Below are 115,343 nucleotides of genomic sequence, written 5' to 3'. Positions count from 1 at the left end.
AAATTTCAGGTATACTTTTACCGCTCTTCTTTATAATTAGATGATCCAGATCGTGAAAGGGTACAGAGAGTTTCTGTGCGAGAGTTTTTCCAATGGTGGACTTTCCGGATCCCATCATCCCGCACAGAAAAAGAGGTTGAGTTAGCAGGTTGTCAATCATTAAAAATCCTTTTGTGGTGTTACCATTTCTACTTCTTCTCGCTGTACTCTTACGGCACCTGTGGCCGAACCTTTCGGTTTCGTAACGTATTTTCGTTTTGTAACAATCACCGGCGCCAGTTTACTCCCTTTAGCCTTTGAGTTCCAGGCAGCCATGGCAGCTGCTTTCAAAATCACATGTTTTGGCGGCATCTCTTTTTGATTATTCATACGAATAACCACGTGCGATCCGGAAACACCACGAGCGTGTAACCAAACATCCTCTTTATGAGCGTCGGTTGTCAGCCGATCGTTACTTTTTGCATTTTTCCCAATCCAAACTTCATAACCGTCAATTGATTTTCTCTTGTAGGGGAGAGATGTAACTTGTTTGGCTTTTGAAAGAACGCCGAGTCGCTTTAGCTCTTCTTCGTTCTCTTTATACCAGTCGTCAAACTCGTAAATTTTTTCAATTTCATTAAAAGATCGAATGATGGACTTCAGGCTCTTCGTCTCTTTTTTAAGTTTTTTCAGTCTGTTTTTTGATTCTTCAACACTTCGAACGGCTTTTGCCGACTTATCGTAGTATCGCTGGGCATTCTCTGCAATGGTCAGATTTGGTTTTAGGGGAATGTCAACGGGCTCATTGTCATCATAAAAATTTTGAACCGTGATAGACTCTGTTCCCTGATCAACTTTTTCGTGAGCGTGAGACATCAGCAAGTGTCCGTATTCTTCATACTTTTCGGCTCGCTCCAGACCTTTCTCTGCATTCTCGAGCTGCTCGATTGTTGATTCATTCCGCTTCAGAGTTTCTTCCAGTTTAGGTTTAAAGGTTTGAATACGGGATGAAAGTCGACGCTCTCTGGATGTTTTGTAGTAGGCAAACCGAATGGCGTCGTTTACGCTGTCAAACGTCTCCATATTTTCAATCGGTAATAAATCCTCGGGGATCAGACAGAGATTGCCATCCTTTAATACTCTGAACTCCGCTCGATTTAGCATTGCATCAACCAATAGATCAGCAGTTTTTTTGGCGGCCTCCATCGATTTATTTTCTAAATCGAAATGCTCAATAATCGGCTGTACAAGGTGTCGTGGAAAAGCCGGATAAAAATGGAGGATCGTCCGCTTTGCCGACAGTTCCTTATCCGGAAAGGATTTCTCCTTTGGCGGCCGGGGAGTCGGTTCAGATTTTCCCAGCAGTTCATCACTTCCCTTAAAGGATTCAGTAATGGTCCCTTCTTCGACTAAAAAGACGTTCGGTTTATTGCCAAAAACCTGAAATACCAGCTTTGCTCCACCATCAAATATAATAGAGAGAATTCGGTCTTGTTCGGCCAGATCAATTGTTAAAATTTTCTGATCTTTTATTCGATCAAAAAATTCAGTGACATTTGATTTTTTTGCCCCGCGAAATTTATCAGCAAAAATAGCCGTCTCAGACGGATTTGAGCTAAATATGAGCCGGTCTGTACTTTTTTCTGAACTGAAGTATCCCTCCCAAACATCTTTGTGCGGAGAGTAACTGAATTCAAATTTACGTCCTGTAAATTTGGGATTTAACTCCTTTGATAGATATATTAAAGCGTAAAAGTTATTCATTCGAGCGAGAGAAATAGTTGACTAAACCTGAAAGAGTACGATTATGCAATATCCTATTTTTCAATCGGTAGTAAACAAAATAAATAGCCTGCTGAACAAGAGAAATATTAACGTTGTCAAATTCAAAACTTGGGAAGAATCCAGAATCAATGCAGCGGGCCTGGAGATCGTTATTGATCTGAAAGATTCTACAAATCATCTCAAAAGACTAGACATTAATTTCGATTGGGATAGTTTTCGTGAAGCAAATCTTGCAAATCAGCTGAACGGTACGGATAAACATCCAATGCTGAAAGAAAAACATCTCACCGAGGTAAATATATCACCATCGATTGATGTTGAATTGGTCTGGCATTTTGATGAGCGTAAAAGTCAGCCAAATCAAACCAACGGAGACACCAATTATCGCATTGAAAAAGCAAGTGAGTGGATGGACCGTGTCAGTAAAGAAGTTAATGAACTTCTTATTAGCGACGATATTATTACACGATGGCATCTCGAAATTGATGGAGATTCACACGGAAAATATCTCACTGCGATCAATCTGATCTCTTATTTTCAATTTCCGATGACAAACCTTGAGAGTCTGAATGAGGTGAATGAATTTGTGAGCCGGAAATTGACTCATCTTCTGTATAAGGCCAATCGAATTATCAAAATTGCAGACAGCAGTGTATCTGTCGTAGCTGCATAAAATAAAAAAGGGCACTTCGATGAGTGCCCATAATTTCTACTTTAAGCAAATAGCTTACTTTTTCTTCTTATGACGGTTTTTGCGCAGTCGCTTTTTCCGTTTGTGCTTAGCAATTTTAGATCGTTTTCTTTTCTTTCCGCTTGGCATGAATTATCACCCGGTTGATTTAATTAAACTTCTTGTTCCAAGAGCGATATCTAACTAACACCGCCATCTTTCTAAGTCGAACAAAATACAAAATCTTTTATTCAAATCTATAGTTTTGAAAAGAAGAGTTTTGTGTTAGAAGATATAACAAGTGTTACTGCCGGAACATTTCAATATTGAAATTGTTTTGAAGATACGATGCTCTATTAACCTGGTGAATTATGAGTTTCAAATTGCTATATTCGCACCCACAAAAATATGAAATCTAACAAATGCCAGACTTGATTAAAGTTGCAAAATTTGGCGGTACCAGCATGGCCAATTACGAAGCCATGAGCCGCTGTGCCAACATTGTAAAATCGGACAGCGATAAAAAAATCATTGTGGTTAGTGCAACTTCCGGCACAACCAATCTCCTTACAACTCTCATTGGTGTCAAAGATTCGGGTGAAAAGATTGAGATTATAAATCAGATTAGAGAGAAGCACTATGAAATTTGCGGCCATCTGACGTTTGAGGAAGAAGCCAAAGCACGCGTTGATCAGTTGATCAATGACCTTGAAGAAAAAGTTACATCATCCAAAGCAGCAACTTTACAATATGCCGATGAAGTACTCTCTTTCGGTGAACTTATATCTTCCACAATTTTCTCTTATGTACTGAGAGAATCGATCGGGGATAAGGTGGAATGGCTTGATGCGCGTGAGATCATTCAAACTGATCATAATCACGGTTCAGCAGAACCTGAAATAGAAACAATTGAGAAAAATGCTGAAACCAGAATTGTTCCGCATTTGAAGGACAGCTGCTTCGTAACTCAAGGATTTATCGGGCGAACAAAAAGTGGAGTTACAACTACACTTGGGCGAGGAGGAAGCGACTACTCAGCCGCTCTTTTTGCAGAAGCGATCAATGCAGATGTGCTGGAGATCTGGACAGATGTAACGGCTGTTTACACAACCGATCCAAGAATTGTAAAAGAGGCGAAACCAATAACAGAAATCAGTTTCGATGAGGCTGCCGAGCTTTCCGTATTTGGCGCAAAAGTACTGCATCCGGCTACGATGGTTCCGGCTATCCGAAAAAATATCCGTGTATATGTCGGTTCAAGTATGGAACCGCATCTCCCCGGTACATGGATCATGAAAAACACGAAAGAGAAGCCATCGATTCGTGCAATCAGTTTACGAAGAAATCAAACCTTGCTTACGGTACACAGTCTCGATATGCTTCACCGGCACGGTTTTCTGGCTCGTCTGTTTCAGGTTCTGTCGAATCACAAAATAAGTGTAGACCTTGTAACTACCAGTGAAGTGAGTGTTTCACTTACGCTGGATACGAATGCCGGCACACCGGGCAAAGATTTTCTGCCAAGAAATGTAATAAGCGAATTAAAAACATTCTGCGAAGTTGAAATTCAGGAGAACCTCTCACTGATTGCATTAATTGGGAATAACCTGCATACTACTTCAGGATTGAGCGGACCGGTTTTTAGTTCTTTGGAAGGCATAAATGTTCGGTTGATATGCCATGGAGCCAGTTCTCATAATCTCTGTTTTTTGGTAGATCAGCAAAGTGCTGAGGAAGTGGTTCAAAAATTACATCAACGATTTATTTAATAAAACATCATGAAAGTATCCGTAATTGGGACAGGAAAAACGGGAAGTGAAGTAGCAGAACTTTTGGGTAAGCAAGCCGTATGTTTTGACTCAAAAAGCAATATTACAGCTGACAAGTTAAAGGAGACAGACATCGCCATCATTTTTGTACCCGGCGAAGCTGCAGAAGAAGTGAGTAAAGTGGTTTTGGAATCCGGAATTCCGGCTGTTTGGGGCACAACCGGTTATTCGTGGCCTGAAAAATTACCCGATCAGGTAAAAGAAGCAAACGCAAGATGGGTAATAGGTGCCAACTTTAGCTTAGGGATGAACCTTATTCGAAAAGCACTGAATATTTTAGGTAAGGGCGGAGAATTCTTAAAAGATCCCGAATATCATATTCATGAAGTACACCACGTTCATAAAAAAGATGCTCCAAGCGGCACGGCCCTCTCCTGGAAAAAGTGGTTGGGACGTAACGCCTCAATTTCGTCTGACAGACAGGGAGACGTGAAAGGAGTTCATAACCTGCATCTTCAAACCGATAACGAATCTATTTATCTGAAGCACGAAGCTCACAGCAGGAAACTTTTTGCTGAGGGAGCCATTTGGACAGCAGAGTACTTGCTTGAAAATTCCCAAATAGAACCGGGAGTCTATCCGTTTTCGTCAATATTTGACCAAGCATTTTCAAAATTATGATGATCAACACCCAGCTTTGGACTGCACTGATCACTCCAATGAAACAATCGGGAGATATTCATTTGGGTGACCTCGAAAAACTGATCAAAAGGCAGGAGTCGGCCGGCAACGGAATCCTCCTGATTGGAAGTACGGGGGAAGGCTTGGCCCTCAATAATGATGAAAAAAAAGAGATCATTGATTTTTCGTCAAAGCTGGATCTTTCAGTACCGGTAATGGCGGGTGTGGGCGGTTTCCAAATTGAAAACCAGAAAGCATGGATTCAATACTGTAATGACAAAGTGGATGCATTTCTGCTCGTTGCACCGTTGTATTCAAAGCCCGGGCCCGTTGGGTTGAAGAACTGGTTTTTGGATTTGATGGACGTGGCTGAAAAACCATGTATGATTTACAACATTCCATCCCGCACCGGCGTGGAGATTCCCCCGCAAGTGATCAAAGAGCTGTCCGGTCACTCAAAATTTTGGTCAATTAAAGAGGCTAGTGGCAGTATAGCTGATTATCAGAGGTTTAGGGAAATGGTGCCTAATTCAACTATGTTTAGTGGAGACGACGGACTACTGCCTTTTTTTGCAGTGGCCGGTTGCTCAGGTTTGGTTTCTGTTTCTTCAAATGTGTGGCCTGAAGAAACAGCCAGATATGTTGAACTCTGTTTGTCAGGAGAAACGGACTCATTATTTCCAGTTTGGAAGCGTGCTATTAATGCTCTGTTCTCTGCACCAAATCCGGTTCCGGTTAAAGTTTTATTGCATCAAAAAGGAATCATTGAAAGTTCAGCGCTGAGATCACCGCTCACGGAAAAAGAGTTAAAAAATTTAGACCAGCTAAAACAAGCTGACGAAGAAATTATAAACTGGTATCAAAAAATTAATAATTGATATGAATTGGGAAGAAGTTTTAGATCAACTTGAAGAAGGAACAGTCAGGGCCGCTGAAAAGAATGGCGAGACGTGGAGTGCCAATATTGAAGTGAAAGAAGCTATTTTGGCCGCCTTCAAGGAGGGAAATAATGTCAACTATGGCGGGATTTATGACGGTTTTGTTGATAAACACAATATTCCACCAAGAATGTTTGAAGCAGAAGACGGCGTCCGCCTGGTGCCGGGCGGTTCCTCAGTACGTCGCGGTGCATATGTTTCTCAAGGGGTGATTATCATGCCGCCCGCGTATATAAATATTGGTGCCTACGTTGATGAAGGAACTATGATTGATAGTCACGCGCTTGTCGGATCATGCGCTCAGATTGGAAAAAACGTACATCTTTCGGCAGGTGTACAAATTGGCGGTGTACTCGAGCCGGTGGGATTAAGCCCTGTTGTGATTGAAGATGACTGTTTTGTAGGTGCTGGATCTGTAATTGTAGAAGGAATTTTAGTTAAAAGAGGAGCGGTAATTGCTCCCGGCGTTACATTGTCAAAATCTGTTCCCGTTTATGACTGTGTGAATGAGAAACTGCTTGGAAAAGGATCACCCATACCGGAAAACGCAGTTGTGATACCGGGCTCAAGGCCAATAAAAAATGAGTGGGCACGGCAGCAGGGATTGTCTGCTTATTGCCCTGTTATTATTAAGTATAGGGATGAAGGAAGTGATGCATCTTTGGAGCTTGAAAGCGCATTGAGATAAATTTTTTTAAGAAATTCTGTAAGGGACGCAAAAAATTCTGTTCTTATAGATAGAACGTTAACAAAAAATGAGTGACTAATTATGAGTTCATTAAACAAAGTTATGATAATCGGACGATTGGGAGCTGATCCCGATGTGAGATATACTCAATCCAACGCAGCTGTTGCGAATATGAGTGTAGCAACTACCGACAGGTACAAAGACAGAAACGGAGAACTTCAGGAGAAGACCGAATGGCATCGTGTTGTAGTTTGGAATCGACTCGCTGAGATTTGCCAGGAGTATCTTAAAAAAGGTTCTTTGGTATATTTTGAAGGCAAACTTGAAACCCGAGACTGGGAAGACAAAGAAGGTCAAAAGAGATATACTACAGAAATAAAAGCGTTTAACATGCAGATGTTAGACAGCCGTGGTGATCAGGGCGGCGGTGGTGCTCCGCAGAATTCCGGTGGAAGCAAGCCGGCCAAAGCTTCAGTAGATCTGGACGACTCTTTTGACGATATGGACGATGATCTGCCGTTTTAATTCCGGTCAGGTTAATTGATCCAACATTTCGTACTTTTAAGGTGATGATCTTTTTGATCGTCACCTTTTTTTATTCATATTGTTTTATTGATATCAACTAATCATTAATTAAGTACTGTTTTTTGGATACGATCGACGAACCTCCCAGTCATCCGATACAATTTATTTCCAATCAGATTTTACTTAATGCAGGGCCACAATTGGAGTATCTGAGCTTTACTGAAATTTCTATCGAGTTAACCCTGATGCTAATCGGGCTATTTTTCAGTGCTCTTTATTCAGGTTCTGAAGTCGCGTTTTTCTCATTGGTCAATCAGATCGATCAGCTGAAGCCAGGGGGAGGTGAATACGGCTCGAAGGATTCCAAAATTTTGAAAATGTTGCAGAAGCCACGCCGGCTTCTTGCCACGATACTTATTGGCAATACTTTTGCCAACATTGTCAGTTCAGTTTTGGCGGCAGTTATCACGGGAAAAATAGCTGCTTATTATGGCTTTTCTGAGGTGATTGTTTACTCTGTTGAAATCATTGTCCTAACCTTTACGATTTTGATTTTGAGTGAAATTACACCAAAGGTAATTGCGATTAATAGTCCATTGAAGGTGAGTCGCAGAATGGTGGGATTTGTATATACTCACTTTATTCTTTTTAAACCGGTAGCTAAAATCATTGCCGAAAGTACGATGAGTCTGGAAAAAACCCTACCAAAGCCTAATAACAAAATGACGGCTCAGGATTTAAAAACGATGGCCGAGATGAGTGAACAAGAGGGGTCCTTGAAGGGAGACGAACGTGAAATCATCGAAAATGTGATTGAATTCGGTAATATTACCGTTCGCGAAATAATGACTTCCCGCGTAAATATTGTTGCCGTGCCTGTAAATAACAGTTTGGAAGAAGTGATTCAGCTTATACAGGAAAAAGGATTGTCTCGTATGCCACTCTTTGAAAATGACCTGGATAATATTTCAGGCGTCATCTACTCCAAAGATGTGCTTCCTTATATCAATTCGGAAATGGGTGAGCAGTTGATTAACTGGAAAACCATTGCCCGGAAAGCCCTGTTTATTCCGGCCACAAAAAAATTGGATGATCTGCTGAGAGATTTTCAGCATGAAAAGACGCACATCGCTATAGTTGTTGATGAATATGGCGGCACGGAAGGACTCGTAACTCTGGATGATATTCTCGAGGAGATTGTCGGGGATATTGGGGATGAGTATGATGACCAGGAAGAAAAGCTGTACACAAGATTTAAGAACGGTGTCTATATTTTTGATGCCAAAATTGATCTCGACGATCTGGATGAAATTTTGAATACGTCTATATCATCCGATGATGATGAATTTGAGACGTTAGGAGGTTTGGTATATCACTTGACGGAGCGTATACCTAATGTAGGTGAACGAATGATTTATAAAAATCTGGAAATGACGGTTCATTCGGTCAAAAATAACAGAGTGAAAAAGCTTCGGATAAAATTAATGCCGTCTGAAAAGACGAAGACAGAAGCATAAACAAAAATTTAATTGAACACTTCGATATCTAAGCCACCGATTCAGAAAAACGTAAACTTAGCTCCATTCAATACGCTTGGTGTAGAGGCTACTGCTGCCCAATTTCTAACTATTTCTGAGTCATCACAGCTATTAGGACTATTCAGAGAAGGATTTTTCAAAAAGAATGATCCTGTCATTTTAGGTGGTGGCAGCAATGTACTGATAAAATCAGATCTTAATCAGCCGGTGCTTAAAATATCCATTCCCGGTATTGAGGTTTTAAATGAAAAAGAAGATGAAGTATTGATTAACTCAGGTGCAGGCGTAATCTGGCATGATTTAGTCTCTTACTGCGTTGATCATGATTTTGGCGGAATCGAAAATTTAGCACTTATTCCAGGGACAGTTGGGGCGGCCCCAATCCAAAATATTGGTGCATATGGGGTAGAGTTGAAAGATACGTTTCACAGTTTAAAGGCTTTTATACCTGCAACAGGAGAGCAAAAAGAATTTTCAAAAAAAGAGTGCGAATTTGGGTATCGGGACAGCATTTTCAAGAATAGCCTGAAAGGTGAAGTTATTATTACCGAAGTGACTCTTCGTCTTCAAAAATCTCCTCATCAAATTGAAGATTCATATTATGCCCTGCGGGAGTATTTTCAAACCAACGGCGTTACAGAGCCTTCAATCAAGGATGTTTTTGATGCTGTGGTTACCATCAGGGAGTCAAAACTTCCAAACCCCGAACTCATTGGAAATGCCGGCAGTTTTTTTAAAAATCCAATTGTGGAGAGATCGATCTACCAAAAAATTAAAGCTGAATATTCCGAAATGCCTTCATTCGAGGCCGGCGACGGGAAAATAAAAATCCCTGCAGGCTGGCTGATAGAACAGGCCGGATGGAAAGGGAAAAAAGTTGGAAATGTGGGCACATATAAAAATCAGGCCCTGGTTCTGGTTAATCACGGCGGAGCTACAGGAGAAGAGATTTATCAACATGCCATGAACATTAGCGAATCCGTGAAAGAGAAATTTGGCATAGAGCTGGCGCCGGAAGTAAATGTTATATCGTAATGGCCGGAGAAAAAGAGATAAACGATTCACTTTTTCTGAAAGCTATTTCATGCCCCCTTAAACTGTACCATTACAGCAAAAGCAGCAGCATGCGCTCTCCTTATCTCCCATTTAAGCAGCGCAATAAATTACAGCTGAGAAATGCTGTGGCCTTTCAATTTTCAAATCTCAAGTTTACGTCAGACTCAACGATAAAGGCAGAGCAAGAGACAAGCGACTGGTTAAGTGAAGAAAATGTAGCCATTTGTGGAGCAGTTCTTCGAGATAAAAACTTTACCACAAGAATCCCAATTCTGATTAAAAATGGCAAGAGCTATACGATTGTTCAGGTTCATGGAAAGTTAAAAAAACGTCTTCATGATGGAGTCGTGTCGGTTCCCGTGCTCAGTAAAACTACAAACGGCTACTTGGTAAAAGCTGCTTACCGGAGAGAGATATTAAAACGAGCCGTCGGAAGTTCAGATATAAAAGTTGATCTTTATTTTCCGGACAAGCGGTATAATGCTGCTTTTGATGGAATAATGCAGATCGTTTCGGAAGTTGTGGCGGATAAAGTGCCGGAGAAAGTCAGGGAAGAGTTTCAGTCTCTTTTTACCAAGATGGATGCTACTGAAGCTGCTGTACATGTTAGTAATAGCCTGCCCGAATCTGTTTCTCATACATTTTATGCGAATAAAAGTGTATCTGATGTTTTAGAGGATATCGACAAAGAATCGTGGGAAAATACGGATCGATTCGGTGTAGAAATTCACCAGGAGTGCAGCTATTGTGAATTTAGAAAACCTGAGAGAGAAGGGATTTCAAATTGTTGGACAGATTATTTTTCCGGAGATAAAAAAAACTTCCCAAACGAACATGTCTTTGATTTGATTGGTCACGGAAATAATGATCTTATCGAAAAGAACATCTACTACCAGGAAGATTATCCATTGAAGGAAGGGGCGAGGAGCTTTGATGAGATCAGAGAAAAGAATCCATACTCTATTTCGATTCAGCAAAGAAGAGAGCTTCAAATCTTGAAAGCCAAAAAGGAATTTGTGCCCGATGTTTGGGTAAAAGAATCGAAACTAGCGCTCGATAGCCTGGAATACCCACTCCATTTTATAGATTTTGAGGCAGCAACTTACGCACTGCCAATGCACAGAAACGGAGGGGCATATCACCCAATCTATTTTCAATTTTCATGCCATTCGCTGAGTAAGGATGGAGAGATTACACACTACGAATGGTTAGATGACCGTGAAGAAAGCGGTTATCCGCATGTAGATTTCGTGCACCATCTTGCAAGCGTCAAAGATATTTTCAATGGAAGCTTGATTCAATATTCACCGTTTGAATCGCAGGCTCTTCGATATTTGCTCCAGGAGATGAACCGAAATTCAATGCTTTATGAAAAGGAAATTCGGGATTTGAAAAATCTGCTCTATGTTGACGGAAATACCAATAATCATCGAATATTTGATTTAAGTAAATCGGTGAGGGAAGGATATTATAACCGATTTATGAGTGGAAGTATCGGGTTGAAACAGGTGTTAAACAGTATTTTTCAGCTGAATAGTCATTTGAAAAATCCGATAAAAAATAAGGTGAATATCTACGATAAGAGTATAAATTTTGAAAAATTATCAGGAGATACATCCGGATATAATCCGTACGTTGAATTGCAGGATCCGGTTTACAGCGTGGATGATGGTGAATCTGCCATGAACGCATATATTTCCTTGAAAAGCGGCCTTTTATCAAACAAAGAGAAGGAAATTATCCCCAATTTATTAAGGCGATACTGCGCGATGGATTCTTACGCTTTATTTATAATTTATAGCCACTTGAAAAATCTGATATCTCTTAATATAAAGCTCAGAATGAAATGGTTATAGATCAGTAGCTTGTAAGCACTAAATCTAAGAAAGGTGAACATCATGAAACGTTTATATACACATTTGATCATACTGGTGGCTGCATTTGTATTTGCTTCTTCCTGTGTGGTGCAGAAAAATCCAATTTCAGGAAATAAGAGAGCCTACGCCTACTCTTGGCAGCAAGAGGTGCAAATTGGGCAGGATGTAGACAAGGAGATCGTTTCGCAGTACGGCTTGTATGATGACGATGAGCTGAGTGAATATGTTGTAAATCTGGGAGAAGAGCTTTTGGAAGTAAGCCATATGAGAAGGGAGGATACGGATGAAAAATTTAAAAATACGGAGTTTACATTTCGAGTATTGGATAGCCCGGTTGTAAATGCTTTTGCATTGCCGGGAGGCTATGTTTATGTAACAAGAGGCTTGATGGCTCATCTGAATAATGAAGCACAGCTTGCTGTTGTAGTAGGACACGAAATTGGACACGTGGCAGGGCGTCATGCCTCACAAAGGGCGTTAACTCAAACAATTGGGCAGGTTGCCGTAATCGGAGGCTCCATATTGGGTCAGGAGCTTTTAGGGCTGCCCGGAGAATCTCTTATGAATTTAAGCAGTCAGGCCGCACAGCTTCTGTTTATGAGCTACAGTCGTGATCATGAAAGGGAATCGGATCGGCTTGGTGTTGAATATTCGGCTATGAAAAGTTACGTAGCAGCTGAAGGATCTGAATTCTTTACAAGCCTGAGAAGAATCTCAGAAAAAGAAGGGCAGAGTATTCCAAATATGCTGTCAACGCACCCTAACCCGGGCGAAAGGGAACAGACCATTCCGAGATTAGCCGAAGAGTGGCGCGAAAAGGGATATGAGCAAACTGTTTACGGAACCGAGCGTTATATGGAGATGCTTAATGGGATGATTTTCGGAGACAATCCAAGAAACGGATATTTTACGGAAGGACGGTTTGTACATCCCGATCTGGAGTTCTTTTATCCCGTGCCAGAACAGTGGAGGGTTTTGAACCAACCTTCTCAGGTTGTTTTAGTGAAGGGTGAGGGAGAGGCTGTGATGATTATGAGAATAGATTCCGAGAATACATCGCCCACTGAGTCGATAACACAATTTGTTAATCAGGAAGGTTTTACTCTCAGAGAAAGGGGAGACACGCAGAGCTCAGGTCGCTGGACAGCTCATCAGGCAGAGGGTACAATCGAGCAGGAAGGTAATCTGCTTGGGGTTCATGTGTATGCTGTTGAGTTTCAAAACAGAATTTACAGATTTATTAACTACAGCCCTGAGTCTGCATTTGAAGAGAACATAGAAGATTTCAGGTTTGTAACGTCAGGGTTTGACCGGCTTACGGATGAATCAATCCTCAATATCGAGCCGGTGCGTCTGCAAATCGTTGAAGCGGATCAAAGAAAATCATTCAGGCAATACCTTCCGGATCAACTGCCCATGGATATGGAACACGAAGATATTGCCATTATAAACCAGGTTAGCCTGGATACAACAATTGAACCCGGAACTCTACTCAAAATACCAGTACAGTAAACTTTAGTTATGATTGAACGATATTCCAGAAAAGAGATGTCCGACATCTGGTCGGAACAAAATCAATTTCAGGCGTGGTTAGATGTGGAACTTGCAGCATGCAGGGCCTGGAGCAAAATTGACAAGATACCTTCAGAAGATGTTGATAAGCTCTATGAAAAAGCATCTTTTGATATTGATCGCATTAAGGAGATTGAAAAACAGACTCGCCACGACGTGGTTGCTTTTACCCGAACGGTTTCAGAATCTCTCGGTGATGAGAAAAAATGGGTTCATTACGGGCTTACGTCAACAGATGTTGTTGACACCGCAAACGGATATCGGCTTAAACAGGCAAATGAACTGCTCAAGGAAGGATTGAATCGTTTTGTGAAGGCCCTTGCAGAAAAAGCCCGTGAGCATAAGCTCACTGTTATGATGGGCCGGACTCACGGCGTACATGCAGAGCCAACCACCTTTGGATTGAAATGCGCACTTTGGTATGCCGAAATGAACCGGAATATTGAGCGGTTTGAAAGAGCTGCACAGGATGTAGAGTTTGGCAAACTTTCAGGGGCTGTCGGTACATTTGCACATATCCCACCTGAGGTGGAGAAATATACGTGCGAAATTTTGGGGATTTCTCCGGCGCCCGTATCCACGCAGACGCTGCAGCGAGACCGTCATGCATACTATATGGCCACACTTGCGGTAATTGGCGGCACACTTGAAAAGATTGCAGTCGAGATTCGACATCTTCAGAGAACTGAACTCCGGGAAGCCGAAGAGTTTTTCAGTAAAGGCCAAAAAGGATCATCGGCAATGCCGCATAAAAGAAATCCTGTCAGTTCAGAAAATATAACCGGTTGTGCTCGGGTGCTCCGTGGCTATATGATATCGGCTTACGAAAATATGCCGCTCTGGCACGAACGGGATATTTCTCACTCGTCGGTAGAACGTATTATACTGCCGGATGCGACCATTTTGCTGGATTATATGCTTCACAGGTTTTCGGGAGTGATTGAAAAATTGATGGTCTATCCTGAGAATATGCTGGAGAACATGGAGAAAACCCATGGTCTTGTATTTTCACAGCGCCTGTTGCTAATGCTCATCGATAAAGGATTGAACCGTGAAACCGCCTATGACACTGTTCAGCCTTTGGCAATGAAGGCTTGGGAAGAAAAACGTGGTTTTCAAGAACTCGTAAAATCAGATCCAACAATCCGGGAAAATCTCTCTGAAAGTGAAATTGAGCAGGCTTTTGATTTGGCACATCATACCCGAAGAGTCGACGAAATATTCTCCAGAGCGGGTTTATAAAAAAGTTTTGAGAGGGGTGACATATTGATGTCACCCGCTTGGTTTAAGTTGTGTGTAAATCATAATCAAACCACACACACAGCTATGCAAGCAGCAATTAAAAAAACAAAAAATGTAAGCGTTCAGAATGCAGTACTGAACTCGATATTTCACAAGGCAGAAGCCGAATATCGAGCAACTGAAGAGATGTTTACCCTTTTAGGCTGGGGAGATCTGCCAGCAGAGTTGAAAATGGTGATCGAAGAAGATGTAAAGGGCTATATTGACGAACTCAAGGGGCAATACTGCACGAATTCAGAATGGGTTCAGCGCAGAAGAGAGAGTGTAGACTTTTGGGTGAATAGTTACTTAGACGGAATTTGCGATGAAGCCACAGCCATAGAATCGCTGAGAATAAAAAAGCTATGACGCCGATGATGGGTTCTATTTAGGATGGAGGTTAGTTTTCGTGGAAATTGGTAAAGAAGTTCAACAGGATTTCTTATCTTTACCAAAATGTAAACAAAGCGAAAATTATTTCATGCACAACTCCTCTCCCTTCTCAAAAGTAACGCGCCAAGGATTAACTTACGATGATGTTCTGTTAGTTCCGAATCATTCTGTAGTACTGCCCAGAGATGTAGATATCTCCGTCCAGTTAACCCCTTCTTTGAAACTTAATACACCGATATTCAGTGCGGCTATGGACACGGTTTCTGAATATCGAATGGCTATAGCACTCGCCCGGGAAGGCGGAATAGCCATGTTGCATAAAAATATGTCAATTGAAGACCAGGCTGAGCAGGTACGGCTTGTAAAAAGAAGTGAGAGCGGAATGATAGTGGACCCGGTTACCCTGCCGGCAGATGCTACCGTGAAGGATGCACGATCCTTGATGAGAAAGCATAAAATAGGTGGTATCCCAATTGTAGAATCAAATAACTTGCTGATTGGAATTGTAACAAACCGGGATCTTCGCTTCGAGCACTATGTTGACAAAAAGCTGGGTGATATCATGACCAGTGGAAATCTTGTAACAGCCAAGCAGGGAACGACTCTTGATGAAGCGGAGCAGATTCTTCAGGAGTACAAAGTAGAAAAGCTTCCAATCGTAGATAACAGTAATATTCTGGTTGGTTTGATTACGTTTAAAGACATTGAAAAGAAAATGAACTTCCCGAATGCATGTAAAGATGATATGGGAAGACTTCGTGTTGGTGCTGCAGTTGGAGTTACACCGGACACAATAGATCGGGTCGATGCCCTTGTAGAATCAGGTGTGGATATTGTAACCGTTGATACGGCTCATGGTCATTCAGAAGGAGTATTGAAAACGGTTAGAGATATAAAAGCCAAATATAAAGACCTCAATGTAATTGGTGGAAACATAGCAACACGAGCTGCTGCTGAGGCATTGGCAGAGGCAGGTGCAGATGTAGTAAAAGTTGGTGTTGGACCGGGTTCTATCTGTACAACACGTGTGGTAACCGGAGTGGGTGTACCACAGCTTTCGGCAATAATGGAAATCGCCGAATTTACCTCGAAAAACGAAATCGGTTTGATCGCAGACGGTGGCATTAAACAAACCGGGGATATTCCGAAAGCATTGGCCGGTGGGGCTGACGCCGTTATGATGGGCTCTATGTTTGCCGGAGTGGATGAAAGTCCTGGTGAAACCATTATTTATGAATCCAGAAAATATAAATCCTATAGAGGCATGGGAAGTGTTAGTGCCATGAGAAAAGGATCTAAAGACAGATATTTCCAGGATGTAGAAGATGACCTGAAGTTAGTGCCGGAAGGAATTGAAGGCCGTGTACCTTATAAAGGCTATCTGGGTGAAGTTGTTCATCAAATGGTTGGCGGTATGCGGGCAGCAATGGGTTATGTTGGAGCTAAGACTGTTGAGGAACTTAAACAAGCTGAATTTGTACAAATATCTTCCGCAAGCTATAAAGAAAGTCACCCGCATTCAGTTCAAATAACAAAAGAAGCGCCAAATTACTCAGTATCCTGATTTTAAGTGCGAAATTAAACGATAAACTGTAACAACTCATGTGGGAATTTATTAAACGAATTTTTTCGGAACGTGAGGGCGATGTTACGGTTGTAGTATTGGATGAGCACAATCCCGATGGGTCCAGTTCTTTTAAATTAAGAGCCCGGGACATTATTAAGATGGTTGTAGTTGTGATTTTACTCTCCGTATTGTTCACTACTATACTATTTTTTGCTACACCAATCGGCTCACTATATCAATTCAAGGAAGATTATGCCTTGAGGCAAAATGTTGTGGAAATTTCAGAACGTGTTATGTCTTTGCAGGACTCTTTGATTGCCAGAGATACACAGCTAAACGATATGAAAGAAATTCTGAGAACGGCTGCAGATACCACGTTAGCTGTAGAACAATCGGTAAGCGCATTAATCTCGGATGAAAATTATCCTGTCGGCGGATCAGTCCCAAATGTTCAAACTTTTGAAATGCTTTCTCAAAATGAGATTATTTTTTCCGGTTCACTGAATAAAACTCCTGATTTCCCGTCTGATTTTCCTGTTGAGGGAAGTATGACGCAGGGATATAATGCGGAAGATGGTCATTATGGAATTGATATTGCAGCCGGTACCGGTACGATTTTCAAAGCAGTTGCCGATGGTACTGTGATGAATGCAGGGTGGACAATTAATTACGGGTATGTTATTTACCTTCAGCATGCAGGTGGAGTTGTGAGCGTGTACAAACATGGTGCAAGGCTTGCAAGGTCTAAAGGAGATTTTGTTTTGAAGGGAGATATTTTGGGTGAAATCGGAGATCGTGGTGTATTGAGTACCGGCTCCCATCTGCATCTTGAAATTTGGAAAAACGGTGTACCCCAAAATCCATTAATGTATCTAAACAACTGAGTCTGAATAATTATGTTCAATAATAAAAACAATAAAACCGTGAGTAAGACAACAAATACACAATCACCAACACTGAATATGATCAGTGAAGGAACGACTCTAGAAGGAACGCTCAACTCTCAAAATGATATTCGGATAGCGGGTAAGTTGAAAGGTGAAGGTATTACCAAAGGTAAACTGATTGTCACTTCTTCCGGTATTGTGCAGGGTGATGTAAAAGTTGCTGAAGCTGATATTGCCGGCAAGATTGAGGGTACGATTCGGGTGACGAATAAATTAAATCTTCGGGATTCTGCCGTTATAGACGGTGATATTTATACCAAAACTCTATTGGTTGAAGAGGGGGCTCAAATTAACGGTGCCTGCAGAATGGGAAGCGATTCAACTAAACTGGAGTCATCAAATGACTCAGATTATGCCAAAGAGACATCTGTAAAAAACGAGAAAGAGAAATAATTGTTTGAAGATCCGAAATTCAAGAAATATCTCGAGTACATGTCTCTCGGTGGAGAAATAGCGATTGCTTTTTCTACTCCAATCTTAGCGGGGTATTTTATTGACGTGAAATTCGAAACATCTCCCTGGGGAGTCCTTACAGGCGTACTTATTGGGATTCTGCTGATGATTAGTATGTTCGTTCGGCTCATAAAAAATATTAGTGATAATTAGACGTGAATCAAGAGTGGAAATGTCTTTGCCGGATCGGAAAATAATTATATCCACTTTAGTAATTGGGCTGATATTTATCTTCGCAGGAATAATCATTCCGGATAAATTTACATTAGGGTGGTTTACCGGATACCTGATTGGATTATTGGCGGTAGTATTGCATTTGGGTGCTTCCATGTTTTCAAAAAAAACGATGTTGAAAGACTTTATAGCAAGCTATTTTTTTGGACTTTTTCTGAGATTTGTTCTTGTACTGGCTCTATTCGTTTTAATATTAATTCTCACAAAAATTGACGAATTGAGCTTTACTGTTAGTTTTATAATTTCGTATATTTTGCATTCTGTAAACGAAGTGATATTAATTAACCAAAAACTCTCTGATTAGTCGGGTAAATTGTTAAACAATAAGATGAGCCGATACCTGCGCCGATTATCCGTTACCATTCTTTTATTACTTGCTATTAACCCAGGTTTGTTGGCTGCTGATACTGAAGAAAGCAGCGAAGGAACAATTGACGTTATGGGTAAAGTTCTTGACCATGATTATGTTGAGGTTGTTGGTGCTAAGATCTATTTACCTCGTATTTTATTAGTTGATGGAGAGTGGTACTTATATGCGAACACAAAATCCGCATTGGAGTCCGGTGAATTTATGGAGACAGAGGAGGCCGGCTTGGTACGCTCTGATGGAGCCCCGATCACTCTTGATATGTCTATTACCTCTCACCTTATATATGTTTGGCTCGGAATTATATTAACATTGTTGATTACGATTTGGGCAGCGAGTCGCTACAGAAGGGGAATTGGAGCGGAAAGTGAGCCAAAGGGTGTGATGCAAAATATATTTGAAGTGGTCTTTGTGTTTACCCGTGATGATATTGCCAAAGAGTTTATCCCCGCAGAAAAATATAAAAAGTATGTTCCATATCTGTTCTCGATCTTTCTGGCAATCATGTTTATGAATTTATTCGGTTTGTTGCCATGGGCTGCATCTGCTACAGCAGACTTAACGGTTACGGCAACACTTGCAGGTATAACATTTTTTATTACACAATTCAGCGGTACAAAAGATCACTGGCGGCACGTTTTTGCATTTCCGGGTGTTCCGGGTTGGTCGCGAATTATTTTAACCCCGGTAGAGATTTTAGGGCTTTTTACAAAACCGTTTGCACTTGCCATTCGTCTTTTTGCAAATATGCTATCCGGTAAAATCATGATTGTTAGCATTCTTGGTTTGATCTTTATATTCACAGATCTTTTTGGAGAATATGTGGGAGTTGGATCAAGTGTTTTTTGGGTGTTACTTACGGCAGCGCTTTATTTTCTAAAAGCGCTGGTTGCCCTTATTCAAGCTTATGTATTTACACTTTTGTCAGCTGTATTTATTGGTATGGCTGCGGAAGAACATCATCACCACGACGATGAAACGGCTATTGCTCACGCGCAAGCTGTTGAAGTCGAAACTTAATCACTAATAACAAAACATATATTTAATTATGGGTTTTTTAGCAGCAGGCCTTGGGGCCGGAATTATAGCACTCGGAGCCGGTATCGGTATAGGTATGATTGGTAAAAGTGCTACAGAAAGTATTGCAAGACAACCAGAAGCGGCCGGAGATATTCGCGGTGCCATGCTTTTGACCTCCGTTTTTATTGAGGGTGTAGCTCTTATCGGTGCTATTGTTTGTATTCTTCTTGCTCTCGGTGTTGGCCAATAATTAATAAAGGACCAACATTATGCATTATTTCTTAGCGGGTGGGGGAGGACTCCTTTCATTCAATACAGGATTTGCCATTTGGGTATTAATCTCAACAGTGGTATTTCTGATTGCAATGCAAAAATACTTGGTTCCCCCCATCATGAAAGCATTAGATGAGCGGGAGAATCGTATAAAGGATTCTCTGGAATCGGCTGAGAAGGCAATAGCTAAAGCTGAACAGATCTCGAAAGACAACGAGAAAGCTTTAAAGAAAGCTGAAGTTCAGGCTCAAAAAATTCGGAAAGAAGCAATTGAAGACGCAGAGCTATTACGTTCCGAGAGGATTGAGAATTCCAGAAAAGAAGCTGATAAAATAATTCAAAACGCGCGAGCTGCTATTGAGCAGGAGAAAAAGAACGCAATGGTTGAATTAAGAAAAGAAGTTTCAAGCCTGGCCATCGAAGCGGCATCAATAATTATTGAAGCGGAACTCGATGAGAAGAAAAATAAGAAGCTTGTAGAATCATTCATTAATGATCTCAATAAGAAAAATTAACCGATGATATCTAAAGCGGCAAAGCGCTATGCCAATGCATTAATTGATATTGGCACTGAATCAAACAAACTTGATGAAATAAAAGAAGACATGATTCTTCTGGATCAATCGATCGAGGAGTCCAGGGATCTGAAATTATTTCTGAAAAGTCCGTTGATAAAAAAGGCCATTAAAAGCAGTGCGCTCAAAGAGATATTTGATGGTAAAGTTCAGCAGGTTACGATGAACCTGATCGAGCTTTTGGTAGAGAAAAATCGTGAAAAACTACTTCATGATATCACTGCCTCTTACGTCTCACTTTATAAAATACATCACGGCATTATTGATGTTGTGGTTCAAACAGCATTTGAGCTGAGTGATCAAGAAGTGAAAAAGCTAAAAAATATATTAGAGTCATATACCGGAAAAACAGTTCAAATGGATATGTCTATCCATAAAGAACTTTTAGGTGGGCTCACAGTTCGAATCGATGATACTATTTTTGACGGTTCGGTGAAGCATAAATTAAGTCAGCTGGAAAAATCTTTTGCAGCTGCTTCAGTAGAATAAAAAATTATTTAGGATAACAAATGAGTCAAGTCAAACCTGACGAAGTTTCGGCTATTTTAAAAAAACAACTTACAGGTTTCAGTAACGATACTGATACCTATGATGTTGGTACTGTATTGGAAGTGGGTGATGGTATTGCCCGCGCATACGGACTTTCCAAAATTCAGGCCGGCGAATTGGTGGAGTTACCTGATTCAAAAGACAGAGATGGTAATCCTGTTCGCGGTATGGTATTAAACCTGGAGGAAGATAATGTAGGTATTGTACTCTTTGGTGCATCTGATTCTGTTGAAGAAGGCCATACTGTAAAGAGAACAAAAAATATTGCATCGCTTTCAGTCGGTGAGGGTCTTTTGGGACGCGTTATTGATCCTCTTGGTCGCCCACTGGATGGCAATGGAGCAATTGCAGGAGACACTATGAATCTTCCCCTGGAAAGAAAAGCTCCAGGTGTTATTTATCGTGAGCCTGTAACAGAACCACTTCAGACAGGTATTAAAGCGATTGACTCGTTGATACCCATTGGTCGTGGACAGCGTGAACTGATTATTGGTGACAGACAAACCGGTAAGACTGCCGTTGCCTTGGATACAATAATTAACCAGAAATACACACAGGATACTGATAAACCGGTATACTGCATCTATGTGGCTGTTGGTCAGAAAGGTTCTACTGTTGCTTCTATTGTTAATACATTGAAAGAGCATGATGCGCTTGATTATACAGTGGTTGTTTCAGCGCCTGCCAGTTCTTCTGCACCGATGAGATATATTGCGCCTTTTGCAGGGGCAGCCATCGGAGAATATTTTCGTGATACCGGCCGACATGCTTTGGTGATCTATGATGATTTATCAAAACAGGCCGTTGCTTATCGAGAACTTTCACTTCTGCTTCGAAGACCGCCGGGACGCGAAGCTTATCCCGGTGATGTATTCTATTTACACAGTCGTTTGTTAGAACGTGCTGCCAAAATCATCCACAACGACGGTGTAGCTAAATTGATGAATAATGTGCCTGAAGAACTTGCGCCAAAGCTAAAAGGAGGCGGATCTTTAACAGCACTTCCGGTTATTGAAACTCAGGCCGGTGACGTTTCTGCGTATATTCCGACAAACGTTATTTCAATTACGGATGGTCAGATTTTCCTTGATACAGACCTGTTTAATTCAGGTGTGCGTCCGGCGATTGATGTGGGTATTTCGGTTTCTCGTGTAGGTGGATCTGCTCAGGTGAAATCGATGAAAAAACTATCCGGTACTTTGAAGCTGGATCTTGCGCAATACCGGGAGCTTGAAGCTTTTGCCAAGTTTGGATCGGATCTGGACGCTACCACACAGAGGCAACTTAAACGTGGTGAACGTACCGTTGAGCTCATGAAACAGGGAGAGTACAAACCACTGCCTGTTGAGCAGCAGATTATTTTGCTTAAAGTGAACAGTGAAGGACTGCTTGATAAACTTGCAGTTGATCAGATTCGAAAGTTTGAAAATATGTTCCTTGAAACGATGTCAGCTAAGTACTCTGCTCAAATGAAAACATTAGCCGATTCCGGTGTATTAAATGAAACATTTGGGGCAGAAGTTATTAAGACTGCAGAAAGTACAATTGATCAACTATTAGCAGCTTCTGAGGAGTAATACATGGCTAATCTTCGCGATATACGAAATCGGATTTCATCTATTGAGAATACTCAGCAGATTACCAAAGCTATGAAAATGGTAGCTGCGGCTAAGCTGAGAAAAGCTCAACAGCGTATAATTGCGACCAGACCGTATGCGAAAAAGATGCGCAGTGTGGTTTCAAGATTGATTAACGGTGTCGATAGTGATAATCCAATTCTTCGTAATCCAGAAGAAGTAGATTCTGTATTGATCATTGTAGTTGGATCTGATCGTGGGCTCTGCGGTGGATTTAATAATAATCTGTTCAAACTGGTAGAACAGAAAATCAGTGAAGACTTTTCAGACTATCATAATGAGAATAAATTAGACCTTATAACAATTGGCCGAAAAGCTGATGGGTTCTTCAAAAAGAGAAAGTATAAAGTAGTCGATTCTTATGTGGGATTTTTTGATGATTTGAATTATGAAACTACTTCCAACATCATGAGTGATGCGGCAGAAAAGTTCATGAAAGGCAAATATGACAAAGTCTTGGTTGCCTTTAACGAATTCAAATCTGTAATTTCTCAAAACCGTTTAGTGGATGAAATTTTGCCACTGAAAACGGATCAATTTGAAGAAGAAAATTCTTCAAATCTGAATGAAATTGACTATATTTACGAGCCTGATGACAAGGCAATTCTCGATGAATTGCTTCCTGTACATTTAAACATGCAGTTGTGGCGAGCCGTGTTGGAATCCAACGCTTCTGAACAGGGAGCACGAATGACAGCGATGGACAACGCTACAGAAAATGCAAAAGAGATTAAGGATGAGCTTAAATTGAAGTACAATCAAGCTCGACAAAGTGCAATTACGACCGAAATTTCCGAGATTGTTTCCGGTGCTGCGGCACTTGAAGATGCATAAACGGAGGGATGGCAGAGTGGTCGAATGCGGCGGTCTTGAAAACCGTTGAGGCGCAAGTCTCCGGGGGTTCGAATCCCTCTCCCTCCGCTTACTAAACTAAAGCCTCTTTAATTTTATTAAAGAGGCTTTTTTTATATTAAAACGAAAACATGAAAGTTCTGATTTATCTTCGATTTTTAGTAAATAATTATTGATTCGAATCGTTGACGACAGAGCTGAATTTTTAAAGAAAACAACTAACGTGCATCGATTTATTTATTTTAGTGTACTGCTGCCATTTTTATTAATACAACCGGTTCAGTCTCAAGATACATTAAAAGTTAATCTACAAGAATTTATTGACCGTGGGCTGGAGAGGTCCGGACAGGTATCGTATGAAAGGCATTCCGTCAGTATGTCTGAAAACCGTGTTCAGCAGGCACGAAATCAACGAATACTTCCAAGGATACAGTTCAATTCTCAACACGGTGTGGTTCCCGGTGTAATAAGTAAAGTTGACGGGCTTTCAGAGGGAGAGTACTATTTAGATCCTGATCTTGAAAATGATTGGGAAGACTGGGGTATTTTCACTCGTGCAGAGATCAGTGCTGTTCAACCTATATACAGCTGGGGAGCAATTGACAATGCGATAGCAGCAGCTGAAGCAGGAGCACGTGCTGCAGAATTTCAGTTTAGTGCTGTAACAGCTGAAGCTGAGGTTCAGCTATTTGAGCTCTACTACAGTTACCTTTTAGCCTTCGAAGTAAATAGGATTTTATCTGACGCAGAAGAGCAGGTAGACAGAGTAGAGAGTCAGATTGAGGAAATGCGTGAAGAGGGTGACCCTGATCTCAAAGAAGCCGATGTATTTCGTTTCGAAATTTTTAAAACAGAATTTGAGACTCAAAAAGCTGAAGTAAAAGAGAGTCTGGCTTCCATTACGCGGATATGGGATTATGTGATGGGAGGAAGTGAGGATGTGATTTATGAACCGGAAGAGAGTTTTCTGGACCCGGTGGCATTCGATCTCAAACCCTACGATTTTTATCAACAGAGTGCTGTACAGAACAGGCCGGAGCTGAAGGGAGTGGAAGCCGGAATTGAAGCCATGGCCAAAGGCAAAGAAGCAGTGAAGGCACAACAGTTCCCTGCTCTGTTCCTTGGTATATCAGGGAGTTATGCCAATACGCCTAATCGACCCCGACAAACAAATCCGTTTATTATTAACAATACAAACTATTCATCTGCGGCGGTGGGATTTGGTATCCGGCAAAATTTAAACTTTAGATCCATCAAAAATCAATTGGATCGAGCCGATATCGAGTATAATCGGGTTCGAGACTTGAAAGACGCATTGATGGATGGCATTTATCTTGAGCTGAATGAAACGTACAGACAGGCCTCGGTTGCTGAAGTGCGGGCAAATCAAACAGATGAAGCACTCGCTACGGCACGTAACTGGGTTCGCCATGAACAGCTCAACTATGATATTGGTTTTGGAGATGTAGAGGAACTGCTTAACGCAATGCAGAAAGAGTTAGAATTACGAGTTGAATTGAAACAAAACGTATTCGATTTGAATAAAAAAGTAGCGGAACTTTACAGGGCTTCCGGAATTACAGTTAAACAATTGAGCGTAAATTAAGACAGGGTAAAGAATGAAAACTATCATCACACTATTATTTTCCATGGTTCTTTTTCTGAATGTAGGCAATGCACAGAATGGAGCAGATGAGATACAGGAAATGCTGAATGAGCGCGATGCAGAGATTAAAGAACTTTTGGGGCCGAAAGGTAATGAGTATACCCAGGAACAGCGCGATAGACTGAAAAATATCATTAATGATGTAATTGACTTCCGATCGATGTCGGAAACAGCACTTGGAGATACGTATACTGAAATATCTGAAGAAAAACGAGAGGAGTTCGTTTCACTTTTTTCCACAATTATCCGTGATAATTCACTGAACAGATTGGATATCTATCGAGCAGAAGTTACTTACAATGGTATAACTGTAGAAAACGGAACCGCTGAGGTGAAAACCATGGCACAGATGGATAACGTAAGAACCTCTGTTGATTATGATATGGAGCTTCAAGACGGTGAGTGGCAAATAATTGATATGAGTATTGATGATGTCTCCACCGCTGAATCTTATCGCAGACAGTTTCAAAGTATTATTCGGCAGCGTGGATTTGATGCACTGCTTGAGAGCCTGAGACGCAGGGCGGCGAGAGCATAAAGGAGTTTTTTATTCACTTTTTTACTAAAGCACTTAATGGTTTCATTAAGTGCTTTTTTTTGGATTAAATTTCCGTGATTTTCAAAACCGAGATGAGTTGAAATATCCGCAAATAAAACCTGAATGCCGAAGTTTTAAAAAATATTTTGTAAAAAAGCTCAGCGTATTAGAAGCAGTTTCAGCTACTTGATGGGCGGAATCATTTGATCAAGTAGATTGCGAACACTCTTTTTAGAGTTTTGTTTTAAAGACTCAAAACCCTGAAGGGATAAAAACTTGATCTCTCCATTTTTAATACGTTCTATTTTTCTGCTGATAGTTAATTTGATATCCGTCTCTCCGTTTATCATAACAGTATCATCGGGTGGAATTATATTTGCCGATTCTTTTTTTATCTCCAGATGATTGGCGAGATACTGAATGGTATGCTGATCTGTACTTCGAAACGGATATTTAATATTCTCTTCAAAAATCGTAGGATTATTTTTGTAGTAATTCTCCACCGTTTTTAAATGAATCGGGTGCGGTACATGCGGGGTGTAAAAATATTTCTTTTTAAAACCGGCTAGTTTGGCTGACCTAATTTGCATTAACAGGTTTAGCGAGCGTGTAATCCCCAAAAACTTTTTAACAAACCGGCTAAAGAGATTATTCAACTTAATTCTGAGGGGACTATATGAGATCATGGACCTCCACTCTCCACGTAGAATAACTTTATCATCTTTAAAAAAATCATTCTTGTTTACAGGTGAACAGAGAATAAAGTCATCATTCAGATAGATAAAATTTTCAGATAGGTCAGGAATTCTCCAAACTGCAGTTTCAATGGACATACTGTTAAAAGTAGGTAATGCCCATTCATACGATCTGAAAATCTCTTTATGATTTACAATGTGAATATCGTACTTCTGTTGAATCTCTGGAGTTAAAAAGTCAGGAACCTGATTATCTGTAACGATGTATATATTCCGGATCCAGGGAGCGAATTTACGCAGGGAAGCTACACAGTAGTAAAGTTCACCGTTGTCGAGAAATCGGGTTTTGAGATGCCCGGTTGATAAATTGTTTGAATTTTTGTCATTTGGGCTATTAAGAGCTTTAGCTCGTTTAGCAGCATGAGCCGGATCACTTCCATCAACCCACGTTATAACGGCGTCTACATCAAATGATGAATAATTTTTATAACTCATTTATAAAATAAAAATTCCGTTATTCGGGAAGTGTAAAATTTGGACTTAATAATTTCATAATATAAAAATCTTTCAGAAGATAATTTTGAAACAGACCTTTAAATCTTATTATTCAATCACAAAATTGGGTTAAATAAATCATACGAAATCCCTGGGATAGTGATTGATCGAAGATTGGAATATACTTTTTGAATAACAAATGGCTGAAATAGAGAAAAAGAAAGAAGGATATGTATACACTTCCTATGGCGATCAAAAGTATCTACGCCATGTAGTAGCCAGTGTCAGTACGCTTAGGCGGTACGATCAAAAAAGACCGGTTACCATATACTGTTCGGACGATCATGTTCAAATGTTAGAGAAGAACGATCTTTCGGATCTGTTTGATCAAATTATAGTTTTGCCTACAGGTAATAGGTCTATTACCGGATTTAAACACAATGTTTATCAATTCATGCCATACGAAAAGAACCTCTACATGGATAGTGATATCGTATGGTGTAAAAATCCAAATGTATTGTGGAAAAGACTCGAAACTTACAGTTTTACAATCTCAGGAAACCATATAGCAGACGGATTTTTTGGCGGACCGAAAGGAGTTGGAATTATAGCTGATATAGTACTGCGAAGACGTAAAAAAACGCTGGAAAAATTTGGATTAACCTACCTGAACAGAGTTCAAACCGGGATGATGTATTCCTCTGACAGAGAAACTGCAGAGAAAGTCTGCAAAACGGCATCTGAATTTCTCTCTAATAGAGATAAAACTCACTTTAGAAGCCGTAAATGTGAATCGGGCCGCACACAGGAGACCTGTGAGTGGAGCCTGGGTATGGCGTTATCAAAACTTGAAATTCCGATTTTACCCTGGCTGAATGGTTATGAAAGTCCGCAGCTTGATTATATAGAAGATTATACAGAGCATAACCCAGATTTTACTGCTATTGTATGTACGCTCTATAACGACCGTTTTGTGTATGATTTTAAAGCAATCCAAATCAAATGGCTCCGGAAATTTTTGATCTCCTTTTTTTCACTGGTTCCCGGAAAAGGCGACTACATGAAAGTGACTCCCTACTGCCTGCACTTTGGATGGCATCATCAAAAACAGCCGTTTTATGACTTTGCTGATCGGGTTTGGGAGGAAATGACTAAGTGAGTTGAAAAGTTAGATTCTCACAAAGTCATATCCGACTTTTCGCTCTTCCCGGTGATTGTAAGTAGTAGGTAGAGCCCAAAATTCAACATTTTTCCAAGTACATCATGGACAAGGAAGATTCCGGTTACGGGTGCAACGGGTACCTGTAAGATTTTCGCGATTTCAATATTGGTTCCGGTAGCTACGAGATCCTGGCTTGGTATAATGGGTATCCGGCTGATAATAATATTTACGCTCAGAAATGTGAACCATATTTCAAGGCTGATTTCCGGCAGTACAATGTGCCACTGCAGAATTTGAGCGGCGTAAAGAACGATCATTCGGATTGAGTGTATGGAGAAAATCTTTATGGAGGTTATAGCGGGCATACTAAAGAGATATTTTCTGAACCGGGCAATAACAGCTACAAGGATGATGGCAATGACACCGACAATCAGATAGTCGAACATTGTGGTTCCGGCCAGGAAATCGCGCTGAATCAGCCTGTCTAAAGCCTTGATCTGGCCGGTAAGGAAAAGAATACCCAGCAAACCGAATGCAATAATTGTGGATGCGGCTGACGAGATGATATTCATATCCCGTACATCTTTGAAGATCTGTTTTTTTGATTTTTCAGTGTGATGAGATGCCCACTGCATCAGTACGATCTCGCCGGAATATCCCATCACATCTTTATTGAAAATTCTCTTTTTGATAAAAATAGACAGGCTTTTCCAGTAGGGAATACCCCAGGTGATTTTATACACCAGTGTCTCTGAAAAAGGAAGCAGAAAGTAGATGAATAGAAAGAGAACGTAAAACCAGGGTGTAGTGGGCAGAGAGTTAAAAATATTGATCCAGCCTATTCCTGTAAGCTGAATGGCAATGACTGCAATAATAGCTACCTGCGCGCTATATGTAAGGTATTTAAAAACCGTTTTGCCACGCGGTGACTGCCTGAACTCTTTAAAATTTCTCCGGAATGACTGAAACCCGGTTTTTAGTGACTCTAACATATCTTGAAATTTTTACTCAAAGTATTTCGAGCTCTTTAGAGTCTCTCATGAACATTTCAAACGATTTCAGTTCGTCGTCAGAGAGTTGAAATTTGGGATGTCCAAAAAGGTCTCCTTTAATTTTTGCATGCCACATATACTGAACCCAGTTTTGGGGTGAATTCTTTAATCTGCGCAAAAAATGTTTTTTACCGGATACGTTGGTTCCGTGAAAAACCCGTACAAAAAGGTATGCATAGCTGAGGTCAAGCATTTTGTATCTGCCTTGACCAATCCAACGGTTTAGATAAACAGTATCCTCGCCTCGCCGCATGGATGGATAACGAATCTGATCATTACGTCTGTGCATAATTGAATTCGGAGAACCGTCGGGCAACCGGCCGATATAAGGATGGTCGATCAGATCCGGAGAATCGATATGAAAAATATTTCCTTCGAGGCAACAGACATCAAAACCGGAATTTAGCGACTGGAGCTGAATTTCAATTCTTTTGGGGTGGAACCAGTCATCATCGTCCCAGCAGATCATGTAGTTTCCGGTTGCTTTTTCCAACGAGATATTTCGAAGATCACCCAAAATATTATCAGGAGAAGGCTGAATGTAGGTATAATTGACCTGATCATCCGGAAACAGTTTCATCAGCTCATCAACTTTCTCTTCACCGTTGTCTACTACAACAACCTCAATATTTTTATGCGTCTGGTTTTTTAAAGAGAGAAGAGAACGCTTCAACAAATTTTTTCGATTTGCTGTTACAATCAGGCAACTGACTTTATCATCCTCTGTTGGAGACATCTTAAACGTTTAATAAGGTTATCAATTGGCTTTGTTGGTCCGAATAGTACCAATAATTTTTGAGAAACGGGCAGTGGTCAAAAGCTAAAAAGTGTAGTGTTTAGTTTGTACAACTTCCAGGGAGCCGGGTTGATATGTTTTCTCGATAAAGGTAGTTTCTCCATGAGGATTCGCAAAAAGAAGTGTTGAGCATCGAGTTCCATAATCATCAGAAAGGATAAAAATGGAAGAGACCAATCGTTCTTTTTCAAGTGGGAGTCCGGTAGACGGCAGCTTGTGATCGGGATAGGTTTGTGTATTCTGAAGCAACTCAAAAAGCCGCTTTTCCTGAAGATTTTTATCCTCAACCAGCGTTTTAAAATCAGAGAGTGCCTTTTCGGTTTTGGGCCATTTTGTGTTTAAAAAAGCATTGCTTAATGAGTAATATCCGGGTTCCAATTCCCGGAGCTCAATGTGTTGATTGTTGAAATAGTATAGGTTATCTGTAGTACCAAAAAGTAGATTGAACCCGTTGTAATCTGCAGCGATAGGCTTCATGGATTGAAAAAATTCAACAGGGCTAACGTCGGAATTCAAAAAATCTGTGACAATATGCCCTCTGCTAGGAGCATTTTCTTTAATGGTTGTCATATCCCGGTAGTTTGTCAATGCAGCGAACCTATGATTTTTCGTAATACCCATCCAGGTACCGCCGGCTTTTAAATCTTTACCGGCAAGTAGATCCGGATGATTTTCCCAAAACTGAACAGGTCGTGTCGGCCGTTCATAAAATTCATCCCTGTTGGTTGCCAACAAGAGGGGATATTTGTTATGAACACGATAAGCAAAAACGGTTAGGCACATAAAAAGAGGCGATTTAAGTTTTTTAATAACACAAATTATTTTGAAACTTTGTTTCTTAAATTCCGATGTAAATTAATGGATCTCCGCACTTAATCAATAACTACTTAACCTGCTTGTAATTTGTATCCCGATACAACAAAAAAAGATCTTGTACTGCTTGTAGCCGCTATTCTGGCCGCGCTTACTTTTTTCTGGTCGTACGGAGATCAGCATCCGTTGAGTATAGCGGATAATTCTTTGGGAGAGGAGAGGGCTTCAGCTCACGCTCAGGAGATTCTTCAATCCTTGGGATATCAGGCAGGAGTAGAGCCAAATACTTCATTTCGTATACAGTCATCGTTATTGGATTCTCTACAGGTTCAAACCAGTTTTCAGGATTTCTATTCAGATGAGCTGAACAGGAAGAAATTCCCGGTTTTTTTCTGGAGATCTGAATTTTTAATTGAAGAGGTCGATTCAGACGACTTTTCCATGGGTCCGGGAAATTTCAGAAGCATAGAGGTAACTCTCAACGAGAAGGGAGAGTTACGATCACTGAACAACTCAGATAACATCATTCCTGAAGACTTTTTCCATGCAGATGTGCTCTCATACGCATTGGATATTGATCATCCCCAAATTCCTACTGAATCATTAGATAGCACTTTGTTCGACAGAATTCAGTTTCAATTTACATCGGCTCAAACCACATTCAACTCAGAGGAAGAGCACGGCACACTGACTCAGATGGGTACGGATGTGGCGGAAAAAATGGCGCTTTATCACTTAAGGAATACCGGGTGGCCTACAACCGATCTTCAGTTAAGGCAGGTTGAGCGCGTTACTTTAGAGTTAACAGATGCGGCAAAAGTCGTTTATTCGATTGAGGATGACATCATTAATCAAAAAATTGATATGAGTGTTACCGTTCTGCCGACGGGAGCCTTACTATCACTGAACCAGAATGTACGATCAGGTGAAACCGTCGGCACTTCATGGGATACGATAATCTCGGGAATCAGGGGGGCGGTACTGCTGTTGCTGGTTTTTTGGATTCTTATTCTGTTTATCATCCGTTTCAGAATGAGGTTGATTGATACAAAAGCCGCAATATTGGTTGCCGTTTTAGCGGGGTTTATTTTTCCACTGGTATTGCTATCTCAAATTACGTTTGATCATTTCAACAATTCGGGCAGTTTCGATTTTAGCTTTATCTCGATGGTCATGATTTCGGCGGGCGTGACGGCTGCTTTTACTTCGCTGATCTATTTTCTAATTACAGCCATATCAGATTCCATAACCCGGCAAAACTGGGTTGAAAAACTGCAGACCATTGACCTGCTCAGAATCGGGCATTTTTTCAACAAACCTGTTGGGCTCTCTTTCATTAGAGGCATTGCCTACTCGTTTATCTTAGCGGGTATCTGGGCGCTGGCTTATTCTGTGATGCCGGAGGGTTATCTTACAGTAGAGCAGGCATTTTATTCTGACGACAGATATTTGGCTAATATCGTCTTAATGCTTACAAACATGGCCATTTTCTTTCTGGTGGCTCAGTTAGTTTTTCTGGTACTTTTGGGCAAGCTAAAAACGACTATACACTCGTCTTCAATTCTTATTTTACTCGTTGGGCTTATTTTTGGAATCATGAATCCCCTTGCTGTTGAGGTAGGACCGATCTATACCGAATTTGTTCTTTTAGCTATTGTTGGACTTATATTGGGCTGGATTTATATTCGCGACGATTTCTTAACAGTCTTTATCACCCTCTTCTTTTTTGCTAATCATTTGGCCACGGCATCCGGTTGGGTAATGTCACAATCACCTGATGCTATCCTATTCTTTACGAATATACTGCTTGCTTTTGTAGGGCTGGCTTATGGCGGATATTCTTTAAGCACCGGGAAAACTGAAAAAGAACTCCCCAATTTTGTACCTGAATATGTTGATGAGCTGGCTCAGAGTGAACGGATAAAACAGGAGCTTCAAATTGCGCGGAAGGTACAGCAATCATTTTTACCTGTCAGCACACCGGATTTTGAAGGGCTGGATATTTCTGCGGTTTGTAAGCCGGCTTATGAAACCGGTGGCGATTACTATGATTTTATCTCCCTGAAAGATGATCAGCTTGGTGTAACCATCGGTGATGTGAGTGGAAAAGGTATTCAGGCTGCTTTTTTTATGACCTTCATAAAAGGAGTTATTCATGCCGTTTGTGAAAACTTTGAATCTACAGTTACGGTTTTGGCCAGGGCCAATAAACTGTTTAAAAAGAATGCCGGCAAAGGGATTTTTATTTCACTTATATTTGGTGTGGTGGATGTGAAAAGGGATCTATTTACCTTTTCGAGAGCAGGGCACAATCCGCTTCTTTTTTTTAAGAGCAATGAAAAGAAACTGTATACGTACACACCTGAAGGAATCGGTTTGGGGATAACAGAAGACGAAACCTTCCGGAAGAATATCTCTGAACTGTCGTTAGATTTTCAGCAGAACGATATCATCATTTTATACACGGACGGTGTAGTTGAAGCAACCAATAATTTGAACCGATATTATGGCGATAACAGGCTGCAAAAACTTATCGAAACCTATCACGAGTCAAGCGCGGATACTCTTTTGAATAAAATAGTTGAAGACCTTTACACGTTTGGAGACGGTACCAACCAGCACGATGATATGACGTTGGTAGTCATCAAAAAGAAGTAAAAACACTCAGATTTATTAAGATGAAGAACTCCACATACATTAAAATCGCATCAACTGTTTTTTTGATTGCACTGCTCTTTTTTCCCCTGCAATCCGTGGCCCAGGATGTTGAAGGCTCTCCAGAACCTATCACCCTTGAAGAGGCCCTGAAACTGGCACCTGAATCCGGTAAAAAAATCCTGGTTGATGTGTATGCTGAATGGTGTCCATACTGCCAGAGAATGCATTCAGAAGTGTATAAGAATGATGATGTAATCAAGGCAATTTCCGATCATTACATTTGGGTGAAAATTAATGTGGAGTCGGATGAAATGGTCAGCTATCACGGTAATGAAATGACCGAAGCGCAGTTTGCCCGTGCACTTGAAAACAAGAGTGTGCCCACAACTTATTTCCTGAATAAGGAGGGCAGTATACTTGGTTCTCAGCCCGGTTTTATCGAAGCCGAAATATTTTCCAGTCTGCTCAACTTTGTTGGCAGCGACGAATATCTGGTTCAGACCTTCCAGGAGTATCAAAATAATTAATTTTACGAATCAGCAGTTCAATATTTATTCATGTCCAGAAGTCAATCCGTAGAAGATTACTTAAAAGCCATCTATAAACTCGAAAATGAGTCAGAGGATGGAGTTTCTAACTCAAGGCTTTCTGAGGAGATGAATGTTGCGGGCGCTTCTGTGACCAACATGGTAAAGAGATTGTCTAAAATGGGGCTGGTGAACTATGAGTCTTACTACGGCTCCAGGTTAACCGACGCGGGAGAGAAAATTGCCCTCGAAATTATTCGCCACCACCGACTTATAGAGCTCTATTTGACAGAAATGATGGGGTACTCCTGGGATGAAGTTCATGATGAGGCTGAAAAGCTGGAGCACCACATCTCAGAACAGTTTGAAGATCGCATAGCGGAGCTGCTGAATAACCCACAGTTTGATCCCCATGGCGACCCAATACCGGGTAAAGATGGAAAGATGCCTAAGGTTCATCTTTTCTCACTGATGGAGATCAAAGAAAAGACTTCGTGCGTAATCAGAAGGGTGAAAAATCAAGATCCGGATCTGCTTCGATACCTGGAAGAAAGAAACCTGATACCGGGCGTTAAGATAGAGATTATTAAAAGAGAACCGTTTGATGGCCCTGTTCACATTTCAGTTGAAGGTGAGAATGAAGTGGCGATCGGTGCAAATGTAGCATCAGATATTTTTGTGGTGAACCGGGCTTAAATCTGTTACGGCGTGTGATCCATCGGGTTTGGATACGAAAAGGTGTATCCCAATTCCCGTTTTAACTTATCGTTCGAAACGACTCTGTAATCTGTTTTTTCCTGGATGATAAATTCCGGTTCCGGTAAATTAAAATGGTGAGCGGCTGACTTATAAAATTCCTTTCTGGGTGGATGCCCGTCGGAAACGGCGTTATAGATTTCATTCTTTTTGTCCAGCCTGATAATCTCTGAAATAATATTTAAACAATCCGTTTGATGGATCAGGTTTACAGGTTTTGCAGCATCAGAAAGATCTTTCTTTCCGGCGAGATATTTTACCGGATGCCTGCCATAGCCATATAATCCACCAAACCTGATAATTGTAACATCCAGTCCTGATTCGAGAAGGATATTTTCCGCTTTTAACACCGCTTCTCCCGAAGACCTTGCAGCATTCCCGGGTTCTGCATCTTCCTCTTTGGTGACTCCTCCAAACGGACTATAAACGGATGTGGAGCTTGCAAATATGATCCACTTTATATTTTCTCTTTTTGCCTTGTCGGTAACTTTTTGGATGAGATCCGGATAATTCTTTTCAACATTTTCATTGCCGCGACCGGGAGGGATATTTAGAAATAGGATATCCGCGGACCAAAAACTTTTTGATTCCTCGTCTTCAAGCTGTTTGGGTAACTCTATCAAATGAGCCTGAATACCGGCTTGTTTGATCTCTTTTAGTTTTTTCCCGGATGTGGTTGAACCCTTCACGGTAAAACCTTTACTCAATAAATTTTGGGCCAGTGGAAATCCAAGCCATCCACACCCTAAAACAGAAATAGTCATGCTAATTATTAGTTAAATGGGATGGGAATGTAAACACATCAGGGCAGAATTGAAAAGGTGATAAAACAATAAATCATACCTCGTTGAAAGCCTGCTTTTTCAAATTAACAAGTATGGGAAATTTTATAAATAACGTCAGTTCAAGATATGGAACTGACGCCAAAAAGTCTTCCTCGGAAGGGGCGAGGGGAATGGCCTGATAGACTAAGGTTCGGCTTAAAAATTCATCATTTAGATTTATATCCACCATTTTTCAGAATTCTATTAACATCTGTTTAACTTTATTTTTGTAGTTTTTGATATCGGCGTAACTGGTTTCGCATGGAATATCACTTATCTTTGCGATGCACCTGAAACAGTGATACGATTTAAGATTAATTTATCAGTCGTATTATCGGAAGAATACTTATTTGCTGTTTCTTTTAAGTAATTGCGATTAAGCTGATCAGTACAAATAAACAAGAAGCATTATTGATTTCAGCTTAAATATTGAATAGAGTGAATCTATTTAAAAATGGGAAATCAAGTTTTTAAAATAGAAATATATGTCAAAAAAAATTAACCGTGTAGCAATTGTTGGTGCAGGTATTACCGGTCTTGTAACCGCATGGAAACTTCAAAAATTTGGAGTAGAAGTTGATGTTTTTGAGCGAAAAGCTGAACCGGGCGGTGCAATTAAAACGGTTAAGGAAGACGATTGGCAGGTTGAGTATGGACCAAATACACTGTTGTTGAAAGATAGATTGGTTGCCGAATTTATCACTGAACTTGGTTTGAACGGTGAGAAAAAAACTGCAAATCCTGAGGCAAGTAAACGGTTTGTGGTAAAAAATGGAGTACTGGAACCTCTGCCGTCCTCTTTAAAATCAGCGGCAACAACTCCCCTGTTTAGTTTTGGAGGAAAATTAAGAGTATTGGCTGAGCCATTTATACCTAAAAGCAGTGATCGCGATCAGACAGTGGCAGAATTTGTAGAGAGGCGTTTAGGCAAGGAGATGCTGGACTATGCCATTAATCCGTTTGTTGCCGGTATTTACGCCAACCGTCCCGAATATTTATCTCTTCGACACGCATTTCCGATGATGGACGATCTTGAACAGGAGTACGGTTCGATGATATGGGGTACTTTTGCCGGATCAAAAAAGAGAAAGGAGAGGGGTAGAATTGAAAGGGAGCTCATCTCTTTTGAAAAAGGAATGCAACAACTTCCTCTTACTGTTGCCAAACAGCTCAACAGCATGTATCTGAATCACGAAGTTCGATCGATTAAAAAACAGGATGGGAAATGGTCAGTAGAAAGCAGCTTGGGGAAGTTTGGTCCGTATGATCAGATTATATTAAATATTCCGATTTATAAATTAAATAATGACCTGGTTCCTGCCACAAGTGAAGAGCTGAAAATTCTGAATAAGGTCAATTATCCGCCTTTGTCAGTTATGCTCTTAGGTTTTAAAAAGGAGGATGTTAAGCACGAACTGGATGGTTTTGGATTTTTGGTTCCCGAACAGGAGAACCGAAAGATTTTGGGAGCCCTGTTCTCTTCCACTCTTTTCGATGACCGTGCTCCTCAGGACATGCATTTATTAACCGTATTTGTAGGCGGTGGTCGTCAGCCTGAACTGGCTGATAAAAACAGTGAAGAGTTATTGAAGATTGTTATGGCCGAACTTGAGGATCTGATCGGCCTGAAGGGCGAGCCACAGTTCAAAGACCATGTCTACTGGCCACAATCTATTCCGGGATATCATGTAGGCTATGATGAAATTTTAGATACCATCAAAAATATTGAAGAAAGAAATGAAGGACTAACGTTGGCCGGTAATTTCAGGAATGGAATATCGGTACCCGACTGTATAAAAAACGGATTAAGATTGGCCGATCAATTGGCAGGAAGTGTGAGTTACTGATGCTCTTCTTCCACTTTTGGGCTGCTTGAAAATACTTCAACCATCTCCTGCAACAGTCCTTTTCCAAACATCATAAGTTTTTCTTGACGGCCCAGGGCGAGGAATCTCAGCAACAGCCTGAGATTGTGAAGCAATTTTGGAGGATCGGTGATCAGCGTTTCATTTTCAATCACGAAATCCCAATCGATTTCATTTTCAAACTTAACGCCATGTTTCTCCATACTCATTTTGTAAATATTTGCGATTAAGCCATATCCAATGGTGGAAGGGTGGAGCCCATCGAGACTGAAGATTCCTCCTTTTTCCACTTTACCTGTCTCCTCGTTAATTCGCAGATAATCAGTACTGATGTTGGGTTCTCCCATTTCATTTACCATGAAGGAGGTTTTAGGATTTTTTTTCAATGCCTCGATAAATCCGTCCGGGAATGGTGAAATCGTTTCGGGGAGGTGCCGACGCCGAGCTGCGGCCTGCACATATCGGGCAACCGGAACGACAATAAAACCAAATTCATCCGCCAGATTTTTAATAGTGTGATTGTATTGGTCTACTATTTCGTCCAGTTTTACTGCATCATCGCGGGTGAGGTGCGGATGTTTGTCGGGATCAAAATCTTCGTCCCAAATCCAGAAACGTGCATAGTAATCGAAATAACCGTCACCGGGCACGCAATCACCCAAATTGACACCGCGAATAGCAGGAGGAATGGTTACATACGGGATGGTTGGCACAAAAACCCGTTTTGTATTTAACTCGCTGAGTTTTTCATACAAAGTTCTCAACTCCTGTTCAAAATGATCGGGCCGGAATACAGTACATCTTCTCTCATTGAATGGGACATTCAGATCGCTCTCATCAGAAAACTCAATCTTCATTTTTGTTACAGCTCCAACAACATTGTTGTGGCCTAAACAGGCGATAAGATTCTCAATTCCTCCATTATCACTCAGTACTCTGAGGTTGTCAATCTGGCTGTGATCCTCGAACTTTTTTCCAAAAGTTGGATTCAATACTAATCGAGCAGTTGTATACATCGCCTGATCGGGGAGTACACTAAATACAGAGTATTGAGGCTTATTGTTGCGAATAAATTCCCGGCAGAACTTTTCATTCAACAGCCAGCTGTCGCTTATAGAAAAACCCCAGACTGCCTGGTTGTGGTAAGGTGTCTGTTGATCTTCATTTTTGAGTGAGATCATCTGGCCTTCCCAGTAGGATTTGATCCTTTTCAGCGTGGAGTAGATGTGATGGCCGGCCTGAACGGAATTAAATAGATTTATCTCATCCCCAAACTCATCTTCCAGGCCACGAACAAGAATCTCCATGTTGATAGGGATTCCCGCCTGAGCGGAAAATGAGGGTAGGTTCATCTGAATCTCATCCCCCATAGCACGACTCAGCAGCGCGGGAAAACTGAGATCAGTCCGGTAGATTCCACCGTTTTTAAACCCCTGAGCGAGACTATCACCCATGGCTACCAATTTATGTTTGTACGAATTCCGTCTGAATATCACGTGATGAAAATTTGTAACTTGCCGCCGTTAGATTTATCAATGTACTATTTGCTCTAATCAAAACGAATATGTCTAAAAAAACAAATCGATTGGAAGAATTTCGTGAAAAACGTTTAGAAATGAACGATAAAATCATGGATCTCAATCATCTTGGGGTGAAGCGATTCTTTAACCTGGATAGCAACACCTATCGGGACGGAGCGCTTTCCGGTGAGACGAAAGAGTTACTTGGGTTGGTTGCTTCTGCCGTACTTCGCTGCAATGACTGTATCGATTATCACCTTGAACAGTGTGCCAAGAGTGGTTTTACAAAAGATGAGATTATAGATGCGATGAATGTTGCCTTGGTCATTGGCGGCAGTATTGTAATCCCACACATGCGCCATGCCGTAGAAACCCTCGAGTTTCTTGAAGGCGAGGGTTTGTTGAAAGTTGAGAGGGATTAGCCCGGATTGAAATGGCTTAATCTGTTTCAGACTCGCCTGTTTTGTAACAGGTTCTCGTCCCGATTCTCGGGACAGATGAATTCGCTGAGTTTCGCAGGGGTTTCAGATTGATTTTGGTTTTCTACTCATAGCCAAAAATTTGTTGTGTGCCATGCCTATGGCATTCACAACTACTTTGATTGACTCACCCACCTCAGGTTGAAACCTGAGGCTATTGTGTTAGCCACGGCTACGCCGTTTTGGTTGGTAGCAAATATGGAATAAAATCTTCACCTCAAGTACCGTAATATACTCCTGAGTTCACAGCTGTTTAAAACATTTTAAAAGTGGGATGAATCATTACTATTGATTCAACCTGAGTGGGTAGCGCGAACGAACTAAAACCAAAAACTTGCTATTTGTATTTAATGACCTGCTATAAGGAGATGTCTCGACACCATTTCGGTTCACTCCGTTCGAGCACAGCAGCGAGTCTAAAGATCCATTAAGCAACAAAAATATTAATCGTTTTCGTTAGTTTGTTCCGTTGGTCTGAATGTAAAGAACAAAATCGATGAATGACCGCCTCTATCCAGTAATGTGCTTCAAACCAATCTCTCTGTTCGGCGGGTGATAGGTGTTGCCTTATATACCCCAGGTTTCGCTTCGGCTGTCCCGATGTATTTGGTCGGGAGGGCTAATCACATTCTGCCCTTTACAGGGCAAGTTTCCTGCTTAGATTTACAAAAGCGGCGCAACACTATTTAAAAGGGGATACAGGGTAGAACTCCCCTCCCCGAAAAATCGGGACCAGGTGTGGCTCGAGAGGGGAAAAGGATGTAAAAACGGTGGCACACCGATTTTTACACCGAGGGGTGTGTTTTGGAACTTTGATCATAATCCACAGACGTTTCAAGTCCGTTACCCCCACGAACATACCCTCCGATTGGTCAGAGTGCCGCAAAAGCCATCGGCTGTAAATAGTTTTTCATGACACCAACATCAATTGATATAAAACTGTCACCGGTGGCTAAGTCCCGACGCTTTTTTGTCGGTACGTAGTTGAGATATCCCCATGCCATGAAAAATGCTAAATACTCACAATAATGTATAGTAGACACGATAAATACTGAAGCCCAAAATTATCGTGGAGGAGGAGACCACAGCGATAGTGAATAGCTCAAACTGTCATAAGCATGAACTCAACATGATTGTATCGAACGAATGTTAAAACACCCTGAAAGGGTGAAATATCAATAGCCCCAGGTGAAACCTGGGGTAGTGTATAGCGGCATAAAATGTGCGCCGAATAGAGGGAGTGGTTTGGAGCTCTGTGCAGGGTAGAGGCGCTAACCTCCGTGATTGGTTATTTACAAATGGAGTTCAACAGATTACCAATAATCTTTACCTCGTAGCAAATATCTAATAGAATAAAGTTATCCAAATAAAAAACCTCCAAGGTTTTGAAAACCTTGGAGGTCTTATCGCTAAAATTGACCTAAAGAACCTCAAACCTGGACTGGAAGAAACGAAGATACTCCGGCTCATAAACAAACTTCAGTCCTTTGATCTCGTTCGCATTCCTGTAAACCGCTTCGACCGACTCGGCCACAACATCCATATGGGCTTGCGTGTAAACCCGTCGCGGAATGGTCAGGCGAACCAGTTCCAGTTTTGGATAGTTGTGCTCTCCGGTTTCCGGATTTCGTCCGGCCGAAACCACACCCCGCTCCATGGCACGAACTCCCGAATCGAGATAGAGTGCCGCGGCCAATGACTGCGCAGGAAGTTGATCCTGACTCAAATGCGGAAGAATCTTTTTGGCATTAAGAAAAATTCCGTGGCTTCCAATCGGTTTTACAATCGGAACTCCCATCTCAATCAGTTTCTCACCCAGGTATTGAACCTGCCCGACTCTTGCGCGAATATGGTCGTAATCGACGGATTCGGAAATACCGATTGACAACGCTTCCATGTCACGTCCGGCCATTCCGCCGTAGGTGTGCAATCCCTCATAGATCACAACCATATTGCGGGCTTTATCGAACAGTTCATCATCATTTAAAGCAAGAAACCCACCTATATTTACCAACGCATCCTTCTTGGAGCTCATCGTAGCCACATCGGTCAGAGAGCAAATTTCTATCACGATCTCTTTAATGGATTTGTTTTCATAGCCCGGTTCGCGCTGTTGAATAAAATAGGCGTTTTCAGCCACACGCGTCATATCGTGAACAATCGGGATGTCATATTTCTGAGTAAGCTCCCGAACTTCTTTTAAATTGCCAAGAGAGATGGGCTGACCACCGGCCATGTTTACCGTAGTTGCCATTGAGACATAAGGGATTTTGTCTGCTCCCTTCTCCTTAATCAAATTCTCGAGCTTATTCAGATCGATGTTTGCCTTGAACGGGTGTTCATTCTCCGGATCATGGGCTTCATCGATGATCACATCCACAAATGTACCGCCTGCAAGCTCCTGGTGAAGTTTGGTGGTTGTGAAATACATATTGCCCGGAATAAAATCACCCTCTTTAATCATTAACTGGGAGATAATATGTTCGGCCGCACGTCCCTGGTGGGTAGGCACGACATGCTTGTATCCATAATATTCCCGCACCGCATCCTCGAGATGATAGAAGTTACGGCTACCGGCATATGCTTCATCACCGAGCATCATCCCGGCCCACTGCCGGTCGCTCATTGCTGAGGTTCCGCTATCGGTCAGCAGATCGATATATACATCTTCCGATCTCAAAAGAAACGTGTTGTAACCGGCATCCCGGATTGCTTTCTGACGCTCCTCTTGAGTCGTCATTTTTACCGGTTCAACCATCTTAATTTTATAGGGCTCTGCCCATGATCTTTTTTTCTTGTTACTCATGATTTTCAATCAGTTTTTTGATTTGAATGTTAAATAGGTAGAACAATCTGTCTGTTAGAAAAAGAGACAGTATTACTAAAGGAGAGAATTATAAAGACGGGTATGCGTGGGGGCTGATAACAATATCTTCAGCAATTAAGCTGTAGCTAATGATCTGATATGTTAGTGTAATTTTTTCCATCCGTCTTGTTTATGTTTTCAATGTAGGATATTTGACACTTACTCTCCAATCAATTTTTAGTTCAAAGCACGATTTGATATTCCGAACTGTTATGGTATCCTGTTGAACCACAATTCATAAACGCTATGCCGCTAATTCAATATTTTACCAGAAAATGGGTGAAGGCCAAACCGCTGCCTGATGACCGGCAGAGAATTTTATATGGAAAAGTACCCGTCTACGACAAGCTACCTTCCAGCTATAAAGAGTTGCTTCATGATCGAATGAAAATTCTGCTGCACGAAAAATATTTTGAAGGGTGCGGCGGATTAAAATTGACGGATGAGATGAAAGTTGTGATTGCAGCTTATGCATCCATCTTAATTTTAGAGGAGAAAGCGGACTATTACGGTGATTTAAAATCAATCCTTGTCTACCCGGATGATTATTTTGCACCAGTAAGCGAGCAAACAGAAGGTGGTTTTATTGAAGAGGGATATGAAAATAGAAAAGGGGAGTACTGGCAGGCCGGTGTGATTGTCTTATCATGGAAAGACATTGAAACTCAACTATATGGCGAGGACAGAAGAAGTGGCCAAAATCTGATTTATCATGAATTTTCACACTTTCTGGATGATAGATACGGACTCACAGCCGGCATTGATCAAAACGGAGAAACTCTTCGCGACGATGAATGGACCATCATTATTGCAAAAGCGTATCGGAATTTAAGATTTACCGGTAAGCACTCTTTTCTGGATCGATACGGTGCGGAGAGCCCGGCAGAATTCTTTTCAGTCGCAACAGAACTATTTTTTGAAAGGCCGGAAAAACTACTTCAAGAGAATAAAAAGCTATATATCCTGCTTCAGAATTTTTATGGGCTGGACCCAATACGTTGGAAATAAATGAATTAAAAATTTTTCAGTTGACGAACTTTCTTAAATGACGGTGTGTTAGGTCGTGGTAAGTCTTAAAAATTAAGGCTTCATAAACTTTAATTAACCTTATATCGTCATGGATTTAATTAGTTCTTTAGGGAATTCGACCTTTGAAAACTATGTCGCATTGGAATCCGGGTTTACGGAAATGGCATACCAAATGTCAGCTCACGTACTTACTCTCGGCTACGCGATTATGTTGGCAGGGTTGCTTTACTTTGTTTTAACCATCAAAACAGTAGCACCGAAATACAGAATATCATCTGTTCTTTCCGTAGTTGTAATGGTCTCAGCATTTTTGCTGCTACTCGTACAACAGCAAAACTGGACAGGGATGCTCAACTATGATGCAGACTCTGCCCGTTATATGCTCGCTGATGGAGCTGACCTGTTTAATAACGGCTATCGTTATCTAAACTGGTTGATTGATGTTCCGATGCTGCTGTTTCAAATTCTGTTTGTAGTTACTCTGACCAAAAGTGACTTCAGCTCAATAAGAAACGGATTTTGGTTCTCCGGTACAGGTATGATTCTTACAGGTTATGTTGGACAGTTTTATGAAGTTACCGACCCAACTTTATTCCTCATCTGGGGTACAATATCTACGCTGTTCTTCTTCCATATCCTCTATCTGATGAAAAAAGTAATTTCAGAAGGACAGGAAGGTGCACCGCCGCAAGCGCAAAAGTATCTCGGAACAATCTGGAAGCTATTCCTCTTCACCTGGATGCTCTACCCGGGCGCATATCTGATGCCATATCTTACGTTCAGCGGGCTTGAGCCTGTGTTGAGCGAGTCTCTTGTAGTTGGACGCCACATCACATACACAATCGCTGATGTTGGTTCTAAGGTGATTTACGGTATCCTGCTCACTCTGGTAGCTCAGGAAATGAGTAAAGCAGATGGATATGACTATGAGGAAATGGAGAACGCTCTCTAATTTCTGAAATTTATTGTCCTCTTTTAAAACCCTTCCATTAATGCAATGGAGGGGTTTTTTATTATACGTATCAGTGGTTTCAGATTGTTATATTTGCACCATGATATTTCAGAAGTTTGCCACATTATTTTTTATTACTCTTTTCGCAATCTCAGCGGCATGTTCTGAGGATGGAATTACACCGCCACCGTCTCCTGAGTCACCGGTAAATATTGTTAAATCCGGAAACGAAGAACCTGTAAACCCGGACTTGAACGGCCCATCTATCTATTTGATGGGCAAAGGTATGCCGGCGCTCTCTTCTTATGAGTACTTTTTAAGTACCTTAGCGGATTCACCTGTTGACGTTGTTGTGCTCGCAGGATCATCAGCTTCAGGCAGTTCAGCTACTCCGGAGTGCGATCTTTTGATGGAATTGGATCAGGTTAATTCATGTGCAACGGCTACGGTTCAGTCTGAGGAAGAGGCAAACAGCGCTGAGCTTGTTGAAATCATGGATCAAAGTGAAGCCGTATACTTTGCAGGCGGAAATCAATGCGTGTATGTAAACTGGAGAGATTCTAATCTTCATAACGCAATGAACCAACTCATTGAACGTGGAGGAGGTATTGGCGGCGGAAGTGCCGGGTTGGCGATTCAGGGAGATATGATTTATGACGGCTGTTCAGGAAGTGTTCGTTCAGAAGAAGCACTTTCTGATCCCTATCATGAGTATGTCAGCCTATCAGAAGGATTGTTTGAACTCCCATCGTTAGAGAACACCATCACAGACAGTCATTTTTCTGAAAGAGATCGATTGGGACGACTGATTAGCTTTATGGCGAGAATTTCATCAGAGAAAGACAGAGACGAATACTTCGGAATTGGACTGGATGATAATACATCCGTGGTTATTGACCAATAACGGTAATGGAAAAGTATTTGGCGGCTATGCCACAAGGCTTAAAACAACAGAGAAAGCTCAACAGGCAGAAGAGGGCAATCCCGTTACAATTTATGGTGTAGAAAGAATCGTTTTCGGTCCCGGTGACACAATTAACTTTAATGAATTCAATTCTGAACCGAGAGATGTAATTGATGTGGAAAATGGAGAGGTTATATTTAGGCATGAAGAGTAAATTAGCAGTTTATTGCACGTCAACCGTGGTTTACCGTTTTATTTGTTTATTGTTTGGAGCATACTTTTTTGCAGTCGGTTCAGTAGACGCGCAGATTCTCAACATTCCCGATGAAGAAGACAGGAAAGGTGGTGTTCACTATTCGTTGGTTCCATTGCTCGGTTACAGCTCAGACACCGGACTTATTGGAGGTGCCTTGCTCCAAAGATTCAACTATGGAGAAGGGAGATCTCCTTTTCTGAGCAATCTAAAAATTGATGCCGTCGTATCGACCAAAGCTGACCTTTTAAGCGAAATAAATTACCAGCGAACCCGCACTTTGGGTATGGATATCCGAAGTGAAATTTCACTGATCGCAGAGAGGTATCGGCAGGCTCACTATTTTGGGATCGGTAATCAGACAACCTTTAACCAGGATTTGTACGATGAGGATTACTTTTTGTACGAAAAGAGAATCATAGATTTTAGCTACAGAGCGCGTAAAACCATCACGGAATATGGGTTTGAAGGCACTTTCGATTTTTATGGTGTTTTGGGCGTTTCCTATCTGGATGCACTGAAACGAAGTGACGAATCACTTTTTGCGATTGAGGATCCGACCGGAAATCAAAAGAACAGGTTGAATTCTCTGGGTGTTGGTTTGATTGCTGAAGACAGAGACAGTGAATTCAATCCAACAGAAGGGTATCGCTATGAAATCGGTATTGAATCAAGCGGGGCATTTACATTTAGTGAGTTCGATTTTTCGAGGGTTCACGCCGAACTTCGCCACTATGTCGAAATTTTGCCTGATGTAGTCATAGCACAAAAAATATCCGGAGTTCATATTCTGGGTGATTCTCCCTTTTGGAAGAAAGCTTCACTCGGAGATAAGTATGGATTAAGGGGATATCACTTCGATCGGTTTTTAGGAGAAAGCTCCATTCTTCACATTCTTGAGGCCCGAACCTGGTTGTTCTCTTTCTTTGATGATGAGATCAAAATAGGCGGGCAGCTATTTTGGGACAGTGGCCGGGTTTTTTCTGAGTTCGACAGTGATGGTTTATTTGATAACTGGAACCACTCTTATGGAGCAGGCGGAGCAATCTCACTCTTTAATCCGGATTTTATCGTCAGAGGAGATATTGGATATTCGAGTGAGGCCATTCGAATCTACGCAGGGGTGGGATACATTTTTTAACGTTTATTTTTTAGAGAATAGATTTCTAGTACATGATACTTTTTACAGCAGATAAGGATACGTCGGCTCCATTTTTGAGGATGGAGAAGATGCGAAAAAAGACGCTTTTACATGTGCCGCTCGAACAGTACAGGTTTCATGTGAGTGATGAAGAGTCGAAGCAGATTCAAAATCACATGGATGAGTTTGCATTCATTATTCATGGGAATCTGCGCAATGCCAGATATTTCATTGAGTGGATGAATCAGAACTCAATGGAAGAACAGGTTCGTCGGTGTGTAAATATTGTTTTGGATAAGCCCACAGCTGAGTTTTTGGAGGAGTTCGATATTCCTGCAGTACAGCCGCGAGAGCCTGCAAAACCGATCGATATTTTGGAGTTTATGCTTCGCATTTCAAAGGAGGGAAATACACTCTACCCCACTACAGAGAATAAAACGGAAGAGATGCCCGGACTTTTCAAAGGAACTTCAAATGCCGGTTGCTGAATTTTCGGTCTGTGAAGAAGTTACTTTGGAGGAGGATATTCTGAAAGACTATAAATCTGAAGTGGGTAAAAGCCCGATTGATATCATTTTGCTTCACAACAGATCGTCCTACATTCGTGTTAAAACAGCTTTTCCGGATCTGGATCTATCATCAAAAACGGTTGTTGCCGGCAGTTTGGGAGCTGCCGAAACGATGGAGAAAGAGGGATTAAAACCGGATTATCTTGCAAAAGGATCGTGGGCTTCGATAGCAAAAGTTTTGGATGAAATTTAGTCTGCCACTTATCTGAGAACAGCGGCGCTGTCAGGGTAGTCGGTTATAAATCCGTCTACACCAAACCGGAGCAGTTCTCTCATTTCATCTACGGTGTTTACTGTCCATGGGATAACTTTCATTCCTCTCGACTGCAGCTGCGATACGGCTTCTGTATCAAGAGTCTTATAATCGGGGCTCCAGATATCGGGAGTATATCCAAGCAGGCTGATGTAAATATCCGGAGACACGTCATTTATTACGAGCATCGCCTGTTTTACATCGGGATCCAGCTGTTTAAATGCGATCAGTGTTGAAGGATCAAAAGATTGAATAATGACTCTGTCCAGCACACCAAGTTCGCTGAGCTCCTCGTAAAGCAGTTTTGAAAACTCCTCGGGACCGGGCACATATTCCCCATACCATTCCGGGTTACTTTTAGTCTCGATGTTATAGTGAGGAGGGGGGAGATCGTTTTTACTTGCGTACTCTTCTACTGCTCGCGATAGCATCGGCTCAAAGTGGTTTGGTCACTTCCATCGGTTCTTGATTCGGAAAATTTGGATTGCCGCGTTTACCCACATCAAATTGCTGAGTTTCCTCATACGTCATCTCAAAAATATTGAAACTTCGTTCTTCCTCTTCCGTGACAGGTGAACCGTCCGCTTTTGTGCTGAAAAGGTGGTTGAACCACGGCTCATGTGAAACAAGAATTTTCCCGTCAGCAGTAACTACAACATCAAACTCAACAGTATCTACACCAAGCTCAACAGCTTTTAAAAAAGCAGGTATTGTATTTTCAGGCATGAGTCCGCGCGCTCCGCGATGTCCCTGCAGATCAAATGTATCAGATTTTTCCATGGAACAAGAAATTGTGGTGAATACTATTAAAAAAAGAGCGGGAAGATGGCGCATATATTTTCGATTTTATCATGAACATCGTGTGTAGCTGTAAACTTGGTGTAAATATATTGTGAATCTTTAACTATGCAACGAAAAAATGAAATTTAAATCCCTTCTGGTCCTCACACTTTTTTTACTTTTTTCAACGCTAACGGCGGTTGCCCAACAAAACTCCGATATAACTACGTTTGTCTTAGTTCGGCACGCGGAAAAAATAGATGACAGTACAGATCCAGATCTTACTCCGCAAGGATATCAGCGTGCGGAACGACTGGCTGAGATGCTTCAAAATATTCCGTTCGATGCTGTTTACTCCTCAGAAAGAATTAGAACCCGGGAAACCGTTCGTAAAATTGCCGATCAAAACGGAGTTGAAATTCTTTCATATGAACCGCATGAGCCGGCGGAGGAGGTAGAGCGTCTGCTACATTCAAACCTTGGTAAAACCGTATTGGTGAGTGGTCATTCCAACACAACTCCCTTTTTTGCGAACGAGCTGCTGGATCGCGAGCATTTTGAAGATAAATTTGATGAGTCGGACTACGGTAATCTTTTGATCATTACTATTGACGGTGATGGAGAGAGTAAACTGCTGCATTTGAGGTATTGAGGTCATTGCTGAATTAACGTCGATACGAGAAAAGGAACTGATGTCAAAAAAAAGTCCCCCTTCGAAGAGGGCAAGGGGGATGACCTCATAGACTTATGTTTAGCTTGAAAATTTATCAATTAACGTTTGCTCGAGATAAAATCTGAGCTAAAAGTCCTTAAACATCAATTGGTCATAGAAATTGGTTATTTATTAGCCACAGAAACACGGAAAAAAGCAGAGATTATTCAGTGCCTTCCGTGTTTCCGTGGCTATCTTCTACTTAAAATCTGGTACAAGCCTTTTCTGTGAAGAAGACATATTGAACTCATTGAACTCACGTCAATTAACTTTGAATCTAATATTTTTCATCCCTCATTCCCCTTGCACAGACATACCTAAATCCCCTCCTGTCTTCCGAAGCTTCAGCACAGGCAGGCTCGAGAGGGGACTTTTAATTGTCTCATGAAATGATTTAGGCCGGAGAAGCATTCCTAACTAAAAATCAGATATATGGATCTATCAAAAGACAAAATCAGCAGAATTATTGAAATGGCGTGGGAAGATCGCACCCCGTTTGACGCGATTGAATTTCAATTCGGACTCAGTGAAAAAGAAGTTATTGAACTGATGAGAAAGGAGATGAAATCATCCAGCTTTAAAATGTGGCGAAAACGGGTGAGCGGGCGAAATACAAAGCACCGAAAGTTGCGCAATGACGATGTAAACCGGTTCACCAGTCCTTATTGAATCATTGAGCAAATATTTCTATCACTTTCCTTTTTTATGTGAAGGTATGTAAAATTGCCACCGAAGCACGGAAAAATGTGCTCTTCGTTTTCTCCGTGTTCCGCTTTGTATAAAAAGATTTGCCGGGGCTATAAAGTTTAATGTAATGGCAAATTATTTTAGCGGTTCAAAATAATCTTTCGGCTTTAAAAAGAGTGGATTAACTCAAAGTTAAGAGGTAGCTATTACCCCAAATCCACAATCGTACATCCGCTGCCGCCACTTTCCATGGGAGCGATATCAAACGATTTTACGCCATCGCGTTTTTCGAGGTATTCGTGTACCAGTTTGTGCAGAATTCCCTCTCCCTTGCCATGCACAATTTCAACCTGCTGTAAATTACGGGCAATTGCCTTATCCAGGTAAATTGTAAGCTCTTTGATGGCTTCATCGCCTCGCTTGCCGCGCAGATCCAGCCGTGGTTTTACGGACAAATCGATATCCTGAGAGCCACCGTAGGATCGTGAGCTGCTCTTTTTCTTCTTTTTTGGAGGCGATGTTTTGGTGAGCTTATTCAGCTTGGACTTTATCTTCATTCCATTTACCAAAACGGTAGCCTGTTTACCTGAAAGCTCAACCAGCTCTCCGCCGGTGTTTCCATCGCCGATGATTACAAAATCACCAACTTCCGGTTTTTCATCGCTACGTACAGGATCTTCGCTCTCTGTTTCAAATTCATCTTTAAAAGTATGGATCTCTTTTTTTGCCTCTTGAATGTCTGAACGAGCCTCACGGATTTTGTCTTTATTATCCCGACCTTCACTCACTACTTTTTCAACCGCCTCCTCAATCCGGCGATTGGCATCTTTCATGATCTCTTCGGCGTCTTTATACGCTTTTTCAATAATTCCTTTTCGCTTACTGTCGATCTGCTCTGATCTTTCCCTGTAAATTCTCTCCTGTTTTTCCGCCTCGATAAGTTTTCTTTGAAAAGTTGAACGCAGCTCTTCGGCTTCCTGCATCTGCTTTTCCAGATTAATCAACAGATCACCCATCGAGTCTTTCTGTTCACCTAAAAGCTGCCGGGCTTTATCCATTAATTCACGGGGCAGATTCATGCGGTCTGCAATTTCAAAAGCGTAACTGCTTCCGGGCACACCCTTTTTAAATCGGTAGGTAGGCGAGAGACTCTCCTGATTGAACTCCATCGCGCCATTCACAACCTTTTCGTTTTCATGAGCAAACACTTTTAATGATCCGTGGTGAGTAGTCACAATCACCCTTGAACCTTTATTGATCACCTCTTCCACAAATGCCTGAAAAAGAGCGCCTCCTTCTTCGGGATCGGTACCTGCTCCGGCCTCGTCAATTAAAACCAGAGAGTTCGGTTCCATTCTGTCCAATGTGATTTTCATCCAGTTAAGACGGGATGAAAATGTACTCAAATCATTTTCTATGGACTGATCATCACCGATATCCACAAAAAGTCCGCTCAGTACGGGCAGTTCAGAATCGGGCTGTACGGGAATGGGATAACCGGCTTGAAGCATCATACAGAGCAATCCGGTTGTTTTCATGGCAACGGATTTACCTCCCGCGTTGGGTCCGGTGATTACCAGTCCGAGCTCATTTCCTAAAAGCTCAAGATCCAGGGGAATAACGGGTTCAGGCTCCTGAAGGGTGCTGTTTTTGAGTATGAGGTTGGGGTTTTTGCCTCGTATCAGATTTAAGTGATTATTTTCTGATAAAACCGGAATAGTGCCTTCCAGGTCCAATCCCAGGCTAACGATACAGTGAATGGCGTCCAATTCGCCAATGTAAGTACAATTCAGCTCCAGCTCTTCGCTGTACGTTCTCACTTCATCAGTCAGTTTCTGAATGATGCGTTCTATCTCACGCTTCTCTTCAGCCTCAAGCTGACGGATTTCATTGTTGATCTGGAGCGCCTGAACCGGCTCAATGTAAACCGTTTGTCCGGTTGAAGAGACGTCATGAACAAATCCCTCCACTTTACGTTTATACTCTGCCTGAACAGGAATAACCATGCGTCCGCTTCGAATGGTTGCCCCCTCGTCTGATGTCATACCATCTTTGGCGAGACGCTTCATCACCTGCTGAACCGTACTGCGAAGTTTGCTTCTCTCTCTGTTCAGCTTTCCCCGGATCTGCTGTAGCTCGCGGCTGGCGTCATCCCTTAATTCTCCACGCTCAGTTATCACTCGCTGAATAGCTTCTTCCAATGGCTTCAGGTTTACCAGGCGATCTGAAATTTTTTGAAGTGAAGGTGTTTCAAACTCAAGCCGTTTGAAAAAACTGACGATCAGGCGGGCCAGGCGAGCATTCTGCAGGATAACCGGAAAATCATCGAGTGGTAGAATGGTTCCCTTTAAACGGCTGTCTTTTAGTATTTCGCGTACGTCGTCCACAACCGTTAAGGGATGGCTCGATCCGCTCTGCAAGATTTTTGTCCATTCCCGCGATTCAGAAAGTCTGCGCTCAACAGTTTGCCGATCGGCCGTGGGTGATAAGTTTTCGATCTCTTCGCGGCCGTAAGGAGTGAAGCTCTTTCTTAATGTGGCATCTCGTATACTCTCAAAACCAATCTTTTGGGAGCTGTTATCAGGGAAAAGTTGTATCTGTTTAGTCATAGGCGGAAAGTTCGCAATCTTTCCGCCTAAAATCGAATCTATAATAGTGCAAAAGTGATGTTTAATTCATTTTGAAATGAATCCTAACGCTCTCAGAAATGGGTATTGTACGCTGCATGACAATTAAAGAGCCACCGTAAGATTCGGCACTCATCAAGGCCATGTCACTGCGTGCAATACCCGGTGATGAGGTATATTCAATTTTGTGAACATCGCCTAACTCCATGCCGGATGCATGAGCAAGAATTTGGGCCTTGCTGCGTGCGTTATCAACGGCTTTCTCCAGAGCTTCAGTACGGGCTTCTTCTGCGGCTGATGTTGAAAAACTGGCTGAAAAATTATCAAAGCCGTTTTCAATCAGAGTAACTTGCATCGACTCAAACTGATCCAAATCCTGCAATCGGATAGATACGCTCTGACGTGTTTCAAAACCTTGATTTTGAGAATTCCGCCGCGGAAAAATGCTGATCGGATACGCATTGATATGCTCCTCATCAATATTTTGCTCAATAATCAGTTCCGTGAGAAATTGCTCCAGATTTTTATGGCTCTCAAAAGCTTTGCTTGCTTCTTCATCAAAACGATTGATGGTGATATTGAAAATAATCTCATCGGCCGGCGCAAAAACTTCGCCTGTGGCATCAATTGTTATCAGATTAGCTGTATCCTGTCCTTGTAAGATTTCCGGTGAGGTACACCATGCCAAAAGGAGAAAAAATGTAATAACGATGTAGCGCAGATCTGTTTTTATCATATAAAATACCGGTTAGTTTTATTAGGTTGATTCAACAGGATTTAAACGTAATTGTTTCAGGTAGAAAATATTATACGAAAGTGGGAGTAAAAAAATTATTTTGGAAGCGCTTGCATAAACCAAAAATTGAGTTTTATTTATAGTTGACAAATCATCGGGAAACGGTTTACATTCGATGTTGAAAAAAACAAACCCCTAAATCATAAATTAAATCTGAAATCTATGAAAGATTGGATACGGAATTCAGTTATTCGTTTGTTCTCTCTTATGCTAATCGCGGGATTGGCCAGTGCAGAGTATTCGAGTGCTTCCAACATATCTTACGACGAAATAACAAATGCTCAGCAAATTGTGATTACCGGGCAAGTTGTTGATGCCGATTCAGGCGAACCCCTTGCAGGTGTGAATATCACAGTAAGAGGCCGTGTAGTAGGTGTTGCTACAGATCCTAACGGTGAATTTACACTCAGAGTAAATGACGATCCTCCCATTACTCTAGCCGTATCTATTGTAGGATATCGCACACAGGAAATAGAAATAACAGAATCGAACGTATCTGATCTGAGAATTGAACTGGTTGAAGAGACATTCCTTGGCTCGGACGTTGTTGTCTCTGCTTCCAGGGTTGAGGAGAGCATTATGGAGGCACCTGTATCCATCGAGCGAATGGATATTCTGGCCATCAATCAGACCGCTTCCGATAGCTATTATAAAGGTATCGCAAATCTGAAGGGTGTTGATATTACTACCAGCAGTATTAACTTTCAGATTATTAATGCTCGTGGCTTTAACTCCACCGGTAACACCAGGATGGTACAGCTTACAGACGGAATGGACACTCAGGCTCCGGCACTGAACTTTCCGATTGGTAACCTAAACGGTCCATCTGAACTGGACGTAGAGAGCCTGGAATTTATTCCCGGCGCATCTTCTGCTCTTTATGGGCCAAATGCGTTTAACGGTATCCTGCTTGTTAACAGTAAGAGCCCGTTCCGATATCCCGGTTTAAGTGTATTTGTGAGAAACGGTGTAAACCATATTGACAGTGACGGAGATGCCGGCGAGCCCAACAATCCGCGCCACATGTTTGAGTCATCCATCCGATGGGCGGATACAGTTGGCGATCGTTTTGCTTACAAATTGAATTTCTCCTACAGCCAGGCAGATGACTGGAGAGGAATTAATTACAGTGATAAAAATTCTGACTTGAACTTTGCCGGCAACCCCGGCCAAAATCCGGCATATGATGGAGTTCACCTATATGGTGATGACGGTAATTTTAATATTGGCTTGTTAAGCTTTAACCAAACGTTTGTTCAGGGAGTGGCTGCACAGCTTGTTGCTTCACCGCTACCGATCAGTCAGCAGGATGCAATTCAATTTGCACAAAGTCTTCCTTCACAACCTGTAGCCAGAACCGGGTACAGAGAAGAGTATTTGGTGGATCATGATGCCGAAAACCTGAAGTTTAATACATCCTTGCAATATCGGATTACGGACAATGTAGAAGCAAGCTATTCGATGAACTACGGTTACGGTACTTCTGTTTATAGCGGTGCTCAGCGTTACAGTCTGAATAACTTTAGTATTCAGCAGCATAAACTGCAGCTCGACGGAGATAATTTTATGGTGCGGGCATACGGAACCTTTGAAAATTCGGGTGATTCTTATATCGCAGACTTTGTCGGTTTTTCCGTAAATGATGCATATCTGGGAACTCAAAATTGGTACGCTAATTATGGCGGTACTTTTGTAGGAGGCCTTGCTCAAGCGTACTTTATTACCCAGGGAAATACCAACTATGATCCTGCGATTGTTGAAGCAATATTGTCGAATCCGAACACACTAGCCAACTTGCACAATACAGCTCGAGGTGCGTCCGACGCGAATAGATTTATGCCGGGCACGCAGCAGTTTGAAGCGGCTAAAAATGCAGCTTTAGAAGGCACGGTACCGGACGGAGCCCGATTTGATGATCAATCTCGTTTCCTTCATACTGAGGGTCAATATGATTTCAAAAACGAGATCGACTTTGTGGATCTTCAGGTTGGATTCAGTTACCGTCAATATCAGCTTCGATCGAATGGAACTATTTTTGATGACGGTGACGGAGGAGTAGATATCAGTGAATATGGCGGGTATCTCCAGGCTGCCAAGTCTCTTTTCGACGACAGATGGAGACTAACAGGTTCCCTGCGTTACGACAAAAACGAGAACTTCGACGGACAGTTTAACCCCCGTATCTCATCTGTTCTGAAAGTTGCGGACGGGCATAACATTCGTACTTCGTACCAGACAGGTTTCAGAAACCCAACCACACAGGGTCAATACATCGATCTGAATGTTTTGACTGCCAGATTACTGGGTGGACTCCCTTACCTGGCTGAGAAGTATAATGTGACTGAGAATGGATACACCCTGGAGTCAGTTGACCGATTTACCAATGAATTTCTGAGCGGAAATCAGTTAGCTTATACAGAGTTGCAATCCGGGCAGTTTACAGAGTTCAATCCTGTTAAACCTGAACAGATCCAATCGTATGAGATTGGTTACAAAGGTTTGATCGGGAACAGGCTACTGATTGACGCCGCCTATTACTATAATATTTATGACGATTTTATCGCACAGTTTAGGGTAAGACGCGCTGCAGGTCCGATCGATTTTACAGCTCAGGATCCTGCAACAGTTCAGCAGAATGTTCAAACAGCTGCTTCACTGCTTTCCGGTGATGCTTCTAATACATTCCAGCTCTACACAAACTTAGATGAGACAGTGAAATCTCAGGGAGCTGTTTTAGGAGTTGACTATAGTCTCCCCAAAGGATTTCTGCTGACTACAAACTATAACTGGAATCAGCTGATTACAGACAGAGAAGACCAATTTATCTTTGATTACAATACACCGGAGCACAAGGTGAATGTTTCATTTGGTAATCGTCGTCTTACCGAGCAGATTGGCTTCAACCTGACCTACAGATGGCAGGAAGCGTTTAACTGGACATCCTCATTTGCCAGCGGACGCGTGCCCGATGTGAGCACATTGGATGCTCAGGTCTCATACAGGATTCCTGATATGAAAACAGTAGTGAAAGCCGGCGGTTCAAACATCTTGAATAATCGCCACTTCCTCAATTACGGTGGACCAAACCTCGGTGCGATCTACTATATCTCTCTGACGTTTGACCAATTTTTGAACTAAAGATCCGATAACATTGCAATCTTTGCTAAAAAAAGAGGCCCGAGGGCCTCTTTTTTTGTTTATACGCTTTGTATTTGTTTGTAAGCCGGAATTTTAATTCCGATTTGATGGATCGTACCTGACGGCACTGGGTATAGTCAAGGTGTTTGTCTTATGATTTTCTCACCCATATTACGTCCCTAGCGGGACGTTGAATCTTGAGTTCAAGCTGATAATATGGTGTAAATATGATGATTGAGTAATGCTGAACTCAGTTTTCTGTCTGTAGGGCAGTCAGTCTTGACGACAAATCAGAGGGATTATTTTTTGAATATTTCTGCACATATATCATTCAATTCGTGACTTGGTATCAAGAACTAAGCGTAACTCATGATCTTTTTATGCATATAAAACAATTGTCCCATTAGGGACAACATATAGGTAGAAATCATCGAGCGAAAAAACCATCGCGTGCCGTAGGTACGCTATATAAACCAACCATATTTACATTCAAGCCGAACCTGTCGGCACTGAGGATGGTGGGGGTTGTTTCGTTTTCTACCCATATTGTGTCCCTAATGGGACACGAAGGAATTCAGACAGAAAGAGATTGGGGGTAAGTTGAATCTTGAGTTTAAGCTGATAATATGGCGTGAATATGATGAATGAGTAGCGGAAAACCTGTTTTTAGTTGGCCGATAATTATCAATCAAGGTTGTTTCTTTGCTTTCAATCCATTGTCTCGTTAGAGACAACATATAGGTAGAAATCGTCGAGCGAAAAAACCACTGCGTGCCGTAGGTACGCAGAACAAACCATTTATGATCCCTGCTGCGGTCTCAGGTTTGCAATCGTAGCTCCCCATCCGCCACCGGATCCATCGGCAATCTGATACCCGGTAACATGCGGATTACGCTCTAGCAGGGCGTGGACACTTCTCCTGATATTGCCAATTCCCTTTCCGTGGATAAACCGCACCTGGTAGATATCCTCTTCAAGACAGGCCCTAATGTACTCGTCAATCAGAGTGGATAGATCTTCCGGCGCAAAATAGTGGAGGTCCAGTACACCGTTTATGGGAATTTTATGTGGTTCATCAGAATCCATAGAATCAAGAAATCAAACGGCTGATTGTTTGTAAAATCTGTTCCCGTCCTTAATCAGCTGCTTCTTTAATTCAAGCTGGGACTTTTTCAAGTGATGCAGCCATTCTTTTACTGCTTTGGTATTTAGGTTCAGAGCACCCAGCCAGTGAATAAAGTTATTCAAATCCTGATCTTTTCCGAGTGCTTCACAGAACTGTTCAACTTCCTGTGCGGATACATTGATACGATCTTGATTAGATCTGAGAAGAGCTGACTGATATTGTACGTCTTTCAACCGCTTTCGCCATTCATGAAAAGGTCCAGGCAGCTTGGATGATTCGGCTCGTTTAAATGCCCGATAGCTTTTCCGATATGAAATTTTATAGCCTTCTAAAATACATTCAGAATCAAAATTGTTTGATTTGAGGAAGGTTCTTAAAGAGGAGTGATTATAGATCTGATGTTCCAGATGTTTAAAAATTTCATCTTCAAACACTAACCTGTTTTCTAGCTGCTCAACTTGTTGATTGGCTGTTTCCAGAATTTTGTCAAGAACTTTAGAGTCCGATTTTTTAAAATAGTCAGTTGGGGTGTCCAGAATTATCATTCTGTGAACATGAACATCCCTCAGCTCCGATATAGATTGTCCCCAATTTCTGAATGTAGAGTTAAGCTGTTTTAAACTGTCTTCCTCTACGCACTTGTTAAGCAATTTTAAAAACGCCCGAAGTAGCTTCAGGCGTTTTCGAGTAAGATGTGTGGACTCCACAATATCTGTGCTATGTAGCTGAACTGTATTTAGCAGCTCCGCTTCAACTGAATCAGCTACGGCCAAAAGCTCACTATTGAGATTCTTATCAAGCTTGATATAAGGGATGATAAATAGCTGTGAATCCACAATCTGAATGAATTTACAAATCAACCTTATAGTCGACAGTATAACGGCTTTCAGCCACCTTCTTTATAAACTCCACAGCTTTCTTATGGTGTGCATTTCTGGTATACATTTGAAAATCCAGATCTGTTTCAAAATCGCAGATTAGAACCACATCAAGTGCATCCGGATCATCCTGATTAATTTGTATGCCTACTTGAACATCCTTTATTTCATCAATATTGGTTCGAAGACCTTCAAGGATGAGTTTCATCTTTTCGGCATTCTTTTGTTTGGTGGCGCCTGCGGCTTCATCTTGTATTTTCCACATTACTATATGACGTATCATAGTTTCCTCAAATTTAGGATTGTTAATTTGTTTTTATCTCGTTTTTGCAAAAGTGAGATCTGCCTGATCAACGCTTGAAGCTGCGAGATCGAGCATTTCCGGTGAGAAGACCCCTACAGCCCAGAGAAAATATTTAGCTTCATCCGGGTTATTGGATTTGGTCCATTCATATACAGCGAGGTATCCCTCTGCAACCTGTTTGAGCTGTGATTCTGAAAGATTATCGGGATCAGAAATTACCGGTACCGTCAGATCGGCTGAGACCGGTATGATATTTGGATTGTCAATTTGATCCAGATTCAGCCCATATATCATAGGCCATAAATATGGATTGCCCAAATCGGTTTCTGAAATACTCCAAAGCGACTCTCCCGCATCCACAGTATGTACCTCAGTATCAGTATCAGTCTGAGGAGCGGTGTCAGGCTCAGCAGGAGGTGGCTCTGTTTCTTCTACAGTTTCATCCTGTTCAGGGGTTGGTGTTACAGGTGCGGTTATCTGTTCTTGTTCAGATGCCAACTGAGGAGTGTCATCACCAATATATTGCTGCGAAAGCAGAAAGATGATAAAAATAGCCAAAGCAACAATTACGGCCGCTGCAGCGTAGGTCCAGTTAAACTTTCCTGAATCCTGAGTGCGCTTTGCCAATTTGCTTTTTTTGCCTGCATTTAATGCCGGCATGTTTTTGTCAGCCGGTAATTTTGGCTGAACTGCGTTTGGATCATTACTTCCTTTAGAATCTTCTTTATTGCCGTTATTAACAAAAACAGGAGTAAACTTTTCTTGTATTGAATTGTCCTCTTCGGCTTCATCCTTTTTTTTCTCCTCTCCCAAATCATCGGTAGACTTGAGCTCAGATTTATCTTTTGCAGGATTGGGACGCTCTATCAAAAAATCGTTGCCATCATCCTGATCTTCTTCTCCGGCTGAGGATTTAGTTGAAGGTTCTTCGAGATCATCATCAGATTTTTTGTCTGACGAATCTTTTGGAGATTCATCCAAAACCTGAGCTTCCATTTTGGAATATGGACGATTCACATCCTCTCGAAGTGCTTTGTAGGGCTTAAAAACAACTTTGTTCTGACCCGGAATAGTGATTTCTTCACCTGTTTGAGGGTTCACGCCGGGACGCTCATTCATCCATCTCAATTCAAACTTACCAAAACCGGAAATACTTACAGATCCGCTTTTTCTGAGCCCTGACTCGATAATGTTGACAAGTTCACCGATAAAACTGTTCGTGGAGGCCTGGCTCTGTTTTGACTGCTCAGCGATGAGCTCAACCAACTCACTAAAAGTAATTTTTTCACTCATCTTCTTTTCCCACAAACTTTAGTTCATCTTTGAGAACAGAAGAGGGACTAAATTCAACAACCCTCTTGGGAGGGACGAGCATATATTTTTTGTAATGGGGGCTGTAAACTTTTTGAACTTCCTTCACCTTACAACCAAATGTTCCCAAATCAGGAATAGAAACACCGTTGCCACGGGCAAGCTCACTGGAAAGTACGGAGATAGCATCTTCTAAAAGCTCTTTGGTTTGAGCTTTTGACTTGCCGGAAGAATCGGCGAGTTGGTCTATGAGTTCACGGTAAGTCATACCTGCAGATGATCAGTTTATTCAATAAACGGAAAAATTGCCGAAAATTCCTAACAAACTCAGAAAATGGAAATTAACAGCAATTTATAGATTTCCATTGATCAAACAAACTTACAGAAACGGCACTTTGAACGATATGATTTATGATAACCTTATACTATACAAACGGTTAATGAAAAATTACTCTTTATGTCTGAAGCACTGAATGTTGCTCAAAAGCTGATAAAATCACACTTGGTTGAAGGTGAGTTAAAACCGGGAGCTGAGATTGGAATAAAAATCGATCAAACACTAACGCAGGATGCAACCGGCACACTTGTAATGCTGGAGCTTGAAGCGATGGGGCTGGACAGAGCTAGAACGGAAATTTCTTGCCAATATGTAGATCACAACCTGCTTCAAACCGATAACAAAAATCCCGACGATCATGTATTTCTGAAATCTGCAGCCGATAAGTTTGGAATCTGGTACTCTCGTCCGGGTAACGGTGTGAGTCATCCGGTGCATACAGAACATTTTGCCACACCGGGAAAGACTCTTGCAGGATCAGACAGCCATACACCGGCATCAGGCTGTATGGGAATGTTTGCCTTGGGAGCAGGAGGTCTTGATGTAGCTTTTGCCATAGCCGGTGAGCCAATGTATTTAAAGATGCCAAAAGTGCTTGGAGTGGAGTTAAAGGGAAAAATGCCCGATTGGGTGAGTGCCAAGGATCTTGTGCTCGAGATGCTGAGAAGATATGATGTGAAAGGAGCCCGTGGATATGTTATTGAATACTTTGGGGAAGGTTTGAAAGAGCTCAGTACGATGGATCGGCATGTGATTGCCAACATGGGTACTGAAATGGGCGCCACAACAACGGTTTTCCCCTCTGACGACGAGGTTCGTCGTTTCATGAAACAAAATGATCGGGAAGACCAGTGGAGTGAATTGAAAGCTGACGATGGTGCAACGTATGACGATTATGAAGAATTGATAATGGACGACCTTGTACCTATGATTGCACTTCCAAGCAGTCCGGGTAACGTCGTGCCTGTTTCAGAAGTTGAAGGTAAGCCGATCTATCAGTCGTATATCGGTTCGTCTGCAAATCCGGGATATAGAGATTTCTGGATAACGTCAGAAATTGTGAAAAATCAGCGTATCCACGAAGATGTGAGTTTGGATGTAAATCCTACTTCGCGGCAGATCATCGAGAATATGGTGAAAACCGGTGTAATGCTTCATTTGGTGCAGTCAGGTGCAAGAATACACCAGGCAGGCTGTAACGGCTGTATAGGTATGGGACAGGCGCCTGCAAGCGGACAAAATAGCCTAAGAACGGTGCCGCGTAACTTTCCGGATCGATCGGGTACGAAAGAAGACTCGGTATTTCTGGTAAGTCCGGAAACGGCAACGGCATCTGCATTGACCGGTGAAATTACCGATCCGCGTCGACTGGAAGAGCTGTTTAATATCAAATGGCCGGAGTACAGCGACCCTGAAGATTATATCATCAATAAAGATATGCTCACTGCACCCTCAGAAAACGGTAAAGAGAAAGAGCTTAAGAAGGGGCCGAATATCTCAACAATGCCCGACTTCGAGGAACTCTCCGATTTTGAAGTACCGGTTCTGTTGAAAATGGGGGACGATATTTCCACAGATGGCATCCTGAAGGCGGGAGCAGAGGTACTGCCTTACAGAAGCAATATTCCTGAAATCAGTAAATTTTCGTTTACGGTTATAGATGAAACATTTTATGACCGGGCTGTTGAAGCCAATGAAGAATATCAGGGACATGTTGTAGTTGCCGGTGAAAACTATGCGCAGGGTTCAAGCCGTGAACACGCGGCAATTGCCCCTAGGTATTTAGGTCAGCGCGCTGTAATAGCGAAAAGTTACGCCCGCATCGGATGGCAGAATCTGGCCAATTTTGGTATTGCTCCCCTCGAGTTTACCGATGATGAAGACTACGAGTCTATCGATCAGGGAGATATTTTAAAAGTTGAGAATATCAGGCAGCAGCTGCAGTCCGGTGAAGAAATAACGGTTAAGAACGTTACGAAAGGGAATGATTTTACAGTGCGTCATACACTGAGCGGGCGGCAGTTGAAATCCCTCCTGGACGGTGGTGTAATTAACACTTTTAAAAAGGAAAAGGCTTAATTCCCGCCGGTTTGATAGCTTTTAGTGATGTGGCTCTATCGTTTCATCTATTATGATATTGAAAGAGGAACCCGTAACTTTAAAACGGAAAAAAAGACATTTATACACAGATTTTTAATCAATGAGTAAAGAAAAAAACGCAGTCGGTTCACTTGAACTAGACCAAACAGAAGCAGACGAAATTGGTGATGATCACATATCCACTTCTGTTAAAACACCACTTAGAGAAGACGCTTTTGATTTAACGGATGGCGAAAAAATTGAAGTGATTGAAAAACATTTCGCCAAGATCATGGAAGCGTTGGGATTAGACCTAAACGACGAAAGTTTAAGCGGAACTCCCCAACGTGTTGCCAAAATGTACGTGAAGGAAATTTTTAAAGGCCTGAACCCTAAGAATCGTCCGGATGCCAGAAAATTTGGCAACAAGTATGAGTACGGCGATATGGTTGTGGTGAAAAATATTAACGTAACGTCTTTTTGTGAGCATCACTTTTTACCGTTTATTGGCAAGGCTCACGTTGCCTACTTCAGTACCGGGAAAGTTATCGGACTGTCAAAAATTAACCGGGTTGTGGACTATTATGCCCGGCGTCCTCAAGTTCAGGAAAGACTGACACTGCAGATAGCCGATGAACTGGAAACGGCTTTGGAATCGAAAGATGTGGCTGTATTTATCGAAAGCAAACACTTTTGTGTGTCTACCCGCGGAATTCAAGACAGGGAAAGCAGTACGGTTACTACTGAGTACAGAGGTCAATTCAAGGACGAAATGACTCAGCAGCGGTTTATTGATTATATCAAAACTCAAATCGATGTAGCCTGATAAATAAGCTTTCGGTTTATATTTTAGATAAGTCAACAACTACAGGATCTTTAAAAGATAAAAATGGCACAGAAGGAGCAATCAAAACTGCATCTCTATAATAGTTTATCGCGAAATAAGGAACTGTTTGAACCGATTAAGCCACCTTTTGTAGGACTTTACGTATGTGGCCCCACAGTTTATGGAGATCCGCATTTAGGCCATGCCAGAGCAGCCATCACTTTCGACATTGTTTATAGATACCTCAAGTATCTTGGCTACAAAGTTCGCTACGTTCGCAACATCACAGATGTAGGGCATCTCGAAAATGAAGAAGCTGAGCAGGGAGAAGATAAAATTGCTAAAAAAGCCCGTCTTGAAGAGATAGAACCAATGGAAGTGGTTCAAACCTACACGATAAAATATCATGAGGGGATGGATGAGCTCAATTGCATTCGCCCGAGTATCGAACCGACGGCTTCGGGTCATATCATAGAACAGATAGAGCTGATTGAAAAGATTCTGGAGAACGGTTTGGCTTACGAAGTAAACGGAAGCGTCTATTTCGATTTGATGAAATACCGGGAGAGTAACGACTACGGAACACTTTCCGGTAAAGTTCTGGAAGATTTACAAGTCGGCAGCCGCGACACGGAAGGAATGGATGAGAAGAAGAGTCCGTACGATTTTGCGCTGTGGAAGAAGGCAAGTCCTGAGCACATTATGCGATGGCGTTCGCCATGGAGTGTTGGATTTCCCGGCTGGCATCTTGAGTGCACCACCATGAGCACAAAGTATCTGGGCGAAAAGTTTGATATCCATGGTGGCGGACTGGATTTGCAGTTTCCCCATCATGAAGCTGAAATAGCCCAGTGCAGGGGCGCTCACGGCCACGATCCTGTAAACTACTGGATGCACAACAATATGGTGACCATCGACGGGGCCAAGATGAGTAAAAGTGCCGGAAATTTTATAAATCTGGAAGAGCTTTTTGCAGGTGATCATGAAAAACTGGATAAAGCGTATGATCCTATGGTGGTGCGTTTTCTGATGCTTCAGAGTCATTACAGAAGTAAGATTGATTTTTCAAATGAAGCACTGGCTGCTGCAGAAAAAGGCTATCAAAAGCTGATGAATGCCGTGGATATCCTGAACAAAATGGAACCGCCCAAAAACGGCACTGACGGAAAAATAGACAATGAAATTCTGGACGCTTGCAATCGCTGTCATTCAGCCATGAACGATGATTTCAATACGGCGCTTGTCCTTGCCGCGCTGTTTGATTTGAGCAGCAAAGTGAATGCGCTTCACAATGGTCAGATCGATAAATCTGACCTATCACTTTCTGCATTTACAACGCTTTCCAAAACAATGAATGAGTTTGTGTTTGATGTGATGGGTTTAAAAGCACATACCACTTCAGATAGCAGTAAAACGGATAAACTGGTTCAACTTTTGATTGAAATTCGTGCTGAAGCTAGAGAGAAGAAAGACTTTGCCACTTCTGATAAAATCAGGGATGATCTACAGGAAATTGGGATCCGTTTAAAAGATGATAAAAGCGGAAACACTACGTACGAAATTGATGCTTCGTAGTATTCAAAAAGCCCTGAAATGGATTTTTGTTGGTCTGATTAGGATCTATCAGGCGATACTATCTCCATTTATGGGTCCCAGCTGCAGACACGTTCCAACCTGCTCCAACTACACAATTGAAGCCATTGAGGAGTGGGGAGTATTGAAAGGAACATGGCTGGGAATAAAGCGCATTTCAAAATGCCATCCGTGGGGTACTTCAGGATACGATCCGGTACCGAAAAAAAATGAAGAACAAGACGAAAGCTGATTAACCAGCTTTCCTGAAAAATATAGCCCGCCTTCTTTTTCATTTGAAATGTTGGTGAATCTTTTTAGTACCAGTCTACATCTCTGATATCAAACAAATCATCTTCAGACGGATCGGTATTGATCAATATTCCGCCGATGGCTAGCAGTGGCTTCCCTTCCAAGTTTGAAGTACAGGATGTGATGATTTCCCTGATTTCATGCTTGATCTCTTCATATGTTACTTCAGTTGCAGCTATGATTGGATCGTCTGAGCCGGAAACTTTATCCCAATTTTCCCGAAGAAGATTTTTCACCTGTTCTTGCTGATAATCGTACAGGGATTTTTCTGAACTGTCATCACTTTTTAAAGTATTGAGAGCTCCAATAATTGACCCGCAACTGGAAGTATTAAGCTTTTGACCGGCCCGATGTACTTTTCCAACTTCACCTTCCTGATTAATTCCAACATGCGGGCCATAAATAATCAAGGCACCGCCGTCATCCGGGATATGGCTGGAAAAAGCTTTAAACCCTGTTTTTCCCGCAAAAGGAATGCCTGAAATTCCTCCAAGTATAAATGGGCCGAATGTTTCAAATTTTTCATCCAGCTGATGAAGGCTCTGATTAACCTCATCACTGCAAATGGATGTAGCCCATAGTGTATTTTGGTTGTTCAGGTTTTTTTCGGATAGTTTTTCCAGTACAATTTCTTCGAGATTTGGAATAGAAACTGAGTTGGGAAAATAGTTGTCTGTCATCTTTACTTATTAATGAGAAATAGACCCCAAATTTACGCAAATGTTAGGTCAGTTTCATAAAACTGAAAATCAGTTTCGCTTAATACCGGATGACAGACTAATTCAATTAAAGTTATGCTTACTCTCCTTGTCCTGCCGAAAATGCCGGTTCATTATCAAAAAGGTAGAGGTTTTCCGTTTTGATAATATCTATAGCATGTTTGGTTAGTCTCTTTTGAAGATCAACAACTTGAAACTGAGTTGTTTTGCCTTTTTTTGATTTAAACCTGCATCGCCAATGATCTGTACAAAAGGTTTCCGGATTAGCGTTTGGCCATACTTTAGTGCCCCGATTTGTAATCATCGTTAATTCAAACTCATTGCCGGTTACCTGCTTCAGCCTTTCTGCAAGTAAGTCAGTTGTATCGGGCTCCCAGTAAACAAATACATCCACTCCGGTAAGTGTTCTTTTTTGAGTTGCAGATGGTTTGTTCTCTGACCTGCTGATTTTTAACTCCGGGATCTGAACCTTAAAGGCTCCCGATGTAGAAACTTTTGAAAGTGTTTCCGGCTTCTGTCCTAACCTGTCGATGATAGCTTGAGTGAAATCCTGGGTTGAAGCTTTTACTTTGCTTGCTTCACTAAAAATATCGGGAGTGTGCACTCCATCTTCCAGAGTTTTGAGCCAGGCATTGTGAATATTATCAGCCTGCGTAAATCGACCTATATGCCTTAACATCATTGTAGCTGCCTGAATAAGTGCTGAAGGATTCGCAATATTCTGACCTGCAATATCCGGTGCAGACCCATGTATTGCTTCAAACATAGCAGTCTTTACGCCAATATTCGCAGAACCAACCATGCCAACAGATCCTGAAATCTGAGCTGTAATGTCTGAAACAATATCTCCATATAAGTTTGGCATAACTACCACATCAAACTGTTCCGGAGTGTCTGCAAGTCTTGCTGTTCCAATATCGACGATTAAATTTTCTGATTCGATGTCGGGATACTCCTTCGCGACTGTTTTAAACATATCGTGAAAAAGACCGTCTGTCAGTTTCATGATATTGTCTTTTGTAAAACAGGTGACTTTACGGCGTCCGTTTGATTTCGCATACTCAAACGCGTAGCGGACAATTCTTTCGGTTCCGGGAAGGGTAATTAACTTCAGGCATTGATAGACTTCATAGGTTTGCCTGTGCTCAATTCCGCCATATGTATCTTCTTCGTTTTCTCGAATCACTACTACATCCATATCCGGATGTTTGGTTTTAACAAATGGATGGTAAGCCCTGCATGGCCTCACATTTGCAAAAAGGCCAAGAGTCTTTCGCAAGGTTACATTTAAACTTTTTACACCGCCTCCCTGAGGAGTAGTAATTGGGGCTTTAAGCAGGATGTTATTTTTTGAGATGATATCCCAGCTGTTATCTTCGATCCCTGATTTTATGCCTTTGTTGTAGACTTTTTCACCGACTGCAATTGTATCATAACGGAGATTGGATTTGGCCGCATCCAGAATTTTTATGGTAGACTCCATTATTTCAGGTCCAATTCCGTCTCCATACGCTACAGTAATTGTTTTAGTAGTGCTCATTATTTTTTATCGGTTTAGATGTTGAGTTTGCGGCAAAAAAATAGAGTGCTTTTCACATAAATAATAATTAACATAAATGATAATAATCATAAACAATCTTATATGTCATATACACTTCATCAGTTGGATGTTTTTGCTTGCGTAGCGAAAAACAAAAGCATTACCAAAGCCGCCAAAGAGTTATTTATGAGCCAACCGGCTGTTTCTATACAGGTAAAAAAATTACAAGAACACTTCGATATTGATCTGATTGAGGTTATAGGAAAGCAGCTTTATTTGACAGATGCAGGTGTTGAACTCTACAACTCACAGAAAAAAATCAAGAATGAATTAAAAGCATTGGAGATGGCTCTTGACGAGTTTAAGGGAGTAATGAAGGGCAAATTAAGCGTTGTGGTGGTGTCTACTGCAAAATATTTTATGCCTTATATTTTAGGAGCATTCAGAAATGAGTCGCCTCAAGTACAGATTTCTTTAAAAGTAACCGACCGAATTGAAGTTACATCTCAACTGGAAGAAAATGAATGTGACCTCGCAGTTTTTTCTCAATTGCCGGATGGGATAGCTCTGGAACAAATTGAGTTTCTGTCAAATCCGTTGGTGCTTGCTGCTTCACCGAAACATGATCTTGCCAATAAGAAAAATATCCAGTGGAAGGATCTTGAAGAGCACGATTTTTTAATACGGGAAACAGGATCGGGGACCAGATTGGTGATGGAAAGATTGTTTAATCAGGAAAACATCAATCCAAAAATTGTGATGGAGTTGAGTACTAACGAAGCTGTGAAACAAGCAATTATGGCTGGAATTGGGATCTCATTAGTTTCGCGATACAGCCTGTCAAACGAAGAAAAAATGGGCAAAATTTCTGTGCTTGATGTAAATGGCCTTCCATACGTGAATAACTGGAAATTGGTTTATCCCAAAGGTAAAAAGTTGAGCCCGGTTGCCAGAAGTTTTATTGAATTCACAAAAAGTAGAGACATCCTTGCAATCATAGGTTAAATTTAATTCGTTTCCCACTTTGAAGAACTAACTAAATAGCTCCTATTTTTCCGGTATTTTTTATTTAGCTTTAATCGGGTTGGTTTAAAGCAATTGGAAACTTTTATTGGTATCTCCGTTATCAAATGATGGAGCACTACTTTTAAAATTATACAGTTACATTATGTTCAAGCCCGCTTAAGGTATTCAGGAGAGATAAATAGATTTAGCCATTAAACTTTTCAAACTACATGACACTTTTTGAATTGCAATTCAGATGCCAGATGATTGTTATCTTAGTGTAAGTCAGGAACCATCAAAAAATTAGATTTAACTTTTTAGTTTATAAAAATGAAGAAAAAAAGGCCAGAGCGTCAAGATCGTCCCGAGAAAAGCGAACGTTTCGACAAAAACAAACGCCCCGGAAAAAAGAAACGTCCCGACAAGAAAGGAAGATCAGAAGAACCCTTCAGCCAGAAAAAGAGTACGTCCAAACCGAGAAAAGCTAAAAAAGCCAGAAAAGGGCCGGACAGATCCAACCGGGCCGAACAGGAGAGCTATCTCAGGGATGAAATTAGGCTGAACAAATTTATTGCTCATGCCGGATTCTCTTCCAGAAGAGATGCCGACGAATATATCGAAGCCGGAAAGGTGAAAATTAACGGCAAAGTAGTAACAGAGCTCGGTACGAAAGTATCCGCGGATGACAAAGTTGAGGTTGACGGACAAAAAGTATCACTGGAACCGTTTGTCTATATCTTGCTGAACAAAGGCAAAGATACCATCAGCACCACGGATGATGAGAAGGATAGAAATACCGTTCTCGACGCGATTGAGGATGCTACCGGCTACAGAGTGTATCCGGTGGGTCGCCTGGATAGAAACACCATGGGACTACTTCTCTTGACCAATGACGGTGATTTAGCTCACAGGCTGATGCATCCTAGTTACAAGGTGAAAAAGACGTATGAGGTGGAAGCCGACCGGATTCTGACGGATGACGAGCTGATTGAGATGAAAAATGGAATAGAGTTGGAAGACGGCCCCATTCAGCCTACAAAGATTGAGCGAAGCGGATACAAACCTAATATTATTATCATCACGGTGTTTGAAGGGCGAAATCATTTGATCCGGCGAATGATCGCCTATTTTGGAGCCGATGTGAAAAAGCTTAAGCGAATTCGTTATGCAGGCCTGAACGACAAGGATATGCGAGTGGGCCGATGGCGTTATCTCAAACAGAAAGAGATTAATGATCTCCGAAAACTTGTTAAACTGGATACGCTCGATTTCAACAAAGAGGGAGCATGAAGGCAAGCAGAGTAGATAAAAAATCGGGTGAGGTTGAATCTAAGGAAGGATTGCCGATCTATTACGATCTCTACACTCCCTTCTCAACTTCAGGATCCTCTCTGCCACTTATCATTTTTATTCACGGCTTTAAGGGATTTAAAGATTGGGGTGCATTTCCTGATGCTTGTGAAGAGCTTTCTAAAGTGGGTTTTGGTGTGCTGGCAATGAATTTTTCCTACAACGGTGTCGGCAAAAACATGATGGATTTTGATCAGCTTGATCTGTTCGAAAAAGAGACACTGAGCAGGGACTTGGATGATGTTGGAACAATGATTGAAGCAGTAAAAAGTAAAGAGATCACGTCTGATAAATTTGCATTGGATTCGGACCGGGTTGGAATCATCGGTCACTCCCGCGGCGGACATACCGCAGTGGCTGCTGCAGCGGAATATTCCGAAATTATGGCTTTGGTTACCTGGAGTGCTGTGGCCAATTATAATGATCGCTGGAGTGACAGTATGATTGATGATTGGAAAACGAAAGGATTCACAGAGATCAAAAATTCCCGCACCAATCAAATCATGAAAATTGGTAAAGAGGTGTATGATGATGCCTTAGCCAACGCGGAACGGCTGATGGCAATTAAGCGGGTTGAAGAACTGCATATTCCCTCAATGTTCATTGCCGGAAAAGATGATGAGGCTGTACCGTTCAGCGAATCTGAAAAACTTTACAGAGCCTGCCCGGCTGATCAAAAAGAGGTTCGTCTGATCGAGAATGCCGGCCATACGTTTAATGTTGCCCACCCGTTTGAAGAGGAGAACTTTCCGGAGGCATTTGAAGAAGTGCTTGATCTGACGGAAGGATGGTTTTTGGAAAATCTAAAGTAGCTGCCACAGTTTTTAATTATGCGTCACCTTGCCTCTCAACTTAACGGTCTGGTACTCTTTATTCTGTTGAGTCTGCTAAGTGTATCTCAAGCTGATGCACAAACAGCGGTTCTTATTGAGGATGAAAACTTCAAAGTTGATGCTCAGGAGGCTATTGACTCCCTGTATAATCAAAATCAGGAAGGAGCCAGGCTGATCCTGGAACCCTGGATGGAAGCACATCCTGATCACCCTTTGTGGATATTATGGGACGGCATGGAGCTGTGGTGGACTGTTCTGAGTGATCTTTACAATACAGAGCATGACGATGAATTCTTCAATGTAATGAAGCAGGCCGACTATGAGGCTTCGAAATTATTGAGAAAACATCGCGATCATCCTGATGCACTCATTATCCGGGCGATTGCCAACGGATATACGGCTCGTCACTATTCAAACAGGGAAGAGTGGCTGACGGCCGCTAATATTGGGCGAAAAGCCTATCAAGCATACTCCAGGCTGATGGAGGTGGTTCCCGATTTACCTGACAATACCTTCGCAGAGGGAATGAAACGGTATTATGCAGCCTACATACCCGAAAATTATCCGGTGGTGCGTGCGGTTTCGTGGTTTTTGCCGGACGGCGATCGGGAAGAGGGGTTGAAGCTATTGGAAATAGCTTCAAAAGAGGGAGTTTTTGCAAGACCAGAGGCTACCTACTTTTTGGGAAATATTCATTTGAACTATGAAAAAAACTACGAGCTAGCTCTCGGTTATTTTTATGATCTGGTCAACCAATATCCGAAAAACACCTATTTCAGCAGACTTTATGCCAGAACCTTGAATCATTTGAAAAGGTACAAGGATGTCATTGAATTTGCAGAAGAGACTCTTGAAAATTGCGACAGTTTGCCTGAACAAGACAGAAAGATTTTAGGTGAAGAAATTCATTATTGGCTGGGGCTTGCTCAATATAAAGAGGGAAATACAGCTGAAGCACTGGAGTCTTTCAAGAAATCGTACGACTTGGGAAATGAGCTTCCAAACCCCAAAACACGTCCCTTACAGGCTCTATCCGCATATCAGGCCGGAAGGGCAAGTGAGAGAATGAATAATTCTGAAGAGGCCGGTCTGTATTATCAGAAGGTATTGGAACAGGATAACAGTGATGAAGCCAAACGCCTGGCCCGTCAGCGACTGGAGGCTTTGAACTAACCTTTTGCACTTCTGCAATTACACTCACAAAGTGTAATCCTCATTTCTATTTTGTACATTTTGAAAAAAAAGATCTACAGATGAAAATTTTTCAAGTTGACGCGTTTACAAATCAAATTTTTTCAGGTAATCCTGCAGCTGTTGTGCCACTCGATACATGGCCCGACGTTCATACAATGCAGCAAATTGCATCGGAAAATAACCTCTCGGAAACAGCTTTTTACCTTCAGAATAAAGATGGATCGTACCGACTTCGGTGGTTTACACCAACAACGGAGGTCGATCTGTGCGGTCACGCCACTTTGGCTTCAGCGCATGTGCTATTCGAGCATGAGGGATACAGTGAAAAGGTAATTCGATTTGAGTCTAACAGTGGTCTTTTAACCGTCGAAAAGCGAGACGATCTATATTGGATGAACTTTCCATCACAGCCGCCGGATAAAATCCCGGTTCCAAAATTAATACCCGATGCATTGGGGACCATTCCAATTTATACGGGAATGAATGTAGATTTACTGGTAGTGGTGAGCGACGAAGAGACTGTCGCCAAAATGAAACCGGATCTAAGAATTCTGGAGAAAATGGAGGCGAGAGGCGTTATTGTAACCGCGCCGGGGAAAGACGTTGATTTTGTCAGTCGATTTTTTGCCCCGTCAGTCGGCGTGCCGGAAGATCCCGTTACCGGCTCGGCACATACTTTGTTAACTCCATTCTGGTCTAAGAGATTATCAAAAAAACAGTTAACAGCCCGGCAGCTTTCAAAGCGCGGTGGACAAATTCATTGTATACAGCTGGACGATCGAGTTGAAATTGGCGGGTCGGCTGTAACTTACATGACAGGGTCAATACAGGTCTAAATGTTTATTCTGCTGGTTATTTTAGGGGTAATAGCCGGAATTATTGCCGGATTTTTTGGAGTGGGCGGAGGTTTGCTTTTTTCACCTATTCTATTTTTTCTTTTTACCGCACTCGAAGTGAGCTCACCTGTTTCCTGGACGGTAGGATCATCACTATTTTGTACGTTCATCGCCGCCACAAGCAGTTCCATTCAGCAGAGAAACCATAGAAATGCCTATTGGAAGGAGGGAATTACAATTGGGCTGTTAGGATCTTTGGGAGTTTATATTGGAAAAAGTATTGTTACCAGCAGTTTTTACACAGAGGATGTGTTTGTGTCCTTTTTTGTGATCTTGCTGATATTTGTTTCAATCCTATTCTACAGGAGGAGTAAATCGAGCGTAACACTTCAGACAAAAGCTAAAAAACCGGGATTGCTTAAACAGTTTGGAGCCGGCGGATTTGGCGGACTGATCTCTTCAATGGCAGGTGTTGGTGGCGGAGTAGTACTGGTTCCCATTCTCAATCTCTGGTACAGACTCTCCATCGCAAAAGCCATTAGTATCTCCTCTTTAGCAATTGTCTTGATTTCACTTTCAGGATGGTTACAATATGCATTGTTATCCGAATCACCTGAGGGAGTTACGGCTTTTACTCTTGGGTTTGTCGATTTTGGTACAAGTTTACCGTTAGTTTTGGGGGCTTTTGTTGGTGGTTTTTACGGGGTAAAGCTCAATAAAAAAGCTGAGGCGAGCAGAGTTCAAATGGGATTTTCTGTTTTAGTGATTGCCATTGCATTGTCGATGATCTGGAACTTACTGTAAAAACGGCCTGATCCCTTTTGATGTAGAGTCATCTAAAGGGATTGAAACCTTTCTTTATATACACTAGTCACATTCTGCCTTTTACAAAGCTCACTATTTTTCTATTTATTGAGAGAGATGTACCGGCTCTAAGCCGTTGTGCGATAGATAGGATTAGAATATTCAGCAGGGTGTATGCTGGAATGTTTTAAAAATCATATATTAAAATATTCTAATAATAAGATAGGGGATATGACAGAGAAGAGCATTGAAAACGGAGAAAGAGACAGATATTGGAATCCGGTAGCGCTGGATCAGCTTTTGGGAAAACTGAAGAGCGAAAAACTGAAAGTTTTGGCAACCATATTGGGATGGGTTGTATTGATAGGGTTATCCATCTATTCAGTTTTGTCAATGATACCGGAGAGTTGGGTAGCTGCAAATGTGGATCAGATAAACATTGTAACTTTTTTCCTGATCTACCCACCGCTTATCATCGGATCGCTGCTGTTGTTCTGGTTTGGTTTTGAGTGGGGTTTTATCCCGGTATTTCTCTCCTCATTTGTAATTGCCTTCTCTGCCGAAATGCCAATTGAGTGGTCGCTGCTTTTTGCATTCTCTTTTATTTTGGGATTGGGAATTTATGCATTGGCTTATCACTGTGTTCCGGTTTCTATCGATCTGCGCAGTATTAAAAGTATCGCATTTTTTACGGTGGTTTCCCTGGTGGCAGCCATGGCCAGCTCGCTGGGTTCGTTTGTTTGGAGTTTAAATCAGGGTATCGACGCTGTTCTGACCGTCAAGATTTGGAATGGATGGTGGACCGGCGCATTCTTTCAGTCTGTTTTGATTTTAGGTCCTCTGCTATCCATTTTCTCACCAACCATTCTGAAGCTGAGAAATAACTACTTGATGAAGCCGGCTCCCAGGCAGGAAGTTACGCTCGGATGGATTTATGGGGCCATATCCTCTGTGGTAGTTGTAGTGCTAATGTTTGTGGTAGGTGGGCGGATTCTGGGTAATCGCGGGATTACTGAGGCAGTTGTAAATTCTGAAGTTATTGTTGCAGAGCGAGTTTTCCAGGCAACCGAGTCATATCAGCTTATTTTCTGGATCTCGATCGGAATAATTCTCACTGTAGGACTTACAGGAATTTATTTGGTCTCCTCGTGGAATAACAGTTTACGAGATGAGGTTGAAAAACAGACCTCAAAGCTTGAGAAACGGAAGGTTGATTTAGAAAAAGCAGTATCTGAAAGAGACATTTTATTGAATGAGATCCATGGCAGGGTTCAGAATAATCTGGGTATCATTCTGGCGCTATTTGAGCTTCAGCTGAAACGCACCGGAGACGATTCACTGGTCGAAACGCTGAGGGGTTCCAAGTCCAGAATCCGGGCTATTTCACTACTGCATGAACTCCTTTCTCAAAGCGGAAGTCATAATTCGCTGAATTTAAAATCTTATGTGATCAAACTGTCCAACCGGCTTGAGCAGGATTATCGGCATCAGAATACCGGGGCCAATATTTCACTTTATGCCGGTGATCTGCTTATGGACCTGGAGCGTGCAGTTCCGGTTTGTATGGTTATAAACGAGATTTTGAGTCAGGTTTATGAAAATGTATATGAGAATGACGTCGAAGGTGTGATTAGTATTGACCTCTACTCAGATACGGAGCAGTTTTACATTGTGGTTCGGGAGAACGGTCAGTTACCTCCCTATCTCTTTGATTGGGAGAACAAAACCGAGCTGAGCATGAAACTGGTTCGCTCGCTCACCAAACAGATTAAAGGAGAAATGATCCTGGATGATCATAAAAACTCTATCGCAATTCTCTTTCCCATCAGCCCAATGGAAAGAAAAAAAGGTTCGGTTGTGGTGGAGAAGGAAGAGATTGACTCGGAAGCAGGTTAATTAATAACCTGCAACATAGCCATTGCCACGGCTGTCTGAGGCTCCATTCATTGCTCCGTTTTCATCAATCATGATCATATGAGTGAGTGCTATATTGCCAATTCTTTGCACTTGATGACCATATGATTCCAGCTTCTCAACAGTATCAGCTGAAAAGTAAAGCCCTTCAACAAAAAGCCTGTCCGGTAACCATTGGTGATGCATTCTGGGGGCTGCAATTGCCTGAGTGGCATTCATTTCAAAAAGAGCCATATTGAGAAAATTCTGCAGTACTGCGGTAATGATTCTGGGTCCGCCGGCACCGCCTCCTGCAAAAGCAGGGTTGCCGTTTTTTAACGCGATGGTTGGACTCATACTGCTCAACATGCGTTTTCCGGGCTCTATGGAGTTGGCCTCCGCACCGATCAATCCAAACATATTGGGTTCTCCGGGTTTTGCTGAAAAATCATCCATCTCATTATTTAACAAAAATCCCGCACCGGTTACGGTTACGAAACTTCCGAAGGACCCATTCAGAGTCGTGTTTACAGCAACAACATTTCCATAGCTGTCTGCTACGTTAAAATGGGTGGTTTCATTACTTTCCATTACGCTATTGACCTGACCGTGCGAAATTGAATCACTTGATGACGCTAATGTCGGATTAAAATCAGAGATACGATCTGACAAGTAATTTTCATCGAGCAATTCTGTAAGCGGAATATCAAAAAAATCAGGATCTCCCAACCAGTAATTCCGATCTGCAAATGATCTGCGCAACGCCTCTGCAAGCCGATGTACATAATCGGCGCTGTTAAAGCTATATTCACCAATATTCACATCGCTTAACATTTTCAGTACCTGTTTCATCACAACGCCGCCGCTGCTGGGAGGAGGCATCATATATAGCTCGTAATCGTAAAATTCCGCTTTTATGGGTTCACGCCAAACGCTCTTATAATCCCTGAGATCGCGCAGGGTTATGATACCGCCAACCCGGTTCATCTCTTCTACAATTAATCGGCCGGTGAGTCCCGAGTAGAATCCTCTTCGCCCCATAGTGGCAATACGTTTCAACGTTTCTGCCAGATCCTTTTGGATAAACAGATCTCCGTCTTTCCATGAAGAGCCATCCGTTTTGATAAAAACCTCTTTGGAGCCGTCAAATTCACGCAGTCGGTCTGCGGCACTGTTTAATGATCTAGCGTGGGAATGGGTCAAAGTATACCCTTCCTCGGCTAAACGTATGGCCGGTTCCATTACGATTTCGAGTGCCAAAGTCCCATATCTCTCCAATGCAGTAATCATTCCATCAACTGTGCCGGGCACCCCGGAGGCCAGACCTCCAACTTTACTTTTATCACTTATAAATTCACCGTCTTCATCCAGGTACATATTTCTCGTTGCCCTGGTTGGTGCTTTTTCTCTAAAATCCAGGGTGTTAATTTCCCCGGCATCGGTGTGTAGAACCATAAAACCGCCTCCGCCAATATTTCCGGCCCGGGGAAGAGTAACGGCCAGTGCAAATTGTACGGCTACTGCGGCATCAATAGCGTTGCCTCCTTTTTGAAGTATTTCGAGACCGGCCTCAGAGGCATAGCGGTCACCTGAAGTTACTACACCATTTTGATAGCTTTCCGGCTGGCTGACCTGCGCTGTTGAAAAATCGTATTGCGAAAAGAAAAAGAGTGCGGTGAGCAGAAGCGTGAGCAGAATTCTCGACATAGGTTGAAAAGTTAGATTATGGGATATTTTTTCAGGCCCGAGGATGAAATTCTTTATGCACCTGATGAAGCAAAGAACGATCTACATGGGTGTAAATTTCAGTAGTAATGATAGAGGTGTGCCCAAGCATCTCCTGCACGGCCCTCAGATCCGCTCCGCCTTCAAGCAGATGGGTGGCAAATGAATGTCTGAATATATGGGGATAAACGTTTTTCTCAATTCCGGCTTTTTGGGCGTACTTGTTCACAATATTCCAGATACTCATCCTGGTGAGTGGACCTCCTCGTTGATTCAGGAATATTTTGTTTTCAGATTTACCCGGTTTTTTGGGATTTAAAAATTCTTTGCGTGCTGTTTCGATGTAGTGTTCGATGGCTTGTTGTGCAATTTCTCCAACAGGAACCAGCCGCTCCTTATTTCCTTTTCCAACAACCCGAATGAATCCGATTTCAAAAAAAAGCCGGTCCATTTCCAGGTCAGTTAATTCGCTAACACGCATTCCGCTGGCATAAAGAGTTTCCAGGATTGCCGCGTCTCGTATTCCTGCAAATGTAGTTCGATCAGCCTCATCGATAATGGCTTCAACTTCATGAGGGTTCAAAACTTCAGGCAGTTTTTTGGCTTTTTTAGGCAGTTCAATGAGTTCGGCGGGATTGGCCTCAGCTAGCTTTTCAACTACAATAAACTCATGAAAGCTGCGAATACTGGAGATATTTCTGGCGATGGTGCTTACGGCCAGTTCCATCTCGGTAAGCTCTTCCAGATACTGCTCAATGTGATTCAACGTGATACCGTCGAGCCCGGAAATTTTTAACGAATGGGATACGAAATGAAGATATCTGCGAAGATCGTTTTCATACGAGAGAGTCGAATTTTTTGTCAAACCTTTTTCCAGTTTGATGAACTGTAAATATTGCTTCAGTTCCGATTCGAACGCTGCCATCTGTTACTCCTCACTCTTCTCATCACCGCTCTTATCCTCATCGGATGAAGAAGAGTTTTCGTCGGGAGCTTTATTTTTTTCTTCTTTCTTTGCCTTTTCTTCGCTTTCCCTTTTCTTCTTATCCTCAGGGTATTCAATCCGGCTGTGGTAAACCCCAACTAAAATATTCAGAAATGAATTTTTAATGGTTTGGATGTGCTTAAACGTAAGAGGGCAGTTACTGAGCTGTCCATCATTGATATTGTCATCAATAAGCCGGTTTATAAGATTTTCAAGCTTGCTGTAGTTGGGATCTTTCATCGCCCGTGAGGCTGCCTCAACACCATCAGCCAGCAACAGAATACCTTGCTCCTTGGTATATGGAATAGGGCCGTCATAACGAAAATCTTCTTCAGGTATCGTCTCTTTCTGATTTTGAGCCTTGCCGTAAAAATATTTAATCAGTGAGGTTCCGTGATGTGTTTTAATAAACTCGATTAACACATTCGGAAGATTATGATCTTTCGCAATCTTAACTCCCTCGCTAACGTGATTTTTAATAACCAGCGCGCTCATTTTTGGTTTGAGCTTATCGTGGTCGTTCGTCTTATTCTGATTCTCAATAAAATAGGCCGGCTTATCCATCTTCCCGATATCGTGATACATGGCGCCTACACGGCACAATAGCCCATTTGCCCCGATTTCTGAAGCGGCAGATTCCGCAAGATTCGCAACCTGCAAACTGTGGTGAAAGGTACCGGGGGCCTCGTTCATTAATTTTTTCATCAACGGCAGATTGGTATCACCCAGCTCTAAAAGCGTGAAATCGGTCGTGATTTTGAAGAGCTTCTCAATCAACAGAATGAGCGGATACGTGAAGAGAATAAAGATTGAGTTGATCACAACAAACAGTACATCCGTTGAAAACTGATCGAGACCGGTGTAGCGTGTTAATGCAAAACCGCCCAGAACAAAAAGATAACTTCCCATCACAACCCCGGGTGTTGTAAAGAAGAACTGAGATCGATTTTTAATATCTCTCACAGAAAAGACACCAAGACTACAGGCAACGGTAGTGGCTATCAGGTATTCAAAGCTGTTATCGTGTATGACACCCGTAATCATAGCCATAGTAATGGTTGCCGTAAGTCCAACACGCGAGTCGAATATAATGGTCAGAATTATTGGAGCAACGGCTATGGGTACGATATAACTGTTAACGCTCTCTACCTGGTATATAGCTGCACTCCCAAGTATGAATAATCCCATCACAATAAAAACCAGCAGAAACATGGATGGATTATTAAAAATATTGAGCCTGTACAGGTAGATGTAGAACAGAAAGACAAGCGCAGCAGCAATAATAACAATTGACTCGCCAAGGAATCGAAGGAGCTTTTCATGATCTGAGGCGGTAATAGCTCTCGCCTCGGCAAGGCTTTCCAGCATATTTGCACGCTCCGATGTAACTATATCTCCCTTGCGAATAATAATTTCGCCCTGTTCAACGGCACCTTTTGTAGTGGCGATGTTGTTGAGCCGTTCACTCAAAATAGTCTCTGTATCTTCTTCGCTGTAGATATAGTTGGGTTCAATTATTTTTGAAAATATCTCAAATCCTACTTCAGCTGCACGGTTGTTAAGAGACCTTTGAAGCTGAGAATCAGCGTATTCCAAAGCTTCATTTGGATCAAAGGTACGTTCCAGATTGATTGTGCGCTCAGTTCGGTCAACGAGATTTCGAACAATAATTTCATCCTGCTCAATATTGGATTTTATCCGATCTATAATTCCCCTGTTGAGCAATTCGGTGGCGATGTTGCGGACGTTAGAAAGTATTTGTTCAATCAGCAACGTTTGATTGGACGACTCCAGCTGTTTGGTCTCGTAGTCGTTCAGAATTGTATTCCAGGCTTCTTCTGAGAGATCCAGACCTGAGAATCTTCGCTCCTGGAAAAAGCGGGAACTGTCATCAGCTGCGCTGCTTTCGCTGTTAAGCTTAGCTCTCTGCCATTGCAGGTAGTTGTCTAAAACCGGTTGAAGTGTTCTGTTTACCGAATCAATTCTGGCATCTATAGAGACAATTGCATTTTGATCGGCATGAAATACAGGTGGAGTGCTTTGTCTGATCTCCTGACGTTCTTCCTCAAGTTCAGCGGATGATTTTTTCAGGGAAAATGTAAAGGGTGCAGTCAGATCATCAGATCTCCAGGGTTCACCCACAGTATAACTTGCCACCGGCTGAAAAGAAGTTTGTGGCAACGTGATGAGAATAGAAATAACAAATACTGAAAAGATCAGAATCCGAAGATATTTAATCTTCTTTTTTTCGGCCTCTTTCAGCTTCTGCTGTTTCTTTTTTCCAATATTGGGCGAACTTTTGCGAGTTTTTTGGCCTAAACCCAATTTTTCAAGAATGCGCATAATAATTGATTAGTAGAAAGGTAACCTCAACGTGTCACGAGTACCCGATTCATAGTATAGGGAAGGTGAGGTTCTATCAAAAATTGATTTTTAAAGATAATTTATAAACGTCGTTTAGATAGTATAGGTACAGCTATTCGCCAATCATATCCATAAATTTTTCTTCATCAAGAATTGGAATTCCAAGCTTTTGAGCTTTATCCAGTTTACTGCCGGCTGACTCTCCTGCGAGAATAAAGTCGGTATTGGAGCTAACGGATGAGCTTGTTTTCCCGCCATGTTTTTCAATTAATTCCGAGGCTTCCTTTCGGGTTAACGTCGGAAGTGACCCCGTGAGTACAAATTTCTTGTTTTCCAATACATTTGAGACAACTTCTGACTCACTCATTTCAAAGTTGAGGCCGGCTTCGCGAAGTTGTTCAATTAGCTGAAGATTTTTTTCATGATTAAAAAACAGATTCACCGATTCAGCGATTTTCGGTCCGATGGAGTCAACCTGCGTCATCTCTTCCTCAGAAGCGTTCATCAGGCTGTCCATAGATTTAAAATTAGAAGCCAGGTCTTTAGCTACGGTTTTGCCGACAAACCGAATACCTATGGCGTAAATGAGACGTTCCAACGGTTGTTCTTTACTTTTCTGAATGGCCTCTATTAAATTTTTTGCACTTTTTTCAGCCATTCTCTCCAACGGGATCAGATCTTTTTTATCTAGCTTGTAGAGATCCGCATAGGTTGAGATAAGATCTGCATCGATCAGCTGTTCAACGATCGCCTCTCCAAGGCCATCAATATCCATAGCATCCCTCGAAGCAAAGTGTTTAATTCGCTCCCTAACCTGCGGCGGGCATTGCGGATTAATACAGCGCCACGCTACCTCGTCGTCCAGTTTTTCAAGTTTCTCATTACATGCCGGACAATTTTCAGGCATCGAAAAGGGTGGAGATCTGTCTTCCCTGTCAGGATTTACCACACTCAACACCTGAGGAATAATTTCCCCGGCTTTTTCGATCACAACCGTGTCTCCGGGGCGAATGTCTTTACGCAGTATTTCATCCTCGTTATGAAGAGAAGCCCGTTTTACGGTTGTGCCGGCCAGCTGCACCGCATTGAGTTCGGCAACTGGGGTAATCTTGCCCAGTCGTCCAACCTGAAGAGTTATTGATTCGAGAAGGGTAGAGGCTTGTTCGGCTTCAAATTTATAGGCGATAGCCCACCGCGGAGCTTTTGATGTATAACCCAGCTCATCACGGTATCGATCTTCATTTACTTTTATGACAACACCGTCTATTTCGTAGGGGAGTTGATGTCTCAGTTCATCCCACTCCTCAATCACATCAAAAATTTCTTCGATTGACTGACACACCTTAAAATGCTTACTTACTGGAAATCCCAACTCTCGAAGCAGATCCATTTTTGATTTTTGAGTGGGATATTCCGATTGATCTTCCAGTAAAAGATCAAAAGCAAAAAAGCGAATCGGCCTTCTTGCAACTTCGCGCGGGTCCTGCATCTTCAGGGAACCGGCCGTTGAGTTTCTGGGATTTGCAAACGGCTGCAGTCCCTGTTCATCACGGTACTCATTTAATCTTACAAAGGCCTCTTTTTCCATGTAAGCTTCTCCGCGGATTTCAAGAATTTCGATCCCCGTGTCTACCTTTAGAGGAATGTCGGAAATGGTTTTCAGGTTTTGAGTGATTTCATCACCGGTTGTGCCGTCGCCCCGGGTGGCTCCTAAAACAAATGCACCATTTTCGTATCGAAGACGGATTGAAGCGCCGTCAAACTTCATTTCAACGGCGTATGTAAATTCAATTTCACCCAGAATGTCGCGAACCCTGCGATCAAAATCGCGGAGTTCATCCTCGTTGTAGGTGTTGGCGAGGCTGAGCATAGGCTGAGGATGCTCAACATTTGGAAAATCGCTGCTAGGCTGTTCACCAACTCTTTGTGAGGGTGATCCTTCAACATCCAGATCAAATTCGGACTCAAGTTTGTGCAACTCCTCCAGAGCCCGGTCAAATTCCATGTCACTGATGAAAGGTTTCGCTTCCTGGTAGTAGGCTCGGTTTGCATCTTCGATAAGCTGTCGAAGTTCTTCTGACCTGGCCTTAGCCTCTTGTTTGTTCATTCCTGAAAAATAGTTGGGTTCTAAAACGATGGTCTGTCGACAACAGAGTCGGGTTCGGCTACGTTCGGGGGCAGTTCAAGCGGTACCGGCGATGCCCATCTTTCTTCATCATCAAAAATATCCCGGGTCAATTCCACTGAATTCTCCTCTTCATTGAAATATTGCTGACGAAAATTTTCAATCCTGTGTCCGTTCAGGAAAAGAAGCATTCTACCATATTGACCACGGACGCGGATAGTGTCATTGAACTCAAAATTAAAAGCTGCACCCTCTTCAAGCCAATAGGGATCTATCCGGGGCTTTAAATCGCTCCAGACACGTACAGGTTCAAGTCGATCTGTAGCAGCATAAATCATTAAGTATAGGGTATCTTGCAGTTCCGTGGGAACATCTATTACAGGCTCTTGAGTGGGTTCATCCGTGATTTCCAATGGAATCCCGGATTCATCCTCCTGAATGGTTTCTTCAGGAACAGGTGGGCTGTTTACTATCTGAGGTTCATCCGTAGCAAAAAAATCATTCGTGAAAATGTAGTAGGTCAGCAGTAACACGACAAGTACGATCAGGCCAATCCCAATTAAACGAACTGGTGCATTATTTCGATTGGTTGAAAACCGCTTGCCCATGTCGGCCCAGTTAATGTTACGGACATTTGGTGGTTCAGGGGGGGGTGATTTTTTGGGATATTTGGCTGTTTTGTGTTCATCTTTTTGAAGAGCAGATCCGGTTTGATCAATATCTTCGGTTTCTTCCTTTGGTTTGTCTGTAGAAACATCCTCAGTTTTTTCTTCCGGGATCTTTTTATCCACAGGCTTTGCAGAAGGAGGAGCCAGTTCAGGATATGATTTTAAAAGCTGGTGATTATAACCTCCAACTTCCACTGCATCCAGTGCTTCCAAAACCAATTGGTCATCGAGCCTCAGCTTACGGCCGTACGTGCGAACAAAACCTCTGATGTAGGTTTGGATCTCTTTTGACTCTTCAAAAATTGAATCGTCCTCAATGGATTGCAGTGTTGAGAGAGGAATCTTCGTTGCATCTTGAATATCATGTATAGTGAGGCCGAGATGTTCTCGAATTTTGATTAAATCTTTCCCTAGTGAAGGCATAAAATTTGTTTTTGGATTGTTTTCGCTGATCAAATCTAATTAAATATAGGGCTTTCCAAAAGAGTCAGCCTAAAAAGTACCATAATTTGTAAGGAACGAAGAAAAAACGGTTCATATAAGTATAACAAGGATATTATAATTCTATTCTTTCATCTATGTGGAAAATATTTGAACCATATTTTGAACTGTTGTTTCCTGTAGTTTGTCCATGCTGCGGTTCATCGATCCAACAACCTGATAAACATCTCTGTAATTGGTGTGCCGGAGAGAGGTTTGAGCATTCCGGTTTGGATCCGGACCTGTTGTTGCCGGATTCAGTTAAGCTTCAGTTCTCGATGTGGAATTTTGATAAAGGAGGTTATTTGCAGCAAATGCTTCATAACTTAAAATATAACTATCTGGAGTCAGTGGGTGTGGATTTGGGCGGAATTTTAGCAGAGCACTTTCTAACGGTGCACCACAGGCAGTTGGATGAAGTGTTTAGACATGCTGAACCGGTGATTGTTCCGGTGCCTCTTCATAAAAGTAAGCTTCGAAAACGGGGGTTTAATCAGGCCGGTGCTTTGGCAGCAGGGTTTGCAAAAAAGACAGGCTGGAAAATTATCTCTAAGGGCACTGTTCTGCGAGTGAAGAAAACTAAAACACAGACCGGACTTTCTGCTGAAAAAAGAACGGGAAATTTGAAAAATGCTTTTTTGTTGAAAGGAAAGGTTGAATTAGAGAATAGGATTCCTGTCATCATAGACGACGTATTTACTACCGGTGCCACCACGTTCGAATTGGCCGGTGTTTTGCATAAAAAAAGCAATCCGGCAGTAATCGTCACGGTAGCAAAAGCATAAACTGAATAACTGCAGGATCTATCGGGTTTTCAGTTCTTTTTCTCCACAATAGAGGCTATCTTTAGTCATTATGTTTTCAAAGAAGTCTCACTCAATAAACATACTGGAAACGCCATTCTCTACCGTCACTTCAGGCGGTCACTGGTTTCATGCAACCCGGGAAACCGTTGAAAAGTATGTGCCCGGTTTGCTGAAAAAATATTCGTTCGAAAGTTTGATTTCCAAGGCTGTGACCTGGATTGACAGTGCAGACTCTTTAGCCATGCTTCTCTATTTAGGATTGGCCTTTATTACGGAAACCTGGCTGGCAGCCGTGATCGCCTTTGTTTTTCATTACTGGTGGTATCATAGAAAAAGCGCATTTGTAAATATTGTCTTTGAAAAAACGGTAAGGATTTTAAATTCGGAAATTCTTCAGGTCTCGGTTGCCGCTGTAGCTCTAAGTTTTATGGGTATTAATGAGATGTATTTAGCTGTCTCGATTGGCATTATCTACTTTTTCCTGTTTAAAATTAGCCTGCTTAGAAGGCTTTGGGATAAGTTCGATTCCAACAGGAAAGGAGATAAACTTCCGCTAAACGATCGGGTTCTAAAGATGGTTTTAATACGTTATGCCGTCTACGAGGATATTCCACCGGTTGAGGTTGGAAAACTGGATCAGCAAATCAGACAAGCGGTCATAGATTTTAATACAAAAAAGAAGAAATGAGTGTAAAACGGCTTTTGATAGCGCGTCATGGTGAAACAGACTATAACTTAAAGGGACTTATGCAGGGGAGAAACATAGACGCTCCGCTGAATGAAACAGGCTGGTCCCAGGCAGAAAAACTATCCGGTTACTTAACAAATTACCGGGCCGATAAACTATACAGCAGTTCGTTACAGCGAAGCTGGCAAACTGCAAAACCTTTTAGCGATAAGCATCAACTCGAAACAGTGCGCGAAAAAGGCCTCGACGAGATGGATTTCGGAAAATACGAGGGTATTCCATTCGTGGAAGCTTCAGACGATTTAAAGGAGCTTAAATTAATATGGCAATCCGGAAGCCTGGATACACCGGTACCGGGCGGTGAATCTCCGGTTGAAGTTTTTGAAAGAGCAAATGAAGTAATTCAGCGCGATATTGAAAACCGTAAAAGTGATACTTTGGTTTACGTACTTCACGGCCGGTTAATCCGAATCTTGCTATCTAAATGGCTGGGTTACGGATTGGAAAATATGCATGAAATTGAACATAAGAACGGGGCTGTAAATCATCTTGTTTACGACGATGGGTTTAAAGCAGTGTACTTGAATAAAACCGACCATTTGAAGTAAAATTGATTCTTATTTTAAGATTTTGAGTTATGAGTGAAAAAGTTAGAAATATGTTTGCCGATATCGCCGATGACTATGACCGGATAAACGGCATTTTATCATTTGGCGTGCACAATGCATGGAGGAAGAAAACCGTGCTGGAGAGTGGAGCAAAGCCGGGCGACAGGGTGCTGGACTGTGCAACCGGAACAGGCGATCTGGCCCTTGAATTTAAGAAAACGGTAGGACACCAAGGGTACGTTTTAGGTACAGACTTCTGCAAAGAGATGATTGAGCACGCTCCGGCAAAAGCTGAAGATGAAAATCTTGTGGTGGAGTTTGAAGTAGCCGATGCGATGAATCTGCCTTATGATGATAATTCATTTGATGTGACGAGTATCGCTTTTGGAATCCGGAATGTTGATGATCCCTCGGTTTCATTGAAGGAGATGGCCCGGGTTGTGAAACCGGGAGGGCGCGTAGTTGTGTTGGAATTTGGCCAGCCTGAAGGACTCATTCGATATCCCTATCAGTTTTACAGCAAACACGTAATGCCAACGGTAGGCGGATGGATAAGCGGTAATCGCGAAGCCTACACCTATTTACCTGAAACGAGTGCTAAATTTCCTGCGGGTGACAAATTCCTGGAACTGATGAATGAGACAGAATCTTTCTCTTCCACCCGAGCTATAAAACTCACCGGCGGAATTGCTTACGTCTATGTGGGTACCGTAGCTTAGATTTGTTATATTCACAAACAATGACAGCATACCGGGTAAAAGTCTTAGACATGGTGATGTCAGCTTTAAATCTTTAAACTGCCCGATGATGTTGAGTACTGTGTAGGCAAACTACTTTTAATTTTATAAGCTAAGAGCATGAAAATCGAAGAGATTAAAAATTATATCCCACATCGATATCCCTTTTTGTTGATAGATCGGGTTATTGAACTGGAAGAAGATCGAATTGTGACCATCAAAAATGTTACCGTAAATGAAGATTATTTCAACGGGCACTTTCCCGGAGCGCCAATCATGCCGGGAGTGCTTCAGGTTGAAGCAATGGCACAATCGGGGGCATTGATGATTATGAAAAATCAGGTTGATGATCCCGAAAATACACTAATGGTGTTCACGGGAATCAAAAATGCGAAATTCAGAAAAAGCGTGGTTCCCGGCGACCAGCTTCGAATAGAAGTGAAGCTCGACAGCCAGAGAAGAAATTTCATTACCATGATAGGTACGGCAACCGTTGATGACAAAGTTGTTTGCGAACTGGAAGCATCAGCTGCACTTGTTTCAAAGGATAACGCATGAGTACAGAACTTCCATCCCAAAAACGAGATAAAGTAACAACTCAAACTGTGGTGGATATGAAGCGCCACGGTGAAAAGATCAGCATGCTTACGGCGTACGATTTCACCATGGCCGGCATTATTGACGGTGCCGGGGTGGATGTGATCCTGGTTGGAGACTCTGCCAGCAACGTAATGGCCGGACACGAAACAACCGTGCCGATGACGATGGATCAGATGATCTATCACACACAGTGTGTGGTGCGCGGTGTAGACCGGGCGCTGGTTATTGCCGATCTGCCGTTTATGAGCTACCAGGTAACAACGAAAGAAGCTTTAAAAAGTGCCGGCAGAATGATGAAGGAGGCCGGAGCACACGCTGTAAAAATGGAAGGCGGTGACCCTATTTCCAATACTGTGAAGCGTATTGTGGAGGCCGGTATTCCGGTAATGGGCCATTTGGGACTCACTCCACAAAGTATTTATCAATTTGGTACCTATAAGGTGAGAGCCAAAGAGGAGCATGAAGCAGATCAGCTTTTGAAGGATGCAAAAATTCTTGAAGAGGCGGGTGTGTTTTCCATTGTTTTAGAGAAGATCCCATCAGGTTTGGCCAAAAGAGTTACGGAATCAGTTTCCGTACCAACCATTGGAATTGGAGCCGGGCCTCATTGCGACGGACAGGTTTTAGTACTTCACGACATGCTGGGATTAAACAAAGATTTCTCTCCGCGTTTTCTGAGAAGATATGCTGATTTGCATTCCGAAATGGACAGTGCCGTTAAAGGATATATTGACGATGTGAAAAGCGGCGATTTTCCGAATGAAGATGAGCAGTATAAATAATCTGCGGTATTCGGATCAGCTTTTCCAACGTATAAGAATTGAAAAAAAAGATAATTAGTAGATGTCAAAACCTCGCAAGCCTCTGATATTAGTTTGTAATGATGATGGAATCTTTTCCCAGGGGATTCAGGCGCTCGCTGAAGTTGCCGACGAATTTGGTGACGTAGCCATTATCGCCCCTGATCGGCAGCAGAGTGCTGTGGGTCACGCCATAACAGTTTCCACACCTTTGAGAGCCCGCCCGTTCCGAATTGATGGCCGCTTCGACGGTCAGGCCGTTTCAGGAACTCCGGCCGACTCCGTAAAACTGGCTCATAATCAACTTCTGGATCGAAAACCGGATCTGGTAGTGAGCGGCATCAATCACGGAAGTAATGCCGGGATTAACATTCTCTACTCCGGAACCGTTAGTGCGGCTACGGAAGGTACAATTCTGGGTTATCCTTCAATTGCAGTATCCTGTACTGACTTTGATGAGGATGCAGATTTAACCGGCTGCCAGGATGCAGCTCGGAAAGTGATCGGATATGTTTTGAATCACGGTTTGCCAAGGGGAGTAACGTTGAATCTGAATGCGCCGTCCGGTCCTTTGAAAGGAATAAAATGGGCTCGCCAGGCGAACAGTCGATATGTAGAAGAGTTTGAGGGCAGGGTAGATCCCCATAATCGCAATTACTACTGGATGACGGGTAAATTTCAGCTCCTGGATGAGGATGAAAAAAATGATATCTCCATTCTCGAAAAAGGTTATGCATCACTCACTCCCATTCAGTACGATCTTACAGCCTATTCTCTGCTGAATGATTTGAAAGATATTGAGCTATAGCCTGTTTTCTTTCAGTGTTTCGGCTATGTCGAGCCACATCTGGTTTACCAACGGTTTTCGCTCTTTGCTAACCTGAAGATCGATCTGTTCGAGATGGCTTAGCGAATACTTACCGATATGCTCACCCCAAACGGCACTCTCTTCTGTTACAAAAGCGTCATTCACACCCTCTTTTTGATAAATCAGCTGATTTTGAAGACGCAGAATAGGATTCAATGGATGTTTTGTCCCTTTACCTACCCCGGCGCTGATCGAAAAGTATTTTATATCCTCGTTATTGGGAGTTGCCGGGTTGAATATCTCTTCAATGTATTTTCGCGTTAGCTGTTCAACTGCAGCTACGGCGTTGCTTTTCTGATCCGGAAATACATTCTCACCAAACCAGTTCATCAGCTCATTTAGTTTCTCCTTAAGCAGTTCAGGAGTGGTTAAAACAATTTCGGCAAGGCTTGTGCCGTGATGAGGGGTGGCAACGGTTGTAAGTGAAGCCACGGAGCTGCTGATGCCGAGATTATGAATGGCGTATCTCATATCCAGGCCACCCATGCTATGAGCAATTACGTTGAACTTCTCATAGCCATACTTTTCCTGAAGCTGCCCAATGCGCTCAGCCCACTGGCTGGCTCTGATTTCAATGGTAGCGTAGGGTACGATATTTGGGGCAAAGGCTTGAATACCAAAACTTCTGAGACGCAGGCAGGAGTCGTGCATGGGAGAAGGTTTCATCAGCATTGACATACTCCCGTAACCGTGGCAAAGCAGTACCGGATGGTTAAGTTGAATAATATCCGGCTGGGGAAATTCGTCCAGCTTAAGTTTTTTAAGATATTTTTGAGGTTCAATCCACTTCATGGGAATCCTGGCCGGGTAAAATTTCGGGTTGATTTTGCTGCAATTTCAAATCTTGATCATCCTGTATAATGAGTGTTCTGTAGACCTGGTTGTTAACCAGTAAGTGCAATCGCATATCCCTGTCGGGGAACTCCACCTTGGCAACCGGATTGATTCGATAAGGCCATAACTCCTCTTTCATTGTATAATGTAAGGTGGTCTTTGAAAAGTTGGGAGCTACTCTAATGTTATAAACTCTCCGCGAAAAAACGGAATCAATCTGAATGGTTCTTTTACGAACCTGATTTGGGGCAATATTAAAGTCTTCGAGTGTCAATGTGATCAGAGAATCAATCTGCGAACTGTGGACCAGTTTTTTTTGCGTAATTGGTGATGTGCCAATTAACAAGTAGGCTGCGAGTATGCAGGAGAGAGCTAATAAAGTTACAATAAATATCCGCCTGCTTTCAGACTGCATAAATTTAAATCTGTGACTAATGGTTTAACGGGTAATAGCGATTTTGAACAGAACATTGTGGCCTGTACTTTCTACAGGTGTTTAAAATTATAATGTAAGAATTGATTTCGACTGATGGCATACCGATTTCAAAAGATTGATTCAAAACATGAGATCGATCTGTTTCATGAATTCCCCTTTTCTATTTACAAAGACTATCCAAAATGGATACCGCCGCTTCGATTTGAGGTTGAGAATGTATTTAACCCCGAGAAGAACTCCTTTTTTGACGGCGGGACCTGTGAGCGCTATCTGATGTATGAGGGTGAGAAATTGGTTGCCCGGTTTGCCCTGATGAATCACCCCGAAAAGGATTCCGCACTGACTCCAAAAATGGGAGGATTGGGCTTTCTGGAGATGATCGATGATCAATCTGTTGCGGATGAAATCATTCGATTTGCCAAGGTATGGCATAAAGAACACAATTACAGAGCATTTCGAGGCCCTGTCAATTTTGGGCAGAACATGAATTACTGGGGATTACTGGTGGAGAATTTTGAAGAGCCGCCAATCTATGGAATGTTCTATCACCCGCCTTACTACAAAGAGTTGATTGAGAATACAGGTGCTGTAAAGCTGGATGATCACTGGAGCTATAAACGTGATTTTGCAGAGCCGCTGCCTGAGCGATTTGTGCGAATAACTGATCGAGTTGAGAGTCGCCCGGATGTTACAACCCGGCCTATCGATATGAAAAATCTGGAACGGGATGCAGAATATATCCGAACAATTTACAATCAGGCGTGGCAACATCAGGATATATCGGAGCGTGAGGATGAGTTTACCGAGCTGACCCAAGAGGCAACTCAACAGATGGTTCAGGATTTGAAAAGAATTATGATTCCGGAGAGCGTTCAGCTTGCGTTTGTAAATGGTGAGCCGGCGTCATTTTCTGTTTCTATTCCTGATCTGAATGAGATATCGGCCGAAACGGGAGGTAAACTAAATTGGTGGCATATTCCGAAACTGATGCGTTTTAAGAAAAGGGTAAAGCATCTTCGCACCATGGTTTTCGGGACCTTACCAAAGTATCGTAAGCTCGGTTTAGAAGCTTTGGTCTTTGTTCGGGGTATTCAGATGACACATGAGGCGGCGCCAACACTTGAGTATCTGGAGGGAGCGTGGGTCAGCGAAAAGAACTGGCTGATGCAGCGAAGCCTGGAAGCGCTGGGGTGCGTGCATCATAAAACACATCGAACCTATAGATGGGATATTGAATAGTAGAAAATTTCCCCTCAAGGGGAGTCCCCGATTTTCGGGGGAGGGGTGTTACGGTTTGAAGAATCAGTTATCACATGACTGATCTGACAACTCGGAATAGCGATATAAACTTTTTGTTCTCGCAGATTTGCGCGGATTGGAGCGCTGAATTTCGCAGATTAAAGACATGGACAACTCTCTTCAATCACTTCACTTTTTGATCAATAATCTTCTCAAGCCGGGCCGCGATGATCATCGGGAATTTTGAGGTGAGGTAGATTGGATTTTTTCGTCCGGATACGGTGATCTCAATTGTATTGGACTCCAGATCTGTGATCACATCTAAAATCTTTTTGAGGCGGTACTCTCTTGATCCTGAGCCATAAATTACAATCCTTCGATCTGTAATAACCAGCGTCCCTTCAATCTGAATTTCATATCCAAGCTTTCCTGTATTGAACACGTTTGTGCTGAAAGCGATCCTGAACGCGCTCTTCAAGCAGTCTGACATCATCAAAAACCGCAAAACAGCTCTCTCCTCTAACCAGCGGAATGGGAGAATCGGCCTCTTTTACCGGGCTCTCCATTTCTTTTCTTACAGATGATGCAAGGTTGAGATACTGAAGCTCCTCAAATATAAACTGATCCGAGAGATCAAGCTTTTTAATGAGTTCCCGAATCTGTGACTCCTCCTCTTCAGTAAGCAGATGGTCTTCCAAAACGGCATCCAGTCTGCGGGTCAGAATCGCCTGTTTTGTATTTTTGATAAACTCATCGCTGACCGGAATCTGTTTTTCAAGTTTGTTGTACGCAAAGATGTGTTCATCATCCATCTTTTCCATCGCTATCTGGATGATTACAGAAAAGAGATCCGGCATAAAGCGTTCGTTATAGCGCTTGGATGCTTTATTTTCAAATTGATGCATAACGTTTAAATCTACACTCCTCGGGTCATTTTCAAACGCTTCTGCAATGGTTTCAACCATTTGTCGCCCTTTCTTTCGCCACCTGTAATCGCTAAAAATTGACCAGGAGATCAATAGAAAACCGGCAGCTGAAATTGCCCACACTATTGGATTGGGAATTACTGCTGAGACTGCGATCAGGAATACGAGTAAAATCCATAGAACCGGGTTTTTATAGCGGGGTGTAGTCTCAATGAGCTCCGGCCATGGATGCGGCTCGATCAGATCGTAGGGTGGAGAGAAAGTTGCTCCGGTATCTACAAACAGATCGGTGGGGCCGTTAGGATTAACTTCAACAGGTCGTCCATCAGGTTTTATATGATCGGCCGGGCGACGCGACTTTTTTTTAGATCCTATTCGCTTACGGTAATAGAGACCGTGCCGGCCACCGTAGACATAGGCTCCGTTTCGATTCAATCCAATTCGGGCTCCCGTAACGCCACCTGAAACTCCAACTCCGCCTTTAGACAGGTTGATGCGCAATGGTCCCGCTTTAAACGCTTTTCTTATAAAAAATCCCATGGCGCCAAAACTCTGAAAGTTATCATCTGATAGCAAGGATTAATTGTTGAAATCCCTGCCAATAAAAACGACTAATTAACGAATGTTTCATCACAACTGCCCAAAATGATTGGAAAAAATATCAATCAATTTGTAGGCATGACTTCTCTTTCTCGCAGAGCAGCGCAAAGTGAACCGCAGATTTTCTGCGAGACTCAGCGAAAATTTCTGCGTAATTCTGTGAGGAAAAAGAGGATTGATTTATGACTTTAAAAAAAGTTAACTGCCACAAAAATAGAAGATGCTTGTAGGTTTAAAAATATCTCGGACAGTATTGTTGTTTCATATTTGTCTAAGAATATATCACCGCTTAAGTTTCAGTAAATCAAATAAAAATTTTATGAGTAATTACTACGCAGCTGTTTTTGGAGCCGGAATTTCCGGTTTATCCATGGCGAATCAACTTCACCAGAGAGGGAAAAAAGTTCTTTTGATCGATCCCTTTCGATCCGATCCCGAGGCTCCGGGTCCGCCGGCCGCAATGGTCAATCCATCAGCCGGGAAGAAAGGGAACCTGGTTTGGGAGTGTGAAAAGTGTTTAAACGCATTTCGGTCAAACATTGATAAGCTTTCCGAGCAATCCGGCAGAAACGATCTGTTTAACGCCACCGGTGTGCTGCGTCCGGCAATTACAGAAGAGCTGGCAGAGAACTTCAAACTTTCGCTAATGGAGCAGCCCTGGCCTGAAGGCTGGGTAGAATGGCTTGAGCCGTCTGAAATTGAAGAGATCAATCCAGGAATTGCAAAGAACTATGGCGGCTATTTTATCAAACCGGGACTTACTGTTTTTGTAGACAATTACCTGAACACATTCCGGAAAGTTCTGACAGATGGCGGTGTGACTTTCAGCGGTTCGAAAACGACGTATGAATTTCAGGAATCGGATTTTTTACTGACGGATGAAGAGGGTAAAACAGCTTCTGCCGAACATGTAATTGTTTGTGCCGGCGCAGATACTCCCGGATTTGACGATTGGGCCGAGCTCGGAATACAGCGTGTGAAAGGTCAGGTGGCCATTTTCGAAACCGATCAGGAACTGCCTTGGAAGCACGGACTCTCCGCTCTTGGATATATCCTGCGTCGGAAACCGAACGAGTTGATTGTCGGTTCAACGTACGAGCACCATTTTGATGATGTGAATATTACGGAAGAAGCATACAATCGGCTTTTTGGGAAACTGGAGAAAATTCTTCCCGAGATCAGTACAAAGGTTAAAAAAACCGGGCAGCTTGCTGGGGTTCGCGCATCGGCTCCGAATCATCTGCCGGTGCTGGGACGACATCGCAATAATCCACAATTGTGCATTTACTCTGCCATGGGCTCCAAAGGGTTGATCTACTCTGAGTATATGGCATCTATTCTGGCAGATCACCTAACTACTGGCTCAGAAATACCTGATGAATTAGATACGGAAAGAATTTACCGCCGACTTAGGAAGAAGGGAAAGATTTAGGAGAGTGGGTTCACCGCAGAGGCGCGGAGTGCGCTGAGGGGTTTTAGTTGGTGATTGTGGATTTCTGACATTATCAACTCTGATGCGAACTCTCTGATTCGACAAAATGAATCTCCTCCTGTTCTAATGGAGGGGAGTAAGGTTAGTTTTATAGCAAGTTCAGGTTAATTGTTTATTCGTTAGAGCTGTGATAGGACTTACAAATCAGGATTCTGAACACACCCCTCGCCAACACGGATCTTGCTTCGCAATTCCATGTTGGCATTTCCCCTCTCGAGAGGGGAGAGTTTAAAAAACTCTGCGACTCTGCGGTGAATTACATTCCTTCGATGTAATCCCCGAACTTCCAGTCGGATTGAAAATCAGGAGTGAGTTCCTGTTCGGTTAAAATGGCTTTGACCATCGCTACCGGTATGCTGTTGTTCTGGAGAATAGCATCGTGGAACTCTTTTTCATTCATTTCTCCTGAATCTACAAGCTCCATTCTGAGTGAGTAGAACTGCATCGCGCCGACCATGTAAGCGATCTGATAGAGAGGTCCGTAGTTTCCTTCAAACGATCGTCTTACTTCCGCTTCGGCATTGGCATATTCATGGCCCACTTTCTCAACCAGGTAGTCGATCGACTGCTGCGGAGTCCAGTTTCCAAGGTGATAGTTTAGAGAAAATACAATTCTAGCTGCGCGGTGCATTCTCCAGTAGAGCATCCCGATTCGGTCTTCAGGGCTGTTGGCAAATTCATTTTCGTAGAGTACAAACTCCCAGTAGAGCGCCCAACCTTCGGTCCAGAATGGTGTACGGAACATCCTGCGCTGGGTGGCGTAACGCTGGTTCATAAACTGCTGCAGATGGTGCCCCGGAATCAGCTCATGGTGTACAACCGCTTTTGAAAAGTGCGGATTGTTTCCGCGCATGCTCATCATCTTCTCTTCATGGGTCATGGTGTGAGTGGGATAGGCAATCCGGACCGTTTCACCGCCTAAAAAGAAGGGCGCGATTCTCTGCCACTCAGGACTCAGCATCATCATTCTCCAGGTCTCTTTTGCCATATCGGGGATAGTCACCAGATCTCGGCTTTCGAGGAAATTTACGGCTTCATCAGCCAGATCCTGAACCAGTTCCGGCTGCTTGCCGGCGGGCAGATAGGTGGTTTTTACATGCTCCAAAGCCGCTTTCCAGTCATCACCGTAGCCGAGCTCGTTCGATGCCTTCAGCATCTCCCGGAGAGTCCAATCGTACTGTTCATTGGCGATCTCAATGAGTTCCTGCGGGGTGTATGAGATCATCTCAAAAGCCAGCCGACGATTGATCTCTTCCTCGCCGATTGGGTTTCCCGCAATTCCGCTTTCATCCACGGTCTCCTGTTCCTCGTCGAAATGTTCAGCAGCCAGCTCAGCATAGGATTCGAGTGATTCATTAAGCATGGCAAACGGAGACTCAACCCACCAGTTGAAATCAGGCGAATAGCCGTAATAAAAATCGTAAGCCTCTTCGATTGCGTCTTTCAACTCTCCGATGGCTTCCGACAAATAGGTTGCGTCTCGTAGCGAAAGTACTTCGGTTGATTCCAGCTCATCTATTTTATTCTCAGTTTCATGAAACCAGCCGTTCATCCACTCTGCAACTTGCTGTCCTTCAACAGCGTGCCCTCTGCGGCGCAGTTCAATAAACTCCATGATTTCAACCGGTGCCGGTAAAAAATGTTCAATGCGACTGTACTGTTCACGATCCTCTTCCAGGAAGTAGAGCGACCGCTCCAGACTGTTCTGAAGTAAGAGGTAGTCCACTTGGCCGGAGTGAGACAGATCCTCAAAACTGAGAGAATCCAATTTCTGCAGCTGATCGCTGTAAAACCGTTCGAACCGGTCAAAATATTCATTGGATGCTTGGACAGAGTAGAGCCGCTCTAATGCTCCGTGATCGGCCTGATAGTGGGTGATAAGATCGGTAACCGGCTGGGCGGACAGGGCGGTTGATGTAGAGATGAAAAGAGATAGAAGCAGATATTTTGGTATGGATCGCATCGAATCATAGTTGGTTTCAAGTCACATCCATGAAACCAATTTATTTTGATATCTGCAACGAGAGGTTTGATTTTTAAACTCTTTGAGTTGAGCGTCTCAAATTCATGACTGCAAAAAAAGCGACTTTGGTTTTCGTTAGAAGAATACTTAATCCATAAGGAAGTGAGACCAAAAATAATCTGGGTTCTCATTTTCACATCAATGAATGTGCTTGCCCCAAAGTGGGCAACGTCAATAACATAGTGCAACGCGCTATGTCAGATGCTACTGTCAAATATAAAAGCCCTGAAAGGGCGTAATCCATACAAACTATTGCTATTCCACAGTCTCTCTCCAAAGTATGCACGTGTATAATATTAAGTATGTAGATCATCAAAAATTGAGTTTTAAGATGGGTACAGAAAATTCTTAATGAATTAAGGAGTGGACTTTGACGAACGGTATGTATGGGATTAATCCGACAGGCCGAGACTATGAAAATGGTGTAGTGGGACCGACGCCCGCGTTGGGGCTGCCGAATAGGTTTATTAGCTATCATCGTGCGTTGCACGATGTTACTGATCGGCACTCCTTTGGAGCTGTTCTCAACGTTGCTCGAACCGACGATGAAGGACTCTCTGAGTGACCACATCGGGTTGCAGCAAACTAATGAGGGAGAATGGCGTAGCCATGATGTGTATTATAGCGAGGCAGTCCAAAAAGACACATTAGTTCGAATAGCGCTTAAATAATTTAGTTTTCTTCTAATTATGACTGGTTCTACAGCTTCGCCATGGCTACTATTGAACATCCAAACTATTGCCCATTTTGTCATCCGCCGAATAGAGAGGCTTGATTGAAGGTATGGGTCGGGTTGAGGCGGTTCCAATTAAAGATGGTTACCAACACGACGTTAAAAAATGTTAGCAAAGTATATCTGCAGCGGAGCTGCGGGTGGTCGTCACCGGAGCAGAGCACCGGGACGAGGGGAATTAAATGTTCTCGACGAGCTCTTTTAGACTTCCTCAAGAAAGTTTTGTTGGTTTTAAACAATAAAACCTACCAATCCCCGACAGACAGTTTATGGCGCTTGTGGGTATTAACGTCACTTCGAGCAGAACGAAGGCGAGCCTTGTGAGCCGCAGTGTAGTCGAGAAGCCACTGCTTAAAAACGTGAGTTCTCGACTGCGCTCGAACGGACGTTGTTTTTAAATAATTTAGCGAATCCGGACTTTCAGGCCTCCCATCAGCCAGCGGCCGGGCATGGGGGCGCCGAGAATCTCCTGGTACTGTGTGTCGGTCAGGTTTAATCCCTGAACGTAAACGGTCAGCGGCCATTCGGAGAAGGCGTATTGCAGCTTCAAGTTGGTCAGGAAATATCCGTCGGGTACATCACCGGCTATTAGATCGGCCGATTCTGATGACCGAACTCTGTAGGATGATTCTGAAGTAACCCGGAATCGGTTCAGATCTGCATCAAGTGTGAATGAGAACTGATGTTTCGGGTGATTGGCGATATACTTTGAAATTTCACCTTCATTGCCGGAGGTTCGAATCCAGGTATATCCTGCATCGGTTCGGACTGTTTTTTGTGATCCAATGCTAAATCGCTGCGAAGCCAGAAACTCAACACCTGCGGTGTTGCTGGATGCAATGTTCCGCGTATAGAAATAGTTCTCATCCGGCTGCAGATTGTCGGCATTGTTGATGTTTGAAGAGTTTGTCAGCGCATAGTCTATCAGGTCGGATGATGTGCGATAGAAAAGTGTTGGAGAGATCAGCGTGCGGTTTGTAGGTCTCCAGTCCAGCCCCAAGTCAAAGGTCCAGGAGCGTTCCGGTCGCAGATCGGGATTTCCGATATTTCGCAGCGGAGCGAGATCCTCGATCTGAGATGAGATAAATCGCTCGGTAAAATCTCCTATTCGAATGGCCCGTCCGATGGAGCTTCGCAGGGTGATCTCTCCGCGATTGTATGCCATACTGAGCTGCGGAAGAATTTCAGGGTCATTCTGCGTATCAAACTGCAGACGCGTGCTGGCTGTCATGCTGAATCCGCTCTCCCAACCTGCAGAACCGATCAGATAAATTCCGCCCATACGATCGGAGTGATTGCCGCGGTCTGTGCTTTCAATCTGTTTATCAAGCATCTGTGCTCCGATCATGATCCGGCTGTTGGAGATTGAGGATCTGCCTGCATTGCCTAGATCGATCTGGTGAGACAGATTCAAAAACAGTTGGTCGGTCGTGTGTTCGTTCGGGGCGATGCCAATTCGGGAGTTGAAATCAAAAATGTCGTTCACGTTGCGGTAGGAGATATTCATCTCGGTTCTCTGCTGTCCGGTATCACGTGTGACGGCTCCCAAAACCCATCGGCTGGAGATCTGCTCTACGGATTCATCAAATTGACTGCGAGTGTAGAAATAGCGCGCACTGAAATCCCGTTCATCCACACCGCCGCGGACATACCACGACCAGCGATCGTTCATCCGGTAGGAGAGTGAAGTGCTGAAATTGGCCAGTTCAAAATAGTTGTCGTATTGACTTTGATCCGAAACACCGGCTTCAAAACCGGGGTTTGCCAGTCGCTCGCCATCAGAATAAACACCGCGGATGGATGTGCTCAATCTCCAGCGATCTTGCTGCAGTTCAAAAGAGAGGTCTCCCATTCGAAGGTTATGTTCTCCGTAGGAAAGGTCCGCATCAGCGTAGGAGAGCAGGCCGTTACTTTTTTTGATCTCGCGCTGCATGTACATTTTGGTTTTGATGTGAACCACACCGCCAACAGCGTCGGCTCCGAATGACGCACTGGATGGACCGCGAATGATCTCAATCTGGCCGATCTCACCCAGGGACACCGGAATATTGGTGTTGAAATGTGCGGTCAAGGGATCGTTCAGCGGAACGTTGTCGAGCATAAACAGAACCTGGGAAAAGGTGCTACCTCTCATTCCCACATCTGACTGAACACCAAATCCCTGCCTGGAATTGACGTTGATTCCGGGGATCGACTTGAGCAGGTCATCCACGGAAGTGACGGGCATCGCTTCAATCTCTTTTTGTGTGATAACGGCCACACTTTTGCCGCTTTCGGAAATGGTTGAGGTGATTCGGGATGAGGTGACTGAAATAGAGTCGAGCTCGGCTGTAAGCTGAGCTAAAATCAAGGATGGAAACAGAAAGGTCAGTGAAAAAATGAGAATAAATCTTTTCATGTGAACACGCTTAAATTTAAAATATCATCCACATTATTTTTGGATGATTATGTTGAGATCAGGTTTATTTGAGCGCAAAGATAATGGGCGTACCCTTCTCTGCAAAACGGAATAGAGGAAATCTAATTGGGGCAAAAATCTTACTTGTGAAGGTCGCGATGCTGCCTTCTTTTTAAAATCCAATGGATGATGGGAGGAGCAATAAAAAGTGCAAAAACAATCTGGCCGGTGTAGATGTAGATGAGCAGAGCTGCAAGGATGCAGACAAGAATAATGATAAATGAAATCAGCCAGACTTTTTGGTTTATTGTCATATATGGAAAACATTTTTTTCACCGCAGAGGCGCAAAGATAATTTGAATTAAAGAATTAAATGCGTTTTGCTTTTATTTATTTGAAGGTAAAAAATCCCCTCATTTCCAAGGAGGGGACTTAGGGGTGGTTCAAACAAGTCAGGTTCATTTTTAAACCTTTTTTAAGGAAAAAATGCCTGTCCAACCACCCCAACCCCTCCTTCATAAGGAGGGGACAAATTTGCTAAATCTATGATTCAGATATCAGGATGCTATTATCTACTATAGATCTTGATCAAGTAGCTTCGCCTTCCAGTCTCAGTACCTCAATCGGGGAGTGTTTGAAAATATGGCGGCTGCCGCTCCATCCAATAACAATAGCCGAGAGGACAACTACTCCCGTAATGGTTGAAAGTATCAAAATATCGGGCCTGAAAGCAAGATCAAAGTAGAACCAGGCAAGGGCCCAGCTGGCTACCAGTGCGAGCAATAGTCCGGTTAGTCCGGCAAGCAGCCCAAGGAGTGCATATTCAATCGTTTGAATTCCTGAAATCTGCTTTTTATTGGCGCCCAGTGTACGAAGCAGTACAGCCTCGCGGGTTCTCTGTCGGCGGCTGATCGCAATGGATCCGCCCAATACGATAAACCCGGTGAGGATACTGAAGAGTGCCATAAACTGAACAGCCATCGCAATTTTATTCAGAAACTCCTGCACGCTTTGCAGGGCAATTCCCACGTCAATGGCTGAAATGTTGGGATGACTCTGTACCACCTGCTGCTGTATGGCCGCGGTTTGCGTATCGCTGCCGGTTTGAACAACCGTGGCAAAAAACTGGGGCGCGTTTTCGAGTACGCCGGATGGAAACAGAACAAAAAAGTTGGGTTCAGCACGGGTGAAATCCACATCACGGATGCTGGCAATTCGGGTTTTAACCTGCACGCCCTGAACATTAAATGTAAGAGAATCTCCGACGGCCACTTGAAGGTCGTCCTCAATATTGGTCGCGATGGAGATCGGAACCACAGAGTTGATTCCATCTGCTTCACCAATCCATTCGCCTTCTGTGAGTGTTTCAGATTCACGAAGTTCACTCCGGTAGGTTACACGATATTCCCGGCCGAGAGCCCAGCTTCTAACATTAATCGTGGAATCTTCCCGCACTTCTGATGGAGTGAGACCATTCCATTTGGCCAGCCTCATGGAGACAATAGGTACATTCTGAAGAACTCTTCCTTCATTTTCCTCAATAATATTCAGGATATCCTCATTCTGGTCGGTCTGAATATCGTAGAGCACCAGGTTTGGCATATCATCGGAAAACTGAAGATCAATGCGCTGAAGGATGGCATCCTGAGACAGATAGAGCGTACCGATCAAAAGCATACCCATTCCGAGCGTGGTCATCAGCATGGAGGTCTGATTGTTGGGGCGGAACAGATTGGCCGTTCCCTGCCTCCAAACGTAGGTGAAGGATTTCAATCGAAGGCCTTTAATTCCGGCCATCAAAAGAGAGGCTGTGGCCCTGAGCAGAACAACAAAAAGAACCATACTCAGCGTAAAAATTCCGGCCACCATCAGGCTTTCAGTCAGAAATCCGATAATCAGTATTAAAACAGCGAGAGTGACCGCTACGGTAATTCCTTTTACTTTGGCGGACAGGGCCTGAATGGGTGAAAAATCAGTATTTCGAAGCGTCATCATCGGGGATACGGTACTGACACCCGCCAATGGAAGCAGAGAAAATACGACGCTGATAACTATTCCTGTGACCAAACCGAGGCCAATGGCTTGTGCAGAAATGGCCTGAACAATATCAAAAGGAAGCAGATCTGCAAAAAGAGTCGGCAGATAGAATTGGAACATCAGTCCTAAAAGTGTTCCAATGGCGGCTCCGATGAAGCCAAGCATGGAGATCTGGATAGCCACCGCGGCCAGGATCTGTTCAGCCCTCATTCCCAAGCAGCGAAGAGTAGCTACCATGGATGTTTTTCGCTTCAAATAAACGTGTACGGCACTGGCTACTCCGAGTCCTCCCAGAAGAAGTGCCACAAAAGCGATCAGTCCCAGAAATTTACTCAGGTTGGAAATAATTTCGTCAAAGTCCTCTTTGCGGGATTCAACCGTGTCATAGCGAACACGATACTCGTCCCGGTATTCACGCAATCCCTCAACGGCAGAGGCGACCGACTCGGGATCATCGAATTGAAAATAACTTTTGTAGGTAACACGGCTTCCGCGGTCGAGCAGGGAAGAGCCTTCAAGCATGTCTCTGGAGAGATAAACCCTGGGGCCTATTAATGAGAAAGCGGCAGCTTCTCCCGGTACGGAGATGAGTTCACCCAACACGGGTACTCTGAAATTTCCGACCTGAATGCTGTCGCCCGGCTGCAGGTTGAACTGCTTCATGGCCGACTGTTCCACGAGAGCTCCGCCTTCATTTTGGTAGCGGGCTGATGCATCTGCGGGGATGGTCTCAATTTCTCCGTAAATAGGATAGGGTCCGCCAATGGCGCGAATTTGAGAGAGTCGGTTTTGCCCTTCTTCACCATAGATCACCATGGAATTGAATTCAATGGCATCGGCAGTGCTGCCTCCGATTGAGTCAATGTAGGATTGAACTGCATCGGGATAAGGCTGATTCATTCGAACTTCGAGGTCTGCTCCCAGAAGTTCACGCGATTGATCATCAACCGTTAGCAGTACATCATTTCGGAATGAAAGAATGGCGACCAGGGCAGCCACACCGGCTATGACCGCAGACGTATAAAGAAACAGGCTTTTCCACTGTGGACGTGCATCGCGCCAGGCCAGTTTCCAGCTGAATGGGTTTAGAAGTTCTCGAATCAGTTTCATTCGGCCTGTTTGATTTCTGCGTTTACGGTTTCTGCAGCTTCGAACTCTGATTCAGTTTCTTCAAAACCGGTGTCCCTGAAAATTTCACCGCTTTTCAGCTCAATGATTCGATCACATTTTTCAGCCAGCTCGCGGTCGTGCGTTACAATTATCAACGTAGTTCCGGACTCTCGGTTCAGATCAAAAAGGAGGTCTTCAATCTGTTCGCCGGTTTCACTGTCCAGATTACCCGTCGGTTCATCGGCAAAGAGTATTTCCGGTTTGTGAATAAACGCCCGGGCCAGACCCACTCGCTGCTGTTCGCCACCGGATAACTGATTGGGGTAGTGGTGAAGACGATCCTTCAGACCAACCTGTGTGAGCAGCTCTTTCGCTTTCTGCTCCACTTCACGGTAAGGAGTGCCGCGAAGTTCAACAGGAACCATCACGTTTTCCAGGGCGGTTAATGTTGAAATGAGTTGAAAAGATTGAAATACAAACCCGATCTGTTCGTTTCGAACACTATTCAGTTCGTCCTCTTTCATATCTGAAATGGGCTGACCGTTAAGAATGACACGGCCTGAGGTTGGGCGATCGAGTCCGGCGCAGAGGCCTAAAAGCGTGGTTTTGCCACTGCCGGATGGCCCCACGATGGCGCACGAGATCCCTTTTTCGATATGAAAAACGATATTGTCTAAAACGGTTAGTTTATGATCTCCGCTTTGAAAGGTTTTTGTTACATTTTCGGCGGAAAGAATGGAACTGTGATTCATTGATAATCAGTTGGTTAGGAAACAATCAAACAAACATGTTGTAATACGTAAAACATTCCTATTAAAGTATTTTATTTAGTTATGAATTATAAACGAATCGGGATATTAAAGGTTGTAATTTTTTTATGCGGCCTGATGCTGTCTGTTGATGCTTCCGCACAGGAGAAGCAGATCTTAATTTTTGGTGACAGTATTACCGCGGGATTTGGACTGGAGGAAGAGAACGCGTTTCCGGCATTTATTCAGCAGAAGATCGATTCGCTGGGTATGAATTACAACGTGGTGAATGCGGGACTGAGCGGGGAGACCTCTGCCGGCGGGCTGAGGCGTATTGACTGGGTGCTGCAGCAGAATGTGGACGTGTTTGTGCTGGAACTGGGCGGCAATGACGGTTTGAGGGGGATTGATCCCGAGAACACCAAGCAGAATTTGCAGGGGATTATCGATAAAGTGGAAGAGAAGTATCCCGATGCGGAAATTATTTTAACCGGTATGGAAGCTCCGCCAAATATGGGTGAGCAGTACACAAGCCGGTTCCGGTCGGTATTTTTTGAGCTGGCCGAAGAAAATGATGTGATCTTTATGCCGTTTGTATTGGAAGGCGTTGCCGGTGATCCGGAACTCAATCAGGGAGATGGAATTCATCCGACAGAAGAAGGGCACAGGGTGATTGCTGAGAACTTGTGGGAGTATCTGGAAGGAGTTTTGTGATGGGATCAGGCTGCAAGCTGCAAACACCAAATTCCAAATACCAAATAACAAGCTCGAAATGCCAAATTCCAAATCTCAGGACTCAAGACTCAAGACTCAGGACTATAAATCAAAAGGCACGATTCACACATTCCTGATGTTTATACAACAGACATAAAACAAAATATATTTATGAAACTTATACTAATCTTAATAACGATCTTATTTACTATGACTGATCAGGCGGATGCTCAAAATGAAAATTATGAAACGGCTGTACTCGGTGCCGGATGTTTTTGGTGTGTAGAGGCGGTTTATCAGCGCGTAAACGGTGTAGTGGCTGTTGAGTCGGGCTATGCCGGCGGACATGTTGAAAATCCAAGCTATAACCAGGTGGTAAGCGGGAAAACCGGTCATGCCGAAGTTGCCAAAGTCACGTTTGATCCGGAAGAGATCAGCTTTGAAGAACTTCTGGAAGTGTTCTGGCACACGCACGATCCCACAACACTGAACCGGCAGGGAGCTGATGTTGGTACTCAGTATCGATCAGCTATTTTCTATAATTCTCTTGAGCAGAAAAAGATTGCGGAAGAGTCGAAGAAACGAACGGATAAGTCAGATCTTTGGGATGATCCGATCGTGACAGAAATTACGCCGCTCAGTAACTACAGTGTGGCTGAGAATTATCATCAGGACTATTTCAACAATAATCCAAATGCGGGCTATTGTTCTGTGGTGATTGCCCCTAAACTGGCGAAGTTCAAGAAAGACTTCCCGCACTTGCTGCAGGAATCGATTTAAGTTCAGACTTGTCAGGGTCCAAAAACCTGACAGCGTCTGTTTTTCATAGGATGGCTCCCGCAGATTTTCGGATAGTAATCTTCGTGAACCTTCAAGACTTTTAGTCTTCGTAGCGAAAGCTTAAATTTTATTTCAGGGCGATGAGCTTTTTACATAAAATCAGTCTGACTACCTTATTCAAACTTTACAAATCCTCTATCAACTATTAATCAAACTTTACAGCTATGAAATTTTACTCACTGCTACTTTCACTAATCTTTGCCATTACGCTAATGTTTTCAACATCAACCCAGGCTCAGGAGCGTGGAAATGACAGTCCGAGGGTGAGTCCGAATGCTTCGGTTTCTCAGACGATTGGCACCACGGTCGTGACAGTCACATACGGCCGTCCCGGAGTTCGGGACCGTGAGATTTTCGGTGAGCTGGTACCTTATGATGAGGTCTGGAGAACGGGAGCCAATGAATCAACGGCCATTACATTTTCTGATAACGTGATGATTGAAGGTGAAGAGCTAAATGCCGGCACCTACTCGCTTTACACTCTTCCCGGAGTGGATGAATGGAGTGTGATTTTTAATAACAACCTATCATGGGGTACGCAGTACGATCCGACGATGGATGAGCTCCGTGTGTCTGTTCAGCCTGAAATGGGTGAATTTATGGAGCAGATGATGGTCTATTTTGAAAACGTTGAGGAAGATTCCGGGCATATGGTAATTCATTGGGATCAGATCCGGGTACCGGTTCAGATTGAAGTAGAGAATTAATACGAAGAAAACCTTCAGAATTTTTAGTATCAGGTGAATAAAGATGCATTTGCTCATTCTCCCCTCGAGGGGAGTACTCTCTGAAGCTTTAGCGAAAGAGAAGGAGGGGTGTTACCTTATTTTTTTGATCTTTTCTGTGTCAGGTTTTTCTCGCAGATTTACGCAGATCAAAACGCAGATTCTCGCAGAGAAAAGTTAGTGTCTTTTTGAGCCATGAAGAATGGGTAGCGAAATATTGTGAATTGGCCACGAAGGCACCATGTCACGAAGAATCACTAAGGAAAGCCGGTCATTCATGGCCGGATCAAAAAAGAGAAGACAGATCATTAAAAACCAATCTTCACATTGAGCATCGCGTGACGCTCAGCCTGCGGGTAGTAGTAGTTGAAGTGTCGCTGCTCGCCGCCTGAAATCCATCCAAAGGTGTAGCCGTTGGCCACATACTTCTCATTCAGGATGTTGTTCACGGTCAGTGATGCCGTCAGGCTTCTCACAAACGGAGCACTGTCCCAGCTGTAACGGATCACCAGATCATTTACCCAATACGGGTCGATGGAGCGGCTTTCGGTCTGAGTGTTGTCCAGGTACTGCCGCGATACAAATTTGGAGACCCACTCTGTTCTGAAACCTCCGGACCGGTAGGTGAGAATAGAGTTTGCAATGGTTGACGGCGACATGGCGATATCCACATCCTCAAACAGGAAACGCTCCTGCCCGCCCTGATCAAAATCATCGAGAAAGTACTCATACTCGTTCACCTTGTTTCTGCTGAAGGTCAGGTTTCCGTTCCACTGCAGGTAATCCGTAATCCGGGCACCCAGCTGAAGTTCAACTCCCGGTGCGGTAGCTGTCCGGCACATTTTCACGAACCGTATTTCCTACATCGTTCACCTCTCCGGTGGTAATCAGCTGATCCTTATAGAGCATGTAGTAGAGATTGACGCCCAGGCTGTATCGCCCAAAATCGCCGTGATACCCAAGCTCATAGTCGAAAAGGCGCTCCGGATCGGGACGACTTTCCTCTGTGGATTCCACATAGTCGCGGCGTGTCGGTTCTTTGCCGCCAACGCTGAGCGAGGCAAAAGCGCGCTGTCCGTCGGCAAACCGGTAGACAAATCCCGCTTTTGGATTAAAAAAGCTGATCCGATCGCGCTGGGTCAAATCGCTCACTTCACCGCTATTCCCGTCAATTCGCAGACCAAGGAAACGATAGGTAACCGCACGGTACTGCAGGTCGAGGTAGGTGTTGAAGGATGAACTGAAATAGTAGTTCAGTTTTCCGTAGACGTTGAAGTCCGTTTTAAACCCGTTGTTGTCGTAGTAGCGGTCGCCGGGCTGGCTGTCACCGGCAAATTCTGCCCAGATCACCTCACCGAAGTGATCGCCGTCGTACTCATTGTACGCTCCGCCAATAATGAGGTTCCACTCATCATCCCGGCGGTACTCGCTGGATGCAATCACACCGTAAAAATCGTTGTCCAGCCATCGCCGGCGAACCAGGTCGCTCCGTTCAATGGTTTCACCGCCAATCTCAATCGGGTCGATGTTGTAGGTGCTCAGGCGGTCATTATCGCGAAACTGCTCAAAATAGCCGCGTCCGTAGGTGTAGTGAAGCGAAGTGTTGGTGGTCCAGTTGTCGGTGAGTCTGTAGGAGTAGTGCAGCTGGTAGTGATCCTGCTGATAGTTATCCACCTGATCTTCGTAGGTGAACTCATTGAATCGCCGGTTTCCGAGATTGTCTCTCAGGCGGTTGGCCTCATCCGGACCGATAAACAAATTGGTAATATAATTTTCGAGCTGATTCGGATTGTTCTCCAGAATGGGCTCGGGCACACCGTTCCACGCCTGGTAGGTTCGCTCCTGACCCGAGAACACATCGGCTTTCAGCAGGCTGCGTTCACCGTGGCGGGAAGCAGAGAGATAGAAAGAGCGCAGATCAGATTCCGCGCGGTTGATATATCCGTCAGAATCAATTTTGGAAAGCCGTCCTTCCACTTGCCAGCCGTTATCCATCAGCCCGGAACCGAGCTGAACCGTAGCTTTTTGCGTTCCGTAGGCTCCGGCTCCAAGAGCTACTTCACCATATGAGTCAGGCCTCATCAGGGCAGACTGCAGGTTCATCGTGGCTCCAAATGCGGAGGCACCGTGCGTAGAGGTTCCCACTCCCCGCTGAATCTGAATGTTCTGTGTGGAGGATGCAAAATCGGGCATGTTGACCCAGAATACGCCGTGCGATTCAGAATCATTCAGCGGCACACCGTTTACGGTTACATTGATCCGGGCCTGATCCACACCGCGGATTCGCATGTTGGTGTATCCGATTCCCGCACCCGCATCCGAGGCCGATACAACCGATGGGGATGTTGAGACCAGCATCGGGATATCCTGTCCGGTGTTGCGAATGTCGATCTCATCGCGGGAAATGTTGCTGTATGCAACCGGGGTGGAGTCGTCCACGCGCAGGGCATTTACAAAAACCTCGCCTGCGGTTACCGGCTGGGAAGTCAGTTCAATATTGAGGTAGGAGTCCGTTTCCGTAAAAGATACGGTTTCGGTACGGTATCCGATAAAGCTGACCCGGATCTCATATTCAGAGCCTCGCAACCTCAGGCTGAATTCGCCGTCGGCGTCGGTGGATGTGCCGTTGGTGGTGCCCACTTCAAGAATGGATGCGCCCGCGAGCGGTTCCCCGGTGTTGCTGTCTGTGACTTGCCCCTCGATGGTTTGAGAAAAGGATTGAAGGGACGTCCCGAAGAGGATCGGGATGATGATAGAAAAAAGTTTCAGGTAAAAAGACATGATGCCTCCATCAATTTTAAATGCGATTGAAGGAGGGGGACAGTGGCCGGCAATCATCAGCTGAAATTGTTTGTGTTGAAAGCCTGCACTGCAGATCGGTTTCCCTACGCCGGTATAATCCGGTTCAGGTTCACAGGGTATGATCTCAGTCCCGAGCTGTTAAATCGGGACACCCCCAACCTTAATGGTTAAGTATGTGCATCAATGATACGGGTGTTTGAAACGAACTACAAGACGAAACACGGATTAAACGGATTTTAGGGATAAGGAAGGGGTGTTTCCGGTTGTAACAAACAATGTGACCTTGGTTGGGTTCTCGCAGAGTTGCGCAGATGAATTCGCTGAGTTACGCAGAGTATGGCAAAAGACTTCGTGAAACTTTGTGTCCTTGTGTCTTGGTGGCAGAATTTTCAATTAAGGCCACGAAGGTCCACAGTCTCAAAGTAACACATAGATTTATCAGCGAAATTCTGCGCTCTTTTCTGCGTAAATCCGCGAGAAAATCGTACCCTGAATGTTGAAAAACAACCTATAAATCATCACTCTCTGAGAACCCGGTTCTTTTTTATATTGTTGTCACAGAACCATCAGGTTCAGGATTACTTAATAGATAACTCCGATGAAAAAGTTTTCGCTTACACTACTTACAATTAGCCTAACCCTTATCTCCTGCAGCTCCGGCTCCGGGGAGTTCACGGCAGAGGAAAAAATCAGACAGGATGTGGAGTGGCTCGCCTCAGACGATCGCGGCGGCAGGCTGGCCGGCTCGGAGCATGAAGCCGCGTCTGCAAATTACATTGCCGACCGCTTTCTGCAGCTCGGTTTGAATCCGGCGGGAGACGGCGAAACCTACTTTCAGCAGTTCACGCTTGCCGGGCCGATGGCGCAGTCGATGGGAGTTGAAGATCATCTTTCACGAAATGTAGTGGGCACTGTTGCCGGAAGTGAAAATCCGGGACAGGTCATCATTTTAGGAGCTCATTACGACGGTCAGGGTCATGGCGGAACCATTTCGCTGAATCATGAAAACCCGGATTCCCTGCACAACTCCGCCGATGACAACGCATCCGGTGTTGCGGGTCTGATGCATCTGGCGCGGGAGATCTCTGAAGAACCCCTCAGTAAATCCGTTCTCTTTGTGGCATTTTCGGGTGAGGAGCTGGGCCTTCTCGGCTCAAGATATTTTGCGGATAACCTGCAGATTTCGCCCGACTCCGTTCTGGCGATGATCAATTTCGATATGATCGGGCGCCTGACCGAAGAGGAGCTCACAATCTTCGGAACCGGAACCTCATCGCAGTGGGATGAGATACTGTCCGAATCGCAAGAATCCGGCCTGAATATCCGCACCAATCCTTCAGGAACCGGCGCGAGTGATCACTCCTCGTTTCACGACATTGGAATCCCTGTGCTGCACTATTTCACGGGAACGCACGACGACTACCATCGAGGATCGGACACTCCGAACAAGGTCAACGCGGATGGCATACTTGCCGTATCGGAACACGCTTTGGGCACCCTGCGGGAGTTATCTGCCATACACGCGGATGAGATGGATTTTACCGCTACTGAATCTCAGCAGCAGAATATCATGAGTGGAGACAGTGTCACCATGGGGGTGCTGCCGGATTACACATACTCCGGTGAAGGATTTCGAATTGAGGGAGTCCGGGATGGAGGTGCCGCCGCCGAAGCCGGCCTGCAGGGGGGAGATGTGATCCTGCAGATGGGCGAAATTGAAATCACCGATATCTACGGATATATGGAAGCCCTGGGAGAATTCACCTCGGGCGAAGAAATAGTTGTTAAAGTTCGCAGATCGGGGGAAATTAAGGATCTGACCCTGACCTTCAAGTAATTCATTATGAGAAATATTACACTATTCATCATCGCTATATTTTTTACCCTTGCACTCGCTTCGTGCGGGGAAAACCGTGTGGATCTGCCGCCGGTGCCATCCGGTGTACAAACCGTTTCCCTGCTGGGTGATACGCTCAGAACACCTGAACTCTCGCAGGAAGTTTATGAAAGCCACAATGAGAAGTTCATTAACGCTCTTGCGAACTACCGGATTGATCCGGAGAATGCGGAATATATTATCTGGCTGGGTCGGCGCACTGCCTACCTTGGCGAATACCGGGAATCGATTAACATTTTTACGGAAGGAACCTTCAAGAATACCGAAGACCCCAGAATGTACCGCCACAGGGGCCATCGCTATATCACGCTGCGATATTTTGATCGTGCAATTCGTGATTTCGAGCGGGCTGAAGAGCTGATGCGGAATGTGCCCGACTATGTGGAACCGGACGGCCTGCCCAATGAGCTGAATCAGCCGGTGAGCACCATGAAATCGAACGTCTGGTATCATAAAGGACTGGCCCACTATCTGAAGGGTGAGTATGATGAGGCGATTGCATCGTATGAGAAAGCCCTGAATGAGCTGGATTTGACGGATGATATGCGTGTGGCCACACTCTACTGGTACTATTCGGCCCTGAAGAGAAGCGGACAGGATGAGAAGGCGGGTGAGGCGATAGAAGATATCACCGCCGATATGGACCTGATTGAAAACGACGTGTACCTGAACCTGATTATGGTGTTTAAAGGCTATTTTGATCCGGAACGGATGATGGAAGTTTCGGAAGATGACCTGCAGAATGCTACGCTGTGGTACGGCATTGGGAACTGGCACTACATGAACGGGAGAGAGGAGCGTGCCATCGGGATCTGGAATCAAATCCTCGAAACGGATGAATGGGCGGCGTTCGGGTACATTGCAGCTGAAGCTGAGATTGCCAGGTTGTCGAATTGATTTATGGAGACCTGTCAGCATTTAGAGAATCTGACAGCGTCGGTAAGAGGGCAAGTTGTTAAATTAAGAATAGTGCATTTGAGAAATCTCCCCTAGAGGGGAGTACTCTCTGAAGCTTTAGCGAAGGAGAGGGAGGGGTGTTTCTGATTTTGATGGTCTGACAGCGTCTGATACTCATCAACTGTTTCTCGCAGAGTAGCGCAGATCTTCCCGCAAAGGTTCGCTGAGAAACTTTGTGAACTTTTGTTTCGCGGGGATAAATCCCGCGCTCGCATGTTCAACCCATGAATGGGTAGTTGTTTTTTTGGAGAGATTAAGAAAAAGTCCAAAAAGGGGGCTTAATATTTAATATATGGTGCGGCTAAAAGGTCCGTGCCTGACGGCACTTTGGAGTGGGGTCGGATACGCTTTAACCTCACAATGAATTGTGAGGTTACAATACGTTGTCGTGTCTCTGACACTTGAATTCGATGAGTAGTTTAGCTTATCTATAAATCCTGATATTTAATGATCCGCCAAATTTAAAGTCAAGCCTGTTGACAAACCTGAATGGCGTAGCAATGACAAAACATTATACCCACAGGTTTCAACCTGTGGTAGATGAAATCAAATGTAGTCCATAATGCCGTAGGCATGGCGCACAGGGATTCATTCGTCTACGATTTTAATATGAATCCAAAACATGTGGTTCGTGTCTCCGACACTCTGCTAATCGGTCAGGCATCGTATCCACCCTACAATGAATTGTAGGGCTATGATGTAAGTCGTGTCTACGACACTGGATTGGAGTCAGTTTTAAATTCAATTTACTTCTTGAAGAGTTTTTCGAAATCGAAAACGAGCTAAGAGTATGCCTTAAGTAGTCTAGTATTGTTACAACAAAATCCAAATGGCGTAGCCATGACTAAACATCATAGCCACAGGTTTCAACCTGTGGTAGATGAAATCAAATGTAGTCCATAATGCCGTAGGTATGGCGCACAGGGATTAATTTGTCTGCGATTTTTAATATGAATCCAGAACAATGTGGTCCGTGTATACGACACTCTGCTTATCGGTCAGGCATCGTATCCCACCCTACAATGAATTGTAGGGCTATGATGTGTTACCGTATCTCCGACACTGGATTAAGTAAGATATAAATTGATTTACAGCCCGATGAATTCTTCGGAATCGAAAACGAGTCTTGAGAAAATTACTACTACAGTTACAGCATCAAATTGATTAAGATAAATATTCCAATTGGCGTAGCCATGACCAAATATTATAACCACAGGTTTCAACCTGTGGTGTATGAAATACGCAAAGTAAACAGAATGCCGTAGGCATGATTCATGGGATTATTCGGTCCACGATTTTAATATAAATCCAAAATATGTGGTCCGTGCCATCAGGACGACCCACAAAATAAGTCCTGAGAACGACCGCCTCTACTTGATCTGGCCCCTACTAATCGCCGGGTGATGAATATTGCCCAGCATACCCCAGGTTTCGCTTCGCCTGTCCCGATGTATTTGAGTACTGTCCATATTTGTGTGTCTGAGGGAGTTGTAGCCACCCACCGGTGGGTGGCTACAAAAAAGGTCTCCTTGTCCGATCTTTTGGGTTGATCTATAACCTAAAACCTAAACGAAGGAGACCTCATGATCGATCTAAAAGATGATCAACTGCAAGATATTATTCACAGCGTTCTAAATAAAGACGAAGGGTTAAATGAACTCTTAGAACTTATTTTGAACGGACTCATGAAAATCGAACGAACTCACTGGATGGCCAGCACCTCCGGTCCCGGTAACAAGGCCAACGGCTATCGTCCCGGCCAGGCCATCGGCCACGGGCGAAAACTCTCACTGCGCATTCCCCGCGATCGGTTAGGGAAGTTCCAGCCTGTGCTCTGGGCGATGCTGCGCGATCAGCACGAGGAAGTTCGCCGTTTGTGCTTTGAATTGTACGGAAAGGGACTTTCCGCCAGCGAAGTTGGCCAGATTACTGAGAAGATCTATGGGCAAGCCTATAGCTCTTCAGCCATCAGCAACTTTACCTGGAGTGTCTACATTAATTGGTACAGTCTTATTTAAGCCCAAAATATTTAACTTTACCAATTATGACTACATATTCAGAAGAATTTAAATTAACGATTGTAAAGCTGGCCGAATCTGGTCGTCCAACAATAGAACTTTCCCAGGAATATGGGGTTGGCAAAAGCACGATCAATAACTGGCGAAGAGCCTACAAGAACAACCCGAACAACAAAGTAACCGTAGAGATGTCCTCCGAGCAGAAACGCATAAGTGAGCTTGAGAAAAAGCTTGCAGATGCAACCCTTGAGCGTGATATTTTAAAAAAGGCGGTTCGCATCTTCTCCAAGAACGACTAGAAATCTATGACTTCATAGAAAGTCACAGGCATCTATTTCCAGTCGAGAAGATGTGTAAGGTGCTCAAGGTGAGTAGGAATGCCTATTATTACTGGCGCAGACGGTCCTCTGCTACCACCCCAGAAAGTAGAAAACAGATCCTCAAAAGGAAGATTAAGACCGTATTTGACGAAAACAGACAAATCTATGGAAGCTATAAGATAACCAAAGAGCTTCATAAGATGGGGGTTCCCATTTCCAGATCCTACGTTGGAAGACTAATGAAGGAGATGGGTATCCGCAGCAGGACGCGCAAAAAGTTCATTGCTACCACCGATTCCAGCCATGAGAATCCCATAGCAGATAACGTGCTGGATAGAGATTTTAACCCTTCTCAACTGGGTAAGGCATGGGTCTCTGACATCACATATGTGAGACTAAAAGATCACTGGGCATACCTAACGATCATACTGGATCTGGCCGACAGGGCGGTAGTAGGCTGGAGTTTAAGCACTGATCTGACCGCAGAGCATACGGTAGTAGCTGCCTGGGCAGATGCAAGGAGAAATAGAAGTATTCGGCCCGGATTTTTACTGCATTCCGATCGGGGAGTTCAATATACATGCACCAGATTTGCAGATATTATATTTCACAATAAGCATGCAAGTCAATCTATGAGTCGGAAAGGCAACTGCTGGGACAACGCCGTAGCTGAAAGTTTCTTTAAGAGTATCAAATATGAAGAACTCAACCATCATACTTTCAATACATATGGGCAACTTCAAGACTGTGTTAAACAGTACATACAGTGGTACAATACCAAACGAATTCATTCAAGCTTAGACTATAAAACACCTTTAGAAACAGAAATCGAAATCAGAAACCAAAACAGAAAATGGGCTGCCTAAAATCTGTACCAATTTTTGTTGCTATTCCACAGCTGGGCGAACAGATCCACGAGTGGCGGCAGCGCCCGCTGGCCGGGCGATACCCGGTGATCTTGGTCGATGCCATTCACAAGAAAGTTCGCCGAGGACACGTCAGCAGTGAGGCCTTTTACGTCGTGATGGGCCTTACAGAACAGATGCAGCGAGAGGTTTTGGCCATAACGAACCTTCCCAGCGAATCCCCTTCTGGGTGGAGTGAGCTTCTGGAATCGTTAAAGGACAGAGGACTTGCGCAGACCGATCTGGTCATCGCCGACGGGCTACCAGGGCTTGATCAGGTTATCCATAAAGCTTTCCCTGCGGCCCGTCATCAAAAATGTGTGACGCATTTTAAGCGAAACATTCAAACCAAGGTCAAAGCATCCGATAAGGACGCTGTAGCCGAGGATCTCAGGGAGGTATTTTTGACCGGACAGCGCAACTATACCCGCAGACAGGCTCTCGAGAAGTTTAACGAGTTTGCCAGGCGATGGGGCAAAAAATACGATGCGATCAAGCGTCTGGTTGGCGATGAAGACATGGACTACTATTTTACCTATCTGGATTTTGACCGGCGAATCCAATCCATGATCTATACCACTAACTGGATCGAACGACTGAATAAAAAATTTCGCAGGAGTCTGAAAATTCGCAATGCGCTGCCGTCGGTTGAATCGGCCCTGTTGCTGTTAGGGAAAATGGCTATTGACACCGAAGAAACGACCTACCAATATCCAATTTATAATTTTAAATTTGACCAAACTTTATTCCCAGATGCAATCCAATAGATCCATAAGGAGATCTGAGACCAGACACACTTTTTTGGACAGTGCCTGTATTTGGTCGGGAGGGCTGTTAATATTCTGCCCTTTCAGGGCTGGTTACATTAAATAACTGAATTTCATACACTCCCACTCTTTGTGAACGGAGAGAACAGAGAGGGGGATTAGGGGGTGAGTTCAGCAAATGGCGTAGCCATGCCCAAACATTATAGCCACAGGTTTCAACCTGTGGTTGTTGAATAGGAATACCAATTCATAATGCCGTAGGCATGGTTCACAAGGTCCGTGGTAAAAAGCACACGTCCTCACTAACCGATAATCTGCGGGAAATAAAAAAAGGCCGATGGCGCAATGCCACCGGCCCCTGTAAGGAGCTGGTAGACCTTAATTAAAAAGTACTATCAGAATCCTTAACCCCACTTAAATATAACTTAAACTGCAGCATTATTAAAATCAGAAAAAAGAGTTCAATGACCGCTATTTATACAGGTTCTTGCAGATCTACACTGAATGGGGTGCAGAATTGAGCAGGTTAACCTTCGAAAAGCAGCACCTTGGTGAGCAGCGCAAAACCTAATGAAAGAAACAGCATATTAATAAAGCCTTTCTGTTGTATATGGATTTTAAACCTTGTAATTTTACCGCCCTTTAAGAGAATACAGCTCTCAATAAAAA

General features: G+C 43.1%; 106 protein-coding genes, 1 tRNA gene and 1 riboswitch (1 of these 108 running past the window's edge). Of the genes, 71 read left to right on the top strand and 36 right to left on the bottom strand.

Annotated elements, in window-relative coordinates:
• Both U5K35_RS02795 and U5K35_RS02790 read right to left on the bottom strand, forming a co-directional pair.
• Window positions 1–160, bottom strand: partial view of a shikimate kinase gene (locus U5K35_RS02795; RefSeq protein ID WP_322569961.1) — the 5' end (the start) only. It extends 392 nt beyond the left edge of the window; the window shows 160 of its 552 coding nt (coding positions 1–160); it begins with the start codon at window positions 158–160; its stop codon lies beyond the left edge, outside the window.
• Window positions 160–1,743, bottom strand: a complete 1,584-nt coding sequence (locus U5K35_RS02790; RefSeq protein ID WP_322569960.1) for an NFACT RNA binding domain-containing protein — start codon at window positions 1,741–1,743, stop codon at window positions 160–162. The genes U5K35_RS02795 and U5K35_RS02790 overlap by 1 nt, the downstream gene beginning before the upstream one ends.
• A gap of 43 nt (window positions 1,744–1,786) precedes the next feature.
• On the opposite strand from U5K35_RS02790, the gene U5K35_RS02785 reads away from it, so the two are divergent.
• From U5K35_RS02785 to U5K35_RS02670, 25 genes are all read left to right on the top strand, one after another.
• Window positions 1,787–2,437 (top strand): hypothetical protein, encoded by a 651-nt coding sequence (locus U5K35_RS02785; RefSeq protein WP_322569959.1) that lies wholly within the window; start codon window positions 1,787–1,789, stop codon window positions 2,435–2,437.
• Between the two features lie 419 nt (window positions 2,438–2,856).
• Window positions 2,857–4,203, top strand: coding sequence for a lysine-sensitive aspartokinase 3 (gene lysC / locus U5K35_RS02780; RefSeq protein WP_322569958.1), 1,347 nt, complete (start codon window positions 2,857–2,859; stop codon window positions 4,201–4,203).
• Window positions 4,204–4,212: 9 nt separating this feature from the next.
• Window positions 4,213–4,884: a dihydrodipicolinate reductase C-terminal domain-containing protein gene (locus tag U5K35_RS02775; protein WP_322569957.1), complete on the top strand. Its 672-nt coding sequence runs from the start codon at window positions 4,213–4,215 to the stop codon at window positions 4,882–4,884.
• Window positions 4,881–5,762: a 4-hydroxy-tetrahydrodipicolinate synthase gene (gene dapA / locus U5K35_RS02770; RefSeq protein WP_322569956.1), complete on the top strand. Its 882-nt coding sequence runs from the start codon at window positions 4,881–4,883 to the stop codon at window positions 5,760–5,762. Before U5K35_RS02775 ends, dapA begins: the two co-directional genes overlap by 4 nt.
• A gap of 1 nt (window position 5,763) precedes the next feature.
• Window positions 5,764–6,510: a 2,3,4,5-tetrahydropyridine-2,6-dicarboxylate N-succinyltransferase gene (locus U5K35_RS02765; RefSeq protein ID WP_322569955.1), complete on the top strand. Its 747-nt coding sequence runs from the start codon at window positions 5,764–5,766 to the stop codon at window positions 6,508–6,510.
• A gap of 81 nt (window positions 6,511–6,591) precedes the next feature.
• Complete coding sequence (locus U5K35_RS02760) at window positions 6,592–7,035, top strand: single-stranded DNA-binding protein (RefSeq protein ID WP_322569954.1); 444 nt, start codon at window positions 6,592–6,594, stop codon at window positions 7,033–7,035.
• 122 nt (window positions 7,036–7,157) lie between these two features.
• Window positions 7,158–8,552 carry a hemolysin family protein gene (locus U5K35_RS02755; protein ID WP_322569953.1) on the top strand — a complete coding sequence of 465 codons (1,395 nt, stop codon included), beginning with the start codon at window positions 7,158–7,160 and terminating at the stop codon, window positions 8,550–8,552.
• 12 nt (window positions 8,553–8,564) lie between these two features.
• Window positions 8,565–9,608 (top strand): UDP-N-acetylmuramate dehydrogenase, encoded by a 1,044-nt coding sequence (gene murB, locus U5K35_RS02750; RefSeq protein ID WP_322569952.1) that lies wholly within the window; start codon window positions 8,565–8,567, stop codon window positions 9,606–9,608.
• A complete protein-coding gene (locus tag U5K35_RS02745) occupies window positions 9,608–11,485 on the top strand; it encodes a DUF2779 domain-containing protein (RefSeq protein ID WP_322569951.1) in 1,878 nt (625 codons plus the stop codon). Before murB ends, U5K35_RS02745 begins: the two co-directional genes overlap by 1 nt.
• A 42-nt stretch (window positions 11,486–11,527) precedes the next feature.
• Window positions 11,528–13,018, top strand: coding sequence for a M48 family metalloprotease (locus U5K35_RS02740; protein ID WP_322569950.1), 1,491 nt, complete (start codon window positions 11,528–11,530; stop codon window positions 13,016–13,018).
• 9 nt (window positions 13,019–13,027) lie between these two features.
• Window positions 13,028–14,320, top strand: a complete 1,293-nt coding sequence (purB, locus tag U5K35_RS02735; protein WP_322569949.1) for an adenylosuccinate lyase — start codon at window positions 13,028–13,030, stop codon at window positions 14,318–14,320.
• A gap of 84 nt (window positions 14,321–14,404) precedes the next feature.
• A complete protein-coding gene (locus U5K35_RS02730; protein ID WP_322569948.1) occupies window positions 14,405–14,728 on the top strand; it encodes a hypothetical protein in 324 nt (107 codons plus the stop codon).
• Between the two features lie 112 nt (window positions 14,729–14,840).
• Complete coding sequence (gene guaB / locus U5K35_RS02725) at window positions 14,841–16,316, top strand: IMP dehydrogenase (RefSeq protein WP_322569947.1); 1,476 nt, start codon at window positions 14,841–14,843, stop codon at window positions 16,314–16,316.
• Window positions 16,317–16,354: 38 nt separating this feature from the next.
• Window positions 16,355–17,203, top strand: a complete 849-nt coding sequence (locus U5K35_RS02720) for a M23 family metallopeptidase (protein ID WP_322569946.1) — start codon at window positions 16,355–16,357, stop codon at window positions 17,201–17,203.
• Window positions 17,204–17,242: 39 nt separating this feature from the next.
• The gene (locus U5K35_RS02715; protein WP_322569945.1) at window positions 17,243–17,659 is read left to right on the top strand and encodes a polymer-forming cytoskeletal protein; all 417 of its coding nucleotides are present in this window, start codon (window positions 17,243–17,245) and stop codon (window positions 17,657–17,659) included.
• A 39-nt stretch (window positions 17,660–17,698) separates the two neighbouring features.
• Window positions 17,699–17,872, top strand: coding sequence for an AtpZ/AtpI family protein (locus U5K35_RS19510; RefSeq protein WP_416221585.1), 174 nt, complete (start codon window positions 17,699–17,701; stop codon window positions 17,870–17,872).
• Between the two features lie 409 nt (window positions 17,873–18,281).
• Window positions 18,282–19,340, top strand: coding sequence for a F0F1 ATP synthase subunit A (gene atpB / locus U5K35_RS02710; protein WP_322569944.1), 1,059 nt, complete (start codon window positions 18,282–18,284; stop codon window positions 19,338–19,340).
• 28 nt (window positions 19,341–19,368) lie between these two features.
• On the top strand, window positions 19,369–19,590 hold the full coding sequence (atpE, locus tag U5K35_RS02705) for an ATP synthase F0 subunit C (RefSeq protein WP_322569943.1): 222 nt from the start codon (window positions 19,369–19,371) through the stop codon (window positions 19,588–19,590).
• Between the two features lie 19 nt (window positions 19,591–19,609).
• Window positions 19,610–20,128: a F0F1 ATP synthase subunit B gene (gene atpF, locus U5K35_RS02700; protein WP_322569942.1), complete on the top strand. Its 519-nt coding sequence runs from the start codon at window positions 19,610–19,612 to the stop codon at window positions 20,126–20,128.
• Between the two features lie 3 nt (window positions 20,129–20,131).
• Window positions 20,132–20,677, top strand: coding sequence for an ATP synthase F1 subunit delta (gene atpH / locus U5K35_RS02695; protein WP_322569941.1), 546 nt, complete (start codon window positions 20,132–20,134; stop codon window positions 20,675–20,677).
• 20 nt (window positions 20,678–20,697) lie between these two features.
• Window positions 20,698–22,314: a F0F1 ATP synthase subunit alpha gene (atpA, locus tag U5K35_RS02690; RefSeq protein WP_322569940.1), complete on the top strand. Its 1,617-nt coding sequence runs from the start codon at window positions 20,698–20,700 to the stop codon at window positions 22,312–22,314.
• 3 nt (window positions 22,315–22,317) lie between these two features.
• Window positions 22,318–23,208: an ATP synthase F1 subunit gamma gene (gene atpG / locus U5K35_RS02685; RefSeq protein ID WP_322569939.1), complete on the top strand. Its 891-nt coding sequence runs from the start codon at window positions 22,318–22,320 to the stop codon at window positions 23,206–23,208.
• A gap of 2 nt (window positions 23,209–23,210) precedes the next feature.
• A tRNA-Ser gene (locus U5K35_RS02680) sits at window positions 23,211–23,295 on the top strand.
• A gap of 154 nt (window positions 23,296–23,449) precedes the next feature.
• Window positions 23,450–24,832 (top strand): TolC family protein, encoded by a 1,383-nt coding sequence (locus tag U5K35_RS02675; protein ID WP_322569938.1) that lies wholly within the window; start codon window positions 23,450–23,452, stop codon window positions 24,830–24,832.
• 13 nt (window positions 24,833–24,845) lie between these two features.
• Window positions 24,846–25,430, top strand: coding sequence for an ABC transporter substrate-binding protein (locus tag U5K35_RS02670; protein ID WP_322569937.1), 585 nt, complete (start codon window positions 24,846–24,848; stop codon window positions 25,428–25,430).
• 182 nt (window positions 25,431–25,612) lie between these two features.
• Here the strand turns inward: U5K35_RS02670 and U5K35_RS02665 are convergent, their stop codons facing one another.
• On the bottom strand, window positions 25,613–26,620 hold the full coding sequence (locus U5K35_RS02665) for a stealth family protein (RefSeq protein WP_322569936.1): 1,008 nt from the start codon (window positions 26,618–26,620) through the stop codon (window positions 25,613–25,615).
• Between the two features lie 199 nt (window positions 26,621–26,819).
• Here U5K35_RS02665 and U5K35_RS02660 point away from each other — a divergent pair, with 199 nt between their 5' ends.
• Complete coding sequence (locus U5K35_RS02660; RefSeq protein WP_322569935.1) at window positions 26,820–27,779, top strand: hypothetical protein; 960 nt, start codon at window positions 26,820–26,822, stop codon at window positions 27,777–27,779.
• A gap of 17 nt (window positions 27,780–27,796) precedes the next feature.
• On the opposite strand, the gene U5K35_RS02655 is transcribed toward U5K35_RS02660, so the two are convergent.
• From U5K35_RS02655 to U5K35_RS02645, 3 genes are all read right to left on the bottom strand, one after another.
• Complete coding sequence (locus U5K35_RS02655) at window positions 27,797–28,774, bottom strand: hypothetical protein (protein WP_322569934.1); 978 nt, start codon at window positions 28,772–28,774, stop codon at window positions 27,797–27,799.
• Window positions 28,775–28,790: 16 nt separating this feature from the next.
• The gene (locus U5K35_RS02650) at window positions 28,791–29,570 is read right to left on the bottom strand and encodes a glycosyltransferase family 2 protein (protein WP_322569933.1); all 780 of its coding nucleotides are present in this window, start codon (window positions 29,568–29,570) and stop codon (window positions 28,791–28,793) included.
• Window positions 29,571–29,654: 84 nt separating this feature from the next.
• On the bottom strand, window positions 29,655–30,413 hold the full coding sequence (locus U5K35_RS02645) for an NRDE family protein (protein WP_322569932.1): 759 nt from the start codon (window positions 30,411–30,413) through the stop codon (window positions 29,655–29,657).
• A gap of 120 nt (window positions 30,414–30,533) precedes the next feature.
• Between U5K35_RS02645 and U5K35_RS02640 the strand changes: the two genes are divergently transcribed.
• The 3 genes from U5K35_RS02640 to U5K35_RS02630 are packed head-to-tail and all read left to right on the top strand — an operon-like array spanning window position 30,534 to window position 34,324.
• A complete protein-coding gene (locus U5K35_RS02640; protein ID WP_322569931.1) occupies window positions 30,534–33,101 on the top strand; it encodes a PP2C family protein-serine/threonine phosphatase in 2,568 nt (855 codons plus the stop codon).
• Between the two features lie 20 nt (window positions 33,102–33,121).
• Entirely contained in the window at window positions 33,122–33,628 is a 507-nt protein-coding gene (locus tag U5K35_RS02635; RefSeq protein ID WP_322569930.1) for a thioredoxin family protein, read from the top strand.
• Window positions 33,629–33,658: 30 nt separating this feature from the next.
• Window positions 33,659–34,324, top strand: a complete 666-nt coding sequence (locus U5K35_RS02630; RefSeq protein WP_322569929.1) for a metal-dependent transcriptional regulator — start codon at window positions 33,659–33,661, stop codon at window positions 34,322–34,324.
• A 5-nt stretch (window positions 34,325–34,329) separates the two neighbouring features.
• Here the strand turns inward: U5K35_RS02630 and U5K35_RS02625 are convergent, their stop codons facing one another.
• Complete coding sequence (locus U5K35_RS02625) at window positions 34,330–35,148, bottom strand: SDR family oxidoreductase (protein ID WP_322569928.1); 819 nt, start codon at window positions 35,146–35,148, stop codon at window positions 34,330–34,332.
• Window positions 35,149–35,693: 545 nt separating this feature from the next.
• Here U5K35_RS02625 and hemG point away from each other — a divergent pair.
• Window positions 35,694–37,055, top strand: coding sequence for a protoporphyrinogen oxidase (hemG, locus tag U5K35_RS02620; protein ID WP_322569927.1), 1,362 nt, complete (start codon window positions 35,694–35,696; stop codon window positions 37,053–37,055).
• Here hemG and U5K35_RS02615 read toward each other — a convergent pair.
• On the bottom strand, window positions 37,049–38,527 hold the full coding sequence (locus U5K35_RS02615) for a hypothetical protein (protein WP_322569926.1): 1,479 nt from the start codon (window positions 38,525–38,527) through the stop codon (window positions 37,049–37,051). The two genes, hemG and U5K35_RS02615, sit on opposite strands and share 7 nt — an antisense overlap.
• 110 nt (window positions 38,528–38,637) lie before the next feature.
• On the opposite strand from U5K35_RS02615, the gene U5K35_RS02610 reads away from it, so the two are divergent.
• Complete coding sequence (locus U5K35_RS02610) at window positions 38,638–39,015, top strand: carboxymuconolactone decarboxylase family protein (RefSeq protein ID WP_322569925.1); 378 nt, start codon at window positions 38,638–38,640, stop codon at window positions 39,013–39,015.
• Between the two features lie 1,477 nt (window positions 39,016–40,492).
• Here U5K35_RS02610 and U5K35_RS02605 read toward each other — a convergent pair.
• Complete coding sequence (locus tag U5K35_RS02605; RefSeq protein ID WP_322569924.1) at window positions 40,493–41,878, bottom strand: tyrosine phenol-lyase; 1,386 nt, start codon at window positions 41,876–41,878, stop codon at window positions 40,493–40,495.
• Window positions 41,879–42,184: 306 nt separating this feature from the next.
• On the opposite strand from U5K35_RS02605, the gene U5K35_RS02600 reads away from it, so the two are divergent.
• From U5K35_RS02600 to U5K35_RS02570, 7 genes are all read left to right on the top strand, one after another.
• Window positions 42,185–42,946, top strand: coding sequence for a M90 family metallopeptidase (locus tag U5K35_RS02600; RefSeq protein WP_322569923.1), 762 nt, complete (start codon window positions 42,185–42,187; stop codon window positions 42,944–42,946).
• 109 nt (window positions 42,947–43,055) lie between these two features.
• Entirely contained in the window at window positions 43,056–43,919 is an 864-nt protein-coding gene (locus U5K35_RS02595; RefSeq protein ID WP_322569922.1) for a bacteriorhodopsin, read from the top strand.
• 100 nt (window positions 43,920–44,019) lie between these two features.
• Window positions 44,020–44,823 (top strand): hypothetical protein, encoded by an 804-nt coding sequence (locus tag U5K35_RS02590; RefSeq protein ID WP_322569921.1) that lies wholly within the window; start codon window positions 44,020–44,022, stop codon window positions 44,821–44,823.
• Window positions 44,792–45,037 (top strand): hypothetical protein, encoded by a 246-nt coding sequence (locus U5K35_RS02585; RefSeq protein WP_322569920.1) that lies wholly within the window; start codon window positions 44,792–44,794, stop codon window positions 45,035–45,037. Before U5K35_RS02590 ends, U5K35_RS02585 begins: the two co-directional genes overlap by 32 nt.
• Window positions 45,027–46,217: a BamA/TamA family outer membrane protein gene (locus U5K35_RS02580; protein WP_322569919.1), complete on the top strand. Its 1,191-nt coding sequence runs from the start codon at window positions 45,027–45,029 to the stop codon at window positions 46,215–46,217. The genes U5K35_RS02585 and U5K35_RS02580 overlap by 11 nt, the downstream gene beginning before the upstream one ends.
• 32 nt (window positions 46,218–46,249) lie before the next feature.
• Window positions 46,250–46,705 (top strand): hypothetical protein, encoded by a 456-nt coding sequence (locus tag U5K35_RS02575; RefSeq protein WP_322569918.1) that lies wholly within the window; start codon window positions 46,250–46,252, stop codon window positions 46,703–46,705.
• On the top strand, window positions 46,692–46,979 hold the full coding sequence (locus tag U5K35_RS02570) for a hypothetical protein (RefSeq protein ID WP_322569917.1): 288 nt from the start codon (window positions 46,692–46,694) through the stop codon (window positions 46,977–46,979). Before U5K35_RS02575 ends, U5K35_RS02570 begins: the two co-directional genes overlap by 14 nt.
• An 8-nt stretch (window positions 46,980–46,987) precedes the next feature.
• On the opposite strand, the gene U5K35_RS02565 is transcribed toward U5K35_RS02570, so the two are convergent.
• Both U5K35_RS02565 and U5K35_RS02560 read right to left on the bottom strand, forming a co-directional pair.
• Window positions 46,988–47,470: a glycerophosphodiester phosphodiesterase family protein gene (locus U5K35_RS02565; protein ID WP_322569916.1), complete on the bottom strand. Its 483-nt coding sequence runs from the start codon at window positions 47,468–47,470 to the stop codon at window positions 46,988–46,990.
• A gap of 4 nt (window positions 47,471–47,474) precedes the next feature.
• On the bottom strand, window positions 47,475–47,819 hold the full coding sequence (locus U5K35_RS02560; RefSeq protein WP_322569915.1) for a glycerophosphodiester phosphodiesterase family protein: 345 nt from the start codon (window positions 47,817–47,819) through the stop codon (window positions 47,475–47,477).
• Between the two features lie 139 nt (window positions 47,820–47,958).
• On the opposite strand from U5K35_RS02560, the gene U5K35_RS02555 reads away from it, so the two are divergent.
• The gene (locus U5K35_RS02555) at window positions 47,959–48,471 is read left to right on the top strand and encodes a phosphoglycerate mutase family protein (protein WP_322569914.1); all 513 of its coding nucleotides are present in this window, start codon (window positions 47,959–47,961) and stop codon (window positions 48,469–48,471) included.
• Between the two features lie 492 nt (window positions 48,472–48,963).
• The gene (locus tag U5K35_RS02550) at window positions 48,964–49,200 is read left to right on the top strand and encodes a TIGR03643 family protein (protein WP_322569913.1); all 237 of its coding nucleotides are present in this window, start codon (window positions 48,964–48,966) and stop codon (window positions 49,198–49,200) included.
• A gap of 224 nt (window positions 49,201–49,424) precedes the next feature.
• Here the strand turns inward: U5K35_RS02550 and U5K35_RS02545 are convergent, their stop codons facing one another.
• Both U5K35_RS02545 and U5K35_RS02540 read right to left on the bottom strand, forming a co-directional pair.
• Window positions 49,425–51,827, bottom strand: a complete 2,403-nt coding sequence (locus tag U5K35_RS02545) for an endonuclease MutS2 (RefSeq protein ID WP_322569912.1) — start codon at window positions 51,825–51,827, stop codon at window positions 49,425–49,427.
• A 61-nt stretch (window positions 51,828–51,888) separates the two neighbouring features.
• Window positions 51,889–52,581 carry an SIMPL domain-containing protein gene (locus U5K35_RS02540; protein ID WP_322569911.1) on the bottom strand — a complete coding sequence of 231 codons (693 nt, stop codon included), beginning with the start codon at window positions 52,579–52,581 and terminating at the stop codon, window positions 51,889–51,891.
• A gap of 222 nt (window positions 52,582–52,803) precedes the next feature.
• On the opposite strand from U5K35_RS02540, the gene U5K35_RS02535 reads away from it, so the two are divergent.
• The gene (locus U5K35_RS02535; RefSeq protein WP_322569910.1) at window positions 52,804–55,779 is read left to right on the top strand and encodes a TonB-dependent receptor; all 2,976 of its coding nucleotides are present in this window, start codon (window positions 52,804–52,806) and stop codon (window positions 55,777–55,779) included.
• 798 nt (window positions 55,780–56,577) lie between these two features.
• On the opposite strand, the gene U5K35_RS02530 is transcribed toward U5K35_RS02535, so the two are convergent.
• Genes U5K35_RS02530 through U5K35_RS02510 form a run of 5 tightly spaced genes read right to left on the bottom strand, consistent with a single transcriptional unit; the run spans window position 56,578 to window position 59,666 of the window.
• Window positions 56,578–56,865 (bottom strand): Smr/MutS family protein, encoded by a 288-nt coding sequence (locus U5K35_RS02530; protein WP_322569909.1) that lies wholly within the window; start codon window positions 56,863–56,865, stop codon window positions 56,578–56,580.
• A 12-nt stretch (window positions 56,866–56,877) separates the two neighbouring features.
• The gene (locus U5K35_RS02525) at window positions 56,878–57,741 is read right to left on the bottom strand and encodes a CHAD domain-containing protein (protein WP_322569908.1); all 864 of its coding nucleotides are present in this window, start codon (window positions 57,739–57,741) and stop codon (window positions 56,878–56,880) included.
• A gap of 13 nt (window positions 57,742–57,754) precedes the next feature.
• Window positions 57,755–58,066 carry a Dabb family protein gene (locus U5K35_RS02520; protein ID WP_322569907.1) on the bottom strand — a complete coding sequence of 104 codons (312 nt, stop codon included), beginning with the start codon at window positions 58,064–58,066 and terminating at the stop codon, window positions 57,755–57,757.
• 33 nt (window positions 58,067–58,099) lie between these two features.
• Complete coding sequence (locus tag U5K35_RS02515) at window positions 58,100–59,380, bottom strand: HU family DNA-binding protein (protein WP_322569906.1); 1,281 nt, start codon at window positions 59,378–59,380, stop codon at window positions 58,100–58,102.
• Window positions 59,373–59,666 carry an HU family DNA-binding protein gene (locus tag U5K35_RS02510; protein WP_322569905.1) on the bottom strand — a complete coding sequence of 98 codons (294 nt, stop codon included), beginning with the start codon at window positions 59,664–59,666 and terminating at the stop codon, window positions 59,373–59,375. The genes U5K35_RS02515 and U5K35_RS02510 overlap by 8 nt, the downstream gene beginning before the upstream one ends.
• Before the next feature lie 189 nt (window positions 59,667–59,855).
• On the opposite strand from U5K35_RS02510, the gene U5K35_RS02505 reads away from it, so the two are divergent.
• The 4 genes from U5K35_RS02505 to yidD all read left to right on the top strand — a co-directional run bounded on the left by U5K35_RS02505 (window position 59,856) and on the right by yidD (window position 64,465).
• A complete protein-coding gene (locus U5K35_RS02505) occupies window positions 59,856–61,814 on the top strand; it encodes an aconitate hydratase (RefSeq protein WP_322569904.1) in 1,959 nt (652 codons plus the stop codon).
• Window positions 61,815–61,935: 121 nt separating this feature from the next.
• Entirely contained in the window at window positions 61,936–62,640 is a 705-nt protein-coding gene (gene folE, locus U5K35_RS02500; RefSeq protein ID WP_322569903.1) for a GTP cyclohydrolase I FolE, read from the top strand.
• Window positions 62,641–62,703: 63 nt separating this feature from the next.
• Window positions 62,704–64,215: a cysteine--tRNA ligase gene (cysS, locus tag U5K35_RS02495; RefSeq protein WP_322569902.1), complete on the top strand. Its 1,512-nt coding sequence runs from the start codon at window positions 62,704–62,706 to the stop codon at window positions 64,213–64,215.
• Complete coding sequence (gene yidD, locus U5K35_RS02490; RefSeq protein WP_322569901.1) at window positions 64,205–64,465, top strand: membrane protein insertion efficiency factor YidD; 261 nt, start codon at window positions 64,205–64,207, stop codon at window positions 64,463–64,465. Before cysS ends, yidD begins: the two co-directional genes overlap by 11 nt.
• Window positions 64,466–64,529: 64 nt before the next feature.
• Here yidD and U5K35_RS02485 read toward each other — a convergent pair whose 3' ends face one another.
• Entirely contained in the window at window positions 64,530–65,204 is a 675-nt protein-coding gene (locus U5K35_RS02485; protein WP_322569900.1) for a hypothetical protein, read from the bottom strand.
• 118 nt (window positions 65,205–65,322) lie between these two features.
• On the bottom strand, window positions 65,323–66,783 hold the full coding sequence (locus tag U5K35_RS02480; RefSeq protein WP_322569899.1) for an NADP-dependent isocitrate dehydrogenase: 1,461 nt from the start codon (window positions 66,781–66,783) through the stop codon (window positions 65,323–65,325).
• A 102-nt stretch (window positions 66,784–66,885) separates the two neighbouring features.
• On the opposite strand from U5K35_RS02480, the gene U5K35_RS02475 reads away from it, so the two are divergent.
• From U5K35_RS02475 to U5K35_RS02445, 7 genes are all read left to right on the top strand, one after another.
• Window positions 66,886–67,788 (top strand): LysR family transcriptional regulator, encoded by a 903-nt coding sequence (locus tag U5K35_RS02475; protein WP_322569898.1) that lies wholly within the window; start codon window positions 66,886–66,888, stop codon window positions 67,786–67,788.
• A 330-nt stretch (window positions 67,789–68,118) separates the two neighbouring features.
• Window positions 68,119–69,078 carry a pseudouridine synthase gene (locus U5K35_RS02470; protein WP_322569897.1) on the top strand — a complete coding sequence of 320 codons (960 nt, stop codon included), beginning with the start codon at window positions 68,119–68,121 and terminating at the stop codon, window positions 69,076–69,078.
• The gene (locus U5K35_RS02465) at window positions 69,075–69,950 is read left to right on the top strand and encodes an alpha/beta hydrolase family protein (protein WP_322569896.1); all 876 of its coding nucleotides are present in this window, start codon (window positions 69,075–69,077) and stop codon (window positions 69,948–69,950) included. Before U5K35_RS02470 ends, U5K35_RS02465 begins: the two co-directional genes overlap by 4 nt.
• A gap of 18 nt (window positions 69,951–69,968) precedes the next feature.
• On the top strand, window positions 69,969–71,144 hold the full coding sequence (locus U5K35_RS02460) for a tetratricopeptide repeat protein (RefSeq protein ID WP_322569895.1): 1,176 nt from the start codon (window positions 69,969–69,971) through the stop codon (window positions 71,142–71,144).
• Between the two features lie 80 nt (window positions 71,145–71,224).
• Window positions 71,225–72,001, top strand: a complete 777-nt coding sequence (locus U5K35_RS02455) for a PhzF family phenazine biosynthesis protein (protein WP_322569894.1) — start codon at window positions 71,225–71,227, stop codon at window positions 71,999–72,001.
• Window positions 72,002–72,805, top strand: a complete 804-nt coding sequence (locus U5K35_RS02450; protein WP_322569893.1) for a sulfite exporter TauE/SafE family protein — start codon at window positions 72,002–72,004, stop codon at window positions 72,803–72,805.
• 231 nt (window positions 72,806–73,036) lie between these two features.
• Window positions 73,037–74,701: a sensor histidine kinase gene (locus tag U5K35_RS02445; RefSeq protein WP_322569892.1), complete on the top strand. Its 1,665-nt coding sequence runs from the start codon at window positions 73,037–73,039 to the stop codon at window positions 74,699–74,701.
• Here U5K35_RS02445 and ggt read toward each other — a convergent pair whose 3' ends face one another.
• The 5 genes from ggt to U5K35_RS02420 form a co-directional block, all read right to left on the bottom strand.
• On the bottom strand, window positions 74,702–76,405 hold the full coding sequence (ggt, locus tag U5K35_RS02440; RefSeq protein ID WP_322569891.1) for a gamma-glutamyltransferase: 1,704 nt from the start codon (window positions 76,403–76,405) through the stop codon (window positions 74,702–74,704).
• Between the two features lie 31 nt (window positions 76,406–76,436).
• A complete protein-coding gene (xerD, locus tag U5K35_RS02435) occupies window positions 76,437–77,348 on the bottom strand; it encodes a site-specific tyrosine recombinase XerD (protein ID WP_322569890.1) in 912 nt (303 codons plus the stop codon).
• Between the two features lie 3 nt (window positions 77,349–77,351).
• Window positions 77,352–79,751 (bottom strand): HDIG domain-containing metalloprotein, encoded by a 2,400-nt coding sequence (locus U5K35_RS02430; RefSeq protein ID WP_322569889.1) that lies wholly within the window; start codon window positions 79,749–79,751, stop codon window positions 77,352–77,354.
• Window positions 79,752–79,884: 133 nt separating this feature from the next.
• On the bottom strand, window positions 79,885–81,879 hold the full coding sequence (gene ligA, locus U5K35_RS02425; protein ID WP_322569888.1) for an NAD-dependent DNA ligase LigA: 1,995 nt from the start codon (window positions 81,877–81,879) through the stop codon (window positions 79,885–79,887).
• Window positions 81,880–81,899: 20 nt separating this feature from the next.
• On the bottom strand, window positions 81,900–82,988 hold the full coding sequence (locus tag U5K35_RS02420) for a helix-turn-helix domain-containing protein (RefSeq protein ID WP_322569887.1): 1,089 nt from the start codon (window positions 82,986–82,988) through the stop codon (window positions 81,900–81,902).
• A 155-nt stretch (window positions 82,989–83,143) separates the two neighbouring features.
• Here U5K35_RS02420 and U5K35_RS02415 point away from each other — a divergent pair, with 155 nt between their 5' ends.
• The 7 genes from U5K35_RS02415 (at window position 83,144) to surE (ending at window position 88,092) form a co-directional block, all read left to right on the top strand.
• Window positions 83,144–83,830 carry a ComF family protein gene (locus tag U5K35_RS02415; protein ID WP_322569886.1) on the top strand — a complete coding sequence of 229 codons (687 nt, stop codon included), beginning with the start codon at window positions 83,144–83,146 and terminating at the stop codon, window positions 83,828–83,830.
• 70 nt (window positions 83,831–83,900) lie between these two features.
• On the top strand, window positions 83,901–84,539 hold the full coding sequence (locus tag U5K35_RS02410; protein WP_322569885.1) for a hypothetical protein: 639 nt from the start codon (window positions 83,901–83,903) through the stop codon (window positions 84,537–84,539).
• On the top strand, window positions 84,536–85,147 hold the full coding sequence (locus tag U5K35_RS02405) for a histidine phosphatase family protein (protein WP_322569884.1): 612 nt from the start codon (window positions 84,536–84,538) through the stop codon (window positions 85,145–85,147). The genes U5K35_RS02410 and U5K35_RS02405 overlap by 4 nt, the downstream gene beginning before the upstream one ends.
• Before the next feature lie 29 nt (window positions 85,148–85,176).
• A complete protein-coding gene (ubiE, locus tag U5K35_RS02400) occupies window positions 85,177–85,866 on the top strand; it encodes a bifunctional demethylmenaquinone methyltransferase/2-methoxy-6-polyprenyl-1,4-benzoquinol methylase UbiE (RefSeq protein ID WP_322569883.1) in 690 nt (229 codons plus the stop codon).
• 138 nt (window positions 85,867–86,004) lie between these two features.
• The gene (gene fabZ / locus U5K35_RS02395; RefSeq protein WP_322569882.1) at window positions 86,005–86,442 is read left to right on the top strand and encodes a 3-hydroxyacyl-ACP dehydratase FabZ; all 438 of its coding nucleotides are present in this window, start codon (window positions 86,005–86,007) and stop codon (window positions 86,440–86,442) included.
• On the top strand, window positions 86,439–87,266 hold the full coding sequence (gene panB / locus U5K35_RS02390) for a 3-methyl-2-oxobutanoate hydroxymethyltransferase (RefSeq protein WP_322569881.1): 828 nt from the start codon (window positions 86,439–86,441) through the stop codon (window positions 87,264–87,266). Before fabZ ends, panB begins: the two co-directional genes overlap by 4 nt.
• Before the next feature lie 61 nt (window positions 87,267–87,327).
• A complete protein-coding gene (surE, locus tag U5K35_RS02385; RefSeq protein ID WP_322569880.1) occupies window positions 87,328–88,092 on the top strand; it encodes a 5'/3'-nucleotidase SurE in 765 nt (254 codons plus the stop codon).
• Here the strand turns inward: surE and U5K35_RS02380 are convergent.
• Both U5K35_RS02380 and U5K35_RS02375 read right to left on the bottom strand, forming a co-directional pair.
• Window positions 88,087–88,944: an esterase/lipase family protein gene (locus U5K35_RS02380; protein ID WP_322569879.1), complete on the bottom strand. Its 858-nt coding sequence runs from the start codon at window positions 88,942–88,944 to the stop codon at window positions 88,087–88,089. The genes surE and U5K35_RS02380 overlap by 6 nt on opposite strands.
• Window positions 88,931–89,401, bottom strand: a complete 471-nt coding sequence (locus tag U5K35_RS02375; protein WP_322569878.1) for a hypothetical protein — start codon at window positions 89,399–89,401, stop codon at window positions 88,931–88,933. Before U5K35_RS02375 ends, U5K35_RS02380 begins: the two co-directional genes overlap by 14 nt.
• A 114-nt stretch (window positions 89,402–89,515) precedes the next feature.
• On the opposite strand from U5K35_RS02375, the gene U5K35_RS02370 reads away from it, so the two are divergent.
• A complete protein-coding gene (locus U5K35_RS02370; RefSeq protein WP_322569877.1) occupies window positions 89,516–90,661 on the top strand; it encodes a hypothetical protein in 1,146 nt (381 codons plus the stop codon).
• 184 nt (window positions 90,662–90,845) lie between these two features.
• Here the strand turns inward: U5K35_RS02370 and U5K35_RS02365 are convergent, their stop codons facing one another.
• Window positions 90,846–91,103 (bottom strand): hypothetical protein, encoded by a 258-nt coding sequence (locus U5K35_RS02365; protein ID WP_322569876.1) that lies wholly within the window; start codon window positions 91,101–91,103, stop codon window positions 90,846–90,848.
• Complete coding sequence (locus tag U5K35_RS02360) at window positions 91,075–92,163, bottom strand: DUF4236 domain-containing protein (protein WP_322569875.1); 1,089 nt, start codon at window positions 92,161–92,163, stop codon at window positions 91,075–91,077. The genes U5K35_RS02365 and U5K35_RS02360 overlap by 29 nt, the downstream gene beginning before the upstream one ends.
• Before the next feature lie 343 nt (window positions 92,164–92,506).
• On the opposite strand from U5K35_RS02360, the gene U5K35_RS02355 reads away from it, so the two are divergent.
• Entirely contained in the window at window positions 92,507–93,619 is a 1,113-nt protein-coding gene (locus U5K35_RS02355) for an NAD(P)/FAD-dependent oxidoreductase (RefSeq protein WP_322569874.1), read from the top strand.
• A gap of 316 nt (window positions 93,620–93,935) precedes the next feature.
• Here the strand turns inward: U5K35_RS02355 and U5K35_RS02350 are convergent, their stop codons facing one another.
• The 5 genes from U5K35_RS02350 to U5K35_RS02330 all read right to left on the bottom strand — a co-directional run bounded on the left by U5K35_RS02350 (window position 93,936) and on the right by U5K35_RS02330 (window position 102,732).
• A complete protein-coding gene (locus U5K35_RS02350) occupies window positions 93,936–95,642 on the bottom strand; it encodes a DUF885 family protein (protein WP_322569873.1) in 1,707 nt (568 codons plus the stop codon).
• A gap of 1,196 nt (window positions 95,643–96,838) precedes the next feature.
• Window positions 96,839–98,833, bottom strand: coding sequence for a TonB-dependent receptor (locus U5K35_RS02345; RefSeq protein WP_322569872.1), 1,995 nt, complete (start codon window positions 98,831–98,833; stop codon window positions 96,839–96,841).
• Between the two features lie 140 nt (window positions 98,834–98,973).
• Entirely contained in the window at window positions 98,974–99,147 is a 174-nt protein-coding gene (locus U5K35_RS02340) for a hypothetical protein (protein WP_322569871.1), read from the bottom strand.
• A 274-nt stretch (window positions 99,148–99,421) separates the two neighbouring features.
• A complete protein-coding gene (locus tag U5K35_RS02335; RefSeq protein WP_322569870.1) occupies window positions 99,422–101,980 on the bottom strand; it encodes an ABC transporter permease in 2,559 nt (852 codons plus the stop codon).
• On the bottom strand, window positions 101,977–102,732 hold the full coding sequence (locus U5K35_RS02330; protein WP_322569869.1) for an ABC transporter ATP-binding protein: 756 nt from the start codon (window positions 102,730–102,732) through the stop codon (window positions 101,977–101,979). The genes U5K35_RS02335 and U5K35_RS02330 overlap by 4 nt, the downstream gene beginning before the upstream one ends.
• 81 nt (window positions 102,733–102,813) lie before the next feature.
• Between U5K35_RS02330 and U5K35_RS02325 the strand changes: the two genes are divergently transcribed.
• The 3 genes from U5K35_RS02325 to U5K35_RS02315 all read left to right on the top strand — a co-directional run bounded on the left by U5K35_RS02325 (window position 102,814) and on the right by U5K35_RS02315 (window position 104,990).
• The gene (locus U5K35_RS02325; protein WP_322569868.1) at window positions 102,814–103,443 is read left to right on the top strand and encodes an arylesterase; all 630 of its coding nucleotides are present in this window, start codon (window positions 102,814–102,816) and stop codon (window positions 103,441–103,443) included.
• Window positions 103,444–103,614: 171 nt separating this feature from the next.
• Complete coding sequence (gene msrA / locus U5K35_RS02320) at window positions 103,615–104,223, top strand: peptide-methionine (S)-S-oxide reductase MsrA (protein ID WP_322569867.1); 609 nt, start codon at window positions 103,615–103,617, stop codon at window positions 104,221–104,223.
• 224 nt (window positions 104,224–104,447) lie between these two features.
• Window positions 104,448–104,990, top strand: a complete 543-nt coding sequence (locus U5K35_RS02315; RefSeq protein ID WP_322569866.1) for a DUF2911 domain-containing protein — start codon at window positions 104,448–104,450, stop codon at window positions 104,988–104,990.
• 326 nt (window positions 104,991–105,316) lie between these two features.
• Here the strand turns inward: U5K35_RS02315 and U5K35_RS02310 are convergent, their stop codons facing one another.
• Together U5K35_RS02310 and U5K35_RS02305 are read right to left on the bottom strand one after the other, a co-directional pair.
• Window positions 105,317–105,850 (bottom strand): TonB-dependent receptor, encoded by a 534-nt coding sequence (locus U5K35_RS02310; RefSeq protein WP_322569865.1) that lies wholly within the window; start codon window positions 105,848–105,850, stop codon window positions 105,317–105,319.
• A complete protein-coding gene (locus U5K35_RS02305) occupies window positions 105,819–107,846 on the bottom strand; it encodes a TonB-dependent receptor (protein ID WP_322569864.1) in 2,028 nt (675 codons plus the stop codon). Before U5K35_RS02305 ends, U5K35_RS02310 begins: the two co-directional genes overlap by 32 nt.
• A 27-nt stretch (window positions 107,847–107,873) precedes the next feature.
• Window positions 107,874–107,976: riboswitch (TPP riboswitch) on the bottom strand.
• Window positions 107,977–108,408: 432 nt separating this feature from the next.
• Between U5K35_RS02305 and U5K35_RS02300 the strand changes: the two genes are divergently transcribed.
• From U5K35_RS02300 to U5K35_RS02275, 7 genes are all read left to right on the top strand, one after another.
• Window positions 108,409–109,647 (top strand): M20/M25/M40 family metallo-hydrolase, encoded by a 1,239-nt coding sequence (locus tag U5K35_RS02300; protein ID WP_322569863.1) that lies wholly within the window; start codon window positions 108,409–108,411, stop codon window positions 109,645–109,647.
• A gap of 6 nt (window positions 109,648–109,653) precedes the next feature.
• Entirely contained in the window at window positions 109,654–110,604 is a 951-nt protein-coding gene (locus U5K35_RS02295) for a tetratricopeptide repeat protein (protein WP_322569862.1), read from the top strand.
• A 600-nt stretch (window positions 110,605–111,204) separates the two neighbouring features.
• Window positions 111,205–111,354 (top strand): hypothetical protein, encoded by a 150-nt coding sequence (locus U5K35_RS02290; protein WP_322569861.1) that lies wholly within the window; start codon window positions 111,205–111,207, stop codon window positions 111,352–111,354.
• Window positions 111,355–112,247: 893 nt separating this feature from the next.
• On the top strand, window positions 112,248–112,682 hold the full coding sequence (locus tag U5K35_RS02285; protein ID WP_322569860.1) for a transposase: 435 nt from the start codon (window positions 112,248–112,250) through the stop codon (window positions 112,680–112,682).
• Window positions 112,683–112,708: 26 nt separating this feature from the next.
• Window positions 112,709–112,981: a transposase gene (locus U5K35_RS19505; RefSeq protein ID WP_416221575.1), complete on the top strand. Its 273-nt coding sequence runs from the start codon at window positions 112,709–112,711 to the stop codon at window positions 112,979–112,981.
• A gap of 2 nt (window positions 112,982–112,983) precedes the next feature.
• On the top strand, window positions 112,984–113,868 hold the full coding sequence (locus U5K35_RS02280; RefSeq protein WP_416221584.1) for an IS3 family transposase: 885 nt from the start codon (window positions 112,984–112,986) through the stop codon (window positions 113,866–113,868).
• Window positions 113,856–114,674 carry an IS256 family transposase gene (locus tag U5K35_RS02275; RefSeq protein ID WP_322569858.1) on the top strand — a complete coding sequence of 273 codons (819 nt, stop codon included), beginning with the start codon at window positions 113,856–113,858 and terminating at the stop codon, window positions 114,672–114,674. The genes U5K35_RS02280 and U5K35_RS02275 overlap by 13 nt, the downstream gene beginning before the upstream one ends.
• Window positions 114,675–115,343 lie beyond the last annotated feature (669 nt).

The sequence above is a fragment of the Rhodohalobacter sp. genome (assembly GCF_034521535.1).
Lineage (GTDB): Bacteria > Bacteroidota > Rhodothermia > Balneolales > Balneolaceae > Rhodohalobacter.
The sequence above is the reverse complement of the archived record's forward strand: the minus strand, read 5'-3'. Positions and strand labels throughout refer to the sequence as shown.

Excerpts from the sequence above, each read along its gene's own strand:
- U5K35_RS02790 (WP_322569960.1), bottom strand. The coding sequence starts at position 1,743 with ATGAATAACTTTTACGCTTTAATATATCTATCAAAGGAGTTAAATCCC.
- U5K35_RS02785 (WP_322569959.1), top strand. The coding sequence starts at position 1,787 with ATGCAATATCCTATTTTTCAATCGGTAGTAAACAAAATAAATAGCCTG.
- lysC (WP_322569958.1), top strand. The coding sequence starts at position 2,857 with ATGCCAGACTTGATTAAAGTTGCAAAATTTGGCGGTACCAGCATGGCC.
- U5K35_RS02775 (WP_322569957.1), top strand. The coding sequence starts at position 4,213 with ATGAAAGTATCCGTAATTGGGACAGGAAAAACGGGAAGTGAAGTAGCA.
- dapA (WP_322569956.1), top strand. The coding sequence starts at position 4,881 with ATGATGATCAACACCCAGCTTTGGACTGCACTGATCACTCCAATGAAA.
- U5K35_RS02765 (WP_322569955.1), top strand. The coding sequence starts at position 5,764 with ATGAATTGGGAAGAAGTTTTAGATCAACTTGAAGAAGGAACAGTCAGG.
- U5K35_RS02760 (WP_322569954.1), top strand. The coding sequence starts at position 6,592 with ATGAGTTCATTAAACAAAGTTATGATAATCGGACGATTGGGAGCTGAT.
- U5K35_RS02745 (WP_322569951.1), top strand. The coding sequence starts at position 9,608 with ATGGCCGGAGAAAAAGAGATAAACGATTCACTTTTTCTGAAAGCTATT.
- U5K35_RS02740 (WP_322569950.1), top strand. The coding sequence starts at position 11,528 with ATGAAACGTTTATATACACATTTGATCATACTGGTGGCTGCATTTGTA.
- purB (WP_322569949.1), top strand. The coding sequence starts at position 13,028 with ATGATTGAACGATATTCCAGAAAAGAGATGTCCGACATCTGGTCGGAA.
- U5K35_RS02730 (WP_322569948.1), top strand. The coding sequence starts at position 14,405 with ATGCAAGCAGCAATTAAAAAAACAAAAAATGTAAGCGTTCAGAATGCA.
- guaB (WP_322569947.1), top strand. The coding sequence starts at position 14,841 with ATGCACAACTCCTCTCCCTTCTCAAAAGTAACGCGCCAAGGATTAACT.
- U5K35_RS02720 (WP_322569946.1), top strand. The coding sequence starts at position 16,355 with ATGTGGGAATTTATTAAACGAATTTTTTCGGAACGTGAGGGCGATGTT.
- U5K35_RS19510 (WP_416221585.1), top strand. The coding sequence starts at position 17,699 with ATGTCTCTCGGTGGAGAAATAGCGATTGCTTTTTCTACTCCAATCTTA.
- atpB (WP_322569944.1), top strand. The coding sequence starts at position 18,282 with ATGAGCCGATACCTGCGCCGATTATCCGTTACCATTCTTTTATTACTT.
- atpE (WP_322569943.1), top strand. The coding sequence starts at position 19,369 with ATGGGTTTTTTAGCAGCAGGCCTTGGGGCCGGAATTATAGCACTCGGA.
- atpF (WP_322569942.1), top strand. The coding sequence starts at position 19,610 with ATGCATTATTTCTTAGCGGGTGGGGGAGGACTCCTTTCATTCAATACA.
- atpH (WP_322569941.1), top strand. The coding sequence starts at position 20,132 with ATGATATCTAAAGCGGCAAAGCGCTATGCCAATGCATTAATTGATATT.
- atpA (WP_322569940.1), top strand. The coding sequence starts at position 20,698 with ATGAGTCAAGTCAAACCTGACGAAGTTTCGGCTATTTTAAAAAAACAA.
- atpG (WP_322569939.1), top strand. The coding sequence starts at position 22,318 with ATGGCTAATCTTCGCGATATACGAAATCGGATTTCATCTATTGAGAAT.
- U5K35_RS02670 (WP_322569937.1), top strand. The coding sequence starts at position 24,846 with ATGAAAACTATCATCACACTATTATTTTCCATGGTTCTTTTTCTGAAT.
- U5K35_RS02665 (WP_322569936.1), bottom strand. The coding sequence starts at position 26,620 with ATGAGTTATAAAAATTATTCATCATTTGATGTAGACGCCGTTATAACG.
- U5K35_RS02660 (WP_322569935.1), top strand. The coding sequence starts at position 26,820 with ATGGCTGAAATAGAGAAAAAGAAAGAAGGATATGTATACACTTCCTAT.
- U5K35_RS02655 (WP_322569934.1), bottom strand. The coding sequence starts at position 28,774 with ATGTTAGAGTCACTAAAAACCGGGTTTCAGTCATTCCGGAGAAATTTT.
- U5K35_RS02650 (WP_322569933.1), bottom strand. The coding sequence starts at position 29,570 with ATGTCTCCAACAGAGGATGATAAAGTCAGTTGCCTGATTGTAACAGCA.
- U5K35_RS02645 (WP_322569932.1), bottom strand. The coding sequence starts at position 30,413 with ATGTGCCTAACCGTTTTTGCTTATCGTGTTCATAACAAATATCCCCTC.
- U5K35_RS02635 (WP_322569930.1), top strand. The coding sequence starts at position 33,122 with ATGAAGAACTCCACATACATTAAAATCGCATCAACTGTTTTTTTGATT.
- U5K35_RS02630 (WP_322569929.1), top strand. The coding sequence starts at position 33,659 with ATGTCCAGAAGTCAATCCGTAGAAGATTACTTAAAAGCCATCTATAAA.
- U5K35_RS02625 (WP_322569928.1), bottom strand. The coding sequence starts at position 35,148 with ATGACTATTTCTGTTTTAGGGTGTGGATGGCTTGGATTTCCACTGGCC.
- hemG (WP_322569927.1), top strand. The coding sequence starts at position 35,694 with ATGTCAAAAAAAATTAACCGTGTAGCAATTGTTGGTGCAGGTATTACC.
- U5K35_RS02615 (WP_322569926.1), bottom strand. The coding sequence starts at position 38,527 with ATGGGTGATAGTCTCGCTCAGGGGTTTAAAAACGGTGGAATCTACCGG.
- U5K35_RS02610 (WP_322569925.1), top strand. The coding sequence starts at position 38,638 with ATGTCTAAAAAAACAAATCGATTGGAAGAATTTCGTGAAAAACGTTTA.
- U5K35_RS02605 (WP_322569924.1), bottom strand. The coding sequence starts at position 41,878 with ATGAGTAACAAGAAAAAAAGATCATGGGCAGAGCCCTATAAAATTAAG.
- U5K35_RS02600 (WP_322569923.1), top strand. The coding sequence starts at position 42,185 with ATGCCGCTAATTCAATATTTTACCAGAAAATGGGTGAAGGCCAAACCG.
- U5K35_RS02595 (WP_322569922.1), top strand. The coding sequence starts at position 43,056 with ATGGATTTAATTAGTTCTTTAGGGAATTCGACCTTTGAAAACTATGTC.
- U5K35_RS02590 (WP_322569921.1), top strand. The coding sequence starts at position 44,020 with ATGATATTTCAGAAGTTTGCCACATTATTTTTTATTACTCTTTTCGCA.
- U5K35_RS02585 (WP_322569920.1), top strand. The coding sequence starts at position 44,792 with ATGATAATACATCCGTGGTTATTGACCAATAACGGTAATGGAAAAGTA.
- U5K35_RS02580 (WP_322569919.1), top strand. The coding sequence starts at position 45,027 with ATGAAGAGTAAATTAGCAGTTTATTGCACGTCAACCGTGGTTTACCGT.
- U5K35_RS02575 (WP_322569918.1), top strand. The coding sequence starts at position 46,250 with ATGATACTTTTTACAGCAGATAAGGATACGTCGGCTCCATTTTTGAGG.
- U5K35_RS02570 (WP_322569917.1), top strand. The coding sequence starts at position 46,692 with ATGCCGGTTGCTGAATTTTCGGTCTGTGAAGAAGTTACTTTGGAGGAG.
- U5K35_RS02565 (WP_322569916.1), bottom strand. The coding sequence starts at position 47,470 with ATGCTATCGCGAGCAGTAGAAGAGTACGCAAGTAAAAACGATCTCCCC.
- U5K35_RS02560 (WP_322569915.1), bottom strand. The coding sequence starts at position 47,819 with ATGGAAAAATCTGATACATTTGATCTGCAGGGACATCGCGGAGCGCGC.
- U5K35_RS02555 (WP_322569914.1), top strand. The coding sequence starts at position 47,959 with ATGAAATTTAAATCCCTTCTGGTCCTCACACTTTTTTTACTTTTTTCA.
- U5K35_RS02550 (WP_322569913.1), top strand. The coding sequence starts at position 48,964 with ATGGATCTATCAAAAGACAAAATCAGCAGAATTATTGAAATGGCGTGG.
- U5K35_RS02545 (WP_322569912.1), bottom strand. The coding sequence starts at position 51,827 with ATGACTAAACAGATACAACTTTTCCCTGATAACAGCTCCCAAAAGATT.
- U5K35_RS02540 (WP_322569911.1), bottom strand. The coding sequence starts at position 52,581 with ATGATAAAAACAGATCTGCGCTACATCGTTATTACATTTTTTCTCCTT.
- U5K35_RS02535 (WP_322569910.1), top strand. The coding sequence starts at position 52,804 with ATGAAAGATTGGATACGGAATTCAGTTATTCGTTTGTTCTCTCTTATG.
- U5K35_RS02530 (WP_322569909.1), bottom strand. The coding sequence starts at position 56,865 with ATGGATTCTGATGAACCACATAAAATTCCCATAAACGGTGTACTGGAC.
- U5K35_RS02520 (WP_322569907.1), bottom strand. The coding sequence starts at position 58,066 with ATGATACGTCATATAGTAATGTGGAAAATACAAGATGAAGCCGCAGGC.
- U5K35_RS02515 (WP_322569906.1), bottom strand. The coding sequence starts at position 59,380 with ATGAGTGAAAAAATTACTTTTAGTGAGTTGGTTGAGCTCATCGCTGAG.
- U5K35_RS02510 (WP_322569905.1), bottom strand. The coding sequence starts at position 59,666 with ATGACTTACCGTGAACTCATAGACCAACTCGCCGATTCTTCCGGCAAG.
- U5K35_RS02505 (WP_322569904.1), top strand. The coding sequence starts at position 59,856 with ATGTCTGAAGCACTGAATGTTGCTCAAAAGCTGATAAAATCACACTTG.
- folE (WP_322569903.1), top strand. The coding sequence starts at position 61,936 with ATGAGTAAAGAAAAAAACGCAGTCGGTTCACTTGAACTAGACCAAACA.
- cysS (WP_322569902.1), top strand. The coding sequence starts at position 62,704 with ATGGCACAGAAGGAGCAATCAAAACTGCATCTCTATAATAGTTTATCG.
- yidD (WP_322569901.1), top strand. The coding sequence starts at position 64,205 with ATGCTTCGTAGTATTCAAAAAGCCCTGAAATGGATTTTTGTTGGTCTG.
- U5K35_RS02485 (WP_322569900.1), bottom strand. The coding sequence starts at position 65,204 with ATGACAGACAACTATTTTCCCAACTCAGTTTCTATTCCAAATCTCGAA.
- U5K35_RS02480 (WP_322569899.1), bottom strand. The coding sequence starts at position 66,783 with ATGAGCACTACTAAAACAATTACTGTAGCGTATGGAGACGGAATTGGA.
- U5K35_RS02475 (WP_322569898.1), top strand. The coding sequence starts at position 66,886 with ATGTCATATACACTTCATCAGTTGGATGTTTTTGCTTGCGTAGCGAAA.
- U5K35_RS02470 (WP_322569897.1), top strand. The coding sequence starts at position 68,119 with ATGAAGAAAAAAAGGCCAGAGCGTCAAGATCGTCCCGAGAAAAGCGAA.
- U5K35_RS02465 (WP_322569896.1), top strand. The coding sequence starts at position 69,075 with ATGAAGGCAAGCAGAGTAGATAAAAAATCGGGTGAGGTTGAATCTAAG.
- U5K35_RS02460 (WP_322569895.1), top strand. The coding sequence starts at position 69,969 with ATGCGTCACCTTGCCTCTCAACTTAACGGTCTGGTACTCTTTATTCTG.
- U5K35_RS02455 (WP_322569894.1), top strand. The coding sequence starts at position 71,225 with ATGAAAATTTTTCAAGTTGACGCGTTTACAAATCAAATTTTTTCAGGT.
- U5K35_RS02450 (WP_322569893.1), top strand. The coding sequence starts at position 72,002 with ATGTTTATTCTGCTGGTTATTTTAGGGGTAATAGCCGGAATTATTGCC.
- U5K35_RS02445 (WP_322569892.1), top strand. The coding sequence starts at position 73,037 with ATGACAGAGAAGAGCATTGAAAACGGAGAAAGAGACAGATATTGGAAT.
- ggt (WP_322569891.1), bottom strand. The coding sequence starts at position 76,405 with ATGTCGAGAATTCTGCTCACGCTTCTGCTCACCGCACTCTTTTTCTTT.
- xerD (WP_322569890.1), bottom strand. The coding sequence starts at position 77,348 with ATGGCAGCGTTCGAATCGGAACTGAAGCAATATTTACAGTTCATCAAA.
- U5K35_RS02430 (WP_322569889.1), bottom strand. The coding sequence starts at position 79,751 with ATGCGCATTCTTGAAAAATTGGGTTTAGGCCAAAAAACTCGCAAAAGT.
- ligA (WP_322569888.1), bottom strand. The coding sequence starts at position 81,879 with ATGAACAAACAAGAGGCTAAGGCCAGGTCAGAAGAACTTCGACAGCTT.
- U5K35_RS02420 (WP_322569887.1), bottom strand. The coding sequence starts at position 82,988 with ATGCCTTCACTAGGGAAAGATTTAATCAAAATTCGAGAACATCTCGGC.
- U5K35_RS02415 (WP_322569886.1), top strand. The coding sequence starts at position 83,144 with ATGTGGAAAATATTTGAACCATATTTTGAACTGTTGTTTCCTGTAGTT.
- U5K35_RS02410 (WP_322569885.1), top strand. The coding sequence starts at position 83,901 with ATGTTTTCAAAGAAGTCTCACTCAATAAACATACTGGAAACGCCATTC.
- U5K35_RS02405 (WP_322569884.1), top strand. The coding sequence starts at position 84,536 with ATGAGTGTAAAACGGCTTTTGATAGCGCGTCATGGTGAAACAGACTAT.
- ubiE (WP_322569883.1), top strand. The coding sequence starts at position 85,177 with ATGAGTGAAAAAGTTAGAAATATGTTTGCCGATATCGCCGATGACTAT.
- fabZ (WP_322569882.1), top strand. The coding sequence starts at position 86,005 with ATGAAAATCGAAGAGATTAAAAATTATATCCCACATCGATATCCCTTT.
- panB (WP_322569881.1), top strand. The coding sequence starts at position 86,439 with ATGAGTACAGAACTTCCATCCCAAAAACGAGATAAAGTAACAACTCAA.
- surE (WP_322569880.1), top strand. The coding sequence starts at position 87,328 with ATGTCAAAACCTCGCAAGCCTCTGATATTAGTTTGTAATGATGATGGA.
- U5K35_RS02380 (WP_322569879.1), bottom strand. The coding sequence starts at position 88,944 with ATGAAGTGGATTGAACCTCAAAAATATCTTAAAAAACTTAAGCTGGAC.
- U5K35_RS02375 (WP_322569878.1), bottom strand. The coding sequence starts at position 89,401 with ATGCAGTCTGAAAGCAGGCGGATATTTATTGTAACTTTATTAGCTCTC.
- U5K35_RS02370 (WP_322569877.1), top strand. The coding sequence starts at position 89,516 with ATGGCATACCGATTTCAAAAGATTGATTCAAAACATGAGATCGATCTG.
- U5K35_RS02355 (WP_322569874.1), top strand. The coding sequence starts at position 92,507 with ATGAGTAATTACTACGCAGCTGTTTTTGGAGCCGGAATTTCCGGTTTA.
- U5K35_RS02350 (WP_322569873.1), bottom strand. The coding sequence starts at position 95,642 with ATGCGATCCATACCAAAATATCTGCTTCTATCTCTTTTCATCTCTACA.
- U5K35_RS02345 (WP_322569872.1), bottom strand. The coding sequence starts at position 98,833 with ATGAAAAGATTTATTCTCATTTTTTCACTGACCTTTCTGTTTCCATCC.
- U5K35_RS02340 (WP_322569871.1), bottom strand. The coding sequence starts at position 99,147 with ATGACAATAAACCAAAAAGTCTGGCTGATTTCATTTATCATTATTCTT.
- U5K35_RS02335 (WP_322569870.1), bottom strand. The coding sequence starts at position 101,980 with ATGAAACTGATTCGAGAACTTCTAAACCCATTCAGCTGGAAACTGGCC.
- U5K35_RS02330 (WP_322569869.1), bottom strand. The coding sequence starts at position 102,732 with ATGAATCACAGTTCCATTCTTTCCGCCGAAAATGTAACAAAAACCTTT.
- U5K35_RS02325 (WP_322569868.1), top strand. The coding sequence starts at position 102,814 with ATGAATTATAAACGAATCGGGATATTAAAGGTTGTAATTTTTTTATGC.
- msrA (WP_322569867.1), top strand. The coding sequence starts at position 103,615 with ATGAAACTTATACTAATCTTAATAACGATCTTATTTACTATGACTGAT.
- U5K35_RS02315 (WP_322569866.1), top strand. The coding sequence starts at position 104,448 with ATGAAATTTTACTCACTGCTACTTTCACTAATCTTTGCCATTACGCTA.
- U5K35_RS02310 (WP_322569865.1), bottom strand. The coding sequence starts at position 105,850 with ATGTGCCGGACAGCTACCGCACCGGGAGTTGAACTTCAGCTGGGTGCC.
- U5K35_RS02305 (WP_322569864.1), bottom strand. The coding sequence starts at position 107,846 with ATGATTGCCGGCCACTGTCCCCCTCCTTCAATCGCATTTAAAATTGAT.
- U5K35_RS02300 (WP_322569863.1), top strand. The coding sequence starts at position 108,409 with ATGAAAAAGTTTTCGCTTACACTACTTACAATTAGCCTAACCCTTATC.
- U5K35_RS02295 (WP_322569862.1), top strand. The coding sequence starts at position 109,654 with ATGAGAAATATTACACTATTCATCATCGCTATATTTTTTACCCTTGCA.
- U5K35_RS02290 (WP_322569861.1), top strand. The coding sequence starts at position 111,205 with ATGAAATCAAATGTAGTCCATAATGCCGTAGGCATGGCGCACAGGGAT.
- U5K35_RS02285 (WP_322569860.1), top strand. The coding sequence starts at position 112,248 with ATGATCGATCTAAAAGATGATCAACTGCAAGATATTATTCACAGCGTT.
- U5K35_RS19505 (WP_416221575.1), top strand. The coding sequence starts at position 112,709 with ATGACTACATATTCAGAAGAATTTAAATTAACGATTGTAAAGCTGGCC.
- U5K35_RS02275 (WP_322569858.1), top strand. The coding sequence starts at position 113,856 with ATGGGCTGCCTAAAATCTGTACCAATTTTTGTTGCTATTCCACAGCTG.